85 protein-coding genes (2 of these 85 cut by a window edge) are annotated in these 115,343 nt (G+C 36.6%); 41 read left to right on the top strand and 44 right to left on the bottom strand.

Going from position 1 to position 115,343, the window contains the following annotated elements; all coding sequences use genetic code 11:
• The 6 genes from ACFIK0_RS00835 to ACFIK0_RS00810 all read right to left on the bottom strand — a co-directional run.
• Positions 1 to 1,740: the 5' portion of a 2-oxoglutarate dehydrogenase E1 component gene (locus ACFIK0_RS00835; protein ID WP_375654298.1), read on the bottom strand. Its footprint begins 1,260 nt before the window's first position; only the first 1,740 of its 3,000 coding nucleotides appear in the window; it begins with the start codon at positions 1,738 to 1,740; its stop codon lies beyond the left edge, outside the window.
• Between the two features lie 162 nt (positions 1,741 to 1,902).
• Complete coding sequence (gene sucD / locus ACFIK0_RS00830) at positions 1,903 to 2,805, bottom strand: succinate--CoA ligase subunit alpha (RefSeq protein WP_375630649.1); 903 nt, start codon at positions 2,803 to 2,805, stop codon at positions 1,903 to 1,905.
• 3 nt (positions 2,806 to 2,808) lie between these two features.
• Positions 2,809 to 4,005, bottom strand: a complete 1,197-nt coding sequence (gene sucC / locus ACFIK0_RS00825; RefSeq protein WP_375663339.1) for an ADP-forming succinate--CoA ligase subunit beta — start codon at positions 4,003 to 4,005, stop codon at positions 2,809 to 2,811.
• 95 nt (positions 4,006 to 4,100) lie between these two features.
• Positions 4,101 to 5,063, bottom strand: coding sequence for a malate dehydrogenase (mdh, locus tag ACFIK0_RS00820; RefSeq protein ID WP_273790160.1), 963 nt, complete (start codon positions 5,061 to 5,063; stop codon positions 4,101 to 4,103).
• A gap of 288 nt (positions 5,064 to 5,351) precedes the next feature.
• Complete coding sequence (zapE, locus tag ACFIK0_RS00815; protein ID WP_273790309.1) at positions 5,352 to 6,551, bottom strand: cell division protein ZapE; 1,200 nt, start codon at positions 6,549 to 6,551, stop codon at positions 5,352 to 5,354.
• 98 nt (positions 6,552 to 6,649) lie between these two features.
• Positions 6,650 to 7,195, bottom strand: a complete 546-nt coding sequence (locus ACFIK0_RS00810) for an AprI/Inh family metalloprotease inhibitor (protein ID WP_273790161.1) — start codon at positions 7,193 to 7,195, stop codon at positions 6,650 to 6,652.
• A gap of 226 nt (positions 7,196 to 7,421) precedes the next feature.
• On the opposite strand from ACFIK0_RS00810, the gene dapF reads away from it, so the two are divergent.
• The 7 genes from dapF (at position 7,422) to ACFIK0_RS00775 (ending at position 13,495) form a co-directional block, all read left to right on the top strand.
• Positions 7,422 to 8,273, top strand: a complete 852-nt coding sequence (gene dapF, locus ACFIK0_RS00805; RefSeq protein WP_273790162.1) for a diaminopimelate epimerase — start codon at positions 7,422 to 7,424, stop codon at positions 8,271 to 8,273.
• On the top strand, positions 8,273 to 9,556 hold the full coding sequence (gene mtaB, locus ACFIK0_RS00800) for a tRNA (N(6)-L-threonylcarbamoyladenosine(37)-C(2))-methylthiotransferase MtaB (protein ID WP_375663338.1): 1,284 nt from the start codon (positions 8,273 to 8,275) through the stop codon (positions 9,554 to 9,556). The genes dapF and mtaB overlap by 1 nt, the downstream gene beginning before the upstream one ends.
• Positions 9,557 to 9,570: 14 nt before the next feature.
• Positions 9,571 to 10,824: a signal recognition particle-docking protein FtsY gene (gene ftsY / locus ACFIK0_RS00795; RefSeq protein ID WP_273790164.1), complete on the top strand. Its 1,254-nt coding sequence runs from the start codon at positions 9,571 to 9,573 to the stop codon at positions 10,822 to 10,824.
• On the top strand, positions 10,821 to 11,507 hold the full coding sequence (locus tag ACFIK0_RS00790) for a septation protein A (RefSeq protein WP_273790165.1): 687 nt from the start codon (positions 10,821 to 10,823) through the stop codon (positions 11,505 to 11,507). The genes ftsY and ACFIK0_RS00790 overlap by 4 nt, the downstream gene beginning before the upstream one ends.
• Positions 11,508 to 11,569: 62 nt before the next feature.
• On the top strand, positions 11,570 to 12,331 hold the full coding sequence (gene gloB, locus ACFIK0_RS00785) for a hydroxyacylglutathione hydrolase (protein WP_375663337.1): 762 nt from the start codon (positions 11,570 to 11,572) through the stop codon (positions 12,329 to 12,331).
• A gap of 2 nt (positions 12,332 to 12,333) precedes the next feature.
• On the top strand, positions 12,334 to 12,831 hold the full coding sequence (locus tag ACFIK0_RS00780; RefSeq protein WP_375663336.1) for a hypothetical protein: 498 nt from the start codon (positions 12,334 to 12,336) through the stop codon (positions 12,829 to 12,831).
• 196 nt (positions 12,832 to 13,027) lie between these two features.
• Positions 13,028 to 13,495: a hypothetical protein gene (locus ACFIK0_RS00775; RefSeq protein ID WP_375630635.1), complete on the top strand. Its 468-nt coding sequence runs from the start codon at positions 13,028 to 13,030 to the stop codon at positions 13,493 to 13,495.
• 21 nt (positions 13,496 to 13,516) lie between these two features.
• On the opposite strand, the gene ACFIK0_RS00770 is transcribed toward ACFIK0_RS00775, so the two are convergent.
• From ACFIK0_RS00770 to rho, 6 genes are all read right to left on the bottom strand, one after another.
• Positions 13,517 to 14,413, bottom strand: a complete 897-nt coding sequence (locus ACFIK0_RS00770; protein ID WP_273790169.1) for a ParB/RepB/Spo0J family partition protein — start codon at positions 14,411 to 14,413, stop codon at positions 13,517 to 13,519.
• 40 nt (positions 14,414 to 14,453) lie between these two features.
• Entirely contained in the window at positions 14,454 to 15,251 is a 798-nt protein-coding gene (locus ACFIK0_RS00765; RefSeq protein ID WP_273790170.1) for a ParA family protein, read from the bottom strand.
• 6 nt (positions 15,252 to 15,257) lie between these two features.
• A complete protein-coding gene (gene rsmG, locus ACFIK0_RS00760; protein WP_375630633.1) occupies positions 15,258 to 15,905 on the bottom strand; it encodes a 16S rRNA (guanine(527)-N(7))-methyltransferase RsmG in 648 nt (215 codons plus the stop codon).
• Positions 15,905 to 17,773 (bottom strand): tRNA uridine-5-carboxymethylaminomethyl(34) synthesis enzyme MnmG, encoded by a 1,869-nt coding sequence (gene mnmG / locus ACFIK0_RS00755; RefSeq protein ID WP_375663335.1) that lies wholly within the window; start codon positions 17,771 to 17,773, stop codon positions 15,905 to 15,907. Before mnmG ends, rsmG begins: the two co-directional genes overlap by 1 nt.
• A 106-nt stretch (positions 17,774 to 17,879) precedes the next feature.
• Positions 17,880 to 19,187: a tRNA uridine-5-carboxymethylaminomethyl(34) synthesis GTPase MnmE gene (gene mnmE, locus ACFIK0_RS00750; protein ID WP_273790173.1), complete on the bottom strand. Its 1,308-nt coding sequence runs from the start codon at positions 19,185 to 19,187 to the stop codon at positions 17,880 to 17,882.
• 31 nt (positions 19,188 to 19,218) lie between these two features.
• Complete coding sequence (gene rho, locus ACFIK0_RS00745) at positions 19,219 to 20,484, bottom strand: transcription termination factor Rho (protein WP_375663334.1); 1,266 nt, start codon at positions 20,482 to 20,484, stop codon at positions 19,219 to 19,221.
• A 549-nt stretch (positions 20,485 to 21,033) separates the two neighbouring features.
• On the opposite strand from rho, the gene ACFIK0_RS00740 reads away from it, so the two are divergent.
• The 6 genes from ACFIK0_RS00740 to polA all read left to right on the top strand — a co-directional run bounded on the left by ACFIK0_RS00740 (position 21,034) and on the right by polA (position 27,833).
• Entirely contained in the window at positions 21,034 to 21,873 is an 840-nt protein-coding gene (locus ACFIK0_RS00740; protein ID WP_273790174.1) for a pyruvate, water dikinase regulatory protein, read from the top strand.
• Positions 21,870 to 22,466: a Maf family nucleotide pyrophosphatase gene (locus ACFIK0_RS00735; protein ID WP_375611343.1), complete on the top strand. Its 597-nt coding sequence runs from the start codon at positions 21,870 to 21,872 to the stop codon at positions 22,464 to 22,466. Before ACFIK0_RS00740 ends, ACFIK0_RS00735 begins: the two co-directional genes overlap by 4 nt.
• Positions 22,459 to 23,331 carry a shikimate dehydrogenase gene (locus ACFIK0_RS00730; RefSeq protein ID WP_375620891.1) on the top strand — a complete coding sequence of 291 codons (873 nt, stop codon included), beginning with the start codon at positions 22,459 to 22,461 and terminating at the stop codon, positions 23,329 to 23,331. Before ACFIK0_RS00735 ends, ACFIK0_RS00730 begins: the two co-directional genes overlap by 8 nt.
• On the top strand, positions 23,328 to 23,912 hold the full coding sequence (coaE, locus tag ACFIK0_RS00725) for a dephospho-CoA kinase (protein ID WP_273790177.1): 585 nt from the start codon (positions 23,328 to 23,330) through the stop codon (positions 23,910 to 23,912). The genes ACFIK0_RS00730 and coaE overlap by 4 nt, the downstream gene beginning before the upstream one ends.
• Positions 23,913 to 23,916: 4 nt before the next feature.
• Positions 23,917 to 24,624, top strand: coding sequence for a DNA polymerase III subunit epsilon (gene dnaQ, locus ACFIK0_RS00720; RefSeq protein ID WP_273790178.1), 708 nt, complete (start codon positions 23,917 to 23,919; stop codon positions 24,622 to 24,624).
• A gap of 299 nt (positions 24,625 to 24,923) precedes the next feature.
• The gene (polA, locus tag ACFIK0_RS00715) at positions 24,924 to 27,833 is read left to right on the top strand and encodes a DNA polymerase I (protein WP_375657982.1); all 2,910 of its coding nucleotides are present in this window, start codon (positions 24,924 to 24,926) and stop codon (positions 27,831 to 27,833) included.
• Between the two features lie 5 nt (positions 27,834 to 27,838).
• Here polA and ACFIK0_RS00710 read toward each other — a convergent pair whose 3' ends face one another.
• The 7 genes from ACFIK0_RS00710 to ihfB all read right to left on the bottom strand — a co-directional run bounded on the left by ACFIK0_RS00710 (position 27,839) and on the right by ihfB (position 33,751).
• Entirely contained in the window at positions 27,839 to 28,702 is an 864-nt protein-coding gene (locus ACFIK0_RS00710) for an endonuclease/exonuclease/phosphatase family protein (protein ID WP_375643022.1), read from the bottom strand.
• 112 nt (positions 28,703 to 28,814) lie between these two features.
• Positions 28,815 to 29,588: a Bax inhibitor-1/YccA family protein gene (locus tag ACFIK0_RS00705; RefSeq protein ID WP_273790181.1), complete on the bottom strand. Its 774-nt coding sequence runs from the start codon at positions 29,586 to 29,588 to the stop codon at positions 28,815 to 28,817.
• Between the two features lie 1,124 nt (positions 29,589 to 30,712).
• Complete coding sequence (gene lspA, locus ACFIK0_RS00700; protein WP_375630620.1) at positions 30,713 to 31,216, bottom strand: signal peptidase II; 504 nt, start codon at positions 31,214 to 31,216, stop codon at positions 30,713 to 30,715.
• Positions 31,206 to 32,060, bottom strand: a complete 855-nt coding sequence (locus tag ACFIK0_RS00695; RefSeq protein WP_273790183.1) for an RNA methyltransferase — start codon at positions 32,058 to 32,060, stop codon at positions 31,206 to 31,208. Before ACFIK0_RS00695 ends, lspA begins: the two co-directional genes overlap by 11 nt.
• A gap of 2 nt (positions 32,061 to 32,062) precedes the next feature.
• Entirely contained in the window at positions 32,063 to 32,995 is a 933-nt protein-coding gene (locus tag ACFIK0_RS00690) for a class I SAM-dependent methyltransferase (protein WP_375637260.1), read from the bottom strand.
• A 173-nt stretch (positions 32,996 to 33,168) separates the two neighbouring features.
• The gene (locus tag ACFIK0_RS00685) at positions 33,169 to 33,465 is read right to left on the bottom strand and encodes a lipopolysaccharide assembly protein LapA domain-containing protein (protein ID WP_273790185.1); all 297 of its coding nucleotides are present in this window, start codon (positions 33,463 to 33,465) and stop codon (positions 33,169 to 33,171) included.
• Positions 33,466 to 33,472: 7 nt separating this feature from the next.
• The gene (gene ihfB / locus ACFIK0_RS00680) at positions 33,473 to 33,751 is read right to left on the bottom strand and encodes an integration host factor subunit beta (protein ID WP_273790186.1); all 279 of its coding nucleotides are present in this window, start codon (positions 33,749 to 33,751) and stop codon (positions 33,473 to 33,475) included.
• A 183-nt stretch (positions 33,752 to 33,934) separates the two neighbouring features.
• On the opposite strand from ihfB, the gene lptC reads away from it, so the two are divergent.
• From lptC to rlmN, 6 genes are all read left to right on the top strand, one after another.
• A complete protein-coding gene (gene lptC / locus ACFIK0_RS00675; RefSeq protein WP_273790187.1) occupies positions 33,935 to 34,579 on the top strand; it encodes an LPS export ABC transporter periplasmic protein LptC in 645 nt (214 codons plus the stop codon).
• A gap of 76 nt (positions 34,580 to 34,655) precedes the next feature.
• Entirely contained in the window at positions 34,656 to 35,255 is a 600-nt protein-coding gene (locus tag ACFIK0_RS00670) for an LptA/OstA family protein (protein ID WP_375643020.1), read from the top strand.
• Between the two features lie 6 nt (positions 35,256 to 35,261).
• Positions 35,262 to 36,056 (top strand): LPS export ABC transporter ATP-binding protein, encoded by a 795-nt coding sequence (gene lptB, locus ACFIK0_RS00665; RefSeq protein WP_273790190.1) that lies wholly within the window; start codon positions 35,262 to 35,264, stop codon positions 36,054 to 36,056.
• Between the two features lie 889 nt (positions 36,057 to 36,945).
• Positions 36,946 to 37,410, top strand: coding sequence for a PTS IIA-like nitrogen regulatory protein PtsN (gene ptsN / locus ACFIK0_RS00660; protein WP_273790191.1), 465 nt, complete (start codon positions 36,946 to 36,948; stop codon positions 37,408 to 37,410).
• 1,840 nt (positions 37,411 to 39,250) lie between these two features.
• Positions 39,251 to 39,754 carry an invasion associated locus B family protein gene (locus tag ACFIK0_RS00655; protein WP_375663333.1) on the top strand — a complete coding sequence of 168 codons (504 nt, stop codon included), beginning with the start codon at positions 39,251 to 39,253 and terminating at the stop codon, positions 39,752 to 39,754.
• A 42-nt stretch (positions 39,755 to 39,796) separates the two neighbouring features.
• Entirely contained in the window at positions 39,797 to 41,023 is a 1,227-nt protein-coding gene (rlmN, locus tag ACFIK0_RS00650) for a 23S rRNA (adenine(2503)-C(2))-methyltransferase RlmN (RefSeq protein WP_375654291.1), read from the top strand.
• Between the two features lie 779 nt (positions 41,024 to 41,802).
• Here the strand turns inward: rlmN and ACFIK0_RS00645 are convergent.
• Entirely contained in the window at positions 41,803 to 42,444 is a 642-nt protein-coding gene (locus ACFIK0_RS00645) for a LysE family translocator (protein WP_375630609.1), read from the bottom strand.
• 171 nt (positions 42,445 to 42,615) lie between these two features.
• Here ACFIK0_RS00645 and ACFIK0_RS00640 point away from each other — a divergent pair, with 171 nt between their 5' ends.
• The 3 genes from ACFIK0_RS00640 (at position 42,616) to ACFIK0_RS00630 (ending at position 47,460) form a co-directional block, all read left to right on the top strand.
• Positions 42,616 to 43,851 (top strand): argininosuccinate synthase, encoded by a 1,236-nt coding sequence (locus tag ACFIK0_RS00640; protein ID WP_375630607.1) that lies wholly within the window; start codon positions 42,616 to 42,618, stop codon positions 43,849 to 43,851.
• Between the two features lie 373 nt (positions 43,852 to 44,224).
• A complete protein-coding gene (locus tag ACFIK0_RS00635; RefSeq protein ID WP_375643016.1) occupies positions 44,225 to 45,886 on the top strand; it encodes a lysine--tRNA ligase in 1,662 nt (553 codons plus the stop codon).
• Positions 45,886 to 47,460, top strand: a complete 1,575-nt coding sequence (locus ACFIK0_RS00630; protein WP_375643015.1) for a peptide chain release factor 3 — start codon at positions 45,886 to 45,888, stop codon at positions 47,458 to 47,460. Before ACFIK0_RS00635 ends, ACFIK0_RS00630 begins: the two co-directional genes overlap by 1 nt.
• A gap of 547 nt (positions 47,461 to 48,007) precedes the next feature.
• Here the strand turns inward: ACFIK0_RS00630 and ACFIK0_RS00625 are convergent.
• Complete coding sequence (locus tag ACFIK0_RS00625) at positions 48,008 to 48,124, bottom strand: type II toxin-antitoxin system RelE/ParE family toxin (RefSeq protein WP_375645451.1); 117 nt, start codon at positions 48,122 to 48,124, stop codon at positions 48,008 to 48,010.
• 318 nt (positions 48,125 to 48,442) lie between these two features.
• On the opposite strand from ACFIK0_RS00625, the gene addB reads away from it, so the two are divergent.
• From addB to trxA, 3 genes are all read left to right on the top strand, one after another.
• Entirely contained in the window at positions 48,443 to 51,562 is a 3,120-nt protein-coding gene (addB, locus tag ACFIK0_RS00620; protein ID WP_375663332.1) for a double-strand break repair protein AddB, read from the top strand.
• 2 nt (positions 51,563 to 51,564) lie between these two features.
• The gene (gene addA / locus ACFIK0_RS00615) at positions 51,565 to 55,041 is read left to right on the top strand and encodes a double-strand break repair helicase AddA (RefSeq protein ID WP_375663331.1); all 3,477 of its coding nucleotides are present in this window, start codon (positions 51,565 to 51,567) and stop codon (positions 55,039 to 55,041) included.
• A gap of 177 nt (positions 55,042 to 55,218) precedes the next feature.
• A complete protein-coding gene (trxA, locus tag ACFIK0_RS00610; protein ID WP_273790200.1) occupies positions 55,219 to 55,542 on the top strand; it encodes a thioredoxin in 324 nt (107 codons plus the stop codon).
• A gap of 691 nt (positions 55,543 to 56,233) precedes the next feature.
• On the opposite strand, the gene tsaE is transcribed toward trxA, so the two are convergent.
• From tsaE to accD, 6 genes are all read right to left on the bottom strand, one after another.
• On the bottom strand, positions 56,234 to 56,704 hold the full coding sequence (gene tsaE / locus ACFIK0_RS00605) for a tRNA (adenosine(37)-N6)-threonylcarbamoyltransferase complex ATPase subunit type 1 TsaE (protein ID WP_273790201.1): 471 nt from the start codon (positions 56,702 to 56,704) through the stop codon (positions 56,234 to 56,236).
• A 51-nt stretch (positions 56,705 to 56,755) separates the two neighbouring features.
• A complete protein-coding gene (locus ACFIK0_RS00600; RefSeq protein ID WP_375663330.1) occupies positions 56,756 to 59,221 on the bottom strand; it encodes a PAS-domain containing protein in 2,466 nt (821 codons plus the stop codon).
• A gap of 34 nt (positions 59,222 to 59,255) precedes the next feature.
• Positions 59,256 to 60,653: an adenosylhomocysteinase gene (gene ahcY / locus ACFIK0_RS00595; protein WP_375663329.1), complete on the bottom strand. Its 1,398-nt coding sequence runs from the start codon at positions 60,651 to 60,653 to the stop codon at positions 59,256 to 59,258.
• Between the two features lie 713 nt (positions 60,654 to 61,366).
• A complete protein-coding gene (locus ACFIK0_RS00590; RefSeq protein ID WP_375663328.1) occupies positions 61,367 to 62,365 on the bottom strand; it encodes a complex I NDUFA9 subunit family protein in 999 nt (332 codons plus the stop codon).
• A 43-nt stretch (positions 62,366 to 62,408) separates the two neighbouring features.
• Positions 62,409 to 63,728 carry a folylpolyglutamate synthase/dihydrofolate synthase family protein gene (locus ACFIK0_RS00585; RefSeq protein ID WP_273790205.1) on the bottom strand — a complete coding sequence of 440 codons (1,320 nt, stop codon included), beginning with the start codon at positions 63,726 to 63,728 and terminating at the stop codon, positions 62,409 to 62,411.
• A gap of 4 nt (positions 63,729 to 63,732) precedes the next feature.
• Entirely contained in the window at positions 63,733 to 64,653 is a 921-nt protein-coding gene (gene accD, locus ACFIK0_RS00580) for an acetyl-CoA carboxylase, carboxyltransferase subunit beta (protein WP_375630594.1), read from the bottom strand.
• 973 nt (positions 64,654 to 65,626) lie between these two features.
• Between accD and ACFIK0_RS00575 the strand changes: the two genes are divergently transcribed.
• A complete protein-coding gene (locus ACFIK0_RS00575) occupies positions 65,627 to 66,346 on the top strand; it encodes a sulfate transporter family protein (protein ID WP_375630592.1) in 720 nt (239 codons plus the stop codon).
• Between the two features lie 1,873 nt (positions 66,347 to 68,219).
• Here ACFIK0_RS00575 and coaBC read toward each other — a convergent pair.
• The 4 genes from coaBC to gyrB all read right to left on the bottom strand — a co-directional run bounded on the left by coaBC (position 68,220) and on the right by gyrB (position 74,632).
• Positions 68,220 to 69,641: a bifunctional phosphopantothenoylcysteine decarboxylase/phosphopantothenate--cysteine ligase CoaBC gene (gene coaBC / locus ACFIK0_RS00570; RefSeq protein ID WP_375630590.1), complete on the bottom strand. Its 1,422-nt coding sequence runs from the start codon at positions 69,639 to 69,641 to the stop codon at positions 68,220 to 68,222.
• Between the two features lie 68 nt (positions 69,642 to 69,709).
• On the bottom strand, positions 69,710 to 71,296 hold the full coding sequence (gene ubiB, locus ACFIK0_RS00565; RefSeq protein WP_273790209.1) for a 2-polyprenylphenol 6-hydroxylase: 1,587 nt from the start codon (positions 71,294 to 71,296) through the stop codon (positions 69,710 to 69,712).
• Positions 71,297 to 71,298: 2 nt separating this feature from the next.
• Positions 71,299 to 72,081 carry a bifunctional demethylmenaquinone methyltransferase/2-methoxy-6-polyprenyl-1,4-benzoquinol methylase UbiE gene (ubiE, locus tag ACFIK0_RS00560; protein ID WP_273790210.1) on the bottom strand — a complete coding sequence of 261 codons (783 nt, stop codon included), beginning with the start codon at positions 72,079 to 72,081 and terminating at the stop codon, positions 71,299 to 71,301.
• 118 nt (positions 72,082 to 72,199) lie between these two features.
• On the bottom strand, positions 72,200 to 74,632 hold the full coding sequence (gene gyrB / locus ACFIK0_RS00555) for a DNA topoisomerase (ATP-hydrolyzing) subunit B (RefSeq protein WP_273790211.1): 2,433 nt from the start codon (positions 74,630 to 74,632) through the stop codon (positions 72,200 to 72,202).
• A 1,304-nt stretch (positions 74,633 to 75,936) separates the two neighbouring features.
• Between gyrB and ACFIK0_RS00550 the strand changes: the two genes are divergently transcribed.
• The gene (locus ACFIK0_RS00550; protein ID WP_273790212.1) at positions 75,937 to 76,842 is read left to right on the top strand and encodes a transporter substrate-binding domain-containing protein; all 906 of its coding nucleotides are present in this window, start codon (positions 75,937 to 75,939) and stop codon (positions 76,840 to 76,842) included.
• Positions 76,843 to 76,853: 11 nt separating this feature from the next.
• Here ACFIK0_RS00550 and ACFIK0_RS00545 read toward each other — a convergent pair whose 3' ends face one another.
• Positions 76,854 to 78,386, bottom strand: a complete 1,533-nt coding sequence (locus ACFIK0_RS00545; RefSeq protein WP_375630585.1) for a YifB family Mg chelatase-like AAA ATPase — start codon at positions 78,384 to 78,386, stop codon at positions 76,854 to 76,856.
• 407 nt (positions 78,387 to 78,793) lie between these two features.
• Between ACFIK0_RS00545 and ACFIK0_RS00540 the strand changes: the two genes are divergently transcribed.
• Positions 78,794 to 80,758, top strand: coding sequence for an autotransporter assembly complex family protein (locus ACFIK0_RS00540; RefSeq protein WP_375663327.1), 1,965 nt, complete (start codon positions 78,794 to 78,796; stop codon positions 80,756 to 80,758).
• On the top strand, positions 80,758 to 85,416 hold the full coding sequence (locus tag ACFIK0_RS00535; protein WP_375663326.1) for a translocation/assembly module TamB domain-containing protein: 4,659 nt from the start codon (positions 80,758 to 80,760) through the stop codon (positions 85,414 to 85,416). Before ACFIK0_RS00540 ends, ACFIK0_RS00535 begins: the two co-directional genes overlap by 1 nt.
• Positions 85,417 to 86,855: 1,439 nt before the next feature.
• On the opposite strand, the gene ACFIK0_RS00530 is transcribed toward ACFIK0_RS00535, so the two are convergent.
• The 3 genes from ACFIK0_RS00530 to infC form a co-directional block, all read right to left on the bottom strand.
• Positions 86,856 to 88,622 (bottom strand): ABC transporter ATP-binding protein, encoded by a 1,767-nt coding sequence (locus ACFIK0_RS00530; RefSeq protein ID WP_273790216.1) that lies wholly within the window; start codon positions 88,620 to 88,622, stop codon positions 86,856 to 86,858.
• Between the two features lie 64 nt (positions 88,623 to 88,686).
• A complete protein-coding gene (locus ACFIK0_RS00525) occupies positions 88,687 to 88,872 on the bottom strand; it encodes a hypothetical protein (RefSeq protein ID WP_273790217.1) in 186 nt (61 codons plus the stop codon).
• Positions 88,873 to 89,217: 345 nt separating this feature from the next.
• The gene (gene infC, locus ACFIK0_RS00520; RefSeq protein WP_273790218.1) at positions 89,218 to 89,736 is read right to left on the bottom strand and encodes a translation initiation factor IF-3; all 519 of its coding nucleotides are present in this window, start codon (positions 89,734 to 89,736) and stop codon (positions 89,218 to 89,220) included.
• Positions 89,737 to 89,931: 195 nt separating this feature from the next.
• Between infC and ACFIK0_RS00515 the strand changes: the two genes are divergently transcribed.
• The 3 genes from ACFIK0_RS00515 to dapE all read left to right on the top strand — a co-directional run bounded on the left by ACFIK0_RS00515 (position 89,932) and on the right by dapE (position 92,884).
• On the top strand, positions 89,932 to 90,711 hold the full coding sequence (locus ACFIK0_RS00515; protein WP_375654279.1) for an alpha/beta hydrolase: 780 nt from the start codon (positions 89,932 to 89,934) through the stop codon (positions 90,709 to 90,711).
• 31 nt (positions 90,712 to 90,742) lie between these two features.
• The gene (locus ACFIK0_RS00510) at positions 90,743 to 91,489 is read left to right on the top strand and encodes a M48 family metallopeptidase (protein WP_273790220.1); all 747 of its coding nucleotides are present in this window, start codon (positions 90,743 to 90,745) and stop codon (positions 91,487 to 91,489) included.
• Positions 91,490 to 91,711: 222 nt separating this feature from the next.
• Positions 91,712 to 92,884, top strand: a complete 1,173-nt coding sequence (dapE, locus tag ACFIK0_RS00505; RefSeq protein WP_375660468.1) for a succinyl-diaminopimelate desuccinylase — start codon at positions 91,712 to 91,714, stop codon at positions 92,882 to 92,884.
• 1,598 nt (positions 92,885 to 94,482) lie between these two features.
• On the opposite strand, the gene hemW is transcribed toward dapE, so the two are convergent.
• On the bottom strand, positions 94,483 to 95,682 hold the full coding sequence (gene hemW / locus ACFIK0_RS00500) for a radical SAM family heme chaperone HemW (RefSeq protein ID WP_375643001.1): 1,200 nt from the start codon (positions 95,680 to 95,682) through the stop codon (positions 94,483 to 94,485).
• Complete coding sequence (gene rdgB, locus ACFIK0_RS00495) at positions 95,679 to 96,326, bottom strand: RdgB/HAM1 family non-canonical purine NTP pyrophosphatase (RefSeq protein ID WP_273790223.1); 648 nt, start codon at positions 96,324 to 96,326, stop codon at positions 95,679 to 95,681. The genes hemW and rdgB overlap by 4 nt, the downstream gene beginning before the upstream one ends.
• Positions 96,327 to 96,831: 505 nt before the next feature.
• Between rdgB and hrcA the strand changes: the two genes are divergently transcribed.
• The gene (gene hrcA, locus ACFIK0_RS00490) at positions 96,832 to 97,902 is read left to right on the top strand and encodes a heat-inducible transcriptional repressor HrcA (RefSeq protein ID WP_273790224.1); all 1,071 of its coding nucleotides are present in this window, start codon (positions 96,832 to 96,834) and stop codon (positions 97,900 to 97,902) included.
• 124 nt (positions 97,903 to 98,026) lie between these two features.
• On the top strand, positions 98,027 to 98,689 hold the full coding sequence (gene grpE, locus ACFIK0_RS00485) for a nucleotide exchange factor GrpE (RefSeq protein WP_375611384.1): 663 nt from the start codon (positions 98,027 to 98,029) through the stop codon (positions 98,687 to 98,689).
• A 108-nt stretch (positions 98,690 to 98,797) separates the two neighbouring features.
• On the opposite strand, the gene thpR is transcribed toward grpE, so the two are convergent.
• The 6 genes from thpR to ACFIK0_RS00455 all read right to left on the bottom strand — a co-directional run bounded on the left by thpR (position 98,798) and on the right by ACFIK0_RS00455 (position 103,836).
• The gene (gene thpR, locus ACFIK0_RS00480; RefSeq protein ID WP_375637228.1) at positions 98,798 to 99,337 is read right to left on the bottom strand and encodes an RNA 2',3'-cyclic phosphodiesterase; all 540 of its coding nucleotides are present in this window, start codon (positions 99,335 to 99,337) and stop codon (positions 98,798 to 98,800) included.
• A 624-nt stretch (positions 99,338 to 99,961) separates the two neighbouring features.
• Positions 99,962 to 100,255: an HPr family phosphocarrier protein gene (locus ACFIK0_RS00475; protein WP_012754483.1), complete on the bottom strand. Its 294-nt coding sequence runs from the start codon at positions 100,253 to 100,255 to the stop codon at positions 99,962 to 99,964.
• A 10-nt stretch (positions 100,256 to 100,265) separates the two neighbouring features.
• On the bottom strand, positions 100,266 to 100,667 hold the full coding sequence (locus ACFIK0_RS00470) for a PTS sugar transporter subunit IIA (protein ID WP_273790227.1): 402 nt from the start codon (positions 100,665 to 100,667) through the stop codon (positions 100,266 to 100,268).
• A 134-nt stretch (positions 100,668 to 100,801) separates the two neighbouring features.
• Positions 100,802 to 101,266: an HPr kinase/phosphatase C-terminal domain-containing protein gene (locus ACFIK0_RS00465; RefSeq protein ID WP_273790228.1), complete on the bottom strand. Its 465-nt coding sequence runs from the start codon at positions 101,264 to 101,266 to the stop codon at positions 100,802 to 100,804.
• 23 nt (positions 101,267 to 101,289) lie between these two features.
• Entirely contained in the window at positions 101,290 to 103,074 is a 1,785-nt protein-coding gene (locus tag ACFIK0_RS00460) for a stimulus-sensing domain-containing protein (RefSeq protein WP_375663325.1), read from the bottom strand.
• Between the two features lie 39 nt (positions 103,075 to 103,113).
• Positions 103,114 to 103,836 carry a response regulator transcription factor gene (locus ACFIK0_RS00455; RefSeq protein ID WP_005774392.1) on the bottom strand — a complete coding sequence of 241 codons (723 nt, stop codon included), beginning with the start codon at positions 103,834 to 103,836 and terminating at the stop codon, positions 103,114 to 103,116.
• 386 nt (positions 103,837 to 104,222) lie between these two features.
• On the opposite strand from ACFIK0_RS00455, the gene lysM reads away from it, so the two are divergent.
• On the top strand, positions 104,223 to 104,678 hold the full coding sequence (gene lysM / locus ACFIK0_RS00450) for a peptidoglycan-binding protein LysM (RefSeq protein ID WP_375630565.1): 456 nt from the start codon (positions 104,223 to 104,225) through the stop codon (positions 104,676 to 104,678).
• A gap of 120 nt (positions 104,679 to 104,798) precedes the next feature.
• Here lysM and ACFIK0_RS00445 read toward each other — a convergent pair whose 3' ends face one another.
• Positions 104,799 to 105,353, bottom strand: a complete 555-nt coding sequence (locus tag ACFIK0_RS00445; RefSeq protein ID WP_273790231.1) for a copper chaperone PCu(A)C — start codon at positions 105,351 to 105,353, stop codon at positions 104,799 to 104,801.
• Positions 105,354 to 105,824: 471 nt separating this feature from the next.
• Between ACFIK0_RS00445 and ACFIK0_RS00440 the strand changes: the two genes are divergently transcribed.
• The 6 genes from ACFIK0_RS00440 to lepA form a co-directional block, all read left to right on the top strand.
• Positions 105,825 to 106,001 (top strand): hypothetical protein, encoded by a 177-nt coding sequence (locus ACFIK0_RS00440; protein WP_375663324.1) that lies wholly within the window; start codon positions 105,825 to 105,827, stop codon positions 105,999 to 106,001.
• 319 nt (positions 106,002 to 106,320) lie between these two features.
• Positions 106,321 to 108,213: a molecular chaperone DnaK gene (gene dnaK / locus ACFIK0_RS00435; RefSeq protein WP_273790233.1), complete on the top strand. Its 1,893-nt coding sequence runs from the start codon at positions 106,321 to 106,323 to the stop codon at positions 108,211 to 108,213.
• 158 nt (positions 108,214 to 108,371) lie between these two features.
• Positions 108,372 to 109,514, top strand: coding sequence for a molecular chaperone DnaJ (dnaJ, locus tag ACFIK0_RS00430; RefSeq protein ID WP_273790234.1), 1,143 nt, complete (start codon positions 108,372 to 108,374; stop codon positions 109,512 to 109,514).
• A gap of 1,709 nt (positions 109,515 to 111,223) precedes the next feature.
• Positions 111,224 to 112,129, top strand: a complete 906-nt coding sequence (gene argB / locus ACFIK0_RS00425) for an acetylglutamate kinase (RefSeq protein WP_273790235.1) — start codon at positions 111,224 to 111,226, stop codon at positions 112,127 to 112,129.
• 32 nt (positions 112,130 to 112,161) lie between these two features.
• Entirely contained in the window at positions 112,162 to 113,076 is a 915-nt protein-coding gene (locus tag ACFIK0_RS00420) for a DMT family transporter (RefSeq protein WP_273790236.1), read from the top strand.
• Positions 113,077 to 114,388: 1,312 nt separating this feature from the next.
• Positions 114,389 to 115,343, top strand: the 5' portion of a protein-coding gene (gene lepA, locus ACFIK0_RS00415; RefSeq protein ID WP_375643000.1) for a translation elongation factor 4. 851 nt of this gene lie beyond the right edge of the window; only the first 955 of its 1,806 coding nucleotides appear in the window; its start codon is at positions 114,389 to 114,391; the stop codon falls past the right edge of the window.

Here is a 115,343-nt window from a genome sequence, read left to right as displayed (position 1 = left end):
AAGCCAATCAGCCTTATTAGGCTTATAAGAAGCACTCGCTTCAAGTTCACCTTCAAGCTTATCGCGCCATAATTTTTTTTGTTGCTCAATCTCTTCTGAAGAAATCATTCCTTCTGCTACCAATTGGTCACTATAAAGTTGAAGTGTTGTTTTATGATTACGAATTGCTTTATACATAAGCGGCTGCGTAAAGGAAGGTTCATCACCTTCATTATGCCCATAACGGCGATAACAAAACATATCAATAACCACTGGTTTATGGAAAATTTGGCGAAACTCTGTTGCTATTTTGGCAACAAAAACAACAGCCTCAGGATCATCACCATTCACATGGAAAATTGGTGCATCAATCATTTTTGCGACATCTGATGGATAAGGCGAAGAACGTGAAAAACGTGGAGATGTTGTAAAACCAATCTGGTTATTGATAATAACATGAAGTGAGCCTGCAACACGATAACCTTTAAGACCTGAAAGACCAAAAGTTTCTTGGATAACGCCTTGTCCTGCAAAAGCAGCATCACCATGAATAAGCAATGGCATCACTTTTGAACGCTCACTTAATGGGAGTAAATCAGTATGCGCAGGTCCCATAAGTTGATCTTGTTTAGCACGTGCTTTCCCCATAACAACCGGATCAACAATCTCAAGATGAGATGGATTAGCCAACAGCGATAAGTGAACTTTTTTACCATCAAAGTCCAGATCAGCGGTAGTTCCCAAATGATATTTGACATCACCGGATCCCTCCACATCATCAGGCTTATAAGATCCCCCTTTGAATTCATGAAAGATAGCCCTATGCGGTTTGGCAAGAACTTGTGAAAGAACATTTAAACGACCACGATGTGCCATTCCTAAAATAACTTCCTGCACCCCCAAAGCACTACCACATTTGATAATTTGTTCAAGAGCGGGAATCAGCGCCTCACCACCATCGAGTCCAAAACGCTTTGTACCTTTATATTTAGTGTCTAAAAACTGTTCGAATCCCTCTGCCTGAATAAGCTTATTCAGAATAGCTTTCTTGTCTTGTTGTGTGAAAGAATTTTTTTTATCTCGCCCTTCAATGCGTTCTTGAAGCCATGCTTTCTGAACTGGATCAGAAACATGCATATATTCCACACCGATTGTTGAACAATAGGTCCGATTGAGAATCTCAAGCATTTGCGGAATAGTTGCATATTCCAATCCTAAAACATTATCAATAAAAATGGGACGCTCGTAATCAGCTGGAGTAAAACCATAAGCTTCTGGAGAAAGTTCCTTATAATCTTCTTGTTTTTCGGCCAATTGAAGAGGGTCAAGCTGCGCATGAAGATGTCCCCGTTCTCGAAACGCACGAATCATCATAATTGCATGAACGGAATCACGTGTTGCACGAATAATATCTTGTTTACTGGAAGTTTTTCCCTTTTGTGCAGCACCTGTTATTGCTTTTTCCTTTAATTTATCGCCAAGATATTTTTCAAGAGAAGACCAATCACCATCAAGAGCAGAAACCAATTCACCCTCTGCTTTTAATGGCCAATGATCACGCTGCCATGTTGCTCCTTCAGCATTTTTAAGAACATCTTCTTTATTATCATGAAGTCCTTCAAAAAAAGCACGCCACTGTGAATCAACACTGGTAGGATCTTTTTCATATTGAGCATAAAGTTGATCTATATAATCCGCATTCCCACCATAAAGAAATGATGTCTGTGCAAAAAGGCTATTTATTTCGTCCTGCCTTGCCATATACCTCTCCGGAACATCTATTCCGTCTCCTTATATCTCTTTTGACCTTTAAATGCTTACAAACAAGCAGTGATTTGAACATTCAAAAAAGCTTTACCTTTTTATACTCAAGTTTTTTCACCTGAATCTAAGAACCTTTGCTTATTCAGGTGAAACTTTCTTTTAGCCTTTCAAAACTGACATCAAAGTCTTACCTATCTGTGATGGTGAAGAAGACACACGAATCCCTGCTGATTCCATTGCTGCAATTTTATCTTCTGCTCCACCCTTACCACCAGAAATAACAGCACCGGCATGTCCCATTGTCCGTCCTGGAGGAGCCGTACGGCCAGCAATAAAGCCAACAACTGGCTTTTTTCGACCTTTTCTTGCTTCATCTTGCAGAAACTGTGCTGCTTCTTCTTCAGCAGAACCACCAATCTCACCAATCATAACAATAGACTGAGTTTCATCATCTGCTAAAAACATTTCCAACACATCAATAAATTCAGTACCCTTAACAGGATCACCACCAATCCCTATAGCAGTTGTTTGTCCGAGACCTTCCTGACTCGTCTGAAAAACGGCTTCATAAGTTAAAGTTCCCGACCTCGAGACAACCCCAACAGAACCTTTTCTAAAAATAGAACCAGGCATAATACCAATTTTACATTCATTTGGTGTAAGAATACCGGGACAATTAGGACCAATAAGACGAGACTTTGAGTTTTCTAATCGCGCCTTCACTTTAACCATATCCATAACGGGAATACCTTCCGTAATACAGATAATTAAACGAATTTCAGCTTCAATAGCCTCTATAATAGCTGCCGCAGCCCCTGCAGGAGGAACATAAATAACGGAAGCATCCGCGCTTGTTTTTTCTTTTGCTTCTGCAACATTAGCAAAGATAGGAAGAGTTTCACCTTTTGAACCTTCCCATGTTTCTCCACCCTTTTTAGGATTAACGCCACCAACCATTTGCGTACCATGATAAGCAAGCGCCTGTTCTGTATGAAATGTTCCTGTTTTTCCTGTAAGCCCTTGAACTAGAACTTTTGTCTCTTTATTCACAAGAATCGACATAGCTTAAGCTCCCTTCACGGCTGCAACAATTTTTTGGGCAGCATCATCTAAATCATCAGCAGGAATAACATTCAAACCACTCTCATTAATAATTGCTTTACCCTGCTCAACATTAGTGCCTTCAAGACGAACAACCAAGGGAACTTTCAAACCAACCTCACGAACAGCAGCAACCACACCTTCAGCAATGACATCACAACGCATAATACCACCAAAAATGTTAACCAAAATGCCCTTAACATTTGGATCGGCCGTAATAATCTTAAAAGCAGCTGTCACCTTTTCTTTTGATGCTCCACCACCAACATCCAAAAAATTCGCTGGCTCTGCTCCATAAAGCTTAATGATATCCATTGTTGCCATAGCAAGCCCAGCACCATTAACCATGCAACCAATCGTACCCTCAAGAGCAACATAAGCAAGATCATGCTTTGATGCTTCTATTTCCTTTGGATCTTCCTCTGAAAGATCGCGTAATTCTAAAATATCTGGATGACGAAACAGAGCATTATTATCAAAAGAAACTTTCGCATCAAGAACACGCAAACGACCATCTTTCATCACAATAAGTGGATTGATTTCTAAAAGGCTCATATCTTTTTCACAAAATGCCTTATAGAGAATCGGAAAAAGCTTTTCACCATCTTCTCGCGCACTACTTTGTAGTTTCAACGCATCACAAAGTCTTACACAATCAGCAGAAGTAACACCCTCTCCAGCATCAATGGGAAGCGTGAATATTTTTTCTGGTGTCTCTTCAGCAACCGTTTCAATATCCATTCCACCTTCTGTTGAAACAACAAAAGCAATTCGACCAATGCTACGATCAACCAAAAGTGAAAGATAAAGCTCCCGTTCAATATCGGCACCGTCTTCAATATAAAGGCGGTTGACCTGCTTACCCTCTGGACCAGTTTGTTTGGTTACCAAAGTTTTTCCAAGCATTTCTTGAACATTTGCAACAACTTCTTCAACAGATTGTGCAAGCCGAACACCACCCTTTGCATCAGGATCAAGTTCTTTAAACTTACCCTTACCACGACCACCAGCGTGTATCTGACTTTTAACCACATAGAGAGGTCCGGGCAATTTTTCCGCCCATTTTTCCGCTTGCTCTACAGAATAAACAGCGACACCATTTGCAATTGGTGCTCCATATTCATGAAGCAGACGTTTGGCCTGATACTCATGGATATTCATGCATTTGTCCTTTTCTTTTATGGATCATGGATCTTATTAATCCTAAAGTTTTAATATTCTAAATACTTATTTTAATGAATTAAACCTTGTTCAATTTACTTGAGACTAGGTACAAGAGCAATACAAGCTTCACAAAGCTTTTTAACCGCATTTACTGAATGATCAAAAGCACCTCTTTCTTCTTTATCAAGATCAATTTCAATGACTCGTTCAACACCACCTGCACCAAGTACAACAGGAACACCAACGTAAGTATCATTAACCCCATATTCTCCTGAAAGATAAGCTGCAACAGGCACAACACGCTTAGTGTCCTTTAGATAAGCCTCAGCCATAGAAACAGCAGAAGCTGCTGGTGCATAATAAGCAGAACCTGTTTTTAACAAACCAATAATTTCTGCACCACCATCGCGGGTACGCTGGATAATTTGATCAATTCTTTCCTGTGTTGTCCAGCCCATCTTTACAAGATCAGGCAAAGAAATACCACCAACCGTTGAATAACGCACGAGAGGAACCATTGTATCACCGTGGCCCCCTAAAACAAACGCTGTCACATCTTTAATAGAGACCTTAAATTCCTCAGATAAGAAATGACGAAAACGCGCTGAATCAAGAACACCTGCCATACCAACCACTTTATGTGTAGGGAGACCTGAAAATTTCTGCAAAGCCCACACCATCGCATCAAGGGGATTAGTAATACAAATAACAAACGCCGAAGAAGCGTATTTTTTAATTCCAGCTCCAACTTGTTCCATAACCTTTAAATTAATGCCCAAAAGTTCATCACGGCTCATACCAGGTTTTCGCGCAACGCCTGCTGTTACAATAACAACATCAGCACCTTCAATTGTTTCATAAGCATTAGCACCTTTTAGACTGATATCAAAACCATCAACAGGAGAAGATTCGGCGATATCTAGAGCCTTACCTTGTGGCACACCTTCTGCAATATCAAATAAGACCACATCAGCAAGCTCTTTAAGCCCAATAATATGTGCTAAAGTACCACCAATCATACCTGAACCAATGAGAGCTATTTTTTTCCGTGCCATTTTATTTTTTCCTAACTTTTAGATAATTCAGCGCACACCCATCAGCGTCCGTATACTGAATATTTTTGACTTCAACCATATTCAAACAATATCATAAAAAGGAGTAAAGAAATGAAATTTACAAATTTCTCTCTTTACAGAAACAACAACCCTCCGCTGAAACAACTATTAGAAAATTATCACGATGTATCGATAAAGTGAATTTAAAAAAAATACAACAGAATTATTATATTTCTTTAATTTCAAAAAGTTATTGTTTTTACAGTTTACGTAAAGGTAAAAGTATAATCAATGCTTCTTCTTCAAAAGAAAATGTTCTTCCCAAAGTTTTAAATAATCGTAGCTTTGCATTTCGAAAAGACGTGATTGTGTTCTTTTAAATTCAAATGTTTCCGTAATCTGCGCATGCCCTTTATACAAATCCCCTACCCCTGCCGCAGCCGACATAAACAACCGTATGTGGCGCTCATAAAGAATATCAATAAGCAAAATAAACCGTTTTGTTTCATTGCGACATGTATCATCCATGACCGGTACATTATCAATAAAAATCGTATGATAACGCTCTCCTAATAACAAATATTCAGCCGCGGCCAAAGGCTTTGCACATAAATCACCATAATCAAAACGAGCACATCCTGCACCAAAGCGCGGAATAGGAATAAGGCGCCCTTTTATAGAAAGCTCATCAGATGTCTCCTTATGTCCTTGCAATACAAGTGCCCATGCTTGATCCATATATTCATTTGCCGGGACCCCCAACGGCGACACATACACCTGTTGTAGATTTGATTTTTCAAGGCGATAATCTGTTTTTGCATCAAGATTAACAACGCGAACATATGCTTTCAAAACTTGAATAAAAGGCAAAAAGAGTTCACGATTTAAACCGTTACAATAAAGGTTATCCGGCGCCACATTTGAGGTTGCAATAAAGAAAATTCCTTTATCAAACAAAGCAGAAATAAGCCGTCCCAATACCATAGCATCAGCAATATCTGTTACACTAAACTCATCAAAACAAAGTATTTTTGCTTCTCGTGCAAGATCCTCAGCAACAGCTAAAATAGGATTATCTTGTTTAAATTTTGCACACCCAGATGCTTGACGATAAAAATTAATACGCTCATGTACATCAGCCATAAAATCATTAAAATGGGCACGCTTTTTATGACCTTTAGGCAAACAAGAAAAGAACAAATCCATCAGCATGGTTTTGCCCCGTCCTACTTCACCATAAATATACAGTCCCTGAAAAAAACCTGTTTCATCTCCTTGTTTTACAACACAAGAAATATTTTGTTTTTTCCTTTTAAATATTCTATTAAAGAAAGAGCAAAATATCCAAGTCCAAGGACGAGAGATATTTTGTTCCGTAATTTTTTTTAACAAATGATCAAAATATTCTGTTATAGCTAATTGAGCGGGATCAAAACAAACCTCTCCTTTAGCGACAAGCTCCTTATAACGTGTTGAAACGAGAATCATCCAAAAAACCTTTTTCAAACCAATCTCAATGAAAAATACAAATACTTTTCACGAATCTGTCCGTCTAGCTTAGCTTGTCATAAACGGTCAAAAATGATTTAACGACTTAAAACAACGGGATGATCATCAAGTGTACGTCCCTCAAAACGATCAACATTTGAAGAATAAAGAACGAGGATAACACGTCCAGAGTTATTATAAAAATATAATCTTTTTCCTTTAACGTCCCACGATCTCACTTGAGAAGCAATTCCTGGACAGTGTAAAGGACCAGCACGGTACCCTTTTCCAAACTTTGTTTGTGGAGTTGCAATCCGGCAAACTTTTCCTCCCATAGAAAGATTCCATACCCCAGCAATACTTGCAGGAAATAAATCAGTGGCACTGCTTGGCAATTCGAGACTAGCCATTCGTCCATCGCTCTGAGAATCTCCTTTTTCATACACCGAAGCGTTTGCGTCTTCAGATATCGACGAAGAAGGAGACGACAGATCAGACGCTTCCAATATTGTCATTTGTTGAGATGGATAAAAAACTTCTAATGCGTTATTATCGTCATTACCATCAAACCGTGTTGTTGAACATCCCCCTAAAAACATTACAGTTGATAGTGCAACGAAAAACGAAACTCTTGAAAACGCCATGTCTGTACTCTCTCCCACGACAATAAATAAGTTCACAAAAAAATTAAGCGAATATTTGTTATAGTTACAAAGATAAATTAACAAATTAAAAAAAACAGGTTAAAATCACTTATTTTAAACGAAATAACTTATGTACCAAATTTTATATTTATTAAACACTGGAAATTTATAATATTTTCAGCCATATATCTCTTTTATAAGTAATCATTAGAAATAGAGAAGTTTCATGAAAACGCCATTTAGCAAAATGGACGGTCTTGGAAATCAAATTATTGTTGTTGATATGCGTGAAAGCACTCATGCTCTTACACCAAAAGCAATCCTTGCTTTGTCAGCAGATCCTGAAATGCATTTTGATCAAATCATGGCTATCCACACACCAACCCAGAAAAAAGCCAACTTCCGCATCGAAATATGGAATGCCGACGGATCAATGGCTAAAGCTTGTGGCAATGGTACCCGCTGTGTCATCGCATGGCTTAAAGATCACAATTTTGGTGAAAAATTTCATTTAGAAACTCCCGCTGGAATTATTGAAGGGAAATACCAAACCGACAATCTCATTTCTGTTGATATGGGATGCCCAAATTTCAATGCAAAAGAGATGCCTGTTTCACGTGAAATAGTTGATACAAATCACGTAGAAATTACGGCTGGTCCCCTAAAAGACGCTTGTCTCATATCCATTGGCAATCTCCATGCTATCTTTTTTGTTGAAAATGATATTCAACATATTCCATTAGAGGAATATGGGCCAAACCTTGAACATGATCCCCTGTTTCCCGAACGGTGCAATATTTCCATTGCTTGCATAACGTCAAAGAAAAGTCTAAATTTACGTACATGGGAGCGAGGAGCAGGATTAACACAAGCATGTGGGAGTGCTGCTTGTGCAAGTGCAGTGGCTGCTTATCGTCGTGGACTTACAGAGCGCCATATTGATGTGAACTTACCAAAGGGAACACTTAATATTTTTTACCGAGAAGACGATCACATTATTATGACAGGACCAATAAAATATCAATTTAGTGGTTTTTTAAGCCCTTTAACAGGGTCCTACAAAAAGGATCACTCCTGATGGCAATAGAAATTGTAACTTTTGGTTGTCGACTTAACAGCTACGAATCGGAAATCATTCGCAAAGAAAGTACTTCTTCAGGGCTAGATCAACTTAAAGATGGTGCTATTATCTTTAATACTTGTGCTGTCACTGCCGAAGCCGTACGACAAGCAAAACAAGCTATCCGCAAAGCACGACGTGAAAATCCTCATGCGCGTATCATTGTAACAGGGTGTGCAGCCCAAACAGAAGCACAAAATTTTGCCTCAATGACAGAAGTGGATCTCGTTTTAGGAAACGAAGATAAACTTCACGCCCATTCTTATCGTCAACTTCCTGATTTTGGTATTAATCATTCTGAAAAGGTGCGTATCAATGACATTATGGAAGTACAAAAAATTGCCCCACATATGGTCAGTGCAATGCAAGAGCGCACCCGCGCTTTTGTACAGGTACAAAACGGATGTGATCATCGCTGTACATTTTGCATTATTCCTTATGGACGAGGACCATCTCGTTCAGTTCCCATGGGTGCTGTCATAGAACAAATTAAAAAGCTGATAGGTGAGGGTATCCAAGAAGTGGTCCTTACAGGTGTTGACCTTACAAGTTATGGCCACGATCTTCCTGGAAAAGCTACTCTAGGAAAATTAACTTCAGCAATTTTGCATCATGTCCCTGACTTAGCGCGATTACGCCTCTCATCTATTGATTCTATTGAAGCAGACGAAGAGCTCATCAATCTTTTAGCTTATGAAACAAGGATCATGCCCCATTTGCATTTATCTTTGCAAGCAGGTGATAATATGATTTTAAAACGGATGAAACGGCGTCATCTGCGCGAACATGCCATTCAATTTTGCCAAGAGTTGCGTGCCAAACGTCCTACAATGGTGTATGGTGCTGACTTAATTGCTGGTTTTCCTACAGAAACAGAAGAGATGTTTCAAAACAGTCTTGTTTTAATCAAAGATTGTAATTTAACCCATCTCCATGTCTTCCCCTTTAGTCCAAGAGAAGGAACACCTGCCGCACGTATGCCACAAATCAACCGTAAAATAGTTAAGATGCGTGCTGAAAAATTGCGTAAAGCAGGTGAGATGGCTTACCAAAAGCATCTTGCTCATTTACAAAACAGTCTACAAACAATTCTCGTTGAAAAAGATGAAATCGGACGAACAGAAGATTATACCCTTGTACAGGTTAAAGGTGCAAAAGCAGGAACAATTGTTCAAGCCCTTATCGTTGATCATGATGGCGATAAATTGATTGCTGTCCTTCCAAAATTAAACGCTGCTTGAGCAGGAAAATTCTTATGACGAAATCTTTTATTAAAAAAATATTCTCTTTTAACAAATCTCAAGAGCAAGAAATTGAACAACAGATTTCTATTCCTGATAAAAGCGATATAATAGAAGAAAATAAAGACAAAAATGAAAAGACAAAAAATAACCAAGTTTCTATAGACACAGAAAAAGAAGAACAAACAAAAAATCCAGAGTCAATACTTACAAAATATGATGAAAAATCTCCATTTCTAGAATCCCGTTCTGATAAAATTCCTTTTTCTGGTAAAATTATTGTCACAGACAACATCCGTGAAAAAAAGAATGAAGAAATTTTATCTGAACCTTCTGTTGAACAAAAAAAGACAGCGTGGTTTGGGCGCCTTAAAAAAGGTCTATCCCTTTCTTCACAACGCTTAAGCGGATCAATTAGCGATCTCTTTGTTAAAAGAAAACTTGATGAAGACACATTGCAAGAGCTCGAAGATATTCTTATCCAAGCTGACATAGGTGTAGAGACGGCAACACGCATCACAAATACTTTAGCTTCCAGTCGTTACGGAAAAGACCTCTCCCCAGATGATATTCATACTATTGTAGCGGATGAGGTCAAAAAAGTTCTGGAACCTGTTGCAATACCATTGGAACTTGATCTCAGCCATAAACCGCATGTTATTTTGCTGGTAGGTGTAAATGGCACTGGAAAAACGACAACTATTGGAAAACTTTCAGCAAAATTAACAGAAGGGGGATTAAAAGTTATGCTGGCAGCTGGTGATACTTTCCGAGCCGCAGCTATTGAGCAACTACACATCTGGGGTGAACGTACCAATTCTCCTGTTATTTCAACAAAATTGGGTGCAGATGCCGCCAGCTTAGCATTTGATGCTTATGAAAAAGCAAAAAAAACAAACAGTGATGTATTAATTATTGATACAGCAGGGCGTTTACAAAATAAATCTGAATTGATGGATGAATTAGCAAAAATTATTCGTGTTTTAAAAAAACATACCCCCCAAGCACCCCATACAATCCTTCAAACGCTTGATGCAACAACCGGACAAAATGCACTCAACCAAGTAGATATTTTCCGCGATATTGCTGGTGTTAATGGTTTAGTCATGACAAAGCTAGATGGGACTGCACGAGGAGGAATTCTTGTCGCTATCGCAGCAAAATATAAATTACCCGTTTATTTTATCGGTATAGGAGAAGATATTGAAGACCTTCAACCCTTTTCTGCTTCTGACTTTGCCGAAACTATCGCAGGAAAACATGCATGAAACAGCCTTTATCTAATCCTAATTTACACAATAATTCTGAAAAAAAAATGAATAACAATAAAAAAAAATCTCTCTCACCAACACTTAAGTTTCTTTTGGAAATGGGTCCATTGGTTGCATTCTTTTTTGCCAATTATAAGGGAGAATGGCTGATAAAAAACATTGGATTTTTTCAAAATTTTAACAAATCTATTTTCCCTGCAACAGCTATTTTCATGGTAGCGATAATTATTTCCCTAAGCTTATCATGGATCCTTGCAAGACAAATTCCTATTATGCCTCTTATTTCGGGAATATTTGTTTTAGTTTTTGGCTTTCTAACTCTCTGGCTTCATAATGAAACTTTCATAAAAATGAAACCGACAATCATTAATAGCTTATTTGCTTTTATACTTTTTGGTGGGATGTTTTTTAAAAAACCACTTTTACGTTATGCTCTTGATTCTACCTTAAAACTTGATGATTTAGGTTGGCAAAAACTTACCTATCGTTGGGCGTTTTTTTTCATTTTTCTTGCCCTTTTGAATGAAATAATTTGGCGTAATTTTAGCGATAATTTCTGGACAAGTTTCAAAGTATTTGGCGTCATGCCTATAACAGTCCTTTTCATGCTTACCCAAATGCCTATAATTATAAAACATTCAAAAGGACTTTTTACAGAAGAGGACAAATCTGATTCTTAAAAAAATCACCACTACCGATTATTTTATAGATTCATCGCCAAACACTGTTCGGGAGAAAAAATATGTTGATTGAACAGTTTATTTGTCGAGAAGACAATTTTGGTATACTCATTCATGATGAAAAAAGTGGTATGACAGCTGCAATAGATGCTCCTGAAGGTGGAGCTATTCATAACGCCTTAAAGCGCCACAATTGGACACTTAACACTATTTTTGTAACTCATCATCATCACGACCATGTAGAAGCCCTATCAGAATTAAAACAAGTTTACAACGCTATGGTTATCGGGCCAGAAGCAGAAAAAGAAAAGATCAATTATCTTGATCAAACACTTCAACCTGATGAAAGTTTTTCTTTTGGCACACACCTGCTTTTAGCTCTTTCAACACCTGGTCATACTTTAGGCGCATTATCTTACTATTTTCCTGAGAAGAGTTTACTCTTTGCTGGAGATACGCTTTTTTCATTGGGCTGTGGACGTCTTTTCGAAGGAACACCTGCACAAATGTTAAATTCTTTAAAAAAACTTCGTAAACTTCCTGATGAAACACTTCTCTATTGTGGACATGAATATACAAAAAATAACGCTCTTTTCGCACTAACAATTGACCCACATAATAAAAAACTCCACCAAAGAATAGAGGAAGTTTTTTTGCTACGTGCAAAAAACGCTATGACTTTACCTGTCACTTTAGGGCAAGAAAAAGCCACCAATCCCTTTCTCCGTTGGGATGATAGTGTGTTGCGAAGGAACCTTGTAATGGAAGAAGAAACAGATGAAGAAGTTTTTGCTGAAATTCGAAGAAGAAAGGATAATTTTTAACCATGCTTAAGTTCGTATTACGTTTGTTTCTCCTTTTTCTTTTCGTGATACATATTCAACTAACAAGAGCAGAGGAAAAGGAAACAGATAATTCTTCTCTTATATCCCCTCTCATTGCAAATTATCCCTTAACAGAAGATTTTTTTTTTAAACTGGAAAAAATTGAAAAAGAATGTGAAAATTTACTTCCAGAAACAAAAAATGATCTTATCACTTATGATTCTAGTATCCACTCTAATATTGAAAACTACACTACCTATATTTCTAGTAAACCAAAACTTATGAATATTTTAAAAAAAAATAATATCAAACCAGAAGATTTTGCTGCTGGAACCTTAGTACTTAAAGAAATATCCGCGCTTCTCATATTTGCACCTGAAAAGGAATATTCTACTGAGAAAAATACTATATTTCTAAACAATCTTGAATTTGTTAAAAAACATTTTTACAAAGCAACAATTCTTTTAGATAGCTGTGAAAAACTCATTTTGAGCAACTAATCAGTTATGAAATGTTAGAAAATATCACCCCTTTAATCTAATAAAGAAGTCAGTGCATTAAAAAATCACCGTATTTTTATCATTCCTAATAATTGTTTTTATTTCGATTATATTTACAAATGTTTTTCTAAAAATAAAGAATAACAGACGGAAAAGTATTTATTGAAATTCAAAAAAGAAAGGATAATTTTTAGTCATGTTTAAACTTCTATTGTGTTTTTTCTTCATTTTTCCTTTTGTATCATACGCTCAAGAAAAAAAACAAGAAATAGATGATCCTTCTTTTATACCGACTTTCATTGCAAATTATCCCTTAACAGAAGATATTCTTTTAAAGCTGGAAAAAATCAAAGCAGAATGTAGAAATTTATCTTCAGAACCAGAACAAACAAATACAAAAAGTGATATCAATACTTATGATGATCATATTGAAAAATATGCTGCCTATATTTCTAATAATCCAAAACTTGTGAATATTTTAAAAGAAAATAATATCACACCAAAAGATTTTGTTGTTGCTCACCTAGCACTTAAAGCGACATTATATGTACTTACTGATGAGGAAAATTATACTTATGAAAAAAACTCTTTACCTTCAAGAAATCTAGAATTTGTTAAAGAACATATGTATAGAATAATCCAAATTTTAAGAGATAACTGTTAAAAATCTTTTTATAACAATTGATTAACTTTGTAAACGCCGACAAATTTCATCTAATTGTTCTAATGAAGAGTAATGTATTTTTAAATCACCACCTTTTTTACCATGCCGAATAATAACTTTCATTCCTATCACATCTGCAAGTAATTTTTCTAAAGATTTTGTTTCAGCATCTTTTTCCGTATTGGTACGCTTTTTAGTTTTAGGATTGGCTTTCTCATATGCAAGTATTTCTGTTTGACGTACTGAAAGCCCTTCACGAATAATTTTCTCAGCTAAATTTTGTGGATCATCAACGGTTATAAGACAACGTGCATGACCAGCAGAAAGTTGTCCATCCGTTAAGAATTGTTGTACTCTTTCTGGAAGTTTTAATAAACGAAGCGTATTTGCAACATGACTACGACTTTTTCCAATAACTTGTGCTAAATCTACTTGTGTATAATCATGCTCATTCAAAAGCATCTCATATCCTTTTGCTTCTTCGATAGGATTAAGATCTGCCCGCTGAACATTTTCAATAATAGCCAATTCCAAAGCGGTTTTATCGTCCACATCACGAATAATAACGGGTAATTGACTTAAATTTGCACGTTGTGCTGCACGCCAGCGCCGTTCACCCGCAATCAATTCAAACCGATGAGGATGATCTCTTAAAGGCCTTACAATAACCGGTTGAACCACACCGTGTTGACGAATTGATTGTGCCAAATTATCAAGCTCTGTTTCAGTAAAATGACGCCGAGGATTGTGAGGATTACATGAAATAGATTCAATAGAAATAAATCGCTCAGAAATACTACCGGATTCATTTAATTTATCAAAGCTTGATGAACGTGCAATATTGTTGTTTAAATTGATATCTCCAATCAATGCAGCTAATCCACGTCCTAGTCTTTTTTTTGAGAGATCATCATTCATAATTTTTCTCTTTGAATTTTTAGATTATTTTTTTATATTTTTAAGCAGCAGCGCGTGCTTGTTTTTCACGTTGTATCATTTCTGATGCTAGACGCAAATAAGCTTGGCTTCCAGCACATTTGAGATCATAAAGCAATACAGGTTTTCCAAAAGAAGGTGCTTCTGATACTCTTACATTTCGTGGAATAACAGTACGATAAACTTTATCTCCCATAAAAGAACGTACATCTTCAACAACTTGATTTGAAAGGTTATTACGTCCATCATACATTGTTAGAACAATACCTTGGATTTCTAAAGATGGATTAAGTACGGATCGCACTTGTTTTACTGTTTCAAGTAATTGACTTAAACCTTCAAGTGCTAAAAATTCACACTGCATAGGTACCAAAACAGAATCCGCGGCCCCCATAGCATTAAGTGTTAAAAGATTAAGGGAGGGAGGACAATCAATTAAAATATAATTGAATTTTTTTTCCATTTCCGGATCATCATAGAGAGCTTTACGTAAGCGTTGTATGCGATCTTTTGATGAAGAAATTTCCATTTCCACACCTAAGAGATCAAGTGTAGAGGGAACTATATAAAGATTGGGTACAGCTGTCTTTAAAGCCGCCTGTGTAATTGAAACGCCCGAAACCAAAACATCATAAGACGATAAAGGACGGCTATTACGATCAATCCCCAAACCAGTACTTGCATTACCTTGTGGATCAACATCCATAATAAGAACATTTTCACCAATGGCTGCTAAAGCTGTTGCAAGATTAATTGCTGTGGTTGTTTTTCCGACTCCACCCTTTTGGTTTGCAATAGCGATAATTCGTGTTTCGCTCATTTTGCTCTACCCTCTATATGATCGAATATGAGAAATTTCCAAAATAACAGAATTTTCATCAACTTTACTTTTATGTTTTAACAGATCAAAGTGCCAATTGGCAGAGGCATTTTTTATTTCTGTAGCGTAATCCCGACCTTTTTGCAAAAGAGCTATAGTTTTTTCTGTTAATAAAGGAAAAATAAGTTGTAAAAGAGTATTAAGCGGCGCTAATCCCCGTGCCGTTATAATATCAGACATGGGAATTTTTTGATATATATCTTCAATCCTAGCGTGATAAACCGTTGCTGGAAGATTAAGTTGAGCAATAACTGTTCGCAAAAAAGCAACTTTTTTCCCATTACTTTCAACAAGATTAATATGTCCTTCTTTTTTTTCTTTCAAAAAGATAGCAATCACAATTGCAGGAAAACCTCCTCCTGATCCTAAATCACACCAATGTAAAGAATGAGCATACAAAGGAAAAATTTGTGCTGAATCTAGAATATGTCGTGTCCATAGATCTGGTATTGTTGTAGCAGATATCAAATTAATATGCGCATTCCATTGAAGTATTAAAGACTCAAACTGAATTAAATTTTCCATTGTTTCACGTGAAACAGAAGGAACAATATTTAATAATTGTTGATATTTTTTTTCTATAGAAAAATCCATTAAGCTGTTTTAGCCTTTTCACGTCGTTGACGTTGAATATATGTAATAATAAGAGATAAAGCAGCGGGTGTCATGCCATCAATTTTTTGTGCATCAGCAATTGAACGCGGCGATACTTCTTTAATTTTTGATTTAAGTTCATTTGAAAGACCTGAAATTGCCTGAATATCAAGAGAAGAAGGAATTTCTAAACGCTCATCTCTCTGAAGAGAAGCAATATCTTGTGCTTGTTTATCTAAATAAACCGCATATTGTGCTTCAATTTCTAAAGATTCTGCTGTTTTAGAATCAATTTTTTGTAATTGTGGCCAAAAATCTGAAAGACGCTCTAAGGTCATATGAGGATAAGCAAGAAAATCATAAGCCGAACGCCGAATTCCATCATGATTAACATGTAATCCATGAGCAGAAGCTTCATTAGGTGTAAAAAAAATATTTTGACATATTGATCGTGCTTGATCAAGCCGTTGTTGTTTTTTCTGATAACATTCCCAACGTATTTTACTCACAATACCCCATTTTTGTGCCAAAGGTGTTAAACGCGTATCAGCATTATCAGATCGTAAAGATAAACGAAATTCGGCACGTGATGTAAACATCCTATAAGGTTCACAAACACCACGTGAAACCAAATCATCAACCATAACACCAATATAAGCCGTAGATCGACTTATAAGTATTTCATCTAATTTACCTACTTTACGTGCAGCATTTAATCCAGCTAAAAGTCCTTGTGCTGCTGCTTCCTCATATCCTGTTGTACCATTAATTTGTCCTGCTAAAAATAAACCTGGTAAAGAGCGTAATTCTAAGCTTCTCGTTAATTGTTGTGGATTAACAAAATCATATTCAATAGCATAACCAGGTTGCAAAACTATAGCATTTTCCAATCCTTCAATGGTTTTCAATAGAGAAATTTGCACATCTTCAGGAAGAGAAGTAGAAAGACCATTTGGATAAACGGTATCATCATTTAATCCTTCTGGTTCTAGAAAAATCTGATGTCCATCACGTTCTCCAAATTTAACAATTTTATCTTCAACAGAAGGACAATAACGTGGTCCTAACCCTTCAATATTTCCAGAATATAAAGCAGAACGATAAATATTCTCGCGAATAATTTGATGTGTTTTCTCATTTGTACGTGTTATTGCACATTCAATTTGTGGTTGTTCAATTTTCTCTGTTAAAAGAGAAAAGGGAATAGGATTTTCATCTGCTTGTTGTTTTGGAAGATAATCCCAAGCAATTGTTTTTTTACTCAAACGAGCAGGGGTTCCTGTTTTTAATCGACCAAGTTTTATATGATAATTTTTTAAACGTTTAGCAAGTTTCACACTTGACTGATCCCCCATACGTCCAGCAGCCCATGTTTTATCACCAATATGAATAAAGCCATTTAAAAACGTCCCTGTTGTTAAAACAACAGCACCAGATAAAATTATTCCTTGTTTTTTTAAAATAACACCTGATACACAATTATCTTTAACAACCAGATCAATAACTTCATCCTCAATAAGAGTAAGATTTTCTTGTTCTTTTAATAATTTTTGAATTTCTTTTTTATAAAGTTGTCTATCTGCCTGTGTTCGTGGTCCTCTTACTGCCGGTCCTTTACGTCTATTAAGTAGTCTAAACTGAATTCCAGCAGCATCTGCTGCTCTTCCCATGAGACCATCTAATGCATCTATTTCCCGAACTAGATGCCCTTTTCCAAGTCCACCAATAGCAGGATTACACGACATTGTTCCCAATGCTGATATTTTATGTGTAACAAGCGCTGTTTTGGCTCCTACACGTGCTGAAGCTGAAGCTGCTTCACAGCCAGCATGACCACCACCAACAATAACAACATCATATGATTGCATTTAATTCATTCCGTAGAAAATATTCTAAGGTTTCACGTGAAACAATATATAAATTACATAATCTTTATAATTTGTCTATGAAATAATCAATGTTTCACGTGAATCATTATTTACCAACACAAAATTCTGAAAAAATAATATCAAGCAAATCTTCAACATCAATATCTCCTGTAATTTTACCAAGAAAATCACTTGCACAACGGAGATGTTCTGCACGTAAACTGAGATCAAGAGAATGATAATTAAGAGAAAATTCAATCTCTTTAACAGCCTCCTTTAACAATTGAAGTTGCCTTTTACGTGCTGGAACAATATTTCCAATTTCAGAAGCACGATGATGACAAAATGATTCAAGTTCTTTTATAAAATAATCAAAATTTAAACCAGTTAATGCGGAAAATTGTATAGACCAACGCTGATCATTTTTTTCATAAAGATCAAGCTTATTGCCAACACACCATATTTCAGCCGATGTTTCTGGTAAATCAACCTGCTTAGGATTTCCTATATCATAAACCAAAATAACCAAATCAGCTTCCATAACATGCTGTTTAGCAATTTCTATTCCCATCTGTTCTATTTTATTTTCTGTTTTTCTAAAACCAGCAGTATCCGTTAAAAAAATAGGTAAACCACCAAGAATAATTCTCATTTCTAAAGCATCACGGGTTGTTCCTGCTTCTTCCGTTACAATAGCAACAGATCTTCCTGAAAGACGATTCATAATGCTTGATTTTCCAGAATTAGGAGCACCAGCAATAACAATTTTTAATCCATCACGTAAAATACTCGCACGCTCTCCTTCAGTAATATATTCTCGAAGAGAGGTACAAAGATCTTCAATATCTTTCCAAACTTTATCAGATATTGCGTTGGGAATATCTGCTTCATCAACAAAATCAAGTTCTGCCTCGATAAAAGCACGCGCCTTCATAAGCTTATGACGCCAATCACGATAAAGCGTCGTTAAATGTCCACTTGTACCCATAACAGCTAAACGCCGTTGGCTTTCCGTTTCTGCTTCTATTAAATCAGCAAGACCTTCTGCTTGAACAAGATCTAATTTTCCTTCCATAAAAGCGCGTCGTGAAAATTCACCTGCCTCTGCAATACGGCATCCAGAAAATGTCGATAATTCATCGAGAAAACGATTAACGACGGCTTTTCCTCCATGTAAATGGAATTCTGCACAATCTTCCCCCGTAAAACTATGAGGAGCAGGAAAAAAAACAGTTAAACCAGAATCTAAAAAACTACCATCACGAGCAGTAAGATTTCCATAATGCATAAAACGTGCTTTAGGTAAACGACCACAAAGCGTTTTAACTATATCTACAACATGAGGACCAGAAAGCCGAATGACTGCAACCCCTGAAGGTAACAATCCACTCGAAACAGCAAAGATTGTATCCACAGGTTTTATCCTAATAAAAACTTTAATGACTCTACGTATTCATTGAATCAAAAAATTCACTATTGTTTTTTGTTTGCTTTAATTTATCAATCAAAAATTCAATTGCATCTGTTACATTCATAGATGTTAAAATACGACGAAGAACAAAAATTTTATGTAAATCTTGTCGTTCTACCAGAAGTTCTTCCTTACGCGTTCCTGACTTTAAAATATCCATAGCAGGGAAAATACGCTTATCAGCAACTTTTCGATCAAGAACAATTTCCGAATTACCTGTTCCTTTAAATTCTTCAAAAATAACCTCATCCATACGACTTCCTGTATCAATCAAAGCCGTTGCAATAATGGTTAAAGATCCGCCTTCTTCAATATTACGTGCTGCACCAAAAAAACGTTTTGGACGCTGGAGAGCATTTGCATCCACACCACCTGTTAAAACTTTACCCGAAGAAGGAACAACTGTATTATATGCACGCCCAAGACGTGTAATAGAATCGAGAAGAATAACAACATCACGCCCATATTCAACGAGACGTTTGGCTTTTTCAATGACCATTTCTGCCACTTGTACGTGACGTATTGCTGGTTCATCAAAAGTAGAAGAAACCACTTCTCCTTTCACTGAACGCTGCATATCAGTAACTTCTTCTGGTCGTTCATCTATTAAAAGAACAATGAGATAACATTCAGGATGATTAGTGGTAATAGAATGAGCAATATTTTGAAGTAAAACTGTTTTTCCCGTCCGAGGAGGAGCTACAATTAACCCTCTTTGTCCTTTTCCCAATGGAGATATCAAATCAATCACGCGTGATGACATATCTTTCTCTGTAGGATCTTGTATTTCCATTTGGAAACGTTCATTTGAATAAAGAGGAGTAAGATTATCAAAGTGAATTTTATAACGAATCTTTTCAGGTTTTTCAAAATTAATTGTATTAATTTTAAGGAGAGCAAAATAACGTTCTCCCTCTTTTGGACTGCGTATAGGACCCTCAATTGTATCACCTGTCTTTAAAGAAAACGACTGTATTTGTGCAGGTGAAAGATAAATATCATCAGGACCAGGAAGATAATTAGCATCAGCAGATCTCAAGAATCCAAATCCGTCTTGTAAAACTTCAACAACACCCTCTCCTATAATTTCTACATCTTGTAGAGCAAGTTTTTTCAAGATAGCAAACATTAATTCTTGTTTGCGCATAAGGGAGGCATTTTCAACTTCTAATGTTTCAGCAAAAGAAACAAGCTCAACGGGATTTTTGCTTTTAAGTTCTTGTAGTTTCATTTTTTGCATGAAATATGCTCTTTGTAATGGAGAAGATTGTTCTAAATAATTTATGGAAATTTATGAGTGAAATATTATTAAGAAAAAAATATTCTACACTCAATTTTTTTAATCTGCAAGTACCATTTATATGAAATTTATTCCTGTAATATTAAGTAATTATATGAAAAACTTGAAAAAATATAAAATCCAAATAGTATTTAATTATTTTAATAACAAAAATGTAAGTTAAATTTATAGCATTAATGAAATGCTATTCAAAAGTATTTTTACAGAAATTTATATTAATAAATTTATATTAAAGAAAGGATTATTCTTATTTATAACTGTGTTTAGTGTGGATTATTATTTATCCTCAATTTTATCCACAAAAGGAAGTTAAAAAAGAATAAAAATAACACTATCTTAAAGATATTATCCCCTCTTTTTTTATAAGAGGGATTAAATTATCACAAGCATTTAATTTGTGCATAAAAAAGGAGAATTTTTCCTAAATTTTAGTTTTATAAAAAACGGTGAAGATATATACACATATCTTAACAAGGAGTTAAAATTTTTGTGACAAAAGAAAAAAAATTCTTTCATTTACACATGCTTTCTGATGCAACGGGAGAAACATTAATCTCTGTTGGAAGAGCTGTAGCATCGCAATATGCAATGAGTCAGGCAACAGAGCATATCTATCCTATGATTCGTAATAGAATACAGTTACAAAAAGCTCTTGATGAAATACAACAAGAACCAGGTATTGTTCTTTACACAATGATTGATGAAGAATTTAAACTTCTCCTTCAAAAAATGTGTAAAAAAATAAAAGTTCCCTGTATTGATATATTACATCCTGTTTTAAATGCTTTTCAGTCTTACCTTGGAATGCCAACACATTTACGTGCGAGCGCACAACATGATCTTAATGCGGATTATTTTCGCCGTATTGAGGCACTGGATTTTACAATAGAGCATGATGATGGACAGTCTTCCAGTAGCTTATCCGAAGCAGATGTGATTCTTGTGGGAATTTCAAGAACCTCTAAAACGCCAACAAGTATCTATTTAGCAAATCGCGGAATAAAAACGGCTAATATTCCTCTTATTCCTAATATTGATTTGCCAGAATCCCTTTTAGAGGCAAAAAATTCTTTAATTATTGGTTTAATTGCTTCAGCGGAAAGAATCTCACATATCCGCCAAAATCGAGATTTGGGAGAAAGTTTTGCTCTTGATAATTATACAAATCGTATCAACATAGCTGAAGAATTAATCTATGCAAAACGCATTTGCGAACGTTTTGGTTGGCCTATTATTGATGTCACAAGACGTTCTATTGAAGAAACTGCTGCTGCAATATTTGAACTGTTATCACGATTTCGTGAAGGAAATGAGAGAAAATTCTCATGAACGCAGATACGTTAATATTAGCATCTCTTAGTTTTTATCGTGCAAAATTATTAAAAAAAGCAGGCTTAAATTTTTCCATTGAAGGAGCTTCTTTTGATGAAAGAGAAGTAGAAAAAAAAGCAAAAGAAAAAACACCTAAAGAACTCAGCTGTTTTCTTGCGAGCGCAAAAGCAAAAAATGTTTCAGATCGTTTTCCTGATGCTTTCGTTATTGGTTGTGATCAAGTTCTTGATTTTGAAGGTCAAGTTTTTCACAAAGCAACAAATATTAAAGAAGCACATCAACGTTTATGTGAGTTATCAGGAAAAACCCATTCTCTTCATAGTGCGGTAGCTTTATTTAAAAATGGTCAAAAAATTTGGGTTGAAGCTTTTAGTGCACATATGTCCGTCCGTTTACTCTCATCAGAATTTATTGAACGTTATTTAGCACGCGTAGGAAAAGATGTTTTAAACAGCGTGGGAGTATATCAAATTGAAGGAGAAGGAATTCATCTCTTTGAAAAAATTGAAGGAGATTTTTTTACCATTGTTGGTTTACCTTTACTGCCTCTACTCATAAAACTGCGTCACTTAGGAATTATTGATGGTTGACTTAACAATAAAAAAAACAAATTATCCGCGTGCTTTTGTTGTTGGTTCTCCAATTCATCATTCAAAATCGCCAAAAATTCACAATTTTTGGCTTAAACAATATGGTTTACAAGGAGAATATATTGCACAAGAAGTAACATCTGAAGAATTCAGTCATTTTATTGCGTCTTTACAAAAAATAGGCTTTTGTGGAGGAAATGTTACTTTACCTTATAAACAGGAAGCTTTTCGTTTAGCAGATTATAAAGATGAGAGAGCAACAATGATTGGTGCTGTTAATACACTTTGGTATGAAGGAGATAAGCTTTGTGCCACGAATAGCGATGCCTATGGTTTTAGCGCTAATCTTGATGATTTTGCATCTGATTGGGGAGGGGAAACAGCTCTTGTTTTTGGAGCAGGTGGTGCCGCACGCGCTATCATATATGCCTTAAAAAAACGCGGATTTGAACAGATTTATCTGATTAACCGTACAAAACAACGTGCTGATAATTTAGCTCAGCATTTTGGAAAAATCATTAAAGTTTACGATTGGCATAAAATCCATGAAATACTTCATCAAGCTGATTTGATTGTTAATACAACCTCTATTGGTATAAAAAGTCCAGAAGAAAAAAGTGATTCTTTTTTTTGCGATTTTCATAAAGCAAAAAAAACGGCGTTAGTAACAGATATTATTTATACACCATTGATAACTCCTTTTTTACAACAGGCAAAGGCTTGTGATCTCAAGACGGTTGATGGGCTTGGGATGCTTCTACATCAGGCTGTTATAGGGTTTGAACAGTGGTTTGGAATAAGACCACAGGTAACAAAAGCTTTACGGACAGCTATTTTAGAGGATATGAGTGAAAAAAGAGAATGAAGATCATAGGATTAACGGGATCAATTGCTATGGGAAAATCAACAGTTGCTGATTTTTTCAAGCAAGCGGGTATTTCTGTTTTTAGTGCTGATGAAGCAGTAAAACAGCTTTATAAAAGTGAGCCAGCTTTGTCATTCATAGAGCGTATTTTTCCTGGTGTTGTTGAAAACGGTGAAGTTAACCGTTTGAAACTTTCTGAAATTTTGATTGATGATAAAGAAAAATTACAAACATTAGAAAAAATAATTCATCCTTTGGTGCAAGAAAAAGAAAGGGAATTTATTGATATAGCGCGTGAACAAGGGAAAAAATTCGTTATTCTTGATATTCCACTTTTGTTTGAAAAAAATGGTGAAAGTCGTGTGGATAGCGTTATTGTTGTTTCTGCTCCACCAGAAATACAAAAAGAACGTGTCATGATTCGCCAAGGTATGAATGAGAAAAAATTTGCCTTTATCAATGCTCAACAAATGCCAGATGAAAAAAAACGAGAACGTGCTGATTTTATTATTGATACAGGGAAAGATTTAGAGAATACACGTCAACAGGTTTTTGATGTAATAAAAAAACTAAAGAATTGAAGTTATGCGGGAAATTATTTTTGATACAGAAACAACAGGTTTAGATAAAGAAAAAGATCGCATAATCGAAATTGGTTGTGTAGAAATGGTTGATCGTTATCTCACAGGACGCCAATTTCATGTTTATTTAAACCCTGAAGGCGTTATTATTCCTGATGAAGTTGTAGCAATTCACGGATTAACCAATGAACGCCTAAAAAACGAGAAAAGTTTTAGTGATATTGTTGATGAGTTTTTAGAATTTATCAAAGACGCGACAATGATTGCGCATAATGCGAGTTTTGATATTGGTTTTATTAATGCAGAATTAAAACGTGTCAACAAACCGCTTATCAGTGTTGATAATATTCTTGATACACTGGCTATGGCGCGGCGTAAATTTCCTATGGGTCCTAATTCTCTTGATATTTTATGCAAACGTTTTGGAATTGATAACAGCCATCGTGTTCTTCATGGTGCTTTGCTTGATGCAGAGATTCTAGCCGATGTTTATATTGAGCTTATCGGTGGAAAACAAGGTGTATTGGGTTTTGATAACAGAAGGGGTGTTGATGAACATATCCAGAATGATAAAGATACATCTTATGCCGTTAAAATTCGCCCACAGGCTTTACCTTCAAGATTGAGTACGCAAGAAAAAAAGTTACACGCTGATTTTATCTACAAAATGGGTGAAAAAGCTCTGTGGAATAATTTCAAAATTCATGAATAACATCATTTTTTCTCTAAAAAAGTCACGATTGAAATTAAAGAATATCGATGTCAAAAAAAACGGTCGTTGTGGGGAGGGGAACACCACAACGACCCTGTCGCTACATCGTACCTCAGCTATCATAGGAGGAGCAAAATGAAAGCTATTAATCCTGTAACAGCAAAGAAAAGCTCTAGGTACTTAATATAAAGTGCAACGACTTCATGTCTTATGAAAAGAAAAAATGGCTTTTTAGAGGCAAAGTGAAAAAATATATAAGGACAAATTGTTTTTTTAGCTGAAATGGAGAAAAAATTGTAATGAAAGCAACAGATCATCTTTTTTTGGTTGACGGATCAGGCTATGTTTTTCGTGCTTATTATGCTTTGCCGCCTTTAAAACGTAAAAAGGATGGACTTCCTGTAGGAGCAGTAGCTGGTTTTTGCAATATGTTATGGAAATTACTATGTGATGCTCGTAATACAGCTACGGGTGTTGTTCCAACACATTTTGCTGTTATTTTTGATTATTCATCTGATACTTTTCGGAAACAAATTTATCCTGAATATAAAGCGAATCGCGCTGAACCTCCTGAAGATCTAATTCCTCAATTCGCGCTAATACGCCAAGCAACGAAGGCTTTTAATTTGCCTTGTATTGAAAAGGAAGGCTTTGAAGCGGATGATTTAATTGCTACCTATGCAAAATTTGCAACAAAGGTTGGGGCAAAAACAACCATTATTTCTTCTGATAAGGATCTTATGCAACTCGTAAATACGCATGTATCTTTGTATGATGGAATGAAAGATAAGCATATAGGTATCTCAGAAGTTATAGAAAAATGGGGTGTTGCGCCTGAAAAAATGATTGATTTACAAGCATTAATTGGAGATTCAACAGATAATGTACCGGGTATTCCAGGCATTGGTCCAAAAACTGCAGCTCAGTTATTAAATGAATTTGGTTCTCTTGATCTTTTATTGCAACGCGTAACAGAAATTAAACAAACAAAACGGCGTGAAAACATTCAAGCTTATAGAGAACAAGTTAAAATGTCTCGTGAACTTGTCAGGCTTAAAACAGATGTTCCTATAGATAATGATTTAGATGATTTTGTTTTGGAGCCACAAGATGGTCCACGTTTAATTGCTTTTTTGAAAGCGATGGAGTTTTCAACATTAACGCGTCGCGTGGCAGAGGCAACGTCATGCGATGCAGCTGTTATTGACGCACTTGATATAGATGTTGAATGGGAAAAACTAAGCCCTAGGCATGATTCTGAGATCAAGAATACTGAGCACGCATCTCTTCATAGTTTTTCTGAAAATTCTCCACAAGTTTTTGCACAAAAACGTAAAGATCAAGCGCTGACTCAAAAAATTACAAGAGCTGCTTATACAACAATTCTTGATGAGAAAATTTTAAAAGAGTGGTTATCACAAGCACAAGAGCAGGGTTTTTTCGCTTTTGATACTAAAACAACATCTCTTGATCCGATGCAAGCAAAGCTTGTTGGTTTTTCACTTGCATTACAGCCGGAAAAAGCAGCTTATATACCTCTTGAACATTTTGATGAAGGAGAAGAGGACCTTTTGAGGGGCGGGCGCATTGCCTCACAGATTGAGGCCCGAAAAGCTTTAGCACTTTTAAAACCGATATTAGAAGATTCAGCGGTGTTAAAAATTGGTCATAATATAAAATATGATTGGTTGGTGATGAAGCAATACGACATTATGATAAGCTCTTTTGACGACACCATGCTTTTATCATATGCTTTTGATGCTGGAACTTTAACCCATAATATGGATGATTTGTCTGAACGTTGGCTTGAGCATAAACCAATTGCCTATAAAGATTTAACGCATAACGGAAAAAAAATTACTTCTTTTGCACAAGTAGATTTAAAACAAGCAACCCTTTATGCGGCGGAAGATGCTGATATAAAGCTGCGCCTTTGGCAAGTATTGAAACCGCAACTTGTTGCTCGTGGGATGACAAAAATTTATGAGCGTCTTGATCGACCCCTTGTAAAAGTTCTTGCAAGAATGGAAGAACGGGGGATTCTTATTGATAGGCAGATTTTATTGCGTCTTTCTGGAGAGTTGGCACAAGCTGCTTTGATTCTAGAAGAGGAAATTTATAAACAAGCTGATGAAAAGTTTAATATTGCTTCGCCAAAGCAATTAGGGGATATCCTTTTTGGCAAAATGGGATTGCCTGGAGGCGCCAAAACTAAGGGTGGACAATGGTCAACTTCTGCACAGACTTTAGAAGAGTTGGCTGCTGAAGGTCATATTTTACCGCGTAAAATTATTGAGTGGCGTCAACTTGCAAAGCTAAAATCTACCTATACAGATGCCTTGCCTTCTTATATTTTTTCAAAAACAGGGCGAGTTCACACGAATTATTCTTTGGCAATAACATCAACAGGTCGGTTATCATCATCAGAGCCAAATTTACAAAATATTCCAGTGCGAACTGCTGAAGGGCGTAAAATCCGAACAGCTTTTATTGCTCCCAAAGGACGTGTGTTACTTTCTGCTGATTATAGTCAGATTGAGTTGCGCATTCTTGCACATATTGCGGATATAAAAGCATTAAAAGAAGCTTTTGCTAAAGGGCATGATATTCACGCTATAACGGCATCACAAATGTTTGGTGTTGCGATAGAAGGAATGCATTCAGATATACGACGGCGTGCAAAAGCGATTAATTTTGGTATTATTTATGGTATTTCAGCTTTTGGATTAGCCAATCAATTGGGAATTTCACGCCAAGAAGCGGGTCGTTATATTCAACTGTATTTTGAAAGATTTCCAGGAATTAAAGATTATATGGAGAAAACTAAAATCTTTGCACGTGAAAATGGTTATGTAGAAACAATTTTTGGACGTCGTATCCATTATCCAGAAATAAAAGCAAAGAATGTAAAAATTCGTTCTCTTAATGAGCGAGCAGCTATCAATGCTCCAATTCAAGGTTCTGCGGCCGATATTATTCGCCGCGCTATGATACATATGGAAGATGCTTTAAAAGAAGAAAAACTATCAGCAAAAATGTTGCTGCAAGTGCATGATGAACTGATTTTTGAAGTACCAGAAGAAGAAAGTAAAAAAACCATGACTGTTGTTAAAAATGTTATGGAAAATGCTACAATACCGGTTCTATCTTTATCTGTACCGCTTGAAGTAAAAGTCATGACGGCTCAAAATTGGGATGAGGCACATTAATTTTTTTATTTATTTTTAAGAATGTTGATTGCGTTAGAAAGATTAAGATAGGCTTTGATAGGCAAATGATCTGAAGCAATGCGTGCAAGCGGTGAATGATGATTTTCAATACTTGTTACCAATTGGTGGGGAAAAGAAAAAACTCTATCAAGGGCTAAAAAAGGAAAGCGAGAGGGAAAGCTTGGTACAACTTCAAAAGTGCTATCAAAATAGGGAGAAAAATGATTTAAAGATGAGCCTTTTCCCATCCGCCATTCATTAAAATCTCCTATAAGGAGTGTAGGCATAAGGGGGCGTTTTTGGAAAATTTCAAGGAGCATTTTTGTTTGTTGTTTACGAGAGTAACGTAATAAGCCAAAATGAGCCGCAATAATACGAATAGGGCCTGCTTCCATTTCCAACTCTACAACTACAGCCCCACGTGGTTCAATACTAGGAAGAGTGACTTGTAAAGTATCACGTACATATCCCTTTCGCAAAAAAAGAGCATTCCCATGCCAACCATGGCCATGAGGTGACATAGTATTAAGAGGTACAGGAATCAAACCGGTTTCAGCTTTTAATAGCTGAAGATTAATCAAACCAATACGTTCCCCAAAACGTTTATCTGCTTCTTGAAGAGCAAGAATATCAACTTGTAATTCAGTAATAACACGGACAATTCTTGTAGGATTAAAAATTTTATCAACACCTACACATTTATGCACATTATAGGAAGCAACGGTCAGATCATAATTACTATTTTGATTGATGATGTTTGATTGATGATGAGAGCGGCTGTGAATTGCATTAAAAAGGGAGCTGTGGAGTTTTTGTTGGATAAAACCGGTAAACCAAGGGAATTTTTGCTTATAAGGTATTTTTGTCATTTTACGAAAAGAATAGTCCCTAAGAGGCCAAGGGTAAAGACTTACACTAAAAACAAAAGAACCTTGTCTCTTTTAGAAACAAGGTTCTTTAATTAAGTTATGATTTTTGCAATCAATCACGGTTTGAGCCAAGAAACTGTAGCAAGAAGACAAACATATTGATGAAATCAAGATAAAGATTCAACGCGCCCATAATAACTTTACGTCCTCTGGTATCGCTTTCATCTCCTTCATAATACATCAACTTAATGCTCTGGGTATCGTAGGCTGTTAAACCAGCAAAGATAAAAACACCAATCACAGAGATAGCAAACTGCAAAGCGCTTGATCCAAGAAAAATGTTCACAATCATGGAAAGAAACAAGCCGATCAATCCGATGAATAAGAAGGAACCGATTGCTGTGAGATCACGCTTTGTTGTGTATCCATAAAGTGAAAGAGCTCCAAAAGTTGCGGCGGAAATGACAAAGGTTTGCACAACACTTTCTGTCGTATAGCGCAAAACGATTGAAGACAGTGAAAGACCAACCAGAGCAGCATAACCAAAAAAGAGACTACGAGCAGCATTTGTGCTCAATGTATTAATTTTAAAACTGAGGAATAAGACTGCTATGAGTGGTGCAAACATAACAATATAAGAGAATGGCGATGTATAAAATGTTACTCCAAGTGGTGTTAGATAAACACTGCTATTGATTTGAGCTGCTGCTTGGCTCATATCTGTTGTCGTTGCTAATGATACAATTGCATAAGCGGCAGCAGCTGTAATAAGCAAACCAATGGCCATTGCATTGTAGACACCCAACATATAGTCGCGTAATCCCTGATCAATTGATGCATCGGCATGAGAAGCAGGTGCCGAACGTAAATCTTTAAAATTAGCCATAATATAAAATCCTTTAGCATATGTTCTGTCAGGTATAGGGCTTTAAAAGTGTCTCTGTCATTACACAGATAAGCTTGGTATAAGCCTTAATTGGGCAAATACAAAAACCCTTAAGAATCACTGACAGAATTCCAGCATATATGCTCTTATTATGGAGATTTATTTAAAAATTACAAGAGATTTATATGAAGAAGGAACCTTACAAATTGGTAAGGAAATAGTTCATTTTAATAAAAAATATTTCCATTTTTTGCCATATTTTTGCAAGATAAAAAGACTATACTTAAAAACTTTTCTATTTTCACAGAAACTATGTAATACAATCCCTTATAAAATATTCACTATTTTTGCGTTTATGAGAAGAGCGGCAAGTATCATCACACTATTTTCAACCTCCAATATTGCATCTGTTTTGCACGGTTATAAGAGCTATTGAATTGGATTTTTATATAATATATTGATGTATAATGATAAATTGTCTTTTTGAATGCTAAATGATACTCTGAATATCGCAAGCTTCTCTGGTTTCAAATCTGTTCATATTAAATCAATCAAGATTATTAACTTGCTTGTGTCTTGCAAGAGACAGGGTTTTTATGGATTCAACATGAACAGATTCCAAATAAAAGAGATTTAGGCTATTAAGGGCTTTTATTCAATATGAAAAAAGGTAATTTATATTTATAATCAATATGTTGCTTTAACAAGGTACCATTGAAAATAGTTGAAAAAATGTTTTTTATTAAACAATATATAAAATAAAAAAGGAGAGTTTTTAAACGAAGCACTTAAGAAAAGCTCTGTAAAAGCGATATCTGTAAAAACTAAAAAACATACGAAAAGCAATTGTTCTAATTAAATAAATGGAACTTTAAATGCTGTGAAATATCTCCTCAAAAATTATGATGTAGGACACATGGATAAAAAATATTGATTTCTATTTGAGTTCATTTCTTTTGCACTAACTAAGTGTAGAAATGTGAAGTTGAAAAGAAAGTAAGATCTTATCGTCCCATGAAGAGAAACACGTGAAATGACGAGCAACAAGAATTGATTAAGAGAAATCAATGCGTAATCAGACTTGTGATGATCAAAGCTCTCTGTTTTCTAAGGCAATGAACATATCAATGAGGAGATGTACTATTGGAATGACGCCTTCCTTTCATCCAAGTACGCAATTCTTCAATAAGGATGGCAATAACACCGAGAGTGATAAAACTATCTGCAAGGTTGAAAATAGCAAAATAAAAAATATCATCAATATGAAAAAGTATATAATCAGTGACATGATGAAAGCGAATACGATCAATGAGATTGCCGATGGCTCCTCCAATAATAAAAATAAGGCCAAAGCGCATTAAATACTTATTATATTCAGTATTTTTCCATAACCATAGAAGGAAGATAATCACAATGATCGTGATGGCGATGATTCCCCACTGAGAAAAGGAAGAAAAAAACGAAAATGCGATGCCAGAATTGCGCACATGATAAAGGGAAAGAAAAGGAATAAGCGAAATTTCTGTTCCTAAAGGCATATTGTGCATAACCCAGTATTTGACAGCTTGATCAAGTACTACTGTAAAAGCCAAGCCCAAGAGAAGAAAAGGGAGTGATTTACGAATCATGTTTTTCCTCACATGGTTCCAGTATTAAATAGGGGCGACGGATTTCATAAAGCATAACAGCTGTTGCTACAGCTAGATTAAGCGAGTCTGCTCGTCCGCTTTGTGGAATACGCGTAAGTTTATCACACCGATTCGTAAGAAGATCTGATAATCCCTGTTTTTCATTCCCCATTAAAAGGATAATAGGGCCATTTTTGAAGTCAAGAGTGCGATAATCCAGAGATCCTTTGAGGTGTGTTCCAACGATCATACCTTTAAAGTGAGAAGACCAGTTTAAAAAGGCGCTTTCATCAAAACGATAAAGTGGTACAGAGAAAATAGATCCCATGGTTGCACGGACCGTTTCAGGCGAGAAAGGGTCTGTTGTTTCACCAATTAAAATAACACCTTTAGCACCTACAGCATCAGCGGTTCGAATAATGGTACCAAGGTTTCCAGGATCACGCACACGATCAAGCGCGATGTAAACATCTTTAATCTGTCCTTTTATCATTTCAAAAGAGTGCCATTTTTGCTTGAAAATACCAATAACTGTTTGTGGGTTATCGCGTCGGGTAAGTGATTCCATAACTTTTTGTGAGGCTTTAATAACAAAACCACCGTTGGCTACAGCACGTGCGGCAGTATTTTCGATAGTAGCATTACCGATTTTACTTTTAGAAAAAATAAGCGTCTGTATTGTCCAGCCAAGATTGAGAGCATCAATGACCAATTTCAATCCTTCTGCCATGAAAAGACTTTCTCTATTACGGTTTTTCTTTTGGCTAAGTGCTTTAAGATCTTTTATGATGGGGTTGCTAAGAGAGGTAATTTCTTTCACTCTACCAGTTTTGGGTCTACACATATTCAAGCAATCCAACGGCTAAAAAGAGAAGTAGAAAGAGCACGTCCTGCAACTTCTTCACGCAAAATGAGTTCTCCTGATTCGACTGTACCACCAAGATTTACAAATGCATCACGCATTAAAGCATGAAGTGCAAAGAAGGAAGCACGAATAGAATAAGCTGTAAGGACAACAGAGAGCGGTTTATCAGAGAGAAGTTTACGACAATTTGTGATCATGGCGGGTAAATGATCAAACAGTTGCCAAATTTCACCATGGGGTCCACGCCCATAAGCAGGGGGATCAAGAAGAATCATATCATAGCTTTTTTTACGACGCAGTTCACGCTCGACAAATTTCATAGCATCATCGCAAATCCAGCGAATAGAATGATCTGGTAATCCTGCTCTTTCTTGATTAGCTTTTGCCCACGCAATGGCTTTTTTAGAAGCATCAACATGGGTAACATTCGCACCCGCTCGTGCTCCAATCAAAGAGGCAATACCTGTATAGCCAAAAAGATTCAACAATTTTATAGGGCGTTTGGCTTGAACAATTTGTTCTTCCATAGAGCGCCAATGGGCATCTTGTTCAGGAAAAACCCCCACATGACGAAAGGAAGTAAAACGGCCTAGAAAAGACAATCCATTCCAAGCAAGAGCCCATGTTTCATCAAGTGGCTTTTTAGGAAAATGCCAACGCCCAACCCCTTCTTCATCAAGGTTTCCTGTGAAAATAGCATCAACATCAGCCCATTGTTGTTGAGGTAAAGCGGGTTTCCATAGTGCTTGACCTTCTGGTCGAATAATGCGGTAAGCTCCATAACGTTCTAATTTTTGTCCATGACCAGAATCAATGAGAGCATAGTTTTCGCTTATACCCGTTTCTAAAATAAGGGGCAACTTTTCCTGCGGATATCTATTGTTATGGGAGGATTGAAAGTATTGTGCGGGCATGTTTTGTATCACGGTATATGAGGTATAAAAAGATATTATAAAGCTCTTAAATGTTTCGTAAAAGTGCAAAAAAGCTAAAGTCAATTAAAACATGTATAAAAAAAGAAAAAGAGCACTTTTAACTCTGTACTGAATATAAAATACTAAAGAGAAAAGATTTCATTTAAATACCATTACACCAGATTTGTGATAGATGTTTTCAATTTTTCAATCTCGGCTTTACTTTTTTTGAGAGCTTTTTTGTATTTGTGATAGGAAAACCAACTTATCAGATTTCCTAATAAAATACCAAAACCAAAGAAAATAAAGAGCCATATAAAGAGGGGAGCATGATAAGTAAAACTTTCAGGATTTGCTCGAAAAGGATCAAGGGTTAACGGAACCATTTGACGATTAGCCACGATAAAAACAATCAAAACCGCTGCGAGAATCACACCGATACTTGTTAGAAGAATACGTTTAATTATCATAAGTTTCTCACTGATTAAGACGGTCGCGTAAATCCTTGCCAGTTTTAAAAAAAGGAATCCACTTTTCTTCAACAGAAACAGCTTCACCTGTTCGTGGATTACGTCCATTACGGGCTGAACGGCTTTTTACAGAAAAAGCTCCAAATCCACGAAGTTCAACGCGATTGCCATTTGCAAGTGCTGTTGCAATTTCCTCAAAAATAGCGTTTACAATATTCTCCACATCCCGTTGAAAAAGATGCGGGTTATGACGAGCGATAATTTGCACAAGCTCTGATTTTACCACAATAGCCTCACTTTCACACAAAAAAATTTTGTAATTGTGCACTCCATGCATATTACAATATATAAACGGATAAAAGCAAAATAAAATCAAGAAAAAACAAATTGCAAGAAACAAAATTTGAAAATACCTTCTATAAAGGTTATACAGATTAAAAATGCGGAGTATTTAAGAGATCAGGAGAGTATGTCCGTACACAATCATTATGAAGCCTTTTCAACGCAATCATCTTGTGGAGATGTTTTAAAAAAAGCATCCCGTCATTCGCGTCGCATTAGCATATTAAAAATCTTTTTACCTCTCTTAGCGTTGATTTCAGCGCTGGTTTTTTGCTGGTTTACGTTTTTCTTGGTTCCCATTACTTCTGATTCTATGCCTTTGAACAATGGAGAAAGTGGCGTGATGAATTTGACGATGCTCAATCCAAAATTAGAAGGGTATACGCGTGCTCATGAACCTTATTGGCTTAAAGCAGAAAAGGCATTTCAAGACCATACACACGCTGGAATGATTGGGTTGCAAAACATTACAGCTAGAGCATTTATGGGCCAACAAAGACAGATTTTTCTCGCAGCACAAGGGGGGGTTTACGATAACATTAATGGTTTTTTACAGTTGGACAAGCCATTCACCATTACGACGAATGATGGGATGATGGTACAATTTATGTCAGCTAGTATTAACTTATCCGAGGGACAGTTAAAAACAGATCAACGTGTTAATATTCAGCAAGCCGGTTTTCATCTTGCCGCAAACGCCTTACAAATTCGAGAAAAAGGAAAAAACATGTATTTCCATGGTGGAGTGCATTTAGTGCTTCAAAAGCAATAACGCAATATCAATACAAATCTTTAAAGGATATTTATAAAGAGAAGTATGTGTATATACAAACAAAAGAATTGAAATAATGAAATCGTATAAAAGATGGATAGGTGTGATGTTGGCTTTTAGCATGGGAATGTTAGGAGGAGGAGCAGTTTTAGGATATGCTGAAGTGGCCCATTTTGGAATAAGTCTATCAAGCGATAAAGAACCGGTAGAACTTCATGCAGATTCTTTGGAAATACGTGATAAAGAAGGGATAGCGCTTTTTAAGGGTGATGTTTCAGTGGTGCAAGGTGAACGTCTTTTAAGAACGGCAGAATTAGTTGTTTACTACGATAAAGCATATAAAGAAATTGATAAAAATCAGGAAAATACAAAGGCATCATCTGTTTCTTTATTTGGTTCGTCGAGTATACAAAAAATGGAAGCTTTAGGAAAAGTTTATATAAAAATTGCTACGCAAGTTGCTACGGGTGATAAAGGCGTTTTTGATGGAAAGTCAAAAATGATGAGTTTGACAGGGAATCATGTTGTGTTAACTGATGGTGACAATGTGGCAACCGGGTGCAAACTAACGGCAAATATGGAAAGCGGAAAGGCTTTTTTAGAAGGTTGTGAGACACCTAAGAAAAAAGGTCGTGTTTCTATTATTTTAAAACAAAATCAAAAGAATGGTCATTAAGATTTCATGTTTGGAATCAAAATAAAAAAACAGACCGATAGGTATAATCTTGAAAGTGAAGCTTCAAAAAACCCCTTAAAAGGGACCTTGATTGCCAGTAATTTGATTAAAGTTTATCGAGGAAGGCGAACTGTTAATGGTGTTTCTTTTGGCATTCGTACGGGAGAAGCCGTTGGCATTTTAGGGCCCAATGGGGCAGGTAAAACAACTTGTTTTTATATGGTTACGGGGCTTATAAAATCTGATGGAGGATCCATTAAAATTGATGGATTTGATATTACGCATCTTCCGATGTATCGACGTGCGCGTTTAGGTATTGGATATCTTCCACAGGAAGCGTCTATTTTTCGTGGTCTTTCAGTAGAAAATAACATTAAAGCTGTTTTAGAGGTCGTTGAAAAAGATCGCCTTAAACAGCGTGAAGAGTTAGATAGCCTTTTACATGAATTTAAAATTGATCATTTACGTAAAATGTCTGCACTTTCGTTATCTGGAGGTGAACGTCGGCGACTTGAAATTGCGCGCGCTTTAGCTTCTCGTCCCCATTTTATGTTACTTGATGAACCATTTGCAGGAATTGATCCTATCGCTATTTTCGATATTCAACAACTTATTCGTCATTTAACGAAGCGTGGCATTGGTGTTTTAATAACGGATCATAATGTGCGTGAGACATTAGGGCTTGTCGACCGCGCTTATATTATTCATACAGGGCGCGTGTTAGTTCACGGTTGTCCTAACGATATTATCAACAACGTTGATGTACGCAGAATTTATTTAGGAAATCAGTTTTCTCTTTGATTTTACAGCTTTCACGAGTTTCCATTTAAGTTTAACCAAACATTATTACTGAAAATCTCCTTATTTATGCCAAAACTTCTTTTATGACTATAACCTTAGAATGTTTTTATTGAGTGGTGAAAAAAGCTTCATCATTAAAGAGTTAGTTTTTTTTTATAAGTTTAGCTTACTCATGATTGTATCATAGAAAAGATATCACTAGATTAACGTGATAATGAGTGATAAATGAAACTCTCAATAAATGCGTGTGTTATTGAAAGGTAAGAGATGTTTATCATATTTTTCTCTGTAATATATCGATGATGCTGGTTTAGGTATTTTAATAGGAGCGCCGGTTATTCAATAGGAGTTGTCGTATTTTATTGGTTTATATGGCCCTATTAAAAAATAGGAGCTTGACTACAGATATCAGGCTAAATCTATAAATCTTTTAAAATAACCATTAAATCTCTAAAAACCTTTATATTCTTGTTATAAGGCGGTATTCAAGCTATACAGTAATTTTCAAAGTAAAGGTCCATTTTGCTCAGTATGCTTTTCATCTTAATTTAAGGGATCATTTTTAAGGAAAGAAAAACTCTGATAGCGAATTATACATCAATTCTTATGACAAGTTTAATAAATTTATGAATAATGACCTTTTCTAGAGTCGTAAGGAAATTAACTTTATGAACAACTTCATTTCTTTGTTTTCTCATGCCGTTAATGAGGAGCTAAATACTATTTATTGTTGTGTTAAAAGTGATATGACATGTATTGAGTTATCATCCGTTATAAATTGAAAAATAAAAACACATGCGATGTTGCGAAAAGTGAAAGAACATTAAGTATCTATACCGTTTATAGGTTTATTGATGAGCATTTGAGCGTGTAAGAGGAAAATTAAAGTATGAATTTGAGTGAGTTAATAGCACCGGAAGCGATCATTCCGGCTCTTAAGGCTAATTCGAAAAAACAAGTTCTACAAATTTTAGCCGAAAAGGCTTCTAAGCTGACAGGTCTTAGTGAGCATGTAATTTTTGATGTTGTTTTGCAACGCGAGAAGCTTGGTTCAACGGGTTTGGGTGGTGGTATTGCGATTCCTCATGGGAAATTACCTGATATTGATCGGATTGTTGGTATATTTGCACGTCTTGAAAGTCCTGTTGATTTTGAAGCTCTCGATGACGAACCTATAGATCTCGTTTTTCTCCTTTTGGCACCTGAAAATGCTGGTGCAGATCACTTAAAAGCTTTATCTCAGATTGCACGTGTTTTGCGCCATGCTGATGTTGTGCAAAAGTTGCGCAATACGCATAATGCCAATGCGCTTTATGCTTTATTGATTCAAACTTCAGAATCAAATGCAGCTTAAAAGGTATTATGAGCGTATAAATTGCGAGGTATGCACCACAGAGCGTAGGAAATAATATAATTTGCATCTTAAGACTAATAACAAAAGGTTATGTCATGAGATTTAAAAAAAATCATTTCTAAGTGAACCTTCTTTTTAAAGAGCAAGCAACAAAAACGAAGGAGTTGTCCTTTCTTGTTCTCGTATATTAAAGCACCTAATTATTATGTTCATGGATTCTTTTATCCTATTATACTATAAAAACACTATCATTTGAGGTGTGGTGAGATAAATTCTGGAAATCTTCTTGATATATTAAGTGCTTTTAGAGTGCGTGGTAAATATTTTTAAGCAGGATTTGTCTGTAGAGCCTTTAGTTAAGTGAATCACATGAGTGGAAAGGCAAGGGGAACTCGACTCAACAAGAATCCAAACTTCTTATACACCAAATTGGGTTAAAAATCTTCACCCTCTGAGGGTGGGAAAGAAATCAATAGAAAAGTTTATTCGTGCATTGAATTTTTTAGTAAATTAAATTTTGGTACTTAGGGATAATATTATTAAGATTCAAGTAGAAAATAGGGGATATTGTATCCTGTGTGTGTCAATATATTGATTTATAAAGATAATTTACTGTTTTACATGTTGAATGAGAGATCCGAATATCATAAGATTCCCTCATGCCGAACCTATTTATGTTGAATCAATCAAAACCATTCACTTACACGATTACAATTAAGGAAAGCCGTGTGGATAAGACTGTATAAGACAAGGAGTAAAAATGCTTCTTATGAACCGTCTCAAATGCCAAGGGCTGTAGCAATATTGGAAGCTGGCAAAGTGTGATTAAGTATGATTTAGATGTCAGCTGTTGTATAAAGCTCATACTAAAAAATAATTTTGTACGGTAAGAATGAAAACTATACCTTTAGGTTGGGTGAAAGAGTTTTTATGCATAAGAAGATTTATTCAAGTGTCTTTAATTGATTAAAATGTTGTTTAAAAAACGGTAATGTTAGAACTTCTATAGAAAAAAGTTTTATATTTCTTGTTATAAATTACTGAGAAATAAGATAAGAGAACTTGTCAAAAAATTCTTAAAACGTTTTTGGTAACAGGAAGAAAGGAATTGTCTAATACATTTAAAATAATATGTTTAAGCTATTATAAGCTACTAGAATCACTTTAGAACTTAAAATTGGAGATGAAATATATAGGAAGAGTTAATAGGAGCAAAAGAAACAAAGTTACATGTAGTTGTTGAGACAAAATCTAGTACTTTATGTTTCATGACCAATGTAGTGATAATAGTCTATTATTTTTTTAAGATATTTTGAAGATTATGAAAAGGCGATATGGGAACGATGTTGAATACGAAGTATGAATGCACTATAATGGATAAAAGGTGAGGTATTTACGAACATAAATGTATTGAATGTGTGAAGTCGAGAAGTGATATTCGCAAGGCTGTGAAATTTTTGGGGAGGTCAGGGTGTGTTTGCAAAATTTTGCAGCAGATTTCTTGTGATATTAAAGAGTATAGTTTATTTCTTAACAGAGTGGTAGTGTATTTTCATCTCGTTTTGAAGTTCTATTGCTTAAAGAAATCGTTTTTTATACAAAAACGAAATGAGTAGCATAAAATGAAAATGTTATTTTTTAATGTGGTTATTGAATAAGAAGTTTATATTTTGGTAACACCTAAAAGGTCACAATGAAACGTAGAGATCTATTTTAATTGGTGTGAAAATATTTTGCTTATTGGAAGAATTAGGACAGTGATACATGAGTATCGAGTTTTTTTTGAATTTTTCCAATGAAGAGAATCTTGTTAGAGACTAAAGAAGTGAGCTAAATAAAGATGTTTGAAAAGACTGTTATTGCTGCATCTGTAATGGTTCTGGTTACAGCTGGGGCAGCATGTGCACAAACGCCAAATCGTTTAAATCAATTTGAAGCATGGGGGGTCTATTCTTATAAATCGCCCCAAAATACGATTTGCTATGTGTTATCGGTACCTTTGAAGGCTCTTCCAACGACGGTTAATCATGGTGATAATTTTTTCTTAATTACCAAGCGTTCTCATTCACCTGTTTCGTTCGAACCGCAGTTTATGGCTGGTTATACGCTTCAAGAAGGATCGAGAGTGACAGTGACCATTGGAAATAAGGACTTTAATTTTTTCACGAAGGATTCCTCAGCTTGGTTGGCGTCATCAGAGCTAGAAAAGCAGCTTGTTTCTGCTATACGTGCTGGAAACAATATGACAGTGCAAGCGATATCAAAAAGAGGAACGCATACCACCTACACTTATTCCTTAAAAGGGGTCACTGCTGCATTAAACACAGCTCAAAAGTGCCATTAAGGTTTCGATAACTTCTAAAATAGTGATGTGAATTGGAAAGCAATGGCCATTTCCTATGACCTTAGACCAGTTGGTTCATGTTTTGCACGAAAAACAGATAATGTGGTCGTGAAGGAGAGTTCTAAGCTCTCTTTAATTGGTTTGTCGCAAGATGAAATGATACAAGCTTTAAAGACAGTTGGTGTACCAGAGCATCAGACGCGTATGCGTATGCGTCAGCTTTGGCATTGGCTTTATGTGCGTGGTGTTTCAAATTTTGATGAGATGCTGAATATTTCTAAAGCAATGCAAGAAACACTTAAGTGTCATTTTTCCATTATGCGTCCAGAAATTGTTGGAGAACAAATATCAAAAGACGGTACACGTAAATGGCTTTTACGTTTTCCTGCACGTGGAGCTGGAAGACCTGTTGAAATTGAAACGGTTTATATCCCTGAAGAAGGACGCGGTACTTTATGTCTTTCATCGCAAGTAGGGTGTACGTTAACCTGCTCTTTTTGCCATACGGGAACGCAGATGCTTGTTCGTAATCTGACCGCAGAAGAGATTTTGGCACAACTATTGGTTGCACGTGATTGTTTGGGTGATTTTCCTGATAAGAATACCCCTGATGGAGCAATTGTTCCCATTGAAGGACGAAAAATTACCAATATTGTTATGATGGGAATGGGAGAACCTCTTTATAATTTTGAAGCTGTTAAAAAAGCTTTATTGATTGCCTCTGATGGCGATGGCCTTTCTTTATCAAAACGTCGAATTACGCTTTCAACTAGTGGGGTTGTTCCTGGAATTATCCGAACCGGAGAAGAAATTGGTGTTATGTTAGCAATTTCACTCCACGCAGTACACGATACACTAAGGGATATGCTTGTTCCCATTAATAAAAAATATCCGCTTGCTTTACTAATGGAGGCTTGCCGTAATTATCCTGGTCTTTCCAATGCAAAACGAATCACATTTGAATATGTTATGTTGAAAGATATCAATGATAGTTTAGATGATGCTAAGCGATTGATTCAGTTATTGAAAGGGATTCCTGCTAAGATTAATTTAATCCCTTTTAATCCGTGGCCAGGGAGTAATTATCAGTGTTCTGATTGGGAGCAAATCGAGCGTTTTGCTGATGTCGTTAATCAAGCGGGCTATGCTTCTCCTATTCGGATACCGCGTGGACGCGATATTTTAGCTGCATGTGGACAGCTTAAATCAGCTTCAGAGCGCTTACGTAAATCTGAACGGTTACGACTTGAAAATGCCATTGGTCATTAGTTAACGCAATTTTCAGCGATATCGAGGCCTATGCTTTTTTTCAGTAAATCATCATATAATAGCATGTGTGAGACAGAGATTAAGATAGATAAGTGCTAGACGAACAGTCTCAGCTTTTATATGCTAAATGGGGTAAGATATTGTCTATAGTCTGTTTGCATAATCTCTGAAATAAGAAGGAAGCCTAATTTAGAGGGAATATGAGGTCTTAAGGATTGTAACTAATTTTTACCTTATTATCATACTCTTTAATTCGGTTTTATGTCTTTTAAAAGCATCTACGGTAATATCTTTTAAAAAGTGGAGATGGTGCACTGCCTCATGCTTTTGTTTATTACGTTCTTTAATAAGATCACGCTTCACAAGCACAACAGAGGATCTAAAATATAAATACCATTATGTTGTCCATTGATATGTTTTTTAGGTATCTCTGAGTGCACTCTTCATATCACGACAATGCCTGTGAAGAGTATAACAAAAAGGCTCTGTGAAATGTACTATACTCCTACACCTTTATGTTTAATAAAGGTGTAAGTTGATACCACCATTCTATTTTTTAGCTCCCAATGTTGTAAACAGCTTTTGGCACTTAAGATGGTTCATAAGAGGTATTTTTATTCTTTTCTTAGACAGTTTTTATCCATACGAAAACTCCAGCTTCGCTTGTGATGTACAAAGGAAAGGTATTATTTTATTCAACATAAACGGGTTTGAAATGAAAAAATCTTATAATATTTGTTTTTTTATTTAAATTAAAAGCGATACATTACACATATAAATCAATGTTTTGTAACGATAAGGAGATGGAGGGCAAAGCTGGTAAAAGTACCAGCAATAAGCCAGTCGAGAAAGCGAATATAAAGAGGGTTCTTTTTGAGAGTTTTGGTAAGTTTATGCGCTGTAAAAACGATTGCAATTGTAATGGGGAAAGAAATAGGAATATAAGAGAGTCCTAAAAAGAGCAATTTTTGTGTTGCCATAGGATCATTCGCATTGATAAATTGTGGTAAGAATGTCGCGTTAAAGAGTATAACTTTAGGATTGAGAAGATTAATTCCAATACCAGCAAGATAATTACGTTTAGCGCTTTGAGATTTAGAAGATGTCTGTTCAAAGGAAAAAGTGGGGTTTCTCCGTAACGCTTGAAAGGAAAACCATAAAAGATAAAAGGCGCCAACAATTTTCAGAAGAACAAAAGTATGTGGTGCAGCAAAAATAAGCGCTGATAAGCCAAGTGCTACAGCGGTAACCTGAATGGCAAACCCTGTTGCACTACCCAAGGCGCACATAATTCCAGCTTTTTTGCTTTGTGTAATGGTTCGTCCTACAGAAAGCATCATATCTGGTCCTGGAATAAGTGCTAAAATCAACGATGCTAAAGCAAATTGTACAACAATAGACCACTCCGGTAGAAATGACACGTAAATCTCCTTTTATTTTTAAGCAGTGTTCACTATTTATACTTTGAGGCACTTTTATTTACGCTTTTTACGTCTTTTTAATGTTGCTTAAAAAGAATTTATTTTTATATTTCTTGTATCGTTTTGATTTTTGGGTAGAAATAAAAAAAGTAGCTCATATAGAACGTTAAAATGAAAAAGTGGCAAAATATTAGAAAAGTTGTTTTGGCTTATTCAGGTGGATTGGATACGTCAATTATTCTTAAATGGTTGCAAAGTACGCTAGGCGTTGAAGTTGTAACTTTTACAGCAGATTTGGGGCAGGGGGAAGAGCTGGAACTTGCTCGTCGTAAAGCTGAAATGCTAGGTGTTAAAGAAATTTATATTGAAGATTTGCGTGAAGAATTTGTGCGTGATTTTGTTTTTCCGATGTTTCGAGCCAATACCATTTATGAGGGGACTTATCTTTTAGGAACATCAATTGCACGTCCACTTATTTCAAAACGCCTTATTGAAATTGCTAAGGAAACAGGGGCTGATGCGATTGCTCATGGAGCAACAGGAAAAGGCAATGATCAGGTACGCTTTGAGCTTTCCGCTTATGCGCTTAATCCTGATATAAAGATTATTGCTCCATGGCGTGATTGGGATTTTAAGAGTCGGACAGATCTCTTTGAATTTGCTCGTATTCATCAAATTCCTGTAGAAAAGGATAAGCAAGGTGAAGCGCCTTTTTCAGTGGATGCAAATTTATTGCATTCTTCATCAGAAGGAAAGATTTTAGAAGATCCAGCACTTCCTGCTCCTGAATATGTCCATATGCGTACTCTTTCGCCGGAAGATGCTCCAGATCAAGCAACCAGAATTACTCTTGGCTTTAAAAAAGGCGATGCTGTTTCAATCAATGGAAAAAATTTATCTCCTGCAACTTTACTTGCAGAATTAAATCATTATGGGCGCGATAATGGTATTGGTCGGTTAGATTTGGTAGAAAATCGCTTTGTGGGTATGAAATCGCGGGGTATTTATGAAACACCAGGGGGGACCATTCTTTTGACGGCTCACAGAGCGATAGAATCTTTAACACTAGATCGTGGTGCAGCTCATTTGAAAGATGAATTGATGCCACGTTATGCAGAACTCATTTATTATGGATTTTGGTTTTCGCCGGAACGTAAGATGTTGCAGGCAGCTATTGATTTATCTCAAGAACATGTTGAAGGTGAAGTCACGTTAAAGCTTTATAAGGGGAATGTAATTATTGAAGGGCGCCAAAGTAAAAAATCACTTTATTCTAGTGAGTTGGTAACTTTCGAGGATGATCAAGGTGTTTATGATCAAAGAGATGCAACTGGTTTTATTAAATTAAATGCTCTACGTTTGCGTACATTAGCAATGCGTCATCAAGGTGATAAAGAAAAGAAATAGAAAATTACGGTGACAAGTGTAATATGGATTAGTGCTTTTGTATGAAATGCCTAGTTTAAGCATTTTTCTGTTGGTTTTTACCGTTCTTTCGTTCAATACTAGAAGCTTATCTTCTGCGCTAATAAATATAATAAGCAAAACCCATGATAATAATAGCAATGAAGGCTTCGATAATCAAAACAAGTCAATTTTGCTTTATAATATTGAATGTTTTTGATTTTTATCAGAACAAAACATGTTTATAACGAGGGCGGTTTTTGTATTGTGACTTAAGAGTATAAAGAAATTTTCATCTTTTTGCTTGCTATTATTGACGAATAAATTCAAGAACCATACACCCTATTTTAAAAGAGTGTAATTTTTAGGATAAATAATGATGCGTGATCAGTGTGATACCCTCAACCTTACGCCTGAATTAAAAGATGCAGCTTCTCAATCGAGAACTTGGCCATTTGAAGAAGCACGTAAGATTATCAAACGGTATGAAAAAACGGGTTATCCAGACAATGTGATATTTGAAACAGGTTATGGCCCTTCTGGTTTACCGCATATTGGAACTTTTGGGGAAGTTGCACGTACAACCATGGTGCGTCATGCATTTCATATTCTCACGGAGAATAAAGTAAAAACAAAATTACTTTGTTTTTCTGATGATATGGATGGTTTGCGCAAGGTTCCTGAGAATGTGCCTGATCGCGAAAGGATGGAACATTATCTTGGTCAACCGTTGAGTCGTGTACCCGACCCTTTTGGAGATGATTATCCTTCTTTTGGGGCAGCGAATAATGCGCGGTTACGGGCTTTCCTTGATCGTTTTGGTTTTGATTATGAATTTGCAAGTGCTACGGATTATTACAATTCTGGTCGTTTTGATGAAACACTTTTGAAAATCCTTGCCTGTTATGACAAGGTTATGGCAATTATTTTACCAACATTAGGTGAAGAACGGCAAGCGACCTATTCACTCTTTCTACCGATTTCTCCCTTTTCTGGAAAAGTATTACAGGTACCGATGATTGCGCGTAATGTTGAAAAAGGTACAGTCACTTATATTGAGCCAGAAACAGGAGAAACCATAGAAACAGAGGTTACGGGGGGCAAAGTTAAGTGTCAGTGGAAGGTAGATTGGGCAATGCGTTGGACAGCACTTAGCATTGATTATGAAATGGCCGGAAAAGACCTTATCGATTCCACAAATCTTTCTTCTAAAATTTGTAAAGTATTAGGTGGAAACCCCCCAGAAGGATTCAACTATGAGCTCTTTTTAGATGAGAAAGGGCAGAAAATTTCCAAATCCAAGGGAAATGGCTTAACCATTGATGAATGGCTTACTTATGCTCCAACAGAGAGTTTAGGGCTTTATATGTTTTCAAAGCCTAAAACAGCAAAAAGGCTTTATTTTGATGTCATTCCTAAAGCGGTTGATGAATACTATGCGCATCTTTCAGCCTATGGTCGCCAAGAATGGAAAGAGCGTCTGAATAATCCTGTATGGCATATTCATAATGGTTGTCCGCCGCAGGTTGATTTGCCTGTATCCTTTGCGATGCTCCTAAATTTGGTAAGTGCTTCAAATGCGGAGAATGCAGAAGTTCTTTGGGGTTTTATTTCTCGTTACGCTAAAGGAGCAAATGCACAAACTTATCCAGAACTTGATCAATTGGTGAAGTTTGCTATTAAATATTTTGATGTTTTTGTTAAACCAAACAAGAAATTTCGTATACCAGATGATAGCGAACGAGAAACATTAGCACAAATTGATGAAAAATTAGCTCATTTACCTGAAACTGTTGATGGCAACATATTACAAAATATGCTTCTTGATGTTGCACGATTAACGGAACGTTATCAAGATCATAGCAAAAAAAGCCCTGAAGGTGGGCCTGGTGTTTCTAATGTTTTTTTTCAAATGTTGTATGAAGTCCTTCTTGGACAAGAGCGAGGTCCACGATGGGGATCATTTATAGCGCTTTATGGGATTAATGAAATGCGTGCACTGATTGCTGAAACACTTGCACGGCCGACGGAGGAATAATGGAACGAAGAGTGCAGGAAGTAAAGCGACGCCGTACATTTGCAATTATTGCTCACCCAGATGCGGGGAAAACAACATTAACAGAAAAGCTTTTATTGTTTGGTGGTGCTATTCAACTTGCAGGAGAAGTAAAAGCCAAAAAAGATCGTATTCAAACCCGTTCTGATTGGATGAATATTGAGCGTGATCGTGGTATTTCCGTTGTGACTTCGGTGATGACGTTTGAATATGAAAATCATATTTTTAATCTCCTAGATACCCCAGGACATGAGGACTTTGCGGATGATACGTATCGCACTCTCACAGCTGTTGATAGTGCTATCATGGTATTGGATGGGGCCCGCGGGATTGAGCCTAGAACATTAAAATTGTTTGAAGTGTGTCGGATGCGGGATATTCCTATTGTTACGTTTATCAATAAAATGGATCGTGAGGCACGTGATCCTATAGAGCTTTTAGATGAAATTGAAGAAAAGCTTGCTCTTGATACCGCGCCTATAACATGGCCAATTGGGTCGGGTAAAGATTTTGTTGGTACCTATGACCTTCATCATAATCGTTTTCGTCAAAAAGATGATGAGATAATACAGCAGATAGTTTCAAATCCCAGAGAGGTTGTCCATTTACTCCCTGAATATCAACGTTCAACTTTTATTGAAGGGGTAGAACTTGCTCAAAGTGTTTGCAAGAATTTTGATCTGCAAGCTTTCCGTGAAGGTCATATGACACCGGTTTATTTTGGTTCAGCTTTGCGAAATTTTGGTGTTCGTGATTTGATCAATGCGCTTATAGATTTTGGTCAAAGTCCTCGTGATCAAAGTGCAGATCAGCGCAATGTCATAGCAACTGAACCTAAAATGACGGGATTTGTTTTTAAAATTCAAGCGAATATGGACCCTAATCATCGTGATCGTATTGCATTTTTTCGGGTATGTTCGGGAACGCTTGAACGTGGTATGAAAACAAAGTTGGTTCGAACAGGAAAACCGATGACACTTTCGGCTCCACAATTTTTCTTTGCGCGTTCGCGCCAAATTGCTGATCAAGCCTATGCTGGTGATATCGTAGGGATCCCTAATCATGGAACATTGCGTATCGGCGATACTTTGACTGAAGGAGAAGATATCCTCTTTAAGGGAGTACCGAATTTTGCACCAGAGATTTTGCGTCGTGTTTGTTTAGGCGATCCAATGAAAGCAAAAAAGCTCAAAGAAGCTTTGCAACAAATGGCTGAAGAAGGGGTTGTACAATTGTTTATTCCTGATGATGGGTCGCCTTCTCTCATTGGTGTTATTGGTGCTTTGCAAATTGATGTCTTAAAAGAACGATTAAAAATAGAATATTCTTTGCCAGTGAATTTTGAGTCTGCGCGCTTTAATTTATGCCGTTGGATTTCAGCGCAGAGCAAAGATGAGTTGCAAAAGTTTCTCAGCAATCACCGCTCTGCTATTGCGTATGATTTAGAAGGTGATCCAGTTTTTTTAGCGGAGAACCATTTTTCATTGAATTATGAGGCAGAAAGAGCTCCTAAAATAAAATTTTCTGCTTTTAAAGATTATCAAGTACGCTCTTAAAATAAAGAAAAATCTTTTCTACAATAATTTGATTTATAATGATAATTTATCGTTTTTTATATGGGAACAATCAAAATCATTTGTTTAAAAATCATAAGTAGGATTGGTGTGTGCGTAAAACACTTGAAGCAAGAAATACAATACCTCTTATAGATCTTCTCTATAGCCAAGAGCTTTCAAAATATTGGGTGAGGGTAAAAACGATGATGGTGGTTATAGCGTTATGATGTAATGATGGTGGTGTGTGATGTATCTCATCCCATTCACGGAAGTTTACGTTATACTATTCATTTATATTATTTACGGGATGACATGACGAGGTAAGATCAAGTACAATGAAAAATGTCCCTTTAAAAACAAACATATAAAATTGCAACATAATGATATTTTTAGGCATTCTATTTTGCATAAGGGATGTAATCCTAGCAAGATAGAGGCTTGCACGATAAACTTTCGCAAAACTCTCTCCCTCAAAGTAATCTGTTTTCGCTGTGAAATGTGGAAATATTATTATTTTTTTCCAAGCTTTTTATGGGATTCTAAAATATTATTTATGAAACTGATTTTTTAAGTTTTGCAATATCATGATATCTATTTTTTTCTGAAAGTGATGGAGTATGTAAAGGATATTTTTAGATTGAACTGTATAAAAAATACGGTAAATTTATTTATTATTAAAAGAGTTACAGTGCACTGGTACCTCTAGAACCTTTTAAAACTTTAATATTTATTTTTATATTACCTATTTGAGTTAGAGAATAAACTGTAGCCAATTCTACGTTGAAAAATATCAGAAAAATTTTATATATTTTTTCGCGATGACTTAAGACATATAATTTATTTCGATATTTTTTAAATCTAAACTAAAAAATCTGCTTTATAAACATAGCTTTTCAGTTTTTCCTTGTATAAATATTGTATACAGTCAAAATAATACAAATAATCAATAAGCTGAAATTTGTTATCCCAAATATGAGATCATATGACCTATAAACCGCATGTCTTTTCTATTTCTCCGGGAACTGCTTTTTTGCCTCACTTTGTTGATGCACTACTTTCTGGTAGCCTTATTGATAATTTCGCTTCAAGTGGAGACATTCAAACTGCCCTTGCCGATAGCCTTATTTATGTTCCGACACGTCGTGCTGCTCGCGCTTTGCGTTTAGCCTTTGTTGAAAGAAGTGATACACAATCAACATTTTTGCCAACCATTCGTGCTCTAGGAGATGTCGATGAAGACAGTTTTCTTTTTGTTGAAAATCATACCAGCGCTCTCGATCCACCTATTGGAGAAAGCGAACGTCTTTTACTTTTAGCGCGCCTTATCCGTCCATGGCGTGAAAATTTGCCTGCGCATCTGCGTGCCATGTTTGGTACAGAAGATGTACTTATTCCGGCTCATAGTGCTGATGCGATTTGGCTTGCGCAAGATTTAGCACATTTGATGGACGAAATTGAAGCAGAAGGAGCAGATTGGTCAGAACTTAAAAATATTGCACCTGATATGGTCGCTGAATGGTGGCAAATAACGCTCGATTTCTTGACTATTGTTACGCAAAATTGGCCAAAAATCTTGAAAGAAAAACAACGAAGTAATCCCGCTGAATGGCGTAATCAAGTACTCACAATGCATGCAGAAACTTTGCGATGCATGCAGCCTGATAAACCGATCATTGCAGCTGGTGTGTCAGGTTCTATGCCCGCAGTTTCTCATCTTTTAAAGGTTATATCTTCTCTGCCCAAAGGGGCTGTTGTTCTTCCTGGTCTTGATCTTCATATGGATGAAGAACAATGGAATGCACTAAGCACAAGCAATAAAGAAAAAACAGCTTGTGATTTTTTTGATCCTGCAGAAAATGTTTTTAGCCATCCTCAATATCATTTAAAAAAACTTCTAACTCTCATGGAGTGTCAACGTCATCATGTTTGCGAAATTGGCCAACAGAGTAGCACAAAGAAAAGACGAATGGCTCTTTTATCAGAAGCACTCCGACCAGCTTCTACAACAGATAAATGGGTACAAATTGTCCGTGATGATTATGAAAATCTTTGTGCAGATTGGTCATTTATTGAAGCTATAAATGAACGTGAAGAAGCTCTTGCGATAGCTGTTACCTTACGCAAAGCTATTGAAGAACCCAAAAAAACTGCAGCCCTTATTACAAATGACCGTAATTTAGCACGCCGTGTTGCTGTGGAATTACAGCGATTTGGAATTGAAGCAAATGATTCAGGCGGAATACCACTTGCACAAACATTGCCTGTAACTCTCTTACGACTTATTTTAGAAAATGTATTGCAAGCTGATGATCCCATTGCTTTTCTTTCTCTTCTTAAACATCCCCTTACAACACTCCAACAAAACCGTCATCGTTTACGGGAAATGGCAGAAAATTTTGAACTTTTTGTTCTTCGAGGGAATACAGGGCGCATCAATCTTTGCGAGTGTGATCAATTTCTTGAAAAATGGATTGAAACATACTTTCATAATAGTTCTGAAATCAACGCTCTTGATCAGCAGAAATGTGAAGAAGCACGTCTCCTTTGTCATCTTTTGAAAAAAGCTGTTGAACCTTTAACATCTCTTATGAAACAAGAGAAAGAATGCACCATCAATGAGGCTGCAATAGCAACTGTTGAGGTTTTTGAAAATTTTGGTCGCAATGAGGATAATTCTCTTGCACATCTTTATCAACATGAAGCTGGACAAGCCCTATCAAATTTTTTGCGTGAATTGGTCAGTGATCAATCAGGATTAACATTTCATCTTTGCGAATGGCCTGCTATGTTTTCTGCCATAATAGCAACCCGTTCCGTCGCACCTTCGCCTGGAGGACATCCACGTTTATTCATCTGGGGTACTTTGGAATCGCGTTTGCAAACGGTTGATACAGTGGTCATCGGCGGTCTTAATGAAGGGTCATGGCCGATATCAACCCGAAATGATGCTTTTTTATCGCGACCGATGAAAATGATGTTAACTCTGGAACCACCAGAGCAGCGTATTGGTATTTCTGCGCATGATTTTCAATGGGCGATGGGAATGGAAAAAGTGGTGATGAGTCGCGCATTGCGCGTTAATCATACGCCTTCCATTCCTTCACGCTGGCTACAACGCATGGAAACAGTTGTAGGAAAACAGGTTTGGGAACAAATCCGTGAACGAGGTGAAATACTACGCCATTGGGCAAAGATGCTTGATCATACAAGCATAACTTCTGAGGTGGAACGTCCTTGCCCTTCTCCGCCTCTTGATATACGCCCGCGTCATTTTTCAGTTACTGAAATAGAAACATTGCGATATGATCCCTATGCTATTTATGCTAAAAAAATCTTAAGGCTCAAACCACTTAAAGAACTTATTCATGATCCTAGCGCTTCAGAACGAGGAACACTTTATCACGCTATTCTTGCAGCTTTTTGCACACAAATGAAAAATCCAAATGCTGCAAATGCACTCAGTGTACTGCTTGCTATTGGGCGTAAAGAGTTTGATAAATTCAATTTTCCACCCGATATTGAAGTAATTTGGTGGAATAGTTTTGAAAACCTTGCTCCACGCTTTATTCAATGGGAACAAAGTTTAGGACTGCGAGAGCGATATTCGGAAGTGGTATCACAGAAAATTCCTATAGGAACAACAGGAGTAACCCTTTCAGGACGTGCTGATCGTCTTGATGTTTTGCCAGATAAAACGGTTGAAGTTCTAGATTTCAAAACCGGAACCCCTCCTTCATCAAAACAAGTTCGTGAATTATTATTTCCGCAATTGGCTTTAGAAACAGCTTTACTCATACAAGGGGGCTTCCCAGATTTTCAAGATTTTACCCCCTCAAATTTATTTTACATTCCTCTTAACAAAAAAGGTGAAATTAAATCCCAATCAATTCTTTTAAAGAAAAAAGACGGAAAAACTCATCTAAGTGCTGTTGATCTTGCTGAAAATGCATGGGAAAATCTTATCGCACTCATAACTTATTATCAAAATCCACAACAAGGTTATCTCTCACATGCTGTCCCCATGTCAAAACGATATGAAGGTGACTACGACCATTTGGCTCGGTTGTGGGAATGGTCAAGTGGTTTTCATAAAGAAGAGTAATCATGACGTTTTTTTCTATTCCTGAAGCCGCTCTTGATGCACAAGCAACAGCAACACATCCCCAAAAAAACGTGTGGGTTTCTGCAAATGCTGGATCTGGAAAAACCCACGTTTTAAGCGAACGTGTTATCCGTTTGCTTTTAAACGGTACGCCTCCAGCACGTATTTTATGCCTTACTTATACAAGAGCTGCTGCTGCTGTTATGCAATCACGAATTTTTCGCACGCTTTCCAGTTGGAATGAGCTCGATGATGCACAGCTGCAAGAAACCTTAACACAGTTTGAAAAAAAGCCTGTTAATGCGCAAAAACTAACTTATGCACGACAACTCTTCGCGCGTGCTCTCGAAACGCCTGGTGGCTTAAAAATTCAAACGATTCATGCTTTTTGTGAAGCTCTCTTACATCAATTTATGTTAGAAGCCAATATTGCAGGGCATTTTGAACTTCCCGATGATATCGGTCGAAAAAAATTACGACAAGAATCCCGTCGTCAACTTTTAGCCCGTCGTGATGTACAACCTGCTTTGCAACAGTTACTTCAAGTTATTAGCGAACATACTTTTAACCAATTGCTCTATGAAGCAGTTGAAAAGCAACATAAATTGTCTGATTTTTTATCTTCTCTTTTATCTGAAAATGGAGAAGAAAAATTGCGCGCGCTTTTTAACTTAGCGCCCAATGAAACAAATCAATATCTGCTGGAACAAATTAAACAAACAGCGCGCCTTCCTCTTTATGCTCTTAAGCATTGTGAAATCAATGGTAGTCAAAGCTTTAAGGATATGGTGGAAAAACTTTCCCAATTAGAAAAGGTGCATGATGAGAAAAATATTCTCAATATTATTTCTGATATTTATTTTACAATCAAAGGTGAGCCGCGTAATTTTTCAAATTTATCTCGTAAAAAATCAGACGAAATTTGGCCTTTTATTCAACAAATGCTTGAAGATAAACAAAACAAGCTTTCTGTTCTTTTAGAAAAATATCAATGCGCAAAGGTTGCCACTCTCAATATGGCTGCTTTTCAGCTTTGTGCTATTTATCTCAAAATTTATAAGAATCTAAAAAAGTCCAATGGCTTCTTAGACTTTGATGATCTTATTGAGCGTACACTTCATTTGTTACAGCGCAAAGGTGCAAGCCAATGGGTGCACTATAAACTTGATCAGGGACTTGATCATATTCTACTTGATGAAGCACAAGACACCAACCCTGAGCAATGGCAAATTATTCAACTGTTGGCACAGGAATTTTTTTCAGGGTATAGCCAACGAACAAACATACGCACTCTTTTTGCTGTTGGAGATGAAAAGCAATCTATTTATTCTTTTCAAGGCGCTGCTCCAGAAAATTTTGCTGCAAATGGACGAATTATTCAAAAAAAAGTGCAGCAAACAAATCAGCAATTTGAAAAAATACAACTGCATTATTCTTTTCGCTCTACAGCAGATGTTCTTAAAAGTGTTGATCTTGTTTTTGAAACACCAGAAAACTATAAAGGACTTTCGGCAGAAAATACAAAAACGGTGCATGAAGCTATTCGTGTTCACAGTCCCGGTGAAGTTGTTATATGGGATGCCATTTCCAAAGAAACGAGTGACTTTCCTCAAGATTGGCATACAACTGTTAATCATTTAGATACACCTGAAGTGCGTTTAGCAGAAAAAATTGCTGAAACGATTGCCGACTGGTTACAAAAAGGCGAAATGCTTCCAGCAAAAGGACGCTTAATACGTGCAAGTGATATTATGATCTTGGTCCGTAAACGTGATCAATTTGTCTCAGCTCTTTCCCGTGCTCTTAAACACCGTAATATTCCCGTAGCAGGAGCTGATCGTTTACAGCTTACCAAACATATTAGTATCCGTGATTTAATGGCGCTTGCACGTTTTGTTTTACAGCCACAAGATGATCTTTCTCTTGCTTGTGTTTTAAAAAGCCCACTTTTTGCTCTTAGTGAAGAGGAACTCTATCAGCTTGCAGCACACCGCACCGGCTCTCTTTGGCAAAGCTTATTTACGCACGCATCATCGCTGGCATCTTTTAAAGATGCTTTTGAAAAGCTAAACCATTATCGCGCTTTAGTGGATAAAATACCGGTTTTCGAGTTTTATAGCCATATTTTGAATAATGATAAGGGAAGACAAAAAATTCTGTCTCGTTTAGGATCTGAAGCAAATGATGTGCTCGATGCTTTTATGGATTATACGCTCACTATTCAAAAAACAGGATTACCAGGATTACAAGCTTTTTTAGAAACATTAAGTGCAAGCGAACCAGAAATTAAACGTGAATTTGAACAAAGTAATGAAGAAATTCGCATTATGACTGTTCATGCTGCAAAAGGACTAGAGGCTGCTGTTGTGTTTTTAGTCGATCCAGGTAGTGCGATTTGGCATCCTCAGCATGCGCCTCACTTGCTTAAAGTTCCTTTAAACAATGCACAATGGAATGGAAAACAAGCCTTTATTTGGCATCCCAATGAAAAGTTTGATACAAAACTCTCTAAACAAGCAATTTCATATTTAAAAGAGCGTGCAGAAGAAGAATATAGGCGTCTTCTTTATGTAGGAATGACACGTGCTGAAGATCGCTTGTTTATTTGTGGATATAAAGGCCCGAAAACGCCATCTCATACATGGTTACAACTCGTAAAAAAAGCCCTCGAACCGCATGCCCTTGCTATAAAAGATTCTTCGGAAGATATTGCAGCTTTGCGTTATTGCATTACACCTGCTTCTTCTGCTTCTATAAACTCAAAAGTCCCTTGTGCTGAATGCCAAACCTTACCACCTTTACCTGCTTTTTTCTCCCATAAAATACCAGAAGAACCAGTGCTACCAAAACCGTTGAGACCCTCTGTTGCTAGTCTTTCCATTGAGGCTGATACCGATATTTCTTCTAATTCAAAATATCATAGCGTCTCGCCTGTTTTGGGAGAAAAAAATACCAACAGGGCTTTTTCCATTGAATATGGTAATCTCGTTCACCGATTGTTACAATACTTACCCGATTGTCCCCCACAAAAACGTCGAGATTATGCTCGAAACTATCTCAATATCAAAGCCTCTCATTGGGATGAAAGCCAAAGAGAAGATGCTCTTCGCCATGTTTGGAAAATATTAGATCATGTTTACCTCAAGCCCCTTTTCTCTGAGCATTCACGTGCTGAGGTCTCCTTAATGGGTATTGTGAAAATTCGTGGAAAAGAACAAGCAATTTCTGGTCAAATTGACCGTCTTTACATCACGCAAAACAGCATTATCTTTGCCGATTTTAAAACAGGAACCCCACCAGAAAATGAAGCTGCTATTGCTTCCCATCACTGGTTGCAAATGGCTCTTTACCGAAAATTGTTGCAAGCTATTCATCCCGATAAAGATATCCAGGCTCTGCTTATCTACAGTAAAGAAGCCAAAATTTTTAAACTTCCTCCAGAAAAACTTGAGGCATTTCTTAGTGAAGTTGCTTTATAAGCTACTCTTTTCCTTGCAAATCATCTTTACACTTTATTTACTTTCATAAAATCGCCCAAACAAACACAATGCACAATCTCTAGTGTAAAAAAGTCCTTTAATAATTTATCTTTGCAATAACTTGATATGAATTGTTATTATACCAATCTATAAAAAGTGAATATAAAGGATAAATCAATGACGTGTATAAAAGTTGATAAGGACAATTTCGAAAGTGAAGTTCTAACCTCTTCCACCCCTGTTGTGGTTGATTTTTGGGCAGAATGGTGTGGCCCTTGCAAAGTGATTGCTCCAATGTTGGATGAGATTTCAATAGAAATGCAAAATCAAGTTAAAATTGCTAAGGTAAATATTGATGAAAATCCGGAACTGGCTACCCAATACGGAGTACGTTCTATCCCTACATTATTAATGTTTAAAAATGGAAATATTTCATCGAATATGGTTGGCGCTACCTCTAAAGGACGTCTTTCTGAATGGATAAAAGATGGGCTTAGTTAATTCCACATATAATCACTATAAAGGAGAGAAGTTTTGTCTCTCCTTTTGACTTTTTAAAATATTCTTTTTTGCATTATATTATAATGAAAAGACAATAAAAATCAAAATTTTAAATGAATTTAAGAATTCGTGCTTTTATGCATGATTCAATTGACCATTTTTATAAAAAATTGCTTTGTATGAAGAATATAGGCAATTCTTTCCTTATATGCGTGTTAAAAAATATTGGGTGAATGATAATTTCATAAAGGTATTTTTATCTTAGATAAGACTATTGAGATAGATAGTGCTTTCAACACATAAAAGGAGATTTTAAGCAAAAACTTTGCAAATTACTTTTCTGAAGCTCACAATTTTTAAGCAGAAAGAAACAAGCAATTCACTACAGGTTATAGAATGCTCTTCTAAAGGGTTACCACTTCAATTTAAAATTCTCTTATACTATTCTCTAGAATCAAAATTGTAGGTATCAGATTCTCTAAAATAAATTGATGAATTCCTATAAATTAACGGCTGTCCTTTGCAATTTATGTCATTGTTATATGAAAGAGTCAGCACTTCGTTTCATCTTCCATGGTCGGTGCCTCCATGAAGCCTTATTTATGTTGTTCATCATCTCAAATTTCATAGGTATATCCTGAGATATTACCAACTAAAAAAATGATGATGCCCATGATTATATCTATGTTTTTTAAAATGTACGAATTGTAAAAGACTGTTGCAAACATTCAATGGAATGTTGTGCTGATTTAACTGTTACATGACGCCCATGTTCTTTATAGTGTAAGGTGAGTGCAAAAGTGGCAAGCTCTAAAAGAGCTGTATTTCTTTCTGGCCATTCAACAAGTAAAATATTTTTCTCACGAGCTTCATGAAGCCCTAATTCATCAATTTCTTCTGCCATAGAAAGGCGATAAAGATCAGCATGAATAATTTCAAACTTTGGAAGTTGATAGCTTTGCACAAGAGTAAAAGTAGGGCTTGGAACATCCATAGTGTTATCGTTTGCAAGTGTTTGGATGATTGTACGTGCAATGGTTGACTTTCCAGTTCCAAGATCCCCTTGCAGCGTTACAAGATCTCCTGGCTTTAAAGAAAGAGCTAAATTTTGTGCAAAAAGCTTTGTTGCCTCTTCATTTTCAAGAAAAAAACTAAAATTCATTAAAAGTTCCATGAAATGGATGAAAAATTTTTGTTATCATAAAAGTTAAAATTAAAAAATCTTATCTCCTTTGGAGAGTGGGAAAAAACATTTAACTGTTGTTCCTTTTCCAGAACCGGTAAGAATTTCAACATGTCCACCGTGTAGTTCAACGAAACTTTTCACAAGGGAAAGGCCAAGACCCGCTCCCGCACGCCCACCATGGTGTGAATGGGAAGAAAAACGTTTAAAAATACGATCAAGGACGTCTTCTGGGATGTCAGAGCCCTGATTGTGAACGCTAAAGACAATGTTATCATCTTGTTCATCGACGCAAAATTCAATAGTACTCGCCTCCGTTGCAAAATTAATAGCATTGCTCAGTACATTCACAAAAATTTGATGCAAGCGTTTTTCATCAGCAGAAATAGAATTTAAGGAAGGGGAAATTTGTTGTAAAAGCGTAATATGACGTTCATTAAGGCGATCTTCTACGCGTGCTACTGCTTGTATCATAGCATCGGCAATGTTAACCGATTTTATGTCCAACTCCATAATGCCTGCATCAAGGGTAGCAAGATCAAGAATATCGTTAACAATATTTAAAAGAGTTCCTGATTCTGAATGAATGTGTTCAAGATATTCTTGTTGACGTTCATTGATAGAGCCGAAAATTTGATCACGTAAAATATCGGAAAATCCAATAATATTTGTGAGAGGTGTGCGCAATTCATAAGAAACATGTTGGACAAATTCATTACGCAAACGATCAGCACTTTCTAATGCTTCATTTTTTTCTTGAAGAGCACGCGCAACATGAACAGTGTCCGTAACATTCACAAAAGTAAGCATCGTTTGTCCATTAGGAAGAGGGACCAAAGTATAGTCAATAATCATATCATTTTTAAGATCTATACGACCTGAAAATGTTTCACGTTTTTCAGCAAAACCGGTAATGAACTTGGTAAACTGATCCCATTCTGTCCCCAAGGTTAAGGCTGAACAATGGCTTTGTAACTGTGTAATATGGGTTCCTTCTACCAGTAAATTATAAGGAAGAGACCACAATTTCGACAAGGCAGGATTCGATAAGCGAAGGCGTCCATCAGTACCAAAAACGACCACGCCTTCAGAAAGTTTATCAAGTGTTTCACCTTGTATTTTAATAAGTGTATTATAACGGCGCTCAAGATCAATTTTTTCTGTAAGGTTTTCGTAAAGCCAAGTGACACCTCCTTGTGGATGAGGGTTCGAGACAACACGCACCGTACGCCCATCTGGAAGATTCCAAATTTGTTGGTTTGATTCTGTTTGCCAATAGGCTTTTAAAAGTTCTTCTTTCCATGCGCGCCAATCAGGGTGTTCAGCAATGAGCCCCTTTTCACGTAAACGTTCAAGAAACAATGTATGGCTTGGTTCACTTTCTAAAAAAGAACTCTCCAACGGCCATAAAATTTTGAAAGCATGATTACAGAATTTTAATTTTTGGTTTGTATCAAAAATGGCTACAGCTGTTGAAATTTGGTCAAGTGTTTCACAATGGCTTTGAAGAACATATCTTAATTCATGAGCAAGATTTTCATATGCGCTGTCATCACGTGCAAAAGCTGCCATTCCTTCAGCTGTTGTAATACGTGTGAGATGAAAACGGTGCCGTTCTCCACCAATAACCGTATGAACATGTTCTTGAAAAATTGTTTCTGTTTCATCTGTTTTGCGTTGTGTATTTTCATTGAAAAGATCCCCCACGTCATCACTGTCTTCAGGAAAGTCTGTCATTTCTCTAAAGGCGCGATTGATAAAACAAACTTTTCCTTCACAATCTTTTATCCATACGGGCTCTTGAATAAGATCAAGAAGATTACGCTGCATTCTCAGTTCAGTAAGAAGGCGGGCTATATCTTTCTCTAAACGAGCATTTTCACTCTGTTGTTTTGAGATATCTTGAAAACGAGCAATAGCGACTGTTCCTGCGATGACTCCTGTAACTTGTAGCAGTACATTGTTTGTGGTGGTGATAGAAAGATCAAAAGGGTGACATTTACAACGTAGTTGAGTCAATGCATAATCAAGTTCTCGCAGAGAATTTTCTTCAACCCAGAGCTCAAAACGCTGAAAATCTTTCTGATCGATTCCTATTTTTTGCAATGCAGAAAGAGCACCAACAACACGGGGTAAGGTTGTTGGATTTTCCCAAATAAGAAGGAATTGCTCGGTTTCTTTCAGAAGCCATTCATAATATTTAAGTTTTTCAGAAAAATTTGCCTGAAGTATCTTCAAAGGCTTCTGTGCAGTTTTTTTTGCACGCACGGTAACAGCTATGCACGAGAGAAGTGAAGCACAAGAAATTCCTCCACACAGCGCTAAAAGCAGCCATGGACTATTTGGAAAAGTGAAGAAAAATGGTAAATAACCTTCCAATGACTGAGCAACAGCGCATGTTGGAGAAAAAAAGAAAAAAAGGCAAAATATATACGTATAGATTCGGATCACTTTTTGAGCTTTTTCTTTGGGGTTATAGTCACCAAAGCTAGGCACGGCATCTTTCCCTTTTTTAACCCAAGGAAACGTATTAGTAACGGTAATGGTTTGGTTTATAAGGTCCTTGTGGTGAGACTCCAATATAGGCGGCTTGTTCTTCTGATAAAACACTTAATTTTATTCCTAACCGATCAAGATGTAGACGTGCAACTTTTTCATCAAGATGTTTAGGCAAAACAGTGACTTCATTTGTATAGTGTTCTGCACGGGTAAAAAGTTCAATTTGCGCTAAAACTTGATTAGTAAACGAGGCTGACATGACAAAAGAAGGATGCCCAGTCGCATTCCCGAGGTTTAACAAACGCCCTTCAGAGAGCAAAATGATGCGTTTTCCATCGGGAAAGGTGATCATATCAACTTGTGGTTTTATATTTGTCCATGGCAAATTTCTAAGGGCAGCGACTTGGATTTCGTTATCAAAATGACCAATATTTCCAAGAATACACATATCCTTTACTTGTCGCATATGGTCTAAACGAACAACATCTTTATTGCCTGTTGTCGTGATGATAATATCAGCACTGGAAGCAGCATCATCCAAATTAACAACTTCATAGCCATCCATAGCGGCTTGAAGAGCGCAAATGGGATCAATTTCTGTTACTTTAACACGAGCCCCAGCACCAGAAAGAGATGCTGCTGAACCTTTACCTACATCACCATAACCACAGACAATGGCAGTTTTACCGGCGATCATCACGTCTGTTCCACGTCGAATACCATCAACCAATGATTCTTTACATCCATATTTATTATCAAACTTTGATTTAGTGACGCTATCATTAACATTAATAGCAGGAAAAGGTAGAAGTCCTTCTTTTTGTAACTGATAAAGACGGTTTACACCTGTTGTGGTTTCTTCGCTTATACCTTTAATTGCTGCACGCTGTCGTGTAAAAAAACCTGGCGTTGCATACATACGCTTTTGTATTTGTTTGAAAAAAATTTCTTCTTCTTCTGTTTTGGGATGCGATAAAATATCTTTATTTTGTTCTGCACGACTTCCCATTAAAATATAGTTTGTGGCGTCAGCTCCATCATCTAAAATAAGATTGGAAGGATTACCATCTGGCCATTGGAAGATTGCATCTATATAAGTCCAATATTCTTCCAATGTTTCACCCTTAACGGCAAATACAGGAATGCCAGTTGCGGCGATAGCTGCTGCTGCATGGTCTTGCGTAGAAAAAATATTGCTAGAGCTCCACCGTATATCGGCGCCAATGGCTTTTAATGTTTCAATTAAAACAGCTGTTTGAATTGTCATGTGCAATGAGCCAGAAATACGCGCTCCGCGCAAAGGTTGGCTGGAAGAAAACTCCTTACGACAAGCCATCAAACCAGGCATTTCAGTTTCAGCAATATTAAGTTCTTTACGACCATAAGCGGCAAGTGCAATATCTTTGACAACAAAATCTTGAGCTGCCATTCTTCATTCCTTTAAAATAAGTTTTTCCAAGACGGTAGGAGAAATTAAAAAAAAATGCAAGACAAGAAGAGGACTTCTCTATGTGAAAAAGCTCTTTTAAAATCTCCATAAATTTGTGCAACAAATATGCATTTACGGATCTGAGTAGTGATGTTACTAACAGAATAAGAGATCTTCATGATAAGTCTTATTATATAAACAAAACTCTATCCTTTTCACGTAACTTTAAAGCTTTTAAAAATCTCTAGAGGGAATACCTTTTAAATAATAAAAATGGTGCATTGCTTCACAGTTTTTATATCGATTTTTTATGGGATAATATCGAAAGTAGTATACCCATATTCTACTCACTTATGCGGTTGTTGAAAAAGGAAGTATTACTTTAATCTCATTATTAAGCTTTTTAGCAAAATAATATAATGCAAAGCCATAGGCTATCATGTTTATGAATAGGCAATTCAGAATCGGTTCTTTAGGATTCCAATATTGCATCTGCTCTTGGATAAAGACAGTTTATAAGAAGTGCTTTTCTTCTGTTTTCAAAGATTTTTATCAAAAGACTATAGATATACGATTAAACATTTTTTGTGATACTGAATAGAGTATTTAAAATGTAAAAACATCACTCTATTGAACACTCTGATTTTAAAACTGCTAACAACGAGCGATGAATTATAAATCAAATAATTAACTCAGTTTTAGAAGAATTTATTCTAAACGAATAGGTTTTGGGAAAATTGACCATGTGGACGAAATCGCCAAAGATAACTTGGCAAGAATGCTGCCATTGCTCTGGGGGTAATTCCCACACCTTCTAGAGTATATCCATTCTCTATAGCTTCTTTAGAAACAATGTTATCCATTTGCAAAAAACGTATCTGATTGGCTGTTACGAGTGTTGGTACAAAAGGCAATTTACCGACTGTTCCCAAAATTCCTCCAATCAATAGACCAGCAGAAAGGGGCATGGATAGGATTGTTTTTTTACGGTGAATAATTTTGAGTATATTTTCAAGAGTATTTTGGAAGGTGATAATCTGGGGACCACCAAGATCATAATTTTTTCCCCAAGAAACTTGTCCATCTAAAGCGCGCGCGATAAACTCAGCAACATCACCAACATACACGGGTTGCAATTTGCTTTGCCCACCTCCAAAAAGAGGCATAATTGGTAAAAAACGTGACAAATCTGCCAAGGTGTTAAAGAAACAGTCCTCTGGTCCAAAGATAACGGATGGACGGATAATAATTGCTTGAGGATGCTTGTTATGAATGATTTGTTCACCCATAAACTTAACACGTGCATAAAGACATGAAGCATTCTCGTTAGCCACAAGTGTTGACATATAGATTAGCGGAATACCAGTTTCTGCTGTTAATTCAGCAACATTGTAAACACCATCAATTTGTGTTTTTTTAAAATTCGATTGATTTGCTTGTTTTAAGCTACCAGGCAAAAACACTGCTGCATCAGCTCCAAGCAATGCGCGTGTAACAGAAGCACGATGCTTGATATCTGTTTTAAGCATTTGGGTTTGTCCTACTTCTCCTATTTGAAGCATGTAATAAGCTTTTTGTGGACAACGAACAGCGATACGAACGCGATACCCCCGCTTAGTCAAAGTTTCAACGACATGTCGTCCTACAAAACCAGATCCGCCAAAAACAGTAATAAGTTTAGGATGTTGATAAAGTGCACAATCAAGTTGCATGATGAAAAAGTCTATCTTTCAAAGTTTTAAAAATGGCTAATTTTTAGCACGGAGGTGTTTTATTGTCACGCAAAATATCGCCCGCAAGATAAAGGGAACCACCAATAAGGACAATTGCCTCTTTATATTCCACCTTAATCTTATGCAAAGCATCTTGTAGATGAGCTTGTGGAGTAGCAAGGATTCCTGCTTTTTGCGCTGATTCAGCTAAGTTTATTGGAGAGATACTTGCATTATTGTTAATCAGCGGTATCGTATATACTTTATCGACAAGGTTTGCTAAGGAACGAAAATAACCGACAGCATCTTTGGTATTGAGCATGCCAGCAATCATAATAATAGGACGATCTGTTTTTTTTCTCCATTGTGCAAGTTCTGCTCCAATAACTTTTCCAGCAGCAGGATTATGACCACCATCTAACCATAAATCGATATTAGGAGACAGTTGATCAACCAAATGTCCCTGGGTAAGATGTTGCATTCGTGCGGGCCAATAAATATTTTTCAAAGCATCATTTATGGCTTGTTCTGAAAGTTGAAAACCTGCTTGAAAGACTGCTTCAAGAGACGCGCCAGCATTAGCAACTTGGTGGTCTCCAATAAGGTTAGGAAGGGGAAGATCCATGAGACCTTGATTGTTTTGAAAAACCATACGTCCATGTTCTTTATAACTTTGATAATCTTGATCAAATAGAGAATAAGATGCTTTATTTTTATTAGCAAGGGGTATTAGAGTAGCAAGAGTTTCTTCATAATTTTGCTTTCCAATGACTACAGGAACGTTTGGTTTGATAATCCCTCCTTTTTGAAAAGCGATTTGAGCAATTGTCTTTCCAAGAAAGATCTCATGATCATAATCAATGGGCATAATAAGTGATACAGCTGGTTTGTTAACGACATTGGTAGCATCAAAATGTCCTCCCAATCCAACTTCTAAAATGACAACATCAGCTGGATGTATACTAAACAGCATAAAGGCAGCGGCTGTAAAAATTTCAAAAATAGTAATCGGCTCTTGACGATTTACTTTTATAATTTCATGGATTGTCTCAGCTAATTGGTTTTCTGTAACAAGTTGACCACCTCCTTTTTGACCTAACCGGCAGCGTTCATTCCAGTTGACGAGATGAGGTGAGCTATAGACATGAACGCGGTAGCCTGCACTTTCCAAAAGAGCACGGCAAATTGCTGAGGCAGATCCTTTGCCATTTGTTCCAGCGATGTGAATAACAGGTGCAAGTTTTAAATGTGGATTACCAAGACGCTCTAAAAGGTGAACAATACGCTCTAAAGAAAGATCAAATTTTTTCGGATAATTTTTTAGTAAATCATCCACCACCCTTTGTATTTGGCTTTGTTGCATAAATTTAAGCTGCTTTTGTTGTAGAAAGCGATGTTTGAGAGTCTGTTGGGGATGGATCAGAAGGGTTAAAAACAGCAGGGCGTTTCATCATCAAGCGTAAAAGACGTGCAATGGTTGTTTTCATGTCTAAACGCGATACAACCATATCAATCATACCATGTTCAAGCAGATACTCACTACTTTGAAAACCTTCTGGTAGGGTTTCGCGTATAGTTTGTTGAATTACACGTGGACCAGCAAAACCAATCATAGCGCCAGGTTCGGCAATGTGAATATCACCAAGCATGGCGTAAGAAGCAGTAACACCACCGGTGGTTGGATTGGTCAGCACAACAATATAGGGAAGTTTTTCTTCTTTCAACATTTCAATCGCTACTGTTGTACGAGGCATTTGCATCAACGAGAGTGTTCCTTCTTGCATGCGTGCACCACCAGAAGCAGCAAAAAGAACCAGCGGGCGCCTTTCAGCAATAGCAGTATCAAAAGCTTTGATAATAGCTTCTCCTGAAGCCATACCGAGTGATCCACCCATAAAGGCAAAATCTTGAACGATTGCAATAATTGGTAAGCCTTCAATCGTACCACGTGCACTTAAAATATTGTCATCAACACCAAGTTTAGAACGATAATCTTTTAACCGGTCAATATAGCGTTTTTCGTCACGAAATTTTAAAGGATCTGTTACAACTTTTGGATTTTCAAGAGTTGTATAAACACCATCATCAAAAAAATGCATGAGACGATTTTTAGCACTGATACGCATATGATGGCCAGAATTGGGAGCTACAAATTGATTAGCTTCCAGATCTTTATGGAAGATCATTTCACCACTGGTAGGATCTTTAATCCATAGATTTTCTGGAATTTCACGGCGCCCCAATATAGAGTTAATTTTAGGACGAACATAATTTGTAATCCAGTTCATCTTTATAACCTTCCTTTAAATATTGTGCATCTTTTGCATGATTTGAAAGAATATAGAACTTAAGCAGTCACATTTGCTTTACCGGTTGAACAAAGGAGTCTATTTAATACTTTTATCAGTGTACGTATAGCTTGTTTTTTAATTTTTAATTTTTCCCATATCATAACAATCATATGCATCATGAAGAGTATTTCCTATAATAAATTTCTCATAAGTTTTAAGAACTTACATTTTTTTATTTTTACTTTGGTATTAAAATTCACTCCTTGTGTGGTTAACAAACGCCTTATTTTTTAATAAAAATGAATATCCAATTAATCATTCGTATCAACAGTTTTGAAGAAAAGAAACCTTATAGTATAAGGCGCTAACAAGGCTAAAATAATCCATTAAAGATAATGAATACGACAACGCTATATTAGCGAAACGCTAACATCAGAGCAAGGTTTTTTTCAAAAGGTTTCTTTAAAGCGTATGCTTTTTACAATTAAAATTGAATACGCTCAAAATACTCCTATTCCATTGAACTCAATATTGTTTTGAATAAAAACAAGAGGAAAAAGCATGCCGCCAAATAGTAGAAAAGTACAGAGTATTAGGAATTGTGCAAAACAATTAAGCACGTAGCTAAACGAAGTTAAACAACTCTACTGAATAAATAAAAGTAAACAACTTTCCTCCCAAATAGTTATTATTCCTTAATTTTTTACATATAGCATACAAATGCAATAATCTACACTCTGTACAAAAATATTAAAAATTTCTTCTACAACAGCTGCTTTTTGAATTCTTCTTGGTTTTTAAAATTCAAAATTTCTATTCATTAAAACTTTATTTTAAACAAAGAAGCCCTAGCCGTTTTTTATAATGTTCTTGAAAAAAATCTTGTAGTTCAAAGAAAGAAAAAATTATACAGTACATTCTTTAAATATATTTCTTGTTTTTTTTGCGTCTTTCCTTAGTTTATTAATCTATGATTTTTACTGCTGCTTATCGTGCTTTACAACGTCTTTTGACCTCGCAATATCGTATTATGATACTGAAAGCATTGGGGGTTACTTTTTTCACTCTCACCATTTTATGGTTATGTGTGCACCAACTTTTTGTGTCTTACTTTTGGCCCTGGATTGCACAATTTCTTCCTGGACTCCCTAGTTGGGCAGGATGGATTGGTTTTAGCATGCTTATCATTTTTAATCTTGGTTTGGCTCTTTTGTTGGCTTTTTTGATTGCACCAATCGCAGCTATGATTGGTGGTTTTTTCATTGACTCTGCTGCTGAAATTATTGAAAAAGAGGATTACCCAAACGAGCCTATTGGACAAGCTTTGCCGTTTCGGCGTTCTCTTATCATTTCCTTTAAATTTGTTATTTTAAGCCTTCTTGGTAATGGAATTGCTTTTATTTTATTCTTCATACCAGGTATTAATTTAATTGCTTTTTATCTTATTAATGGTTATTTGCTCGGTCATGAATATTTCTTGTTTGCTGCTTATCGTTTTCGAACAGAGCAAGATGCACGTGCTTTTTTACATACTCATTACACAACGGTTTTTGGTGCAGGATTATTGATAGCGCTTTTTGTTTCAATTCCAATTCTTAATTTAGCAACACCGCTTTTTGCAGCCGCCTTTATGACATATTTACACAAAATGCTTTCCCAAAAGACCATGGCACGCATTACACAAAAATAGTGTTCCTTGGCTTTAAGGTTAATAAAAATTGCTAGCCAAAGAAAGCATAATATAAAATTTTATACTTTATCTTTTATTAAAGCAATATATTGATTTATAATGATAATTTATTGTTTCACAACATGAGTGAAAAACCTAAATATCATGAGGATTTCTCATTTTAGTCCTATTCATATTAGATCAATTGAAATCGTTTGTTAATATGTCATAAACGGAGGTGGTGTGCAGATAAGAGTACTTTCAAAAAGGCGTGAAATATCTTTTATGAATCCTCTTAATGCAAACATTATCGTCGCATTGAAAACTGAAAAAGAGTATGATGGTGCCGCTTTGTACCTTATATTTCAGTAAAAATGGATAGCATAAAGTATTTTATACCATTCATGGAGAGTGTATACTCTTCATAAGAGTGTTTTGGCAATTATTGAAAGATATCTGTGTAAAACAAGCACGTAGTTATATAGGAGTAACGTAGTAGCGCCGTAGATATTCTGATTTTTGGCAACAGATAGAAAATGATTAATATGGTGGAAAAAATAAGCTTAGGCGATTGACCGTCCGATCCCATGGAAGAGCTCTTTCTTAAGAAGAGGCAAAGAATGAGAGACACCACTGATGATTAAAAATGATGAGATTTTAAAAGCTATAAGTGCAATGAAATAAGAATTCATTGAAGCACTTTTCGTACAAGTGGTGCACTGTATCAAATAATTTTTAGATAATAACACCATTAATTTATGAAGAGAATTGATCATTTTCAACTTGAATAAGAATCCAAAATATAGAAATATTCTTTAATTTCAAAGTCTCTATTCAACATCAAAAAATTATTTACTTGCACATTATAGACGAGACCAATGTATGGATACAAGGCTTTCGATAGAGGAATAAAAATGCTTTTCATGAATCATTACAATGTGAGGATATCATGGATAAAATTCTAGTCTTTGTGGTCTTGGTGTGCTGGAGAGAGGACACACACATTTAATCTTAAAGACCGATCACTGAGGAAAATAATAAAGGCGTCAGTTTAGACAGTGGTGCAATGAATTTTGTCTATACTCTTTATAAGCGTCAGTGTGAGATATGCTTTAAATTGCATTGAGATATTATAATATATTGATTTATATATTATTTTTCATAGTGAATAAGAGTTCCAAATAAAGCTATCATATTTTCTCATTAGCTGCTCTCATCATGAAACAATCAAAATCATTTATTTGCATATCATAAATATGACCAATATGGGGATAAAAACATTGAAGAAAGAAAATGCTTTTTATAAATTTTATCCAGTGCAAGAGCTTTGTCAAAATTGATGGTAGCCAAAGTGAATGATAGCTTGTTTTTTTATAAGCTGGGGAGACAGTGGTGCAAGAGATCCTACTTTTATGAAGGCTAAGGTGATACGGGATTTTAAAAAAATATTTCCCAACGCTCGTCACACCCATTTCGCAATCGCGCCCATGAATGGTATAAGGGTAAAGCTTTCGTGAATAATATAAAACTTATAGGGCATCACTATCTTTACGCTTAATAAAAAGAGCACGCTGGCACCATCATCCTCAGTGTTGCCCGAGACGGCCCTTGGTTCTTGAGACGGTCCATTATAAGCGTTTTTAGTTCTTTCTTAAACGTTTTGTATTCATACAGCTATCCTTGTTTGCAATGTGCAAGAAAATGATTTTTATTGCTTTAACATGAGAGAGATTGGAAATGAGAGAATCTTACGATATTTGGGTTCTAATTTAATATGAACAATGCGAGATTATCATTATAAATCAAAAATATTGTATAACAATCGAGATGGATAGACACCTATTGTCAGTTCTATTTTATAGGTTTTTTTAATATCAACGCGTTTGAAGAGTTATTATTTGCAAAGGGGTATATTTTCCTCATGAGGAGTAGGTGTTTTGGGGGCAAAAAATGATACAATCACGTTTGCTAATTTTTGCGCTACGTGTTGTTTACTCATATGGGGCCATTGTTCAACTTTTTTTCTACTTACGAGATAAACTTGATTTGTATCAGCACCCATGACACCTGTACCATCTAGTTGAAGAGAAATATCATTAGCAAGAATGAAATCAGCTCCTTTTTCAACACATTTTTTTTGCGCATTGGCAATGATATCACATGTTTCTGCAGCAAAACCAATGACCAGTGAGGGGCGGTTTGGAGCGTGTCCAATCGTTGCTAAAATGTCAGGATTTTCGACCATATGAAGGGATGGTGGTATTTTATGAGCATTCTTTTTAATTTTGTGTAAAGACTGCGTTTGACTGCGCCAGTCACAAACAGCGGCAACAAAGATGGCACCATCAGCAGGCAATGCGGTTTGAACGGCTTGTAACATCTGTTGTGCTGTTTCAACATGAATGGTTTTTACTTCTTGTGGGTCTGCAAGATTAACAGGTCCACAAATAAGTGTTACTTTTGCACCCAAATGCGCAAGAGCGGTTGCGATGGCATGGCCTTGTTTACCTGAAGACCGATTAGCAAGATAACGTACTGGATCAATTGGTTCATGGGTAGGGCCAGAGGTAACGATGAAATGGCGGTCAGAGAGAGGTTTTTCATGCCCATTCAAAAGAGCCTCTATGGTAGCAACAATAGTTAAAGGTTCGCTCATGCGCCCATATCCTATCTCGTCACGTTCAGCCATATTTCCGATTTCTGGTCCGATGATATGAACGCCATCTGCGCGCAGTTGTGCAACATTGCGAATAGTGGCAGGATGCGCCCACATGGACGGATTCATGGCGGGTGCAATTAAGAGTGGACAGCGTGCCGCTAAAAGAATGCAATCAGTCAGATCATCTCCTATGCCATTGGCTATTTTTGCAATGCGATTGGCTGTAGCAGGGGCTAAAATAATAAGGTCAGCATTACGTGCTAATCGGATATGTCCAATATCATGTTCTTCTTCGCGTGAAAATAAATCAGTATATACAGTACCACCGCTTAAAGCTTCAGCGGCTAAAGGCGTAATAAATTTTTGCGCTGCTTTTGTCATTACAACTTTTAAGTGTGCTCCACGTTCTTGTAAACGGCGAATCAAATCAAGTGCTTTATAGGATGCAATACTTCCACCAATAATAAGAAGGAGAGATTTTGATTTCAATGATTTCACTTCAACAGCACTAGCATGAAGGGGTTGTGTGGTGAGAGGAGTGGGATTGCTTAAAAGGCGTCGGACTTCTTCTTCCATAGAAATACCATTTTGCGCGGCGCGTATACGCAAAGCTTCTTTGGTTTCAGGAGACAGGTTACGAATGGTAATACTGGCCATAAAATACCTCCAAGAAATAAAATGATTGCAATGATTTCATTGTTGATATTTTTAGCATATTAAGGAGATTAGAAAAGATGAAAAAAGTAAAAAGTAAGAAAAGTGCAACAAAGTGCAATGATGAAAAGGCTATAACGACCATAACGGTTTCGATGACTTTGTTCCACAGCAAGTTGTTTGAGGGTAGTAGGAGAAAGATTAAAACCTGTTTTTCTCATTTGATTAAAATCTTCTTCTATCCGTTGGAAATTTTGAACCAATTGTGGTGTTTTGCGTGCCAGCGAAAGGAGAGCTTGTGCTCCTTCACTAAAGTCTTTGGCAACGCCTACGGGTCCTAAATTTTTACTAATCCATTCTTTGACAACGGGTTCAGAAGCTTTCCACATATTAAAAGTGGGGTCTAATGTGCGGGCAACGCCTTCCACAACAACCATCGTTTTTTGCAACAATAAAAGTTCAGGTCGCGTTTGCATGTCAAATAATTCAGTGACTTCAAACAATAAAGTGAGCAATTTAGCCATGGAAATGCTTTGTGCTGATTGTCCGTGAATTGGTTCGCCAATAGCGCGGTTGGCTTGCGCAAAGCTTTCAATATTATGGTGTGAAGGAACATAACCTGCCTCAAAATGGGCGCGTGCAACCCGATGGTAATCGCGGGTAATAAAGCCATAAAGGATTTCAGCAAGGAAATGCTTTTCTTTTTTACCAAGCCTTCCTGTAATGCCTAGGTCAACAGCAACAATACATCCTTTTTCATCTACAAATAAATTACCAGGATGCATATCGGCGTGAAAAAAACCATCACGCAATGTATGGCGAAGAAAAGATTGAATAAGCGTAATAGCGAGCGCCTTCAAATCAAAACCTGCTTCTTTAAGTTTGGAAGTTTCGGATATTCTTATACCATCAATCCATTCCATTGTAAGGACATTACGTCCTGTCCGTTCCCAGTCAATACGTGGAACCCGAAAGCCTGTATCATGTTGAATATTTTCAGCCATTTCAGATATAGCTGCTGCTTCTAGGCGTAAATCCATTTCAAGCCGTGTTGTTTGTGCTAAAGTATCCACTACACAAACAGGACGAAGCCTTCGAGAGGCAGGGATATAGCGCTCTTGTAAATGAGCAATGAGATAGAATCCTCTAAGATCTTTAGAAAAACGTGCTCTGATATTGGGACGAATAACTTTTACAGCACATTTTGTCGTATGGCCAGTTTCATCACTGTATTCAGCTGGATGAACTTGAGCAATAGAAGCGGCGGCAATGGGGGGATAAAAATTTACGAATAAATCATCAATAGAGCGACCAAGAGAACTTTCAATTTGAGCAATAGCGGCGGTACAAGAAAATGTTTGGACGCGATCTTGTAGTTGTGACAAATCTTTCGCAATATCATGGCCGACAATATCAGGCCTTGTTGCAAGAAATTGACCAAGTTTTATGTAAGAGGGTCCAAGCTTATTAATGGCATACGAAATATTTTCAGATCGCTGTTTCTTTTTTGTTTTGCGTCTTGCTAATGCGCCCGCTATACGATGACATAGCGCTGGAAATCCTTGAAGATCATCATGAGGAAGAGCACTTAAAACACCTTCACGTGTTAAAACCCATCCTGCACGCATCAATTGAAAGTAAGGGGAAATTTGCACCATTTTTAAATTTTCCAACCTGAATGCAGCGCTGCAATCGCACCGGTGAGATTGCGGTACGATACCCGCGAAAACCCCGCATGCTTGATCATATGGGCAAAATCATCTTGCTTAGGAAATTTGCGGATAGATTCAACCAAATAACGATAAGCATCGCCATCATTTGCGATAAATTGACCCAGCGTAGGGATAGCATGGAAAGACCAAAGATCATAAATTTTATCGAGCCAAGGCATCTCGACATTTGAAAATTCTAAACATAAGAAACGTCCACCGGGCTTTAAAACACGAAAAGCTTCTCTAAGAGCTTGATCAATATGAGGAACATTGCGAATTCCAAAAGCAATCGTGTAAGCGTCAAAGCTTTGATCTTCAAAAGGTAGATTTTCTGCATTGGCTTCAACAAAATCAATCAGAGGGGCAAGACCATTTTTTTGTGCGCGTTTTTTGCCAACGCTGAGCATTGAGCCATTAATATCAAGTACTGTAGCATGGGCTTTTTGGCGTGAAGCATTAAGAATACGAAAAGCAATATCACCTGTACCGCCAGCGACATCAAGAACTTTCCAATGAGAAAGTGCTGGTGGGGAAAGCCAAGCAACCATGGAATTTTTCCACACACGGTGTAGCCCTAAGGATAAGATATCATTCATCTTGTCATAATTTTCAGCGACAGAATGAAACACACCATCCACCATGGATTGTTTTTGCGTTTCATCTACTCTTGTAAAACCAAAAGAGTGCTCCATGCCACCCTTGGTTCCTACACGTTCTGTTTCAATTGCCATGTATATGATCTTCCTTATTTTTCTTTTATCGTAAATGAAATAGAGAGGGAATGTTCAACTACGAAAAAACAACGTATAAAACTACGACATTTACACAGCCAAAAACAGAAGAGTACCTTTAGATATCAAGATTGGCAACGTTTAAGGCATTGTCTTGAATAAAAATACGTCTAGGTTCAACTTCATCACCCATGAGACGAGAAAAAAGTGAATCTGCATCGGTTGCATCATTAATTTTTACTTGTAAAAGAGAACGTGCATTGGGATCAAGCGTTGTTTCCCAAAGTTGTTCAGCATTCATTTCCCCAAGACCTTTATAACGTTGAAGAGTAACACCTTTTTTACCGTTTGTAAAAATGCTTTCTAAGAGGCTCATAGGACCAAAAATACGCTCTGTTTTATCTTTGCGACGTAAAAGAACAGGAGGATGATATATGTCGATAAAATTTTGGGAAATGCGATCAATTTGACGTGCATCAGTTGAATTTATAAGTCCCACATCAAGCGTAACAACATCTTTAACACCACGCAAAATACGCTCAAAACATAAACTTCCATCTGCTGTATATTGTCCACTCCAACCTTGTTCCATATCATCAGCAATCAGATTAAGGCGGTGTGCTATAGTATCTGCTATTTTTTGCGCTTTTTCTTGTGATGCAAAGACTTCAAGATTAAAAGCGCCAACAATTGCTGCTTGTTCAACAATATTACGATCATAACGGGTATGAAGACCATTTAAAAGTTGACGTAATATACGAGCATCTTTAGCGAGTTGATACAAATCAGCCCCTGCACGAACTTCTCCCGTTGAAAGCTCAAGCGTTGTTTCTTCTAATCCAGTATCGATCAAGAATTCTTCAAACGCTGCTTCATTTTTAATATATTGGGAAGATTTTCCACGCGATACTTTATAAAGAGGAGGCTGAGCAATATAAAGATGACCACGTTCAATCAATTCAGGCATTTGTCTAAAAAAGAAAGTAAGCAGCAAAGTTCGAATATGGGCTCCATCAACGTCCGCATCCGTCATGATAATAATCTTATGATAACGTAATTTATCCGGTGAAAATTCATCTTTACCGATAGACGTTCCAAGAGCTGTAATAAGTGTTCCAATCATATCAGATGAGAGCATGCGGTCGAAACGTGCTCGTTCAACATTGAGGATTTTACCACGAAGGGGTAAAATTGCTTGATTTTGACGTGAGCGCCCACTTTTTGCTGAACCGCCAGCCGAATCCCCCTCGACAATAAAGATTTCTGATTTTGCAGGATCACGTTCTTGGCAATCGGCAAGCTTTCCTGGCAGAGAAGTGATATCAAGTGCCCCTTTTCGTCTTGTGAGTTCACGTGCTTTGCGCGCTGCTTCACGCGCTGTTGCAGCTTCTACCACTTTACTAATGAGAAGTTTTGCTTCATGAGGATGTTCTTCGAGCCATACTGAAAGACCTTCATTGACCAAATTTTCAACAATAGGGCGCACTTCAGAAGAGACTAACTTATCCTTTGTTTGTGAAGAAAATTTTGGATCAGGAACTTTGACAGAAAGAATAGCTGTTAATCCTTCACGGCAGTCATCACCGGTTAAGTTCACTTTTTCTTTTTTAGCAATACCTGAAGATTCAGCATAGCCATTAATTTGGCGCGTAAGGGCACTTCTGAAACCTATCAAATGAGTTCCACCGTCACGCTGAGGAATATTATTGGTAAAACACAAGACCTTCTCATGATAGGAATCGTTCCACCATAGGGCAACATCAACGCTCATACCATCCTTTTCACTTGCAATATAAATAGGATTATCAAGCAGGGCTTTTTTTGATTGGTCAATATATTTGACAAACTCCGTTAATCCACCTTCATAATGCAATTCAACTGATTTAATATCAGCATGACGCTCGTCAACAAGAAGAATATAAACCCCAGAATTTAGAAAGGCTAATTCCCGTAAGCGGCGCTCCAAAGTTTCAAAATCAAACTCAACCATAGTAAAAGTTTCAGAACTTGGTAAAAATCTGATTTCTGTTCCACTTTCTCTATCGCAATCGCCAATAACTTTTAATGGAGCATCAGCTACCCCGTGGGTAAATGATATTTCATGAATTTTACCATTGCGTTTGATTTGCAATTTAAGCCAAACGGATAATGCATTCACAACAGAGACACCAACACCGTGTAATCCGCCTGAAACTTTATAAGAGTTTTGATCAAACTTTCCGCCGGCATGAAGCTGTGTCATAATAACTTCAGCTGCAGAAATACCTTCTGTTGGATGGATATCTGTCGGAATTCCACGTCCATTATCACGAACAGAACAAGAACCATCAGCATGGAGCGTGACGTTTACAAGAGTAGCATGACCGGCTAGAGTTTCATCAATAGCATTGTCTACAACTTCATAGACCATATGGTGTAAACCCGATCCATCATCAGTATCACCGATATACATACCAGGACGTTTGCGTACAGCATCAAGACCTTTGAGAACTTTGATAGAAGCGGCATCATAGTTATTGCTTTGTACTGGTGAGGTTATTTCATCACTCATAAGTTAGTCCATTCCTGTGTTCAATTTACAATATTTTATCCGCTTTTTTCAAAGCTCAATGTTCTGATCAGTTATTTATGGAATAACCACATTAAATATTTACCGTATATCAGATCTAGATTCAATATCTGTCGATATATAATGGAGAGAATGATGAAATGATAGTGTACTGTTATGCTGTAAAACACGAGGGCGGTGATATAAGGCGAATAAACACTTTTGACTTATACAAAAAGTTGTTTCATAAAACGATGCTATTTACTTTGTTTATTTTTGCATATGCGTAATGTTTTAAAATTAGTTATGCATTTTTGTGTTACTCTAACAGAGGTCTTACTTGTTTTATCCATAAATCAATTTTCAATCCTAATTCTACCATATATTTAAAACAAAGGTTACGAGCTCTCTAAGCAGTTCAAACTTTTGTATGTTAGATTGAGGCGAAAATATTGTGTATATTGGTTTGTGTCATCTTTAAAATGTGAAAAAAGCCTCATTTGAGGAAAATATAAACGCGTAAATATAAAAATACGTTTCCACGATCATCTTTTATATTCAACTTTACAATTTTAAAAAACGTCTACGGTGATGTTTTTGAATAATGAGGGTGATGACGCATTATCTTACGCTTTATGTTTTTCTCATTCCTGTAATGGAGGTTACGTCCCTCATTTAAAACAAAGCACCATTGCGCTGATATTCTCGCGCTTTTTTAAGGAACATCTCTCAATGTTTCCAAACTCATTTTACAACGATGTTTGAATAATATAGCGCAAAATACCCTGTGAATACTACAAGATTCATGTCTCCCACCTTTCCCATCTTGACAATAAAGCACAAACCAGAATCATCATTTTATTTTTCAACTCTTAAATGTTGATGCAACCTTAATGTTGAGAAAAACCTCGGCATTTGAGGGGTATTTTTACTCTTTTCTTCAATAGTATCTATATACTTCCCTAGTTGTGATACGCAAGGAAATGGTCTTAATATTTTAAGATACGCGAGATATTTTGATAAAATAAAGTGTGCCACTAAAGTATATACAGCTTATTTCTTATATTTAAAAAATTAAATCACCTTTCTCTAAAATTACCTTTTATATATTTATTTTGGAAAATTAACATCAGAAATCTAAGCATTTTCAATGGTTTCAAAAAAAATATATGAAAACTGTTAAATTTTTTAACAGTTTTAAAAAATAGCAAGAATTTTATTTATTAAACGCCAGATATTTTGGTGAAGTGCGTTAGATAATAGTTAAGAAGAGTTGCATCTTAGTTTTGAAAAATGGGGGAGAGATTTTGAAAATAAAAAAATCTATATATGTAAAACATCTTCAATTGCGTTTACGGTATCTTTTATTCAATAATCCATACAATATTTTTATTCGTATTTTATTTGTAGCAGGGGGGGTTCTATTTTCCTCTTACGCAGAAGCTGAAAGGCTGCCTTCTTTTTTTGATTCGCATGAACACTTGGTACAACCTGATACAACGGATATCTTTCGTTTGCGTTTTGTAACAACTTTTGATTTTCCTCCTTTTAATTTTATTGATCAAACGGGGCATCTTGCAGGTTATAATATCGATTTATTGCGCGCTATTTGTTCAAAATTAAAATTAGAGAAGCTTTGTGAAGTAGAAGTGATTCCTTGGAAAGAGCTTGTAGAACATGTTGAAAATGGTGATGCGGAAGTCATTATTGCGGGTTTAAAAGAAACAAGTAAAACCCAGCAAGATCTTGTTTTTACAAAGTCATATTTACGTTTTCCAGCGCGATTTGTTGCTTCTCGACGTTTAAATCTCGATGAGCCAATAAGCGATCAATTGATACATTTAACCAGTGGTGTTTTGTCTAAAAGTGTTCACGAAAAACTCTTTCAACATTATTTTCCTAAAGCCAAATGGCAAGGATTTAAAAAGAGAGAAGAGCTCTATAAAGCGTTACAAGAGCGTAAAATTGACCTTATTTTTGATGATGGATTTGCTTTATCATTATGGTTCAAAAAACAAAAATCTGTTGATTGCTGCCATTTTGTTGGGGGGGCATATATGGCGCCACAGTTATTGGGGCAAGGAATGCAGCTTGCTGTTGCAAAAAAGAATGAAAAATTGGTTGATATACTCAATTATGCGCTGAAATCACTAGAAGAAGATGGTAAACTTACAGAACTTTATTTGCGTTATTTTCCAATAAGTTTTTATTGATGAATAGTTTTTTAATTAAGGGCTGTTAATCTTTCTGCGCCTAGTCGATAGGAAATAGCTTCTGCGAGATGATAGCGTGAAAGAGTATCTGATCCGTCAAGATCAGCAATTGTGCGTGCAACTTTGAGAATGCGATGATAAGCGCGTGCAGAGAGGTGCATTTTTTCACTCACATCTCGTAAGAGTATGGTCGCACTTTTATCAGGAATGGCAATCTGTTCTATAATTTTGGCAGGGCAATCGCCATTGGTACGAATATGATCAAACCCCATTGTTGAAAAACGTTTAGCTTGAATGGTACGGCATCGTGCGACGCGTTTGGCAACGTCGCAGCTTTTTTCTGATTGTTCTGGTTGCATAAGGTCCATAGCTGTCAAAGCAGGGACATCAATCCGTAAATCAATTCGGTCAAGCAGAGGACCAGAAATACGGGACTGATAATCGATTTGACAGCGTATTCCTTTAGGGCAAACATGGTCTTTTTCGCCTGCCATACCACATCGGCAAGGATTCATTGCGGCAATGAGTTGGAAGCGAGCAGGATAGCTAATATGGTGATTAGCGCGGGCGATAACTGACTCCCCACTTTCTAAAGGTTGACGAAGAGAATCAAGAACCTGCGGAGAAAATTCAGGCAATTCATCAAGGAATAACACACCATTATGGGCAAGGGAGACCTCTCCCGGTCGTCCTTTAAGCCCCCCACCAATCATTGCGGCCATGGAAGCAGAATGATGTGGGGAACGAAAGGGGCAATGAAGTGAAATGGTATTATGAACCGTTTCTCCTGTAATAGAAGCAATCAGAGAGACATCTAAAAGCTCACGGCTATCAAGAGGTGGCAAAATGGAAGGTAAGCGTTGCGCTAACATAGATTTCCCAGCACCAGGGGGGCCTACAAACAAAAGGTTATGGCGTCCAGCAGCACAAACTTCTAAGGCACGTTTGGCTGTTTTTTGTCCTTTGATTTCGCAAAGATCTGGAAGTTCAGTTTCGATAGTATATTGGCGCGGTTGTGGACGTTTTTGAATTTGGGTTCCTTTGAAATGGTTGACTATAGTGAGCAGAGTCTCTGGAGCAAGAATATTTATTTCTGCATTTGCCCATGCTGCTTCAGGTCCACATTGGAAGGGACAAATCAGCCCTTTATCGAGTGATAAAGCTGTCATGGCGGCTGGTAAAACACCATTAACAGCGGTAAGTGAACCATCCAGTGATAATTCTCCTAAAATGATATAGTCTTGTGCTACTTCAGGAGGGAGGATTCCCATAGCAAGCATTAAGCCTACGGCGATTGGCAAATCATAATGCGATCCCTCTTTAGGCAAATCAGCTGGTGCAAGATTAATCGTAATTCGTTTAGTAGGCATAGAAAGTCCACAAGCGTGGAGGGCTGCTTGTACACGTTCACGGCTTTCTGCAACTGCCTTATCAGCTAATCCAACAATAGCCATTCCTATTTTACCAGACGAAATCATAACCTGTACATCGACAGGGACTGCTTCTAGACCGCGAAAAGCAACAGTTGTAATACGTGCGATCATTTATTTATTTTCCCCCTTTAGACTTGGTAGAGACAATCATATCTATTTATAAAAATCAAGAAGCATCTCTATGGTTTTTTTTATAGAGAGATCTATATACATGGGCAGTTTTTAGCGTTCTCATGGAAAGTCATTTGTACAAATTTAACCATGATAATATGGGACGCAATAAAACATTTATAATAAGCTAAATAAATATGTTAAGAAAAAAAGAATGAGGCTGTTCGTGTTATACAACAGTGCAGAATTTTATGAAAATATAAGGGGAGGGTGACGTTATGTATCGCAGAGTGTTATTTGATGTGATAAAACGCGTAAAATGTGCAAAGTAATTATATTTACCTTTCTTATTTTTATATTATTTAAAGCGTAGTAGATGCAAAGTGTATTATAAGGTATCTGATTTTATGGTATACCAGACAAGAATTTTGTTAAAATCAGGGACTGTGCGCTGTGTCTTTATAGGCTTGTGTTTTTCTTTTTCTTTTCCACAGCCTCTTGCTGCATTTGATTTTTTCGGCATTCCTCTTTTTGGTAAAAAGAAAACAAATTCTCCTTCACATTATGCCAAAAGTACAGAGAGATTTTATAAAGTTGATGTTGTTGCACCGCCAGGTGCGCCATTAGAAGGTATAAAAATAGTTAAATCTGTTTCTTCTCTTGTTGCTGATAAAGAGAAAGCATCCGCCAGTTCTTCTGGTTTGCTAGCCAAGGCGCGTTCAGATTATCGAGCAATTCTTTCTGCTCTTTATGCTGATGGACGCTATGGTGGTGTTATTAGTATTAAAATTAATGGCTTAGAAGTCGCTGATTTAAGTCCGGTAACTCAACTTCCAGCACAATCGAATATCGTTATTACAATTAATGCTGGTCCACAATATGTTTTTAGTATTGCCAATATTGATAAAGTAGCTCCGTTTGAAAAACGTAAAGCGCATAAAATGCCCAAAATTGAAGAATTGGGCTATAAAGTTGGGGCTATTGCTAAATCTGAAACCATTTTGAAAGCAGAAAAATGGGCGATAGAAGGATGGCGGCAACAAGGTTATGCTAAAGCTAAAATTATGAAGAGTGAAGTCGTGGCTGATCATGCTACATTGCGTGTTGAAGGACGGATTGTTGTTGGTCCTGGACAAAAGGCTCATTATGGTCCTTTAAGTGTGCGTAATATAAGTAAGAAACCACGTGTAGATTCAGCTTATATCGCGTGGATGACTGGATTGAAACCAGGGCAGATATACGATTCCGATGCGTTAGCTAAGGCAAATGAACGTCTTGCGCGCCTTGGTGTTTTTCGTGCTATCAATATACGTGAGGCTGATACTATTAATCTAGATGGTAGTTTACCGCTTATGCTTGTTGTACAAGAACGTAAACCGCGTCGTTTTGGTGTAGGCGGTAGCTATTCAACATTAGATGGTGCTGGTTTTGAGACTTATTGGATGCATAACAATCTTTTGGGTCATGCAGAGACTCTTAAAATTGAAACAAAAATAAGTGGTGTTGGTAGCAATAAAAAGCAATCATATAATTTTAAAAATTTTGATTATCTTTTCGGTGGCACGTTTATAAAGCCTGGTGTACTCACGCCAGATACAGATCTCAGGTCAGAATTAAAAATACAACAAGATGTTTTAGAAAATTATACGACAAAAGCCATCAAAGGAAAATTAGGTATTACGCATATTTTCAATGGTAATCTATCGGGACAGGCTGCTGTAGAAGTTTCAAATGGTTATTCACGTGATATCTATTTTGGGAGCCGTAATTTTACAACAATCGGTTTCCCTAGCGGCTTGATTTACGATAGTCGTAATAATAAGTTTAATGCAACAAAAGGTTTATATGGTGAAGTTTTCATTGAGCCTTTTTATGAGATGCGTTTTAGCAACTTTGTTGCAAAAGTAACAGCAGAAGGTCGTTCTTATTGGGCGTTGGATGAAGGGGATCGTTTTGTTGTTGCTGCGCGGGCAAAGCTTGGTACAATTCTTGGGAATGATACAGCACAAGTACCCGCAAATACGCTTTTTTTTGCTGGTGGTGGGGGCTCTGTTCGTGGTTATGCTTACCGTAATATTGGTATCAAAATAGAAAATGATGCGGTTGTTGGTGGACGGGCGCTTATTGAGGGATCGGCAGAATTGCGTGTTTCTTTAAATGATAAAATAGGGGTTGTCGGTTTTCTTGATGGAGGTTTAGTAGGGGAAAAGGCGAATTTTGATTTTTCTCAAAAAATTAAATGGGGAGCCGGTATAGGAGGACGTTATATGACGGGTCTTGGTCCTTTACGCGTTGATTTAGCCTTTCCTTTAAAGAGAGAGAAGGGTGACCCTCGCATTGGTTTTTATGTGGGTATAGGGCAAGCATTTTAATGAAAAAAGGTGTACGTTTATCAGCTTTCTTCTTTGTATTTTTGTTTTTTGGGGTGGGTGGTTTTGTTTTTGCGCAAAGAGGAGACATTCTTCCCTCTAGCGAAATGAAAACAGATGATCGCTCATGGTTTGTTTCTTTAATTGAACGAAAGCTTTCAGCGCCTAATCGTCAAGTTCGTTTACACAATATGCAAGGGACACTGTCTTCTCAAACATCAATTGATACTATTACTGTCAGTGATAAAAAAGGGGTTTGGCTTAAAATTACCAATGCTAAAATGGATTGGAATCGTCTAGCGTTGCTGAGAGGGCGGATGGATATTAACCAGCTTTCGGCAGAACAGGTTACATTCTTACGCAAACCGCAAGGCAATTCTTCTTTTGTTTCTTCCCTTGAGACGGGTAAGTTTTCTTTACCAAAATTGCCGCTTGCTCTTTCTATCAATACGCTTACAGCTCAACATGTGACATTTGAACAGAATCTTTTTGGTTTTTCTGCTGATATGTCCTTAAAAGGCAATTTCACCTTGGCTAGTGGTAATTTTGATGTCGATATAGCGGCGCATCGTTTAGATGCACCGGGTTCTTTTTCTGTTCTCACCAAGATATCTGATAGTAATCGTACAGCTCAAATTGATATTTCTGCTAACGAACCACAAAATGGTATTTTGGCAAATATTTTTAACATTGAACAATGTCCAGCATTAAATCTCGTCCTGAAAGGTGATGGTACTTTTGATGATTTGGTTATCAAACTTTCTTTAGAGTCTGATCATCATTCTATTGTAGATGGTAATGTTATTCTTGCAAGTGTTCCAGAAGGACAGAGTTTTTCTACGAAACTAGAGGGAACACTGAGCCCTTTAATACCTTCTCAATATCGTAGTCTCTTCGAATCTAATATAACATTAAAAGCAAAGGCAAGAAGAACAAAAGAAGGTGTGACACACCTTGATCAGATGGTTATTCAGAACAAAGCAATGAACGTTATAGCCAATGCTGAAATAACCGCCGATGGATTTTTGCGACGGCTTTTTGTTGATGGAAAAATGGCTCTTGATAACGAAAAGGATTCTGTTCATTTACCTATATCAGACGTGCCAAAATCTGCGAATACTCTTGCTTTGAACATTGACTATGGTCGCGAAGGTCAACAATCTTGGAGTGGGCGGTTGGTTGTAAATCATTTAAGCAATAAAAATATTTATATTCGCGATGCAATTTTTGATATGGGAGGAGTAAGCGAAAATCTTGATAATGCAGCTTCTCGTCATGTTGGTGTTCAGGTTAAAGGGACGCTTCAAGGGGTTAAAAAGATTAAGGGAGCGTTAGTAGAAAATTTAAGCCAAGCGGTTCATGTGCATTTAGATACGGATATTGTTTCGAACAAACCAATTTTGATTCATGATCTGAGTGTTACGGCTCAGGGTTTTTCTTCTTGGTTAAAAGGGACAATGGAGAATTTTATTTTTAAAGGCGATCTCGGTTTAAAAGCTCAAACATTAACTCCTTTGGAAGTGTTCAGTAAACAATCACTTTCTGGTAGTGCAGATATTAAAGCCAAAGGAACGATCAGTTTATTGAGTGGCATTTTTGATCTCCAATTATCAGGAATGGCTGACGATATGAAAATAGGCATGCAGTCTTTTGATCGTTTATTCAAAGGAAACATCACTCTTTCAGGTGGTGTTACTCGAAATACGAGGGGTGTCATTTTTCGTCATTTTAATTTGAAAAATCAATATACAAACATAGAGGCTAATGGTTATTTTTCAGATGAAAGCGCTAAAATGGATCTATCTGCTCAAATATCTGATTTGTCCAAATTAGATCCAAAGATAAGCGGTGCACTTACAATTCAAAGTACGGCGAGAGGGCGCAATAGCCATATAAAACTAAATACACGTGCCCATATTGCTGAAGCATTAATTGTAGGGAAGAAACTTCAAAACACAACACTTAACATAGATGCATTTGTAGATAATACAGCACCAATTACTTCTTTAACGGGGGTGGTAAAAGGTGAAGGGATTTTTGCTAAGAAACCTTTGCATGTATCGGCCTCTTTTGAAGATTCTCATAAAATTCGAAAACTTAAAAATATCGATATTAGAGGGGGAAGTGCAAAAATAACGGGTGATCTTTCTCAACAACTTGGCGGTTTTTTGAAAGGAGCGCTGCATATTGATGCCGATGATATTTCCGTACTTTCAGCGTTATTTTTGCAGGATGGTAGTGGAAAAGTAAAAGGAGATTTTATTTTTGATGAACAAAATGGCAGACAAAAAACCAATGTGAAGGCGCATGTTAACCATTTGAATTTTTCCAAGAATAAAATAAAAAAATTGGCAATAGATGCTGACATATTCGATCCTTTTGGCATGACTCAGTTTGAAGGAGTTATCAATGCAGAACATATTCAAACACCTTTGGTAATGGTCAATCGTTTAAATGCTCACGCTGATAGGAATAATGGACAAACGGTTTTTACTGTCCAAGCGATGTTGCATGATACTCTCAATGCACGGCTTTCTGGTCGTTTAATGGTTGAGGAACTTCCAGAAAGTATAAAACGAGAAGTGCAAATTGAAACTGTGGACTTAAAACAACATACTTTTCATGCAACATTGCCGAAGCCATCCATAATTGCTTTTGATAAAGATGGAATGACAATCAATGAATTAGGAATTGCAATAAATGGAGGCAACATCATCTTAGCAGGGAATATTCAAGATACCATGAATTTGCAACTTACAATGAATGCGCTTCCTGCTGCTTTAGTCAATCTGTGGAAATCTGATCTTGGAGCAGCAGGGAGTGTAACAGGGCAGGTTATGATTCGTGGTCATTTAAAAAAACCTAATATAACTTACGATATAAAAGGTGAGGGACTGACAACCGTTGCTTTTCAAGATAAAAAAATTATGCCTTTTTCTCTTTCTGCTACGGGGAACACTGTAGATCAAAATCTTACTTTGAATGCAAATTTAACAGGAGAAGGAGTACAAGCACAAGCTCAGGGGCATGTATCTCTAGAGAAAAATGCGCTTGATCTTCATATTAATTTGCAAAATTTATCTGCACGTTTGGCGAATGGTTTTATTGCAGGACAAGCGCTTGATGGGACAGTGATAGGTAAAGTTGATATTGGTGGAACAATGAAGGATCCATCTGCTCATTTTGAGCTTTCTAGTCAAAATTTAACCGCTATGACGCATAAAGGACCGATGTCAATCAATATAAATGCTCGTGGTTCTTATAAAAAATCGACATTTCATATTGAAAATATGATAGCTACTGGAGATAAAGGATTAGATCTTTCCATCCATGGGCCTGTGTCTCTTAATGGTTCAGAGGCAAAATTAAACGTTAAAGGGATAATGCCTCTTGATTTTGTTAATCTCTTATTAGCCAAGCGTGGTGCACATATAACGGGTACAGCAAGAATTGATACAGCTCTTAATGGGGCGTTATCAAAGCCACAATTGTTAGGAAATATTTCTATAGGCGACGGTAGCTTTTTTGATTCACAAACAAATGTAGGATTGAATAATATAAAGCTTGAAGGCAAATTGAAAGGTGATCATATCCTTATAGAGAAAGCTTCAGCTTCTTCGTTTGAGGGGGGGGGAATTTCTGCTTCAGGTCGTATCTCTAATAGTCTAGAGACAGATTTGATATTTCATCTTGATAATGCCAATTATAATGATGGTTCTATGATTCTGGCAACATTATCAGGTGAGATGACAATGACAGGTCATTTTTTAAATAATCTTGTTCTTGGTGGTGATATCATCGTTGAAAAAGCTGAAGTTTTTGTTCCTGATCATTTTAAAAGTGCCAAGTTTCTTGATGTTAGAAATAAGAATTTAACTAAATCGATTCAAACAACACTTGAACGTGCTGATGTTAAGAACACGAACAAAAGCAAAAGCCGTATAGTTACACAAGAATCGTCATCTGTCGTGCTATCAAATATGCGTATTACAGCACGCAATCAATTTTTTGTACGCGGAAAAGGCTTAGATGCTGAACTGGGAGGACGCATTAATCTAGCAGGTCCATTGAATGATGTGCATCCAGTTGGTGAATTTAGAATGATTCGTGGACGTTTTGATATCCTGTCGCAACGTCTTAATTTTGATCAAGGACAAGCGAGTTTTAGTGGTAATCTTAATCCTACGGTTTATTTTGTAACCAACAATAACAGTGGTGATATTCGCGTCACTGTAACTGTAAGTGGGACGGTTGATAATCTTGATATTAATTTTTCTTCACAACCAAATTTGCCTCAGGATGAGATTTTGGCTCGTTTGATTTTTAATCGCTCTCTTAATGAATTATCACCATTTCAGATTGCTCAACTTGCAGCAGCAGCGGCTGATCTTGCAGGTGCTTCTAATACATCTTTGTTGAATACTTTACGAACTAAAATTGGACTTGATGATCTTGATGTTATCGTTAATGAGAAGGGTAATACAGGCTTACGTATTGGACGCTACATACACAATAATATTTATTTGGGCTTTGAAGCAGGGTCTGATGGAACGACGAAAGGGACAATTAATTTAGATATTTCGCGTCATCTCAAAGCTAAAGGTGCCATAGGAAATGAACAAAATTCTAGTATAGGTCTCTTTTATGAAAGAGATTATTAAAGATTGAATTTTAAAAAAACAATTTCTTCGTTTTTTGTCTTTCATTTCTAAATCTGAGGAAGGAGGCATAGACTAGAAATCCTATAAAAGAAGAAGCTTTTTGTTGAGGCGTGAAGAGATATATCTGAAATATTCGATTTTTTGTTATGCTATTCTCTAAAGGGACAAAATCTTCACGAAAGATAGTATGTTATTTTGCTGCTATATATTTATTTTAGAGAAATACCTTACCTTGTTTTCAAGCCCATATCGTGCTGTTGCCTAAAGAATGTAGTGTGTGCAATATATTGATTTATAAAGATAATTTATTGTTATTCAACTTGAATTAGAACTTTGAATATCGTACGAATCTCTTTCGTATTGAATCAATCAAAACCATTCGGTTTGTATGCTACAAGCGGGGAATCCTGTGTGGATAAAACTATTAAGAAATGACTAAAAATGCCTCTTATGAATCATCTCGAGAGCTAAGAGCTGTCGCAACATTAGGGACTGGCAGAATAGTGTGAATGGTGCCGGTTTATTACTCCATAAGCGTAAAGATAGAGGGGGTTAATGGATTTATCGTTATACAGTTCACGAATGTTATCGCGAAATGGGCTTAGGGAAGACTTTGAGAGAGGTCTCTTTAAAACAAGTACGTGAATTTGCAACACAATGGCATTCTGTTTTTACGTGAAGGACATGATTCCATTAAAGACCGTCAAAAGCATGAGGCAAGCAGAGAATTCATAAGATATCGATTTTATTGTCAAACGCATTTAAAGCAATATTTTTTAATAATAAAAATTACCTATTATTTTAGATTTTTGTTTATTGTGTCTTGAATGAGATCACTTTTCTTATAACGAATAGCTCCCCAAACAGAATACTCCAAAATATAACATTATTGTGTTGCAAGTTTATGTACTTGTTTTAAAGGAACATTTCTCAGTGTGCGCTTGAGTCTATTTCATAAGATTGCTTGTGAAATGGTATAAAGTACCTCTTATGAATGGTATAAAATCTACACTACCGTTATTAATAAAGGTATAAGTATTTGCTAAAGCTATAAGCCGGCATTATCATTCTATTTTCCAGCTTTTCATGTTGCTGACAATCTTTTCACTTGAAAGTGTAGAGGTATTTTTATTGCTTATCTTAAGAGTTTTTATGCATATACCAATATCTCTTATGACGTACAACAAGCGCTTTTGATTGATTTATCATAAATATAAAGAAAATTTGCAATAAGCAAATTACATCTTATCTTTTGCATTCAACAAAACAACGAGTAAAGTTTTCATCTAAATCCAAGAATTTTATTTTCAATAAACCATAAATTCTTTACCAATTCTTGATTGAAGTAATGCTTTTTCTTGATAACAAGTCTTTTTTTATAAATGGAGCATTACCTTCTATCCATTTTTTATTTCAAATCTTATTTAAGGATCTAGAAATTAGGAGGTATGTTTTTTGAACTGGATATTATGAAGTTTTTTATAAAACCCATTTTCTTTTGCTAGCAATTCTTTTTGAGTACCTTGTTCAATTAGTTGTCCATTTTGTATGACCACAATTTTATGAGCACGAGCAATCGTTGAAAGGCGATGAGCAATAATGATCGTTGTGCGCCCTTTAGTAAGATGGTGAATGGCTTCATTAATTTGTGCTTCGGTGTGTGAATCGAGCGCACTTGTTGCTTCATCAAGAATCAGAATTTCACTATCGTGAATCATTGCTCTAGCGATAGCGAGTCGTTGTTTTTGCCCCCCTGAAAGATTACAGCCATTATCACCTATCTGTGTATCATAACCATTTGGCAAACTCATAATAAAGTCATGAGCATTTGCTGCTTTTGCTGCTTCGATAATTTCGTCATCACTAGCCCCTTCTTTTCCAAGCCCGATATTATATTTAACAGTTCCTTGAAAGAGAAAAGTATCCTGTCCTACATAGGCCATCAGGTTTCTCAGAGAGCGAAATGTTGTGTAGCGAATGTCTTGATCATTAATCAATATGCGTCCTTTTGTGGGGTCATAGAGGCGCATAATAAGGTTGATAAGGGTTGATTTTCCCGAACCGGATGGTCCCACCAATGCTGTCATTTTTCCGGCTTCTATTTCTAGATTGATGTCTTTCAATATCATTTTGTTATTAGTGTATGCAAAAGAAACATGTTCGAAACGAATAGTTCCTTGCGTTTTATTCAGATCTTTAGCTTCTTTATGTTCTACAACTGTAAGGGGACAATCGAGTATTTCAAACATCGTACGGATATTGACCAAGCCAGATTCAATTTTAACACGTACATTTGCTAGTCTTTTTGCGGGTTCATAAGCTAAAAGTAAAGCAACAATAAAGGACATAAATTCACCTTGAACACCTGCGCGTTGGGTTGCAAGATAACCGGAAAAACAAATAATACCTGCAATGGCAACACCCGTGAGTGTTTCCATAATTGGATTGGTAATAGCTTCGAGTGTTGCAATACTGTTTGTTTGTTTTTCAACATCACAAATGGCTTTGTCCATCCGTTTTTTCATGACTTCTTCTAGTGAAAAGGCCTTGATGATTCGAATACCAACAGCCGTTTCCTGTACGATTTTGATAATTTCACCAAGTGAAAGGAGCTCTTTTTCCATCAAGCTGCGAACGCGTTTTAAAGCCATTCGAACGCCTAAAAAAGCTAGTGGTCCTACGATTAAAGTAATGGAGATTAACACAAAGTTTTGAATGAACATGACAAGCAACAGACCACTAACGGAAAGCAAATCACGTACAAAAGTTGTGATAATAGTATCAATTATATTACGTACGGCTGTTGCATTATGAGTTACACGAACAAGAAGATCAGATGAAGTATTATTATGATAAAAAGAGACTCCTTGTTCCATAAGTCGTGCAAAAATTTTACGCTGTTGTTCAGCAATGATACTGTTGCCTGCTTTGTTTAGAAAGTAAGTTTGGAAAAAAGTTGCAACTCCTTTGAGAATAAAGATAAAAGCAATGAAGCTAGAAATCAAAACAATCATAGGAAAATTTTGTGCATCAATAATCTGATTAACAACATCCCGCATAATCCATGCACTGGTTGCTGTGGTACAAGAAATGATGATCATTGAGAAGATAGCCGCACTGTACCAACGCATATGTTTACGAAAATTTTCTCGTAAAAGGCGGATAATAAGATGTTTGTCGAAAGAGGAAATTTGTTTTTTAGCCATGAAGTGCTTCTATATTCTCTCATTATTTTATGCAAGATTGAAACACTCTTAATTAAAAAGCCCCTTAATCTTTTTTACAAAAATAGTCTTTTCTTTCAAGGCTCATCATATCAATTTCACGACGGCGAGAGTGAAGAATGTAGTGCAAAGTTTCTGTAAAAGGTATAACGAAAATTCGTTGTTCATCATTATTTTTAGTTTTCAATAAAAGATACCGGCGAGTTTCACTATTGTATTTACCAATTTCCATATTGTGATAGCCTTTGGCACTTGAAATGGCTCACAAAAAACATTTCTGCTTTTTTAATAATTTTTTATGTATCATCTCCATTTGTGATGTGTAAGCAAACAATTTCGCCGCATTGCATGATAAGAGTGCTTGAAATAAGAAGGCCTTACGATGTTTGAGCTTTCTCATTTAATATGCAAAATAACGAATTCTTCTTATAAATCGATCAAGCATTATTAAACTCTTAAAAGGCTTTATACACATTTATAAAACCTTAAAAGCACCACAAAAACTCTATGTGGTGCTTCTAAAAATACCATACGCCCATGCTAATGAGTTGCATGCGAATATTATTCCAATGCAAAACTATTTAGGTGCTATCACCATCATCATTTGCCGGCCTTCAAGCTTTGGCTCCAATTCGATTTTGGCAATTTCACTTGTATCTTCTTTCACACGCTGAAGAAGCTTTAATCCAAGATCTTGGTGAGCCATCTCACGACCACGAAAACGCAAAGTAATCTTTACTTTATCACCATGATCAATAAAGCGATGAACAGCCTTGAGCTTGACTCCATAATCATGGACATCAACATTTGGGCGCATCTTAATCTCTTTGATTTCGATGACTTTTTGCTTCTTACGTGTTTCAGCAGCTTTTTTTTGGGTTTGATATTTTAATTTTCCCAAATCGATGATTTTACATACGGGTGGCTCTGCATTTGGTACAATCTCAACCAAATCAAGTCCCGCATCTGCAGCCATAGCAAGAGCTTCTTGTATCGCAACAACTCCCTGATGTTGTCCCTCATCATTGATAAGCTGAACATGAGGTACCCGAATATCCTTATTTGAACGTGGTCCGTCTTTTTGGGTAGGTGTCATTTTAAACGGTTTACGAATGGTTTATGCTCCTTAAATTTTGATTCAACTACAGTTAATTTAATATACAATTATGCACCTAAAAACAACTATAATTCGTGTTATTTTCATTATTTGATTTATTACTTTTTGGAATGATTTAGATTATAAAAGTTTTCTCTTAATTTAAAGAAATTGTTTTATGGAGGATAAAGAATCATGGATCAACATATTCCTTGTCAGTTTTTTTCGTTTGAGAACACCACACTTGCAGTACGCTATCGCAAGGGGCGCCAATCTCCAGGTTTGGTTTGGCTTCCTGGCTATCAATCCGATATGTTGGGAAGTAAGGCAACGTTAGTTGATCAGTTTGCTCAGAAGAATGATTTGTCTTGTTTACGTTTTGATTATTCTGGACATGGAGAATCTGAAGGTGATTTTTTTCAAGGAACAATTTCGCGTTGGGTTAAGGAAAGTTTAGCGACTTTTGAAACCTATTGTGAGGGTCCACAAATTTTGATTGGTTCCTCTATGGGTGGGTGGATTGCACTAAGGCTTGCTATGATGCTAGCACAGAAAAATAAGAAGCTTGCTGGCATGATATTGATTGCTCCAGCGCCTGATTTTACACAAACATTGGTGGAACCAAAATTAGGCCCAGAAGAATGGAAGATTTTGGAAGAAAAAGGCTATATTGAACGACCTGCTGTTGATGATACAGAGCCAATGCCCTTTACAAAAAAATTAATTGAAGATGGGCGCGAAAATTGTGTTATGAAAGGATGCATTGATGTTGGGTGTCCAGTCCATATTCTACAAGGGATGGAAGATGAAGATATTCCCTATCAGCATACATTGACTTTACTTGATCATTTACCTCTCCATGATGTAACGTTGACACTTGTTCGTGATGCAGATCATCGCTTTTCTCGTCCACAAGATTTAGATTGCCTTGAAACAGTATTGAGATCTTTTATTAATCAGATTAATGCAAAATAAGGGGTACATTTATTGATGAAGATAAAAATATATGAGCATTTCTAAGCAGCATTTTATTTTTTCTGATCGCTCTGTACCTGTACGGGTGCGGGAAAATAAGTATGCACGCCGTCTTACCTTACGTATTGATGCCAGCAGTCAAGAGATTTGTGTAACAACACCACCAGCGATAAGTCTCTGTACGATTCAAAGTTTTATTGAAAAGCATCGATCTTGGATTGAGGCACGTCTTGCTCGTTTACAAATCTCTCATGAAAATGCTTATCTCAAAGAGGGGGCAATGATTCCTTTATTAGGTGTTTCCCATACCATAAAGCATAGAGAAGGGCGTGGGGTAACAGAAATCCTTACAGCAGATGCGGAGCAAGGACCTAAAATTATTGTTTATGGTCAATTAGAATACCTCCCAAGACGCATTGCTGACGTTTTGAAAAAACAAGCAGCACTTATTATAACACCTTTGGTGGCACATTATGCCCATAAAGTAGAGCGTAAAGTCAAATCAATTTGTTATAAAGATACGAGAAGTCGTTGGGGATCTTGTTCAATAGATAAGCGTCTTTCTTTTTCTTGGCGCCTTGTTATGGCACCAAAAGAAGTTGTGGAATATGTTGTTGCTCATGAGGTTGCTCATCTTGTTGAAATGAATCACGGACCAAGATTTTGGGCTCTTTGTGAAGAGCTATGTCCTGATAGTAAAACGTACCGTGCTTGGTTGAAGGAAAATGCCCATAGATTGCAAGCAATTAATTTTGATTCATATAATTTAGAGGCGTAAAAAACTTTCAAATGAAGGCAACATTTAACGGAACTTTTTGTTGAGTGTTTTGTTGTGTGTGTGCTTGCTCATGTATAATGAGGAAGCCATTGAAGCTCTCAGCACGATTGTTCTCCCCTGCTTGGTTTGCTGAGTGTCTTCAATGTTTTTTCTTTATCTTTTTTGTAATTCAGCGTAATAACCTTAAGTTCCGATGACTTATAAAAAATGGGAAGGGACCTTATGCCTGTTCTTACAGATCCACTTCAGCTACTAAAGAGACTTATCCGTTGTCCTTCTGTTACACCTCATGAAGCGGGGGCTTTATCAACTTTGGAACAATTTTTGAAAAAAATGGGATTTCACGTCGAGCGCCCTATTTTTACGGATAAAAATACAGATAATGTTGAAAATCTTTATGCAAAAATGGGAAATGAAGGACCCCATCTTATGTTTGCGGGTCATACAGATGTCGTACCACCAGGTGCATTGGAAGATTGGACTTATTCACCTTTTGAAGCTGTCATAGATCAGGGGAAATTATATGGGCGGGGTGCTGTTGATATGAAGGGCGGAATCGCTTGTTTTATTGCGGCGCTAGCGCGAGTTCTTGAGAAACGATCCATTAAAGGAATGGTAAGTTTTTTGATTACCGGTGATGAAGAGGGACCTGCTGTTAATGGTACCGTCAAACTTCTCAAATGGGCAGAAAAAAAAGGCGAAAAATGGACTGCGGCTCTTGTGGGGGAACCAACAAGTGTAAAGACTGTTGGGGATGTCATCAAAATCGGTCGCCGCGGATCGATTTCTGGTATCATTACCGTGAAAGGTCGCCAAGGTCATGTTGCTTTTCCAGAGCGGGCTGCTAATCCCTTGCCTTTGGCAAGTAAGCTTATTCAAGCATTGACACAAACTGCTTTAGATAAAGGGACAGAGAATTTTCAACCCAGTAATCTAGAGCTAACAAGCATTGATACTGGTAATTTAGCGGTCAATGTTATCCCAGCGCAGACAACAGTTCATTTTAATATACGCTACAATGATCTTTGGACAAAAGAAACACTGATGAAGGAAATTGAAAAGCGTCTTGCTTTGGTGCAATCAAAAAACAATGGTGACCAATATCCCTCTTATCAGCTTGAATGGATTCCAAGTTTAGGAGATGTTTTTTTGACCAAAAATGATAAACTCATTCAAACTTTATCCAATGCTATTAAAAGTGTAACAGGGAATATACCAGAATGTTCCACTTCTGGTGGTACTTCAGATGCGCGATTTATTAAGGATTATTGCCCAGTGGTTGAATTTGGCTTACCAGGGCAAACGATGCATATGGTAGATGAGTGTGTGGCCCTTGATGCAGTGGAAACTCTTACTGCTATTTATGAGCGTTTTATTATTGAATTTTTTGCATAAAGAAAAGATTTTTGGTTCAAAAATACCTTTATCTTGTTGAGCTATAAGATATTGACATTTAAGGTGTGGTGATATGAGTCTCGTAAGACTTAATATATTAAGTGGTTTTAGAGTAAGTGATGAATATTCTTAAGTTGGGATTCTTGCCTGTAGAGTTTTTAGTTAAGTGAATTACATAATTGGAAAGCCAAGAGAGACCTGCTTGAAGAAGTAGAACTGTTTAGACCATATTGGATTGAAAATATTCGTTCTTTAAAGTGTAGAAAGGAAGTCACACGCAATCATATATGGAAAACAATGAATATTATATCATCATTGTGTGATGACAGGTTGAAGCCATAAAGACACACAAAAACATGCTGCTATTGTAAAAAGTTCGTACAACATAAATGCGCTCATTCACAGCTCATGTTTTGATATGTTTTCTGCACTCTCATAAAAGGTACTTCTTGTTCCAATTAGACTCTCTTAGAATAAAGCCTATAGGAAAAGCGCTTTAAGTTTGTTTTATTTCATATATTTTGCCATGCTTTTTTTGTCCCCAAGAACTTCCGTTGCAAAATCATTACGAGATAGAAGGTGAGCTTATTTAATCAGCTTTAATCTTGGTTATGATAAAGATACACAGAATTTTTTGTAGCAGCACGTTGACTTCTTGAGCCAAGGATTGTCCTAGTATTATTCTCAATTTTTTAATAAAATAACCTTAAAGGACGCGTACAGATACTCATAAGCATTATGCATACAAGTAAGATTATATGGGATTAACGTCGTTTCGCTCGCTAACAAAGCAATCTCGATTCATATCGGGTATATTTGCCATTTGAGTGCATTATTTGTTTAATAAAGCTCGTGATTTTGCTGTGACCTATAAATCAATACCAATCATACAGCCGCGTATCTCAAATAAATATTGGTTCAGTACTTTTTGCGATAACCGCTTTTACATGCCAGAATAGGATAAAAGTATTGCGTATATCTATTTTTTATAATCTCTGAAACAGACATACAATTTCATTGAGGAAAAATATAAAGGTATAAAGGTGAAAATCAGCGTGCTTTTTTACTTTCTTTTTTATTCGGCTTTACGGTTTTCAAAAGTAAATAGAGTAAGATCTTTTTACATAATCAAAAATTGATGCATGGTTTCATGCTTATTTCTATGGTTCTTTTAATGGTGCCACGATTTCATAAAGAAAAAATACATTATCGTGTTATGCATTCACGTATTTGTTTTAGAGAAATTTTCTCAATGTTTGTCACATTTGTGCTACTACGGTGCTTATGAATGTTGTAATATAAAATCTATAATGCCTCCCCATCTTTATGTTTATGAAAAATAAAGTTAGAGCACCATACACTTTCTAGCTCAAAATATTGCAATAGATTTTAGCACTTAAGAGTGTTCATAAGAGGCCTTTTTACTCCTTTTTTATAGTTTTTATCCACATGCTTCTCTATTTTTAAGGTGTAAGCAAATGGCGATAACTAACTTGCTATAAATAGTTTTGAAATGAGAGAAGCTCACAATATTCTAATCTCACCTTGCTATGGAAAATGATAATTATGATTAAAATAAGTATGTTGTTATAAAAACTTTAATTTGCAAGTTGGCTGATGATGTGATCAAGAACAATACGTCCTTTGGTTGTTGCTTTTAAGCGTTGGTTATCCACCATTTCTATCAATTCTTGGTGTTGTAAATCGATCAGTTTTTCCATTGGGATACGTTTAGGGCTTAAGGTTTCATAGCGTATAAGTTCTAAGCCTTCGCAAAGGCGTAATCCCATAAGGAGCATTTCATTTGCCTGTTGTTCAGTGGTTAAATGTTCCGTTTCAATACAGCCATGTCCTGTTGTTTCTACCAAATTAAGCCACTGTTCGGGATGCTTTTCATTTATTGTGACATAACGTTCGCGGTTTTCAAGGTGTGATGACAATGTTTTTGAACAGAAAGAGGAATGATTCGATGCGTGCTCAATGAAACGTCCATGTGCTCCTGGACCAAAGCCTGCATATTGGTGATAACGCCAATAAAGAAGATTGTGTGCTGATTCGGCACCGGGCATTGCATGGTTTGAGATTTCATAGGCAGGAAGTCCATGTAGTGCCGTTATTTCTTGAGTAAGATGATACAGATCTGCTGCTAGCTCTGATGGGGGAAGGATAAGTCTTCCTGCATCATGAAGCCGTTTAAAGGCGGTTCCTTCTTCGATCGTCAATTGATAAAGAGAAAGATGGTCCGCTGCTAAATCAATTGCTTGTACAAGTTCAGATTTCCATTGTTCAAGGGTTTGTTCGGGGCGGGCATAAATGAGATCAAAGGATAAACGTGGAAAAATTTGCCGTGCTAAAGCAATGGCACAAAGAGCTTGTTCCACATTATGGAGTCGGCCAAGTTTGCGCAATGCTTTATCATTGAGCGCTTGTATCCCTAGAGATAAGCGATTAACACCTGCCGCACGGTATCCACGAAAGCGCTCTGCTTCCACACTGGATGGATTAGCTTCTAATGTAATTTCAACTTTATCATCGACTACCCATTTTTTTGCAAGTGCTTGCAATAGGGCATCGACAGTTTGCGGCTCCATAAGGGAAGGGGTTCCTCCACCAATAAAAATACTTGTAATATGGCGTGGGCCTATTTTGTGGTATTGCGTTTCTATTTCGCGCTTAAAGGCGGTGACAAAACGTGGTTGATCAACACCATGGATGCGAACATGCGAATTAAAGTCACAATAAGGACATTTAGCTGCACAAAAGGGCCAATGAATGTAAATGCCAAAAGGTTCATTCATGAGAATGCTAAAAGGTTTTCTGCCAAAAGTTTGAAAGCACGTGCGCGATGTGAAAGAGGGGGAATATCATTACGTTTCCAGTTGTGTTTTTGCTCTGTTGACATTTCTCCAAAGGTATTTTCACATCCATCGGGTAAAAAAATAGGATCAAAACCAAAGCCTTTATCTCCCCGTGGAGGCCAAATGAACGTTCCTTCAACGCATCCACGGAAGTAATCTGCATGAGCATCAGGCCATGCAATGCAAATGACGGATATAAAACGGCATTTCCGTTGACTTTTTTCTCGTGCTCCGACTTTTTGGAGTTCATTTTCTATTTTTTTCATAGCTTTTGGAAAATTACGTGTACCATCGGCTTGAATTGCCCAATCAGCGGTATAAACGCCTGGCGCACCCTCCAATGCATCTACCTCTAAGCCTGAATCATCAGATAGGGCAGGAAGTCCTGTTTTTTTTGCTGCTGAAAAAGCTTTAATATAAGCATTTTCTTCAAATGTTTTTCCCGTTTCTTTTGGTTCTGGCAAGCCCAGTTCTTTTGCCGATTGTATTATTAAACCGAAAGGCGTAATTAAAGTAGTGATTTCATGCAATTTTCCGGTGTTATGTGTAGCAATGACAAGTTTTTTATCTGCTATGCTTCTCATATAGATTTCTCCAAAAATGAAAGGGGAATTATTTTTGTGCTAAAAACCGACTTTAATGCTCATACACACACATTTTACATGATATGATTATTTTACACGTTTAATGATATTTTATTCCAATAAAATTTTTTATCTTGTATGAAGATAACCTTGCAAAGATATGAAAGACATCTCTTTATTTATGATAGCATTTTTATGGTAAATTTCCAATTTCCTGCTTGCTCTAAAGGGTGAAATTTTCTATCTACAGCGGTTTTTAATCAATCTAGATTCTCTTGATAAGTCCCTACAGCAGACCACTTTACAGATCAACTCTTATCTTAAATATTTCTCACACACTCTAACAAAAAATATTTCCTGCGTAATTTATCAAGCATCACTCTGAAAGGTAGCATTTTACAGCTCAATAGGATAATATATTTTTATACTACTTTAGACTATTTGACCAAACCTTGACAAAACTTATATAAGAGATGAGGATTTTAAAAGTAGTGAAACAATTGTGATGAAGCACAAAACTATTGATAATGAACTAAAATATCTTGATGAACGTTCGCGTGATATTTTTCGCCATATTGTTGAAGCTTATCTTAATGATGGTGAACCTGTAGGGTCACGTAATCTTTCGCGGCTTTTACAACAGACATTATCGCCTGCGACGATTCGCAATGTGATGAGTGATCTTGAACATCTCGGTTTGATTTATGCACCACATGTTTCTGCGGGTCGAATGCCGACACAATCAGGTTTACGCTTTTTTGTTGATGCATTTATGGAAGCGGGTGATTTGCCAAACGAAGAGCGAGAAAATATTGAAATGCAAGTCAAAGAGGCTGGTCATGCACAATCGGTTGAACATTTTCTTGTTCAAGCAAGCCGAGTTCTTTCAGATCTTTCACGTGGGGCAGGGCTTGTTTTAGCAACAAAACAAGAAGGAACATTGAAACATATTGAATTTGTGCGCCTTGATAGGGAGCACGCTCTTGCCGTTTTGGTGACTCAACAAGGTGAAGTTGAAAATCGTATTGTTCATTTACCAGAAGGGGTTACCCATGCACAATTGACGGAAGCAACGAATTTTCTCAATGCCCATATTCAAGGGCGTACATTGAGTGAAGCTAAAGGGGAAATTGCCCGCTTATGCGCAGAAACAAGGGCCGCACTTGATGATTTATCACATCATCTTGTTGAAACGGGATTAGCTCTTTGGGGAGGAGAAGATGCTGATCATAAAATACACCTCATTGTTCGCGGGCGTAGCAATTTACTTGAAGATGTGAAAGCAGAAGAAGATTTAGAACGGTTACGCCATTTGTTTGATGATCTTGAAACGCGCGAGAGTATGGCACAGCTTCTCGATTTAACGGATGAAGGTTCTGGGGTTAGAATTTTTATTGGTTCAGAAAATAAATTATTTTCTCTTTCTGGTTCTTCTTTAGTTGTAGCACCTTATCGAGATTCACAACAAAGAGTCATTGGTGCTTTAGGTGTTATTGGTCCTACACGGCTTAATTATGCAAGGATTGTGCCCATGGTTGATTATACAGCTCAACTTGTGTCACAGTTATTGCGTTAAAACGATGCAAGTAAGTATTTGTACTATAAAAGCTCATTGTATTATATACATCGCTACCCCTTGATTTTTGTCTGTAGAATTTCGATATCGAGAATAACGAATCTTATGAAGGAATAAAATTTTTATGTCTGATGAAAAAAACAAATTTACTGACGCTTCATTTGAAAATTGTGATTTAAAAAATCCAGCTGATCGTAATACACTTAAACAGGCAGCCGATGAATTTTTAAAAACACATAAAACAGAGGAACACGAAGTCGTTGAAACAGAAAGCAATGAGGTTAGTGATCTTTTAGCGTCTTTGCAGGATGAAAATAAAGAACTGAAAGATCAGCTTTTACGTCTTGTTGCAGATATGGAAAATCTTCGACGCCGTACTATGCGAGATGTGGCGGATGCAAGAGCTTATTCCATTGCTAATTTTGCACGGGATATGTTATCGGTTTCTGACAATCTCAATCGTGCTTTGGAAGCTATTCCAGAAGGTGCACGGGAGAGTGATGCTGGTTTGAAATCATTGGCAGAAGGCGTTGAAATGACTGAACGTGCCATGATGGCAGCATTAGAACGTCATGGGGTGCAAAAAATTCATCCAGAGGGGCAAAAATTTGATCCTCACTTTCATCAAGCGATGTTTGAGATTCCCAATGCTGATGTTCCAGATAATACTGTTCAACAAGTGGTTCAGGCAGGTTATATTATCGGGGAAAGGGTGTTACGTCCAGCTATAGTGGGTGTAGCTAAAGGAGGAGCAAAAGAAGCTTCTGTTGAAGCTGATTCGGCTTAAAACACATCAATAACAAACCTCTATCGTAAAATGCAGTATTCCCTGCAGTTTCATATATATATAGGGTCTTTTCTCAAAGAGTTTTTAAAGGGTGTGACAAACACCCTTTTATTTTTGAAGTGGCCAATTTCCTTTTACAATATAGGGAGCCTTATTTAAGGGAGAGGCCGATAACAATAAAACAAAATGATCAACTTCAAAAGGAGGGACAAAAAAATCATCTTGAAAAGATAGATAAGAAGAAAGATCTTTAAGATTAATATCAAATATTCGTGCAAGAGTGATATGCGGAATAAACAGTCTTTCATCAGGCTTTAACTCTAATTTATTCCGAATATATTGCATCTTTTCATGTAAAAGAGTAAGCTTTTCACAAGGTTCAATGCGAACCACAAGAGAATGGGGAGCATTTTCTGAACCAAAAACTTCAAAACCCTTTATCTGTAGCGTAAAAGAAGGAAGTTCTATAGTGTTAAAGGTATGCATAATTTCATCTGCTGTAGAACTTTCAACTTCGCCAAAAAAAGATAAGGTGACATGAAAATTTTGCGGGTTGATCCATTGCGCTTTTGGTAAGCCATTTTGCAATGATACGAGGGCTTTTGTTGTTTGTTGAGGAATCTGGAGAGCACTAAATAGACGACCCATGATATTATCTCCTTATAATGAAAGATGCTATCCCAAGCGCAATATAGATAATAAGGGCGGGGCACGTACCACATAAAACAAGGCAATAGTATAGAAAAAGAATGTCTAAAAAATGCTTACTATAATTATGAGCGTACAAAGCTTATTCGTTTTAAGAAAATGGTTATGACATTGATAAGAATTGCGTTTTCATGATCTGTATCACAATGATGTACAATGGAAGATTACTTGTGTATTATAAAGGCTACAAAGTTAGCAGAAAATAAGAAAAGTTGATAGATTGTTGATGTGCGAAATTATTTTGACATTTATCTTTAGCCTAAAATAAAGCATATTCTAATACAAGGTGAAGAGTTCTCTTTTCTGTAAAGATTTAATTATATGATTAAGTCGGGGAATAGCCATAATACGCAAAACTATTCAAATTGGTCAAATAATGTTAGGAAAGGAAGAAAAAACCAGCATAACAAAATTACTATAAGCTTTTACATTTATGATAATTATACCAATCCATAATGGATATGAATATTGGTATAAAAGCGGGAAGAGAAATTAAAATTCAAAATAATGATGGAAAGTTCCTATTTTCTAAGAATTATCATCCTTGTTTATAATGAAAAAGCACTAGTTTTCCTCTCCAAAGTTGTTATTGATGAGCTTTTCAAGAGCATTAAGAGCATCTGTTGCTTCTGGTCCTGAAACACGAATGGTGAGGTTGCAACCGGATGAAGCCGCTAGCATCATAAGTCCCATAATTGATGATCCGCCAACAATTTTTCCATCTTTTTCAACTTCAACAGTAACATTAAAATTGTCAACAGTTTGTACAAATTTTGCAGAAGCACGTGCATGCAACCCACGTTTATTACAGATATTGAAATGACGACTTATACACGGGAGGGTATCTTTGGAAAACATTGGTATTTTATTATCCGCTAATCATACTTGGTACATTAATATATTTACGCCCTGCTTCTTGTGCTATTCTTAACGCGTCTGATAATGAAATATCCGGACATTTGCGAATAGAAATCAGTTTAATAAGCATGGGCAAATTAACACCCGCAATCATTTCAACGCGTCCTTTTTCAATAGCAGGAATAGCTATATTTGATGGTGTTCCACCGAACACATCTGTTAATATGATGACGCCATGATCCGTATCTGTATCGGTTACTGCGGCTATAATATCACCTCGGCGCTGATCTATATCGTCATCGGGATAAACGCATATTGTTGCGAACTTTTCTTGTACTCCAACAACATGTTCCACGGCATGTAAAAATTCGACAGCCAGCTCACCGTGCGTTACAAGCACGAGTCCAATCATTTACGCAAACTCCTGTTAACTAATAAGACCCAACCATATTGGTGGGAAAGACATTGTACAAGGCTTTATCTTGCTGCCAAGAAAAATTTGCAAAAAAAAGGCAAAAATTGTGATTTTTTTATCTTTAGAAAAAATTAGACAGATTTTTGCCATATTTTTTTAAACAAAAATGCTTCAATAGCTTGACAAATGGCGGTACAATCGGCTTCACGAAGAGAGGGAAGTTTTAAAAGAGGAATGTGCAAATTTTCAAATTGAAAAGTTTTATTTGTGGAAAAACGTTCATATTCCGGACCGAGAAAAATAACACAATCGATAATTGTGTGCTTTTCAAATTCTATCATATAAAGACCAACGCCACGAATCTCGATGCCGCCCTCTAAATTATCGGGAGTGTATCCGTGAAGCTTTCCATTTTCCGCACGCAACATTGTATAATCATCACTGATAAGCTTCGCTTCACGTTTTGACCACTCAGCGCGGTCAAGCAAAGAAAGGGTGAGGGTTGATTTTCCTGATCCCGATGGACCTATAATTAACAGCCCCTTGCCGCCTAGTTGAAGGCAATTTGCGTGGAGTATTTCACATTTTGTTTTCATGTCTTTTACTTTGGATAAAAGATTTATTTAGCAAGCGGAAGCATAATAGTAAAACGTGCACCAGTTTTACACTTCCCAAGTGTAGGATCAATAATATTTTCGGCTGTAATTGTCCCATTATGAACTTCGATGATTTGCCGACTAATAGAAAGGCCAAGTCCAGAGTTTTGCCCAAAAGCATCTTCATTTGGTCGATCTGTATAAAAACGTTCAAAAATGCGTTCAATATTTTCTGAACGAATACCTGGGCCATTATCTTCAATGGTTAAAATAAGGGTTGAAGCATGACCTTTCATAGTAATGCAAATTTTGCCACGATTCCGAGGAATAAAAGAACGCGCATTTTCAAGAAGATTTGAAATCACTTGTCCTAAACGGAGTTCGTGTCCCAATACAAGATAGGCTTTTCCATGAGGACGTGGGACAATATTAAGGCTTATATCAATGGTTTGCGTATTACGATACACTTCCTGAACAGCATGAACAAGACTTTCCAAAAGCGGTGTCATATCAACAATCTCTGCGGTTTCTCGTGCAAGCTCTGCATCGAGCCGTGATGCATCAGAAATATCTGTAATCAACCGATCAAGGCGGCGCACATCATGTTGAATAATTTCAAGCAATTTCTCTTGTGCTTCTTCATTTTTAGCCAGAGGGAGCGTTTCAACAGCACTGCGTAGAGAGGTGAGAGGATTTTTTAATTCGTGGCTTACATCAGCAGCAAAGCGTTCAATGGCTTCAATACGCATATAAAGGGCATTGGTCATATCACGAATAGAAGTTGAAAGGTGACCAATTTCATCTTCACGCATTGAAAAATCAGGAATTTCTACACGCTGATTATTGCCATTACGCACTCGATTAGCCGAGGCAGATAATTTACTTAATGGATGGGCAATCGTATGGGCCAAAAAGAGAGAAAGAACCAAAAGTACGCTACCTACAACGGCAAAAACTTTAAAGATAACCAGTCTTTCGCCTTTTACAATGTTATCAATATCGGAACCAGTGGTTGAAAGAAGAAGAGCTCCAACCACTGCGCGATAGCGTTGAACAGGAACGGCAACAGAAACAATTAATTGCCCTTGTCTGTTGCGTCTTTTTGCCGTAGCAAGAGATCCGTTTAATGCGCGGTACACTTCTGGATAAGCAATACCACTGGTTTTTATTTGTTCTCTGTCAAGAGCAATACCTTTACCATAAAATGCGCTTGAATACCATGAAGTAAGGCGATCCCACATGTTTTGTTCTGTTTTAAGTGGGGGTAAATCATAACTAAAAACTTCTCCACTAGAATAAAGAACGCGCGAATCAAGAAGGAGAGTAGCATCACGATCATAGATACGTGCTCTTGTCGTTTTAGGTGTGATGAGACGCCGTAAAAGAGGGGCAACTTGCTCAGGGTTAATAGGAAAATCCCAAGAATCGGTTGATTGAGGGGCTGGTGTAACGCTTTCACCAGTCTGTAACTCTAAGAGTTTTTGGGGATCAATGAGGATAGAATTTGTATCTACTGTTGCAGAAGCAGCAATAGCCCCAGCAATAATTTTTCCTTGGGTACATAAACTTTTAATTTTTGCTTCAATTAAACCATCGCGAAATTGGTTAAGGTATAAAATGCCTGTAACTAAAACGGCAAGGGCAGCAATGTTTAATATAACAATGCGACGTGTAAGGCTGGAAAAAAGCAATTGTCTAAAGAGACGTTGTATTCGAAGATGCAAACGAGAAAACATAAGAAACGGCGTTGAGGATGTACCATTAACGGTTGTTTTTTGTAAAGTTTCCAGTTGAGAATTGTCTGTCATCGATTTGATTGCCGTTCAAATTTTTGCGACAAAGTAGTTTTATACTTCGTGGAAACGATAACCTACACCATAAAGTGTTTCAATCATTGCAAAATCATCATCCACTTGTTTAAACTTTTTACGCAGACGTTTAATGTGACTATCAATGGTGCGATCATCTACGTAGACTTGATCACTATAGGCAGCATCCATTAAAGCATCACGACTTTTTACAACTCCTGGTCTTTGTGCTAAGGTTTGCAGAATCAAAAATTCCGTAACGGTTAAAATAACAGGTTTATCTTTCCATGTACAGGTATGGCGTTCTTGATCCATCACAAGATCTCCACGTTTGAGAGAAGAGGTGGAAGAAGTTCCTGTAGAAAGCGGTTGGTTACGTGCATTAGAACGGCGCAAAATAGCTTTCACGCGTTCAATAAGAAGACGTTGGGAGAAAGGTTTAGTAATAAAATCATCAGCTCCCATTTTGAGACCAAATAATTCATCAATTTCATCATCTTTAGAGGTGAGAAAAATAACTGGAAGATCAGATTTTTGACGCAAACGACGCAAAAGTTCCATCCCATCCATTCGGGGCATTTTAATATCAAAAATAGCTAAGTGTGGAGGGTGAAGTGTGAGACCCTTGAGTGCAGATGCTCCATCTGTATAGCTTTCAACCCGATATCCTTCTGTCTCAAGCGCAAAAGATAAAGATGTCAAAATATTGCGATCATCATCAACAAGTACAATCGTTTGTGTGATTGTTGGTGTATCTTTCATGGTTTCTTAGACCTTTCTATTGCTGTGGTAGCAAATTACCCACACTTATTTATATGGGAGTTCATATTTTTTTTGCAAAACAAATATGATACAAATTGTAGCAAAGTAAAAAACCTTTTGTCATTACTGTAAAATCTTGTTTTGCTTTCATAATTTATAATGTTTCTACGTCTATTAAGATCCCTTCATTTGAGAGAAAATTTTCATAAAGGCTTTTTTTATCAAGGTTTATTACAAAGTTTATTATTGTATTTGTCTCATAATTGAACAGATGTAGTTTTGATTGTTGAAGTTTAGAAAATCTGCCTATGTGTTTTAAGAGCAAAGAAAAGAATGTGGCAATATATGCACAAAAATTTGTTTCTGCTACACGAAAGGAGGTCGTAATGGGATTTTTTAATTTTATTAAAACTGTAGGGGAAAAGTTAGGTATTGGGGACCATGAACCAAAAGAAAAGGATTTTAAAAGAGCATTTGATGATTTTCAACTCGGTACAGAAAAAGTCAATATTCAAGTTGAAGACGGTAAAGCTATTTTAAGCGGTGAAGTTCCAGACAGGGAAACACTCGAAAAAGCACTGCTGGTTGTTGGCAATTCACAAGGTATCTCTTCTGTAGATGTTGATCAATTAAAGGTTATAGATACAACGCCTAGAAAAACTTCTCGCTTTTATGAGGTTAAATCTGATGATAATCTTTGGAAAATTGCTGAAGAGGTTTATGGAAAAGGGCAAGGTAATAAAAACACATTTATTTTTGAAGCCAATAAGCCAATGCTAAAATCTCCCGATAAAATTTATCCTGGACAAGTTTTACGTATTCCTGAAATTGACCATAGTTAATTCATCAAAGAGGATAATTTTTTACTGATGGCATTAAACAAAAAATAAAGGAGCGTAAAAAAATTCACGCTCCTTCATTTTATAAAGTGTGTATTTATTGTGTATTTATATAAAAGGAGCTTAGTGAACAAGAGAGGATTTAGAAGGTGATGGTACTTTCATAGCGTTTACAGAGAAATCAACATCAATGGTTCCTGCTTTCTCAAATGTCAATTTTGCGCTAATTTTATCACCTAACTTGAATGGTTTTGAAAGCCCCATAAACATAATATGATCACCGCCAGGCTTAAGCGTGATTTCTCCATTTCCCGGAATTTCAATGCCATTGTGCATTTTTTCCATTTTCATAATATCATTAACGACAGCCATAGAGTGTATCTCTGTTGTTTTTACTCCGTTTGTGGAAATAGAAACCAAACGGTCTGGGGTATTACTGTGATTAATAATGTAGAGATAACCGCTACCAACTCTTATACCTTTAGGTGTTTCTCGTGTCCAAGGATTGAGAATTTCTATGTCGCCAAGTTTATATTGCTGAGCACCTGCTGGCAGGGTTATACCAGCAAAGAGAAGAGCACACACGATATTTATGATAACCTTTTTGTATGGATATTGTGTATGGATTATATTCTTAAAGATGAGATTTGTTATTTTCTTAATAATAGATGTCATCATTGATTTACCCTCCTTCATAAGATTCATACTTTGAATATTTTTTTATTTTAGCAGAGCTTTTATTTAAAATAAAAGAAAGAAATACTAAAATGAAATTGATTTGAGTATGAGAATAAAAATCATAGAATTATTTGATTCTAAAGGAAGGCAGTAAGGTTTACAACGACAACACACCTCTCAACACTTCCGTATTCATCTCATAAATAATATTTGTAAATGGTATAAAATCTATGATGCACTACTATTTTGCTTAATAAAATATAATATAGAACAATCATCAACCACTTTACCAATTTTAATATTATAACAGCTCTTGGCATTTTAAAGCGTTTATACAGACGCATTTTTATATATTTTCAAAGTTCAAAATTATACAGTTAGGAAAAAACGCTTTAGGTGAGTTTAAAGCACAGATTTCAAATAACCGCAAACAATGAGACCGTTAGAAGGAGAATTTTTGAAAGGAGATCGATGGATAATACCTTTACAGATGTGAGCATTAGATATGATGACTATTTTAGTCCAAGAAAAATTTATAATATTCGCGATATAAATTATTCGCCTTTTAAAAAGCTTTTACGGGAGTATCATTTTATCAATGATGAGAAGATCAAGAGCGAGAGTGCAATCACTCTTTTATTTTTTTAATTTTTATAGAAAGATATATTTGTTGAGAATTGCAAGAAAAATATATTATAATCTCAAGTCTCTCATAAATATGGTATTTATGGGTCATTAGAGCGCCTATTTTAAAATAAATTTTTTATTTTGGAGATGTTTCTCTCATTATTCTCTTGTAGCAATAAAAGCCTGTTCTTATATACGAGGCAGCAAGGCTTGTTGCGACTTGCAGTTTATTATTATTTATGTTGCTTGAAGCAATATACGGGCTTTAGGTGTTATGAGGAGCTATCTTAAAAAGATGCTTTATGAAGGTTGAGGTAGCTTGCTGAATGGAGATTATAATATGGCAAAAGTAATTGGTATTGATTTGGGGACAACGAACTCTTGTGTGGCTGTTATGGATGGCAAAAACGCAAAAGTTATTGAAAACTCAGAAGGAGCGCGAACAACACCTTCCGTTGTTGCCTTTACTGATGGGGGGGAGCGTCTTGTTGGGCAGCCTGCTAAACGGCAGGCGGTGACAAATCCTGAAGGGACAGTTTTTGCAGTTAAACGTTTGATAGGGCGCCGTTTTGATGACCCTATGGTTGAAAAAGATAAAGCACTTGTGCCTTATAAAATTGTTAAAGGTGACAATGGTGATGCATGGGTTGAAGAAGCGGGAAAGAAATATTCTCCGTCGCAAATTTCAGCTATGATTTTGCAAAAGATGAAGGAAACAGCAGAATCTTATCTTGGTGAAAAAGTTGAACAAGCCGTTATTACGGTTCCTGCTTATTTTAATGATGCGCAACGTCAAGCTACGAAAGACGCGGGTAAAATTGCTGGACTTGAAGTTTTACGGATTATTAATGAGCCAACAGCTGCTGCTTTAGCTTATGGTTTGGACAAAAAAGACGGAAAAACAATAGCAGTTTACGATCTTGGTGGTGGTACATTTGATATTTCAGTTCTTGAAATTGGAGATGGCGTTTTTGAAGTTAAATCAACCAATGGAGATACGTTTTTAGGTGGTGAAGACTTTGATATGCGCCTAGTTGGTTATTTTGCAGATGAATTCAAAAAAGAGCAAGGAATTGATCTGAAAAATGATAAATTAGCTTTACAGCGCTTAAAAGAAGCGGCAGAAAAAGCAAAGATTGAGCTTTCTTCGTCACAGCAAACAGAAATCAATTTACCATTTATCACGGCAGATCAATCAGGTCCCAAGCACTTAACAATGAAATTGACTCGGGCAAAATTTGAATCTCTCGTTGACGATTTAGTGCAGCGTACCATCGAGCCTTGTAAAGCTGCGTTGAAAGATGCTGGATTAAAGGCTGGTGAAATTGACGAAGTTGTTTTAGTAGGTGGTATGACACGTATGCCCAAGATTCAGCAAGTCGTGCAGAGCTTCTTTGGTAAGGATCCACACAAAGGTGTTAATCCTGATGAAGTGGTCGCAATGGGTGCTGCCATCCAAGGAGGTGTATTGCAAGGCGATGTCAAAGACGTGTTGTTGCTAGATGTAACGCCTTTATCTTTGGGTATTGAGACCTTGGGTGGGGTTTTTACACGCCTTATTGAGCGCAATACCACTATCCCAACAAAAAAATCGCAAGTTTTTTCGACAGCTGATGATAACCAGAGTGCTGTGACGATTCGTGTTTTTCAAGGTGAACGGGAAATGGCAAGTGATAATAAGTTATTGGCTCAATTTGATCTTGTTGGTATTCCTCCAGCACCACGTGGTATACCTCAAATTGAAGTTACTTTTGATATCGATGCGAATGGTATTGTTAATGTTTCGGCCAAAGATAAGGGAACAGGTAAAGAGCATCAAATTCGTATTCAGGCATCAGGTGGTTTAAGTGATGCTGATATTGAAAAAATGGTAAAGGATGCAGAAGAGCACGCGGCTGAGGATAAAAAACGCCGTGAAGGTGTTGAAGCTAGAAATCAAGCGGAGGCTCTTATTCATTCAACTGAAAAGTCGCTCAATGAATATGGCGATAAAGTATCAGCTGAAGAAAAGGGACAGATTGAAACAGCAATATCTGATTTGAAATCTGCGCTTGAAGGCAGTGATACGGAAGAAGTAACAACAAAGATGCAAAAATTAGCAGAAGTCAGTATGAAGCTTGGACAGGCTATGTACGAAGCCTCACAAGCAGCGAGCGCTGACACTGAAACAGAGGCAAAGAATGATGATGTTGTTGATGCTGATTTTGAAGAAGTTAATGATAAGAAGAAATAGTGTCAGCATATGTGTTGATTAATTGATAAACCCGGCCTTTGAAATATAAGGCTGGGCTTTATTATTTGAGATAAGTTGCAACTTTGTTGCTAAAAATATAAATTAAAAGCAATATTATCCATAAAGATGGATGACAGAAAAATTATCAGGAATACATGATGAAGGTTGACTATTATGAAATTCTTGGCGTGACTCGCGAATGTGATGATAAAAAGTTGAAATCTGCTTTTCGTAAGTTGGCAATGCAATATCATCCTGATCGCAACGCGGGGGATAAAGAGGCAGAGCGAAAATTCAAAGAAATTGGCGAAGCCTATGAAGTTCTTAAAGATCCTCAGAAGCGTGCTGCTTATGATCGATTTGGCCATGCGGCCTTTGAAAATAGCGGTGGTCAAGGGGGAGCAAATCCCTTTGGCGGTTTTGCTGCTGGTGGTGGATTTGCGGATATTTTCGAAGACTTTTTTGGTGAGATTATGGGAGGGACACACCGTAAGCGTGGTGACAGTCGCGAACGTGGTGCAGATTTGAGTTATAATATGGAAGTGACTTTAGAAGAGGCATTTTCAGGAAAAACTGCAGAAATTAATATTCCCAGTTCCGTCACGTGTGATGTTTGTGAGGGATCAGGAGCGAGAAAGGGCTCTAAGCCGCAAGTTTGTGGAATATGTCATGGATCTGGTCGTGTGCGTGCAGCACAAGGTTTCTTTTCTATTGAGCGAACATGTCCTTCATGTCATGGACGTGGTGAAACTATTACGGATCCATGCCCCAAATGTCAGGGGACACGACGCATAGAGAAAAAACGTTCATTGAGCGTAAATGTTCCAGCTGGTATTGAAGATGGAACGCGTATTCGCCTTTCTGGTGAGGGTGATGCTGGTATTCGTGGTGGCCCCAATGGTGATCTTTATATTTTCCTTTCCATTAAACCGCATGAGTTTTTTCAGCGAGAAGGAGCAGATCTTCACTGTCGCGTTCCTATTTCAATGGTAACAGCTGCTTTAGGAGGAGAGTTTGAAGTTTCCGACCTTGATGGTGTTAAAGCACGCGTTAAGATTCCAGAAGGGACACAAAATGGACGTCAATTCCGCCTTAGAGGCAAAGGTATGCCCATGTTGCGCCGTCAGCAAGCAAGGGGTGATCTTTACATCCATATCACGATTGAGACACCGCAGAAATTAACGCAAGAACAACGTGAATTGTTGCAAAAATTTGAAAAGCTCTCAAATCATGAAAATTCACCGCAATCACATGGTTTTTTTTCACGTATGAAAGAATTTTTTGAAAATATTTCTGGTTAAAATATGTGAATGTTCTCAGAATAATTAGAGAGAGCTGTAGGAAAGTTATTTTCATTAAGTTTTCTATTATCTCATTGTCTTTGAAAAGCATTTTTTCTTGAAAAGAAAAGAGAGAGACAGCTAATTTAGGATAAACTCCTGCTGCTGATAGTTTTTATATTTCATGAGTTTTATGGATAAGTCTTATTTTTGAGTGTCTATGACATTTTAAAAAGGGCTTATCCATATAAGAACGCAATTGAGTGATTGATAATAAATATTGCCAGTGTCATGATAACTGCCTTTATGCATTCAGTATTTTTTGTATTTCTTTTTAAAGGCTCTATAATAAAACTGTAAAATAGGTAGCAGCTTGCCAAGAAACGCTAAATAAGCTGTTAGGCAATCCATCTTATTTCAAATAAAGTATCAACTTCTTATAACCGATTTTATTTTTGGCATTTTTCATAGTTTTAATCACTGCTTCCTTTAAAATAAGGGTTATTTTATTTGGAATAGCTTTTACATGCCTCATCTTAGCTTTTAGCCGTAATCATGTCTTTTTAGATGCGGATTTAGTTTTGTATTTCTGATGTCATAAATACTTCTTCCAGATAATAAAAAACGCTATAATCAAGTTTATTTTGTTCCAAAGAAATTGTGGAATGAGATAATGTGTGTTTAATGCTAAAGAAGACATAACAAAACACGTTTTGAGGTATTCTATGTATCTCTCTTGTAGGGAAACAGATTCGATGGAATTCACTTAATTGAATTTATTGGCATAATAAAAAGTTGGTGGGAAGATAGAGGAAGTTACCTTTAAAAAGAAAAAATAAATACAATAAAAAAATAGCACAATATGCTTAGAAAACAGCACGATATATTATTGAAATTGTTAGTGATATGGAAAGAGAAATTTACGAAATGAATCTTTTTTCATAAAATAACATAATTAAAATAATACATTAAAAGAATTAACAATTCTAAAAAACATTGAATAATTCAAGCATGTATCGCTATGCAGAAAGAAAAACTTAATGACCGATCATGAAAAATGAGAAGTTTTATAAAACCTTACGAAGAGAGTAATCTAAACAATTAAATGCTTTTACGAAGATGCTTTTGAGGAGCTATCATAATATATGGATAATGTTGCAAAGCCTTTTTTCGATTTTACGATATAAAAAGATAAATTATTATTATAAATCAACTTATTATGATTCTCCATGAGGAGCGTTCAATCGACATTTCCTCATGTTTAATGATTGAGAAAAAGTCAAATTTTTAAAACCAAAGTTATAGTTTATTGGGATAAGCTATAAAGCAGTTGAGTGATTTCTTATCTTAGGAATATGTTAATTTTATTATTATAAGAAACTTTATTTTTATCTTACAAAATCAATGGTTGTATATATTCCTATTCATTGTTAAGTATCCATAGGGATAAACTAATGAGTTGAATGTGCAGCGTAGCTTCAAAATTTTGCTTTTCAATTTTATATATAAGATCATAAAATAATGACGTTTTTTTACGCCTATTTTGTTTAATTTTTCGCTGTCAATTTTTAAAGGAAGTTTTTGTATTTCATTTCGCTATTCCTTTTTCGTAATTTAGAGGAAAATTGACGATTTTCAGGGGGGTGGATAGAGTAAAGTTTGGTTTTATTGTTTTCACTTTTCCTAAATTTCATTAAGAGATGGTAAAAAGTGATGAGGAGGCTCTATTGATGGATGATGCTAAAAACGGTGATGTAGATGTTTTGGAAAAACAAGCAGCATTTTTATCGTCTGCTTTACCCTATATGCAAAAATATGAAAATGAAACGGTCGTGGTAAAATATGGCGGCCATGCTATGGGTGATCCTGCTTTGGGGCGAGCATTTGCGCGTGATATTGCTCTATTAAAGCAATCGGGGATTAATCCTGTTGTTGTTCATGGTGGTGGGCCTCAAATTGCTGAAATTTTAATGAAAATGGGGATTGAATCGCGATTTGAAAACGGATTACGGGTAACCGATGAGCGGATCGTTGAAGTGGTTGAAATGGTTTTAGCGGGTTCCATAAATAAAGAAATTGTTGCTCTCATCAATGCTGAGGGAGAATGGGCAATAGGATTATGCGGCAAGGATGGCAATATGGTTTTTGCCGAAAAGGCTTATAAAACTGTCATTGATCCTGATTCGCATATTGAACGTGTTTTAGATTTGGGGTTTGTTGGTGAGCCTGTTGAAGTTGACCGCACATTGCTAGATCTTTTAGCATGTTCTGAAATGATACCGGTTCTTGCTCCTGTGGCTCCAGGACGCGATGGTAAAACTTATAATATTAATGCTGATATTTTTGCTGGAGCTATTGCTGGTGCATTAGAGGCTAAACGCCTTTTATTTCTCACTGATGTTCCTGGTGTTTTGGATAACCAGGGTAAACTTTTAAAAGAATTGACAGTTTCTGAAGCTGAGAAATTTATTAAAAATGGGACAATTTCAGGAGGCATGATTCCAAAAGTAGAGACTTGTATAAAAGCCCTTCAAAATGGCGTGGAAGGTGTTGTCATTTTAAATGGTAAAACTCCTCATTCTGTTTTACTAGAGCTGTTTACCGAACAGGGAGTTGGAACGCTTATTGTTTCATAAATTGTGGGGAAAATTGGAAGAGAAAGTTTTTCATGGTGAATCTAAAACAGTTTAAATATCCTTTATTAAGTAAGCCAGAATTGGCAATATTTACTGCGACAATATTGTGGGGCGTTACATTTTTAGTCATTCACATTGCGGTACGCTATAGTGGTCCTCTGTTTTTTGTTGGATTTCGTTTTATTGTTGCATCTCTTATATGTGGGGTAATTTTTTGGCGCTCTATAAAAGGTATAACTGTTTATGAAGTTTTCGCTGGGATGGCGATAGGTTTAGCCATGTTTTTTGGTTATGCTTTTCAAGCAGCTGGACTTCAAACAATTATTAGTAGTCAGTCAGCTTTTATCACAGCGCTTTATGTACCGATGGTTCCAATCTTGCAATGGATTGTTTTTAAAAAACCTCCCCGTTTAGCTTGTTGGATTGGTATTATTTTCGCTTTTATTGGGCTTGTATTTATTTCAGGACAAAAGCCGGGAAATTTTGATTTTTCAAAAGGCGAAATTTTAACTTTGTTAGGCGCTTTAGCGATTGCTGGAGAAGTCATACTCATCGGAATTTTTGCGAACAAGGTTGATAGTCGGCGTGTAACCATTATTCAGTTATTTTTTAGTGGTTTTTTTTCATTTGCTTGTATGCCTTTGATGGGTGAAAGCATCCCTGAATTTTCGTGGGTGTGGTTTAATATTGGTATAGGATTGGCATTAATGAGTGCCATCATTCAATTAGCTATGAATTGGGCACAAAAGTCTATTTCCCCTACGCGTGCGACACTCATTTACGCAGGTGAACCGGTATGGGCTGGTATTGTTGGGCGTTTGGCTGGCGAACATTTATCTCCCTTAGCTTTATTGGGCGGTTTGCTTATTCTGATTGGGATAATTGTGGCTGAATTACAACCTTCACAATGGCGTAAAAAAAATAAAGCAATTAAAAAAATTGATTAGCTATACATTTTTTTATTATGATTTTATTGCATGAGATTTTTGCTTGTAGAGTTTTCATTTTTGAAGCTTTTTTAATATTAAGATGATTAAGAAGTTCTATAAGTTATTCCAGCTTTTGCATGTATCTGTTTGCCTAACTTCTGAAACGGGAAGACAACCTTTATTGAGCCAAAGCATGAGGTGATATAAAGGTAAAAATTAACGCTCATCTTTACGATCATGTTTAAATTTGGCTTTAACAACTTTCAAAAACATCTACGGTAATGTTTTTGAATAATGAGAATTACGCACTGTCGCACGTTATTTCTTTTGTCCTTTAATAGAGTTACGCTTCTCATGCAAAATAGAACGCCCAAAGTATCCCCATAACGTTGTACATTAAAGCGTTTTTTAAAAGATAATTTTCTCAATATACATCATATTCATTGACAGTCCGCATGAAGTATAGAAAAACCACAGAGCATCATCATTTTACTTAAAATAAAGGGCACTAGCATTTTCTTTATCAGTTCTCAATATTATGATAGCCTTTGGCATTTAAAATGAGAGAGGCTCGCGATATTCAGAGTTTTAATTTAAATCGCAAAACAATAAACGATCATTATAAATCAATGCGTTATCCAATGAATCGAAGAGGATTGGTGTGCTTTATGCTTAATGGAGGAAGGAAGGAGTTATATAAAAACATCACTCAATAGAGCATATTTCTAAAGTTTTAAAAATTGAGAAGAAACTCCCTCGATATTCATGTTATCTTATATAAGATTGCTAAAAAAGAAGATTATTGCATACAAATAAAAAAGCATTTCTTGCGAATTTATTGCAAGCCTAAATGATATACACGCCCATCATATAAATATGATAATACATTGATTTATAACTATAATATAGCATTATTCACATTGAGTTAGAACCCTGAATACTGTAAAATTTTCTCACTTCAAATCATTTTCATGTTAAATCAATCCAAATCACTTGCTTACACATCACAAGTGGGTGGGGGGCATGTGGGTAAAGACTGTACAAGAAAGGCATATCTCTTATAAACTTTTTCAAGTGTAAAGGATCGTCGTAATATTGGAGGCTGGCAAAGTGTGTGATGGTGCCGGCTTACTACAGCATATGAGTTATCAAATAAGATGTGAAAGGATCATTTTAGCACCCTTGGATTTAATTTAGCAAACAAAAGCCTCATTTTTTAGGCTATAAAAAGTTGTGTTTTGAGAAGCTTTTTAGGTTTATATTATTTTGATAGAAGCCGGAACATAATTGGTCTTTGCGTTTTGTATTATTCTTTGCTAAATCGCCTTATATGACAATAGATCGTAATTATATTCGTAATTTTTCCATCGTGGCGCATATTGATCACGGCAAATCAACTTTAGCTGATCGTTTGATTCAAATAACAGGTGGGCTTGATACACGTGAGATGAAAGAACAAGTACTCGATTCCATGGATATTGAGCGTGAACGTGGAATTACTATTAAAGCACAAACGGTACGTTTACACTATAAGGCAAAGAATGGTGAAACCTATATTTTAAATCTTATGGATACACCTGGTCATGTGGATTTTGCTTATGAGGTTTCGCGTTCATTGGCAGCTTGTGAAGGTTCTCTGTTGGTGGTGGATGCAAGCCAAGGCGTAGAGGCGCAGACGTTAGCAAATGTTTATCAAGCCATTGATAATTCCCATGAGTTGGTTGTTGTTCTCAATAAAGTTGATCTTCCAGCAGCAGAACCTGAGCGTGTTAAAGAACAAATTGAAGATGTAATAGGCATTGATACATCTCAAGCAGTAGAAATATCAGCAAAAACAGGTTTGGGTGTTCCTGATGTTTTGGAGGCAATTGTTGCACAATTACCACCTCCACATATAGGCGATGTTGCAAATCCCTTGAAAGCAATGTTGGTTGATAGCTGGTATGATGCATATCTTGGTGTTATTGTTTTGGTACGGGTGATAGATGGTATTTTAAAAAAAGGCCAAACCATTCGTATGATGGGTACAGGAGCAAAATATCCAGTTGAGCGCGTTGGGGTTTTTACACCTAAAATGGTACAGGTTGATGAATTAGGACCGGGCGAGATTGGTTTTATCACTGCTTCTATCAAAGAGGTAGCAGATACACGGGTTGGGGATACGATTACTGAAGAGCGCCGTCCTTGTGAAAATGCTTTACCTGGTTTTAAGCCTGCGCAACCGGTTGTCTTTTGTGGACTTTTTCCAATTGATGCTGCTGATTTTGATGATTTGCGTGCAGCCA

Source organism: Bartonella sp. CL63NXGY (assembly GCF_042194905.1).
Lineage (GTDB): Bacteria > Pseudomonadota > Alphaproteobacteria > Rhizobiales > Rhizobiaceae > Bartonella.
Note: the sequence above shows the minus strand (reverse complement) of the source record. Positions and strands in the feature narration are given on the sequence as shown.

Excerpts from the sequence above, each read along its gene's own strand:
- ACFIK0_RS00735 (WP_375611343.1), top strand. The coding sequence starts at position 21,870 with ATGAACGCAGATACGTTAATATTAGCATCTCTTAGTTTTTATCGTGCA.
- ACFIK0_RS00670 (WP_375643020.1), top strand. The coding sequence starts at position 34,656 with ATGAAATCGTATAAAAGATGGATAGGTGTGATGTTGGCTTTTAGCATG.
- ptsN (WP_273790191.1), top strand. The coding sequence starts at position 36,946 with ATGAATTTGAGTGAGTTAATAGCACCGGAAGCGATCATTCCGGCTCTT.
- ACFIK0_RS00545 (WP_375630585.1), bottom strand. The coding sequence starts at position 78,386 with ATGATCGCACGTATTACAACTGTTGCTTTTCGCGGTCTAGAAGCAGTC.
- ACFIK0_RS00730 (WP_375620891.1), top strand. The coding sequence starts at position 22,459 with ATGGTTGACTTAACAATAAAAAAAACAAATTATCCGCGTGCTTTTGTT.
- ACFIK0_RS00575 (WP_375630592.1), top strand. The coding sequence starts at position 65,627 with ATGATTTTTACTGCTGCTTATCGTGCTTTACAACGTCTTTTGACCTCG.
- ACFIK0_RS00535 (WP_375663326.1), top strand. The coding sequence starts at position 80,758 with ATGAAAAAAGGTGTACGTTTATCAGCTTTCTTCTTTGTATTTTTGTTT.
- accD (WP_375630594.1), bottom strand. The coding sequence starts at position 64,653 with ATGAACTGGATTACAAATTATGTTCGTCCTAAAATTAACTCTATATTG.
- dnaJ (WP_273790234.1), top strand. The coding sequence starts at position 108,372 with ATGAAGGTTGACTATTATGAAATTCTTGGCGTGACTCGCGAATGTGAT.
- ACFIK0_RS00710 (WP_375643022.1), bottom strand. The coding sequence starts at position 28,702 with ATGACAAAAATACCTTATAAGCAAAAATTCCCTTGGTTTACCGGTTTT.
- ACFIK0_RS00810 (WP_273790161.1), bottom strand. The coding sequence starts at position 7,195 with ATGGCGTTTTCAAGAGTTTCGTTTTTCGTTGCACTATCAACTGTAATG.
- ACFIK0_RS00460 (WP_375663325.1), bottom strand. The coding sequence starts at position 103,074 with ATGACAGACAATTCTCAACTGGAAACTTTACAAAAAACAACCGTTAAT.
- ACFIK0_RS00445 (WP_273790231.1), bottom strand. The coding sequence starts at position 105,353 with ATGATGACATCTATTATTAAGAAAATAACAAATCTCATCTTTAAGAAT.
- dnaQ (WP_273790178.1), top strand. The coding sequence starts at position 23,917 with ATGCGGGAAATTATTTTTGATACAGAAACAACAGGTTTAGATAAAGAA.
- dnaK (WP_273790233.1), top strand. The coding sequence starts at position 106,321 with ATGGCAAAAGTAATTGGTATTGATTTGGGGACAACGAACTCTTGTGTG.
- ACFIK0_RS00780 (WP_375663336.1), top strand. The coding sequence starts at position 12,334 with ATGCTTAAGTTCGTATTACGTTTGTTTCTCCTTTTTCTTTTCGTGATA.
- ACFIK0_RS00695 (WP_273790183.1), bottom strand. The coding sequence starts at position 32,060 with ATGTGTAGACCCAAAACTGGTAGAGTGAAAGAAATTACCTCTCTTAGC.
- ACFIK0_RS00770 (WP_273790169.1), bottom strand. The coding sequence starts at position 14,413 with ATGAATGATGATCTCTCAAAAAAAAGACTAGGACGTGGATTAGCTGCA.
- sucD (WP_375630649.1), bottom strand. The coding sequence starts at position 2,805 with ATGTCGATTCTTGTGAATAAAGAGACAAAAGTTCTAGTTCAAGGGCTT.
- addB (WP_375663332.1), top strand. The coding sequence starts at position 48,443 with ATGACCTATAAACCGCATGTCTTTTCTATTTCTCCGGGAACTGCTTTT.
- ACFIK0_RS00765 (WP_273790170.1), bottom strand. The coding sequence starts at position 15,251 with ATGAGCGAAACACGAATTATCGCTATTGCAAACCAAAAGGGTGGAGTC.
- ACFIK0_RS00510 (WP_273790220.1), top strand. The coding sequence starts at position 90,743 with ATGAGCATTTCTAAGCAGCATTTTATTTTTTCTGATCGCTCTGTACCT.
- coaBC (WP_375630590.1), bottom strand. The coding sequence starts at position 69,641 with ATGGCCAGTATTACCATTCGTAACCTGTCTCCTGAAACCAAAGAAGCT.
- rsmG (WP_375630633.1), bottom strand. The coding sequence starts at position 15,905 with ATGGATTTTTCTATAGAAAAAAAATATCAACAATTATTAAATATTGTT.
- ACFIK0_RS00585 (WP_273790205.1), bottom strand. The coding sequence starts at position 63,728 with ATGCAACAAAGCCAAATACAAAGGGTGGTGGATGATTTACTAAAAAAT.
- ftsY (WP_273790164.1), top strand. The coding sequence starts at position 9,571 with ATGACGAAATCTTTTATTAAAAAAATATTCTCTTTTAACAAATCTCAA.
- mdh (WP_273790160.1), bottom strand. The coding sequence starts at position 5,063 with ATGGCACGGAAAAAAATAGCTCTCATTGGTTCAGGTATGATTGGTGGT.
- dapF (WP_273790162.1), top strand. The coding sequence starts at position 7,422 with ATGAAAACGCCATTTAGCAAAATGGACGGTCTTGGAAATCAAATTATT.
- ACFIK0_RS00475 (WP_012754483.1), bottom strand. The coding sequence starts at position 100,255 with ATGTTTTCCAAAGATACCCTCCCGTGTATAAGTCGTCATTTCAATATC.
- lptB (WP_273790190.1), top strand. The coding sequence starts at position 35,262 with ATGTTTGGAATCAAAATAAAAAAACAGACCGATAGGTATAATCTTGAA.
- ACFIK0_RS00640 (WP_375630607.1), top strand. The coding sequence starts at position 42,616 with ATGAAAAAGTGGCAAAATATTAGAAAAGTTGTTTTGGCTTATTCAGGT.
- lysM (WP_375630565.1), top strand. The coding sequence starts at position 104,223 with ATGGGATTTTTTAATTTTATTAAAACTGTAGGGGAAAAGTTAGGTATT.
- ACFIK0_RS00455 (WP_005774392.1), bottom strand. The coding sequence starts at position 103,836 with ATGAAAGATACACCAACAATCACACAAACGATTGTACTTGTTGATGAT.
- ACFIK0_RS00705 (WP_273790181.1), bottom strand. The coding sequence starts at position 29,588 with ATGGCTAATTTTAAAGATTTACGTTCGGCACCTGCTTCTCATGCCGAT.
- gloB (WP_375663337.1), top strand. The coding sequence starts at position 11,570 with ATGTTGATTGAACAGTTTATTTGTCGAGAAGACAATTTTGGTATACTC.
- ACFIK0_RS00590 (WP_375663328.1), bottom strand. The coding sequence starts at position 62,365 with ATGCAACTTGATTGTGCACTTTATCAACATCCTAAACTTATTACTGTT.
- sucC (WP_375663339.1), bottom strand. The coding sequence starts at position 4,005 with ATGAATATCCATGAGTATCAGGCCAAACGTCTGCTTCATGAATATGGA.
- ACFIK0_RS00440 (WP_375663324.1), top strand. The coding sequence starts at position 105,825 with ATGGATAATACCTTTACAGATGTGAGCATTAGATATGATGACTATTTT.
- ahcY (WP_375663329.1), bottom strand. The coding sequence starts at position 60,653 with ATGGCAGCTCAAGATTTTGTTGTCAAAGATATTGCACTTGCCGCTTAT.
- ACFIK0_RS00635 (WP_375643016.1), top strand. The coding sequence starts at position 44,225 with ATGATGCGTGATCAGTGTGATACCCTCAACCTTACGCCTGAATTAAAA.
- ACFIK0_RS00775 (WP_375630635.1), top strand. The coding sequence starts at position 13,028 with ATGTTTAAACTTCTATTGTGTTTTTTCTTCATTTTTCCTTTTGTATCA.
- lspA (WP_375630620.1), bottom strand. The coding sequence starts at position 31,216 with ATGATTCGTAAATCACTCCCTTTTCTTCTCTTGGGCTTGGCTTTTACA.
- rlmN (WP_375654291.1), top strand. The coding sequence starts at position 39,797 with ATGGCCATTTCCTATGACCTTAGACCAGTTGGTTCATGTTTTGCACGA.
- mnmG (WP_375663335.1), bottom strand. The coding sequence starts at position 17,773 with ATGCAATCATATGATGTTGTTATTGTTGGTGGTGGTCATGCTGGCTGT.
- ACFIK0_RS00685 (WP_273790185.1), bottom strand. The coding sequence starts at position 33,465 with ATGATAATTAAACGTATTCTTCTAACAAGTATCGGTGTGATTCTCGCA.
- trxA (WP_273790200.1), top strand. The coding sequence starts at position 55,219 with ATGACGTGTATAAAAGTTGATAAGGACAATTTCGAAAGTGAAGTTCTA.
- ACFIK0_RS00790 (WP_273790165.1), top strand. The coding sequence starts at position 10,821 with ATGAAACAGCCTTTATCTAATCCTAATTTACACAATAATTCTGAAAAA.
- polA (WP_375657982.1), top strand. The coding sequence starts at position 24,924 with ATGAAAGCAACAGATCATCTTTTTTTGGTTGACGGATCAGGCTATGTT.
- ACFIK0_RS00465 (WP_273790228.1), bottom strand. The coding sequence starts at position 101,266 with ATGAAAACAAAATGTGAAATACTCCACGCAAATTGCCTTCAACTAGGC.
- gyrB (WP_273790211.1), bottom strand. The coding sequence starts at position 74,632 with ATGAGTGATGAAATAACCTCACCAGTACAAAGCAATAACTATGATGCC.
- dapE (WP_375660468.1), top strand. The coding sequence starts at position 91,712 with ATGCCTGTTCTTACAGATCCACTTCAGCTACTAAAGAGACTTATCCGT.
- ACFIK0_RS00540 (WP_375663327.1), top strand. The coding sequence starts at position 78,794 with ATGGTATACCAGACAAGAATTTTGTTAAAATCAGGGACTGTGCGCTGT.
- ubiB (WP_273790209.1), bottom strand. The coding sequence starts at position 71,296 with ATGGTGCAAATTTCCCCTTACTTTCAATTGATGCGTGCAGGATGGGTT.
- ACFIK0_RS00655 (WP_375663333.1), top strand. The coding sequence starts at position 39,251 with ATGTTTGAAAAGACTGTTATTGCTGCATCTGTAATGGTTCTGGTTACA.
- addA (WP_375663331.1), top strand. The coding sequence starts at position 51,565 with ATGACGTTTTTTTCTATTCCTGAAGCCGCTCTTGATGCACAAGCAACA.
- ACFIK0_RS00525 (WP_273790217.1), bottom strand. The coding sequence starts at position 88,872 with ATGGAAATTGGTAAATACAATAGTGAAACTCGCCGGTATCTTTTATTG.
- hrcA (WP_273790224.1), top strand. The coding sequence starts at position 96,832 with ATGAAGCACAAAACTATTGATAATGAACTAAAATATCTTGATGAACGT.
- argB (WP_273790235.1), top strand. The coding sequence starts at position 111,224 with ATGGATGATGCTAAAAACGGTGATGTAGATGTTTTGGAAAAACAAGCA.
- ACFIK0_RS00530 (WP_273790216.1), bottom strand. The coding sequence starts at position 88,622 with ATGGCTAAAAAACAAATTTCCTCTTTCGACAAACATCTTATTATCCGC.
- coaE (WP_273790177.1), top strand. The coding sequence starts at position 23,328 with ATGAAGATCATAGGATTAACGGGATCAATTGCTATGGGAAAATCAACA.
- ACFIK0_RS00630 (WP_375643015.1), top strand. The coding sequence starts at position 45,886 with ATGGAACGAAGAGTGCAGGAAGTAAAGCGACGCCGTACATTTGCAATT.
- rdgB (WP_273790223.1), bottom strand. The coding sequence starts at position 96,326 with ATGAGAAGCATAGCAGATAAAAAACTTGTCATTGCTACACATAACACC.
- lptC (WP_273790187.1), top strand. The coding sequence starts at position 33,935 with ATGTCCGTACACAATCATTATGAAGCCTTTTCAACGCAATCATCTTGT.
- ubiE (WP_273790210.1), bottom strand. The coding sequence starts at position 72,081 with ATGGCAATTGAAACAGAACGTGTAGGAACCAAGGGTGGCATGGAGCAC.
- thpR (WP_375637228.1), bottom strand. The coding sequence starts at position 99,337 with ATGGGTCGTCTATTTAGTGCTCTCCAGATTCCTCAACAAACAACAAAA.
- infC (WP_273790218.1), bottom strand. The coding sequence starts at position 89,736 with ATGACACCTACCCAAAAAGACGGACCACGTTCAAATAAGGATATTCGG.
- ACFIK0_RS00515 (WP_375654279.1), top strand. The coding sequence starts at position 89,932 with ATGGATCAACATATTCCTTGTCAGTTTTTTTCGTTTGAGAACACCACA.
- rho (WP_375663334.1), bottom strand. The coding sequence starts at position 20,484 with ATGCAAAAAATGAAACTACAAGAACTTAAAAGCAAAAATCCCGTTGAG.
- grpE (WP_375611384.1), top strand. The coding sequence starts at position 98,027 with ATGTCTGATGAAAAAAACAAATTTACTGACGCTTCATTTGAAAATTGT.
- ACFIK0_RS00690 (WP_375637260.1), bottom strand. The coding sequence starts at position 32,995 with ATGCCCGCACAATACTTTCAATCCTCCCATAACAATAGATATCCGCAG.
- tsaE (WP_273790201.1), bottom strand. The coding sequence starts at position 56,704 with ATGAATTTTAGTTTTTTTCTTGAAAATGAAGAGGCAACAAAGCTTTTT.
- ACFIK0_RS00420 (WP_273790236.1), top strand. The coding sequence starts at position 112,162 with ATGGTGAATCTAAAACAGTTTAAATATCCTTTATTAAGTAAGCCAGAA.
- hemW (WP_375643001.1), bottom strand. The coding sequence starts at position 95,682 with ATGAATGAACCTTTTGGCATTTACATTCATTGGCCCTTTTGTGCAGCT.
- zapE (WP_273790309.1), bottom strand. The coding sequence starts at position 6,551 with ATGATTCTCGTTTCAACACGTTATAAGGAGCTTGTCGCTAAAGGAGAG.
- mtaB (WP_375663338.1), top strand. The coding sequence starts at position 8,273 with ATGGCAATAGAAATTGTAACTTTTGGTTGTCGACTTAACAGCTACGAA.
- ACFIK0_RS00470 (WP_273790227.1), bottom strand. The coding sequence starts at position 100,667 with ATGATTGGACTCGTGCTTGTAACGCACGGTGAGCTGGCTGTCGAATTT.